At 65.0% G+C, this 115343-nt stretch carries 92 protein-coding genes, 2 tRNA genes, 1 other RNA gene and 1 pseudogene (1 of these 96 running past the window's edge); 57 read left to right on the forward strand and 39 right to left on the reverse strand.

What is annotated here, in order from left to right; genetic code table 11:
- Positions 1-1397, forward strand: a 1397-nt coding sequence (locus P0Y43_RS08485; RefSeq protein ID WP_275636856.1) for a CoA-acylating methylmalonate-semialdehyde dehydrogenase, incomplete at its 5' end; no start/stop codon positions are given.
- A gap of 70 nt (positions 1398-1467) precedes the next feature.
- On the opposite strand, the gene P0Y43_RS08490 is transcribed toward P0Y43_RS08485, so the two are convergent.
- The 4 genes from P0Y43_RS08490 to P0Y43_RS08505 form a co-directional block, all read right to left on the reverse strand.
- Entirely contained in the window at positions 1468-3309 is a 1842-nt protein-coding gene (locus P0Y43_RS08490) for a peptide transporter (RefSeq protein WP_275636857.1), read from the reverse strand.
- A 94-nt stretch (positions 3310-3403) separates the two neighbouring features.
- Positions 3404-7234, reverse strand: coding sequence for a filamentous hemagglutinin N-terminal domain-containing protein (locus tag P0Y43_RS08495; RefSeq protein ID WP_275636858.1), 3831 nt, complete (start codon positions 7232-7234; stop codon positions 3404-3406).
- 12 nt (positions 7235-7246) lie between these two features.
- Positions 7247-10279, reverse strand: coding sequence for a ShlB/FhaC/HecB family hemolysin secretion/activation protein (locus P0Y43_RS08500; protein WP_275636859.1), 3033 nt, complete (start codon positions 10277-10279; stop codon positions 7247-7249).
- A 42-nt stretch (positions 10280-10321) separates the two neighbouring features.
- Positions 10322-11335 carry a hypothetical protein gene (locus P0Y43_RS08505; RefSeq protein ID WP_275636860.1) on the reverse strand — a complete coding sequence of 338 codons (1014 nt, stop codon included), beginning with the start codon at positions 11333-11335 and terminating at the stop codon, positions 10322-10324.
- 334 nt (positions 11336-11669) lie between these two features.
- Between P0Y43_RS08505 and P0Y43_RS08510 the strand changes: the two genes are divergently transcribed.
- Positions 11670-13262, forward strand: coding sequence for an argininosuccinate lyase (locus P0Y43_RS08510; RefSeq protein ID WP_275636861.1), 1593 nt, complete (start codon positions 11670-11672; stop codon positions 13260-13262).
- 87 nt (positions 13263-13349) lie between these two features.
- Here the strand turns inward: P0Y43_RS08510 and P0Y43_RS08515 are convergent, their stop codons facing one another.
- Positions 13350-14564, reverse strand: coding sequence for a cation:dicarboxylate symporter family transporter (locus P0Y43_RS08515; RefSeq protein ID WP_275636862.1), 1215 nt, complete (start codon positions 14562-14564; stop codon positions 13350-13352).
- 144 nt (positions 14565-14708) lie between these two features.
- Here P0Y43_RS08515 and P0Y43_RS08520 point away from each other — a divergent pair, with 144 nt between their 5' ends.
- On the forward strand, positions 14709-15641 hold the full coding sequence (locus P0Y43_RS08520; protein WP_275636863.1) for a LysR substrate-binding domain-containing protein: 933 nt from the start codon (positions 14709-14711) through the stop codon (positions 15639-15641).
- On the opposite strand, the gene P0Y43_RS08525 is transcribed toward P0Y43_RS08520, so the two are convergent.
- The gene (locus P0Y43_RS08525) at positions 15627-16499 is read right to left on the reverse strand and encodes a LysR family transcriptional regulator (protein WP_275636864.1); all 873 of its coding nucleotides are present in this window, start codon (positions 16497-16499) and stop codon (positions 15627-15629) included. The two genes, P0Y43_RS08520 and P0Y43_RS08525, sit on opposite strands and share 15 nt — an antisense overlap.
- A 170-nt stretch (positions 16500-16669) precedes the next feature.
- Here P0Y43_RS08525 and P0Y43_RS08530 point away from each other — a divergent pair, with 170 nt between their 5' ends.
- The 14 genes and pseudogenes from P0Y43_RS08530 to P0Y43_RS08590 all read left to right on the forward strand — a co-directional run bounded on the left by P0Y43_RS08530 (position 16670) and on the right by P0Y43_RS08590 (position 32494).
- A complete protein-coding gene (locus P0Y43_RS08530; RefSeq protein WP_275636865.1) occupies positions 16670-18199 on the forward strand; it encodes an MFS transporter in 1530 nt (509 codons plus the stop codon).
- A 109-nt stretch (positions 18200-18308) separates the two neighbouring features.
- Positions 18309-18824: pseudogene (locus P0Y43_RS27040) on the forward strand (MCP four helix bundle domain-containing protein); the annotation flags it as partial.
- A 534-nt stretch (positions 18825-19358) separates the two neighbouring features.
- Positions 19359-19952 carry a methyl-accepting chemotaxis protein gene (locus P0Y43_RS27045; RefSeq protein WP_430540233.1) on the forward strand — a complete coding sequence of 198 codons (594 nt, stop codon included), beginning with the start codon at positions 19359-19361 and terminating at the stop codon, positions 19950-19952.
- Positions 19953-20029: 77 nt separating this feature from the next.
- Positions 20030-20794, forward strand: a complete 765-nt coding sequence (locus P0Y43_RS08540; RefSeq protein WP_275636867.1) for a DeoR/GlpR family DNA-binding transcription regulator — start codon at positions 20030-20032, stop codon at positions 20792-20794.
- Positions 20795-20982: 188 nt separating this feature from the next.
- Positions 20983-21990 carry a 2-keto-3-deoxygluconate permease gene (locus tag P0Y43_RS08545; protein WP_275636868.1) on the forward strand — a complete coding sequence of 336 codons (1008 nt, stop codon included), beginning with the start codon at positions 20983-20985 and terminating at the stop codon, positions 21988-21990.
- Entirely contained in the window at positions 21987-23222 is a 1236-nt protein-coding gene (locus P0Y43_RS08550; RefSeq protein ID WP_275636869.1) for a four-carbon acid sugar kinase family protein, read from the forward strand. The genes P0Y43_RS08545 and P0Y43_RS08550 overlap by 4 nt, the downstream gene beginning before the upstream one ends.
- 18 nt (positions 23223-23240) lie before the next feature.
- The gene (gene pdxA / locus P0Y43_RS08555) at positions 23241-24239 is read left to right on the forward strand and encodes a 4-hydroxythreonine-4-phosphate dehydrogenase PdxA (protein WP_275636870.1); all 999 of its coding nucleotides are present in this window, start codon (positions 23241-23243) and stop codon (positions 24237-24239) included.
- A 115-nt stretch (positions 24240-24354) separates the two neighbouring features.
- Positions 24355-25266: a LysR family transcriptional regulator gene (locus P0Y43_RS08560; protein ID WP_275636871.1), complete on the forward strand. Its 912-nt coding sequence runs from the start codon at positions 24355-24357 to the stop codon at positions 25264-25266.
- 124 nt (positions 25267-25390) lie between these two features.
- Positions 25391-26848 carry a gamma-aminobutyraldehyde dehydrogenase gene (locus tag P0Y43_RS08565; RefSeq protein WP_275636872.1) on the forward strand — a complete coding sequence of 486 codons (1458 nt, stop codon included), beginning with the start codon at positions 25391-25393 and terminating at the stop codon, positions 26846-26848.
- Positions 26849-26941: 93 nt separating this feature from the next.
- Complete coding sequence (ydcS, locus tag P0Y43_RS08570) at positions 26942-28087, forward strand: putative ABC transporter substrate-binding protein YdcS (protein WP_275636873.1); 1146 nt, start codon at positions 26942-26944, stop codon at positions 28085-28087.
- A 162-nt stretch (positions 28088-28249) separates the two neighbouring features.
- The gene (locus P0Y43_RS08575; RefSeq protein WP_275636874.1) at positions 28250-29275 is read left to right on the forward strand and encodes an ABC transporter ATP-binding protein; all 1026 of its coding nucleotides are present in this window, start codon (positions 28250-28252) and stop codon (positions 29273-29275) included.
- A gap of 1 nt (position 29276) precedes the next feature.
- Complete coding sequence (locus tag P0Y43_RS08580) at positions 29277-30227, forward strand: ABC transporter permease (protein ID WP_275636875.1); 951 nt, start codon at positions 29277-29279, stop codon at positions 30225-30227.
- Positions 30217-31023, forward strand: a complete 807-nt coding sequence (locus P0Y43_RS08585) for an ABC transporter permease (RefSeq protein WP_275636876.1) — start codon at positions 30217-30219, stop codon at positions 31021-31023. The genes P0Y43_RS08580 and P0Y43_RS08585 overlap by 11 nt, the downstream gene beginning before the upstream one ends.
- Before the next feature lie 46 nt (positions 31024-31069).
- Positions 31070-32494 carry a gamma-aminobutyraldehyde dehydrogenase gene (locus P0Y43_RS08590; protein WP_275636877.1) on the forward strand — a complete coding sequence of 475 codons (1425 nt, stop codon included), beginning with the start codon at positions 31070-31072 and terminating at the stop codon, positions 32492-32494.
- Positions 32495-32585: 91 nt separating this feature from the next.
- Here the strand turns inward: P0Y43_RS08590 and P0Y43_RS08595 are convergent, their stop codons facing one another.
- The 3 genes from P0Y43_RS08595 to P0Y43_RS08605 all read right to left on the reverse strand — a co-directional run bounded on the left by P0Y43_RS08595 (position 32586) and on the right by P0Y43_RS08605 (position 36716).
- Positions 32586-33974 (reverse strand): class II fumarate hydratase, encoded by a 1389-nt coding sequence (locus P0Y43_RS08595; protein WP_275636878.1) that lies wholly within the window; start codon positions 33972-33974, stop codon positions 32586-32588.
- Positions 33975-33992: 18 nt separating this feature from the next.
- Positions 33993-35294 (reverse strand): C4-dicarboxylate transporter DctA, encoded by a 1302-nt coding sequence (gene dctA, locus P0Y43_RS08600; RefSeq protein WP_275636879.1) that lies wholly within the window; start codon positions 35292-35294, stop codon positions 33993-33995.
- A gap of 66 nt (positions 35295-35360) precedes the next feature.
- Positions 35361-36716 carry a class-II fumarase/aspartase family protein gene (locus P0Y43_RS08605; protein WP_275636880.1) on the reverse strand — a complete coding sequence of 452 codons (1356 nt, stop codon included), beginning with the start codon at positions 36714-36716 and terminating at the stop codon, positions 35361-35363.
- A gap of 125 nt (positions 36717-36841) precedes the next feature.
- Here P0Y43_RS08605 and P0Y43_RS08610 point away from each other — a divergent pair, with 125 nt between their 5' ends.
- Entirely contained in the window at positions 36842-37576 is a 735-nt protein-coding gene (locus P0Y43_RS08610) for a GntR family transcriptional regulator (RefSeq protein WP_275636881.1), read from the forward strand.
- Between the two features lie 82 nt (positions 37577-37658).
- On the opposite strand, the gene P0Y43_RS08615 is transcribed toward P0Y43_RS08610, so the two are convergent.
- On the reverse strand, positions 37659-38120 hold the full coding sequence (locus tag P0Y43_RS08615) for a hypothetical protein (protein ID WP_275636882.1): 462 nt from the start codon (positions 38118-38120) through the stop codon (positions 37659-37661).
- A 206-nt stretch (positions 38121-38326) separates the two neighbouring features.
- On the opposite strand from P0Y43_RS08615, the gene P0Y43_RS08620 reads away from it, so the two are divergent.
- The 4 genes from P0Y43_RS08620 (at position 38327) to P0Y43_RS08635 (ending at position 42665) form a co-directional block, all read left to right on the forward strand.
- On the forward strand, positions 38327-39880 hold the full coding sequence (locus P0Y43_RS08620; protein ID WP_275636883.1) for a GMC family oxidoreductase: 1554 nt from the start codon (positions 38327-38329) through the stop codon (positions 39878-39880).
- A 62-nt stretch (positions 39881-39942) separates the two neighbouring features.
- Positions 39943-40302 (forward strand): nucleotide pyrophosphohydrolase, encoded by a 360-nt coding sequence (locus P0Y43_RS08625; RefSeq protein WP_275636884.1) that lies wholly within the window; start codon positions 39943-39945, stop codon positions 40300-40302.
- Complete coding sequence (locus P0Y43_RS08630; RefSeq protein ID WP_275636885.1) at positions 40299-41276, forward strand: hypothetical protein; 978 nt, start codon at positions 40299-40301, stop codon at positions 41274-41276. Before P0Y43_RS08625 ends, P0Y43_RS08630 begins: the two co-directional genes overlap by 4 nt.
- A gap of 618 nt (positions 41277-41894) precedes the next feature.
- Positions 41895-42665 carry a hypothetical protein gene (locus P0Y43_RS08635; RefSeq protein ID WP_275636886.1) on the forward strand — a complete coding sequence of 257 codons (771 nt, stop codon included), beginning with the start codon at positions 41895-41897 and terminating at the stop codon, positions 42663-42665.
- Between the two features lie 1049 nt (positions 42666-43714).
- On the opposite strand, the gene P0Y43_RS08640 is transcribed toward P0Y43_RS08635, so the two are convergent.
- From P0Y43_RS08640 to P0Y43_RS08650, 3 genes are all read right to left on the reverse strand, one after another.
- Entirely contained in the window at positions 43715-44302 is a 588-nt protein-coding gene (locus tag P0Y43_RS08640; RefSeq protein WP_275636887.1) for a hypothetical protein, read from the reverse strand.
- Positions 44303-44391: 89 nt separating this feature from the next.
- Entirely contained in the window at positions 44392-45519 is a 1128-nt protein-coding gene (locus tag P0Y43_RS08645) for a hypothetical protein (RefSeq protein WP_225790292.1), read from the reverse strand.
- Entirely contained in the window at positions 45516-46493 is a 978-nt protein-coding gene (locus P0Y43_RS08650; protein WP_225790291.1) for a hypothetical protein, read from the reverse strand. Before P0Y43_RS08650 ends, P0Y43_RS08645 begins: the two co-directional genes overlap by 4 nt.
- Positions 46494-46638: 145 nt before the next feature.
- Between P0Y43_RS08650 and P0Y43_RS08655 the strand changes: the two genes are divergently transcribed.
- Positions 46639-48045 (forward strand): hypothetical protein, encoded by a 1407-nt coding sequence (locus P0Y43_RS08655; RefSeq protein ID WP_275636888.1) that lies wholly within the window; start codon positions 46639-46641, stop codon positions 48043-48045.
- A 225-nt stretch (positions 48046-48270) separates the two neighbouring features.
- Entirely contained in the window at positions 48271-49458 is a 1188-nt protein-coding gene (locus P0Y43_RS08660; protein ID WP_275636890.1) for an IS256 family transposase, read from the forward strand.
- Between the two features lie 235 nt (positions 49459-49693).
- Here P0Y43_RS08660 and ssrA read toward each other — a convergent pair.
- The 6 genes from ssrA to P0Y43_RS08690 all read right to left on the reverse strand — a co-directional run bounded on the left by ssrA (position 49694) and on the right by P0Y43_RS08690 (position 57088).
- Positions 49694-50085, reverse strand: a transfer-messenger RNA (tmRNA) gene (gene ssrA, locus P0Y43_RS08665).
- Between the two features lie 104 nt (positions 50086-50189).
- A complete protein-coding gene (locus P0Y43_RS08670) occupies positions 50190-50477 on the reverse strand; it encodes a hypothetical protein (protein WP_275636891.1) in 288 nt (95 codons plus the stop codon).
- Between the two features lie 182 nt (positions 50478-50659).
- Entirely contained in the window at positions 50660-50899 is a 240-nt protein-coding gene (locus P0Y43_RS08675) for a hypothetical protein (protein ID WP_275636892.1), read from the reverse strand.
- A 425-nt stretch (positions 50900-51324) separates the two neighbouring features.
- Positions 51325-54135 carry an FAD-binding and (Fe-S)-binding domain-containing protein gene (locus tag P0Y43_RS08680; protein WP_275636893.1) on the reverse strand — a complete coding sequence of 937 codons (2811 nt, stop codon included), beginning with the start codon at positions 54133-54135 and terminating at the stop codon, positions 51325-51327.
- Between the two features lie 73 nt (positions 54136-54208).
- Positions 54209-55354 carry an FMN-dependent L-lactate dehydrogenase LldD gene (gene lldD / locus P0Y43_RS08685; protein WP_275636894.1) on the reverse strand — a complete coding sequence of 382 codons (1146 nt, stop codon included), beginning with the start codon at positions 55352-55354 and terminating at the stop codon, positions 54209-54211.
- Positions 55355-55417: 63 nt separating this feature from the next.
- Positions 55418-57088, reverse strand: a complete 1671-nt coding sequence (locus P0Y43_RS08690; RefSeq protein WP_275636895.1) for a lactate permease LctP family transporter — start codon at positions 57086-57088, stop codon at positions 55418-55420.
- 252 nt (positions 57089-57340) lie between these two features.
- Between P0Y43_RS08690 and P0Y43_RS08695 the strand changes: the two genes are divergently transcribed.
- Positions 57341-58108, forward strand: coding sequence for an FCD domain-containing protein (locus tag P0Y43_RS08695; RefSeq protein WP_275636896.1), 768 nt, complete (start codon positions 57341-57343; stop codon positions 58106-58108).
- 123 nt (positions 58109-58231) lie between these two features.
- On the opposite strand, the gene smpB is transcribed toward P0Y43_RS08695, so the two are convergent.
- Positions 58232-58714, reverse strand: coding sequence for an SsrA-binding protein SmpB (gene smpB / locus P0Y43_RS08700; RefSeq protein ID WP_275636897.1), 483 nt, complete (start codon positions 58712-58714; stop codon positions 58232-58234).
- Between the two features lie 160 nt (positions 58715-58874).
- On the opposite strand from smpB, the gene P0Y43_RS08705 reads away from it, so the two are divergent.
- Positions 58875-59309 carry a type II toxin-antitoxin system RatA family toxin gene (locus tag P0Y43_RS08705; RefSeq protein WP_275636898.1) on the forward strand — a complete coding sequence of 145 codons (435 nt, stop codon included), beginning with the start codon at positions 58875-58877 and terminating at the stop codon, positions 59307-59309.
- Positions 59310-59561: 252 nt separating this feature from the next.
- Here P0Y43_RS08705 and P0Y43_RS08710 read toward each other — a convergent pair whose 3' ends face one another.
- Positions 59562-60092 carry an outer membrane protein assembly factor BamE gene (locus P0Y43_RS08710; RefSeq protein WP_275636899.1) on the reverse strand — a complete coding sequence of 177 codons (531 nt, stop codon included), beginning with the start codon at positions 60090-60092 and terminating at the stop codon, positions 59562-59564.
- 97 nt (positions 60093-60189) lie between these two features.
- On the opposite strand from P0Y43_RS08710, the gene fur reads away from it, so the two are divergent.
- On the forward strand, positions 60190-60594 hold the full coding sequence (gene fur / locus P0Y43_RS08715; protein WP_275636900.1) for a ferric iron uptake transcriptional regulator: 405 nt from the start codon (positions 60190-60192) through the stop codon (positions 60592-60594).
- Positions 60595-60768: 174 nt separating this feature from the next.
- Here the strand turns inward: fur and recN are convergent, their stop codons facing one another.
- A complete protein-coding gene (recN, locus tag P0Y43_RS08720) occupies positions 60769-62442 on the reverse strand; it encodes a DNA repair protein RecN (protein WP_275636901.1) in 1674 nt (557 codons plus the stop codon).
- Between the two features lie 181 nt (positions 62443-62623).
- Between recN and grpE the strand changes: the two genes are divergently transcribed.
- From grpE to P0Y43_RS08760, 8 genes are all read left to right on the forward strand, one after another.
- Positions 62624-63178, forward strand: a complete 555-nt coding sequence (gene grpE / locus P0Y43_RS08725; RefSeq protein ID WP_275636902.1) for a nucleotide exchange factor GrpE — start codon at positions 62624-62626, stop codon at positions 63176-63178.
- 101 nt (positions 63179-63279) lie between these two features.
- A complete protein-coding gene (gene dnaK / locus P0Y43_RS08730; RefSeq protein ID WP_275636903.1) occupies positions 63280-65202 on the forward strand; it encodes a molecular chaperone DnaK in 1923 nt (640 codons plus the stop codon).
- A gap of 202 nt (positions 65203-65404) precedes the next feature.
- Complete coding sequence (dnaJ, locus tag P0Y43_RS08735; RefSeq protein ID WP_275636904.1) at positions 65405-66529, forward strand: molecular chaperone DnaJ; 1125 nt, start codon at positions 65405-65407, stop codon at positions 66527-66529.
- A 13-nt stretch (positions 66530-66542) separates the two neighbouring features.
- Positions 66543-67349: a 4-hydroxy-tetrahydrodipicolinate reductase gene (gene dapB / locus P0Y43_RS08740; protein ID WP_275636905.1), complete on the forward strand. Its 807-nt coding sequence runs from the start codon at positions 66543-66545 to the stop codon at positions 67347-67349.
- A gap of 320 nt (positions 67350-67669) precedes the next feature.
- Positions 67670-68806 carry a glutamine-hydrolyzing carbamoyl-phosphate synthase small subunit gene (gene carA / locus P0Y43_RS08745; protein ID WP_275636906.1) on the forward strand — a complete coding sequence of 379 codons (1137 nt, stop codon included), beginning with the start codon at positions 67670-67672 and terminating at the stop codon, positions 68804-68806.
- Positions 68807-68909: 103 nt separating this feature from the next.
- Positions 68910-72131: a carbamoyl-phosphate synthase large subunit gene (gene carB, locus P0Y43_RS08750; RefSeq protein WP_275636907.1), complete on the forward strand. Its 3222-nt coding sequence runs from the start codon at positions 68910-68912 to the stop codon at positions 72129-72131.
- On the forward strand, positions 72128-72610 hold the full coding sequence (greA, locus tag P0Y43_RS08755; protein WP_275636908.1) for a transcription elongation factor GreA: 483 nt from the start codon (positions 72128-72130) through the stop codon (positions 72608-72610). The genes carB and greA overlap by 4 nt, the downstream gene beginning before the upstream one ends.
- Positions 72588-73037, forward strand: a complete 450-nt coding sequence (locus tag P0Y43_RS08760) for an MFS transporter (protein ID WP_275636909.1) — start codon at positions 72588-72590, stop codon at positions 73035-73037. Before greA ends, P0Y43_RS08760 begins: the two co-directional genes overlap by 23 nt.
- Positions 73038-73049: 12 nt before the next feature.
- Here P0Y43_RS08760 and P0Y43_RS08765 read toward each other — a convergent pair whose 3' ends face one another.
- On the reverse strand, positions 73050-73358 hold the full coding sequence (locus P0Y43_RS08765; RefSeq protein ID WP_275636910.1) for a YhbY family RNA-binding protein: 309 nt from the start codon (positions 73356-73358) through the stop codon (positions 73050-73052).
- A 101-nt stretch (positions 73359-73459) separates the two neighbouring features.
- On the opposite strand from P0Y43_RS08765, the gene rlmE reads away from it, so the two are divergent.
- From rlmE to P0Y43_RS08845, 16 genes are all read left to right on the forward strand, one after another.
- A complete protein-coding gene (gene rlmE / locus P0Y43_RS08770; RefSeq protein WP_275636911.1) occupies positions 73460-74086 on the forward strand; it encodes a 23S rRNA (uridine(2552)-2'-O)-methyltransferase RlmE in 627 nt (208 codons plus the stop codon).
- A 199-nt stretch (positions 74087-74285) separates the two neighbouring features.
- Positions 74286-76193, forward strand: coding sequence for an ATP-dependent zinc metalloprotease FtsH (ftsH, locus tag P0Y43_RS08775; RefSeq protein WP_275636912.1), 1908 nt, complete (start codon positions 74286-74288; stop codon positions 76191-76193).
- Between the two features lie 8 nt (positions 76194-76201).
- Complete coding sequence (gene folP / locus P0Y43_RS08780; RefSeq protein WP_275636913.1) at positions 76202-77053, forward strand: dihydropteroate synthase; 852 nt, start codon at positions 76202-76204, stop codon at positions 77051-77053.
- Between the two features lie 18 nt (positions 77054-77071).
- Complete coding sequence (gene glmM, locus P0Y43_RS08785; RefSeq protein WP_275636914.1) at positions 77072-78412, forward strand: phosphoglucosamine mutase; 1341 nt, start codon at positions 77072-77074, stop codon at positions 78410-78412.
- Between the two features lie 66 nt (positions 78413-78478).
- Positions 78479-79234 carry a triose-phosphate isomerase gene (gene tpiA, locus P0Y43_RS08790; protein WP_275636915.1) on the forward strand — a complete coding sequence of 252 codons (756 nt, stop codon included), beginning with the start codon at positions 78479-78481 and terminating at the stop codon, positions 79232-79234.
- Positions 79235-79238: 4 nt separating this feature from the next.
- A complete protein-coding gene (gene secG / locus P0Y43_RS08795) occupies positions 79239-79634 on the forward strand; it encodes a preprotein translocase subunit SecG (RefSeq protein WP_275636916.1) in 396 nt (131 codons plus the stop codon).
- Positions 79635-79655: 21 nt separating this feature from the next.
- Positions 79656-79741 (forward strand) — tRNA-Leu (locus tag P0Y43_RS08800).
- Positions 79742-79840: 99 nt separating this feature from the next.
- Positions 79841-79917: transfer RNA gene (locus P0Y43_RS08805), tRNA-Met, on the forward strand.
- A gap of 130 nt (positions 79918-80047) precedes the next feature.
- Positions 80048-80506, forward strand: coding sequence for a ribosome maturation factor RimP (gene rimP / locus P0Y43_RS08810; protein ID WP_275636952.1), 459 nt, complete (start codon positions 80048-80050; stop codon positions 80504-80506).
- Positions 80507-80565: 59 nt separating this feature from the next.
- Complete coding sequence (nusA, locus tag P0Y43_RS08815) at positions 80566-82047, forward strand: transcription termination factor NusA (RefSeq protein ID WP_275636917.1); 1482 nt, start codon at positions 80566-80568, stop codon at positions 82045-82047.
- 27 nt (positions 82048-82074) lie between these two features.
- On the forward strand, positions 82075-84621 hold the full coding sequence (gene infB / locus P0Y43_RS08820) for a translation initiation factor IF-2 (protein WP_275636918.1): 2547 nt from the start codon (positions 82075-82077) through the stop codon (positions 84619-84621).
- 115 nt (positions 84622-84736) lie between these two features.
- Complete coding sequence (rbfA, locus tag P0Y43_RS08825; RefSeq protein ID WP_275636919.1) at positions 84737-85135, forward strand: 30S ribosome-binding factor RbfA; 399 nt, start codon at positions 84737-84739, stop codon at positions 85133-85135.
- Positions 85136-85138: 3 nt separating this feature from the next.
- The gene (gene truB, locus P0Y43_RS08830; protein ID WP_275636920.1) at positions 85139-86056 is read left to right on the forward strand and encodes a tRNA pseudouridine(55) synthase TruB; all 918 of its coding nucleotides are present in this window, start codon (positions 85139-85141) and stop codon (positions 86054-86056) included.
- Between the two features lie 148 nt (positions 86057-86204).
- Positions 86205-86474 (forward strand): 30S ribosomal protein S15, encoded by a 270-nt coding sequence (gene rpsO, locus P0Y43_RS08835; protein WP_029613930.1) that lies wholly within the window; start codon positions 86205-86207, stop codon positions 86472-86474.
- A gap of 250 nt (positions 86475-86724) precedes the next feature.
- On the forward strand, positions 86725-88830 hold the full coding sequence (gene pnp, locus P0Y43_RS08840) for a polyribonucleotide nucleotidyltransferase (protein WP_275636921.1): 2106 nt from the start codon (positions 86725-86727) through the stop codon (positions 88828-88830).
- Between the two features lie 291 nt (positions 88831-89121).
- A complete protein-coding gene (locus tag P0Y43_RS08845; RefSeq protein WP_275636953.1) occupies positions 89122-89472 on the forward strand; it encodes a BON domain-containing protein in 351 nt (116 codons plus the stop codon).
- 155 nt (positions 89473-89627) lie between these two features.
- Here P0Y43_RS08845 and P0Y43_RS08850 read toward each other — a convergent pair whose 3' ends face one another.
- From P0Y43_RS08850 to dksA, 13 genes are all read right to left on the reverse strand, one after another.
- On the reverse strand, positions 89628-92564 hold the full coding sequence (locus P0Y43_RS08850) for a DUF748 domain-containing protein (protein WP_275636922.1): 2937 nt from the start codon (positions 92562-92564) through the stop codon (positions 89628-89630).
- Positions 92565-92645: 81 nt separating this feature from the next.
- On the reverse strand, positions 92646-93515 hold the full coding sequence (locus tag P0Y43_RS08855; RefSeq protein ID WP_275636923.1) for an oxygenase MpaB family protein: 870 nt from the start codon (positions 93513-93515) through the stop codon (positions 92646-92648).
- Positions 93516-93764: 249 nt separating this feature from the next.
- Positions 93765-95699 (reverse strand): acetate--CoA ligase, encoded by a 1935-nt coding sequence (acs, locus tag P0Y43_RS08865; RefSeq protein WP_275636924.1) that lies wholly within the window; start codon positions 95697-95699, stop codon positions 93765-93767.
- Between the two features lie 199 nt (positions 95700-95898).
- Positions 95899-97563, reverse strand: a complete 1665-nt coding sequence (pgi, locus tag P0Y43_RS08870; RefSeq protein ID WP_275636925.1) for a glucose-6-phosphate isomerase — start codon at positions 97561-97563, stop codon at positions 95899-95901.
- 227 nt (positions 97564-97790) lie between these two features.
- Entirely contained in the window at positions 97791-98654 is an 864-nt protein-coding gene (gene panC / locus P0Y43_RS08875) for a pantoate--beta-alanine ligase (protein ID WP_275636926.1), read from the reverse strand.
- On the reverse strand, positions 98651-99451 hold the full coding sequence (gene panB, locus P0Y43_RS08880) for a 3-methyl-2-oxobutanoate hydroxymethyltransferase (protein ID WP_275636927.1): 801 nt from the start codon (positions 99449-99451) through the stop codon (positions 98651-98653). Before panB ends, panC begins: the two co-directional genes overlap by 4 nt.
- A 251-nt stretch (positions 99452-99702) precedes the next feature.
- On the reverse strand, positions 99703-100182 hold the full coding sequence (gene folK, locus P0Y43_RS08885) for a 2-amino-4-hydroxy-6-hydroxymethyldihydropteridine diphosphokinase (protein WP_275636928.1): 480 nt from the start codon (positions 100180-100182) through the stop codon (positions 99703-99705).
- Between the two features lie 2 nt (positions 100183-100184).
- Positions 100185-101573 carry a polynucleotide adenylyltransferase PcnB gene (locus P0Y43_RS08890; RefSeq protein WP_275636929.1) on the reverse strand — a complete coding sequence of 463 codons (1389 nt, stop codon included), beginning with the start codon at positions 101571-101573 and terminating at the stop codon, positions 100185-100187.
- Positions 101574-102377: 804 nt separating this feature from the next.
- Positions 102378-103823, reverse strand: coding sequence for a sigma-54-dependent transcriptional regulator (locus P0Y43_RS08895; protein ID WP_275636930.1), 1446 nt, complete (start codon positions 103821-103823; stop codon positions 102378-102380).
- 4 nt (positions 103824-103827) lie between these two features.
- Positions 103828-106803, reverse strand: a complete 2976-nt coding sequence (locus P0Y43_RS08900) for a sensor histidine kinase (protein WP_275636931.1) — start codon at positions 106801-106803, stop codon at positions 103828-103830.
- A complete protein-coding gene (locus tag P0Y43_RS08905) occupies positions 106787-106963 on the reverse strand; it encodes a hypothetical protein (protein ID WP_003250005.1) in 177 nt (58 codons plus the stop codon). The genes P0Y43_RS08900 and P0Y43_RS08905 overlap by 17 nt, the downstream gene beginning before the upstream one ends.
- 153 nt (positions 106964-107116) lie before the next feature.
- On the reverse strand, positions 107117-108004 hold the full coding sequence (gene gluQRS, locus P0Y43_RS08910; RefSeq protein WP_275636932.1) for a tRNA glutamyl-Q(34) synthetase GluQRS: 888 nt from the start codon (positions 108002-108004) through the stop codon (positions 107117-107119).
- Positions 108005-108065: 61 nt separating this feature from the next.
- Positions 108066-108509, reverse strand: a complete 444-nt coding sequence (gene dksA / locus P0Y43_RS08915; protein ID WP_275636933.1) for an RNA polymerase-binding protein DksA — start codon at positions 108507-108509, stop codon at positions 108066-108068.
- 210 nt (positions 108510-108719) lie between these two features.
- Here dksA and P0Y43_RS08920 point away from each other — a divergent pair, with 210 nt between their 5' ends.
- The gene (locus P0Y43_RS08920; RefSeq protein WP_275636934.1) at positions 108720-109892 is read left to right on the forward strand and encodes a pyridoxal phosphate-dependent aminotransferase; all 1173 of its coding nucleotides are present in this window, start codon (positions 108720-108722) and stop codon (positions 109890-109892) included.
- Positions 109892-110605: a DNA/RNA nuclease SfsA gene (gene sfsA / locus P0Y43_RS08925; protein ID WP_275636935.1), complete on the forward strand. Its 714-nt coding sequence runs from the start codon at positions 109892-109894 to the stop codon at positions 110603-110605. Before P0Y43_RS08920 ends, sfsA begins: the two co-directional genes overlap by 1 nt.
- Here sfsA and P0Y43_RS08930 read toward each other — a convergent pair.
- Entirely contained in the window at positions 110595-110912 is a 318-nt protein-coding gene (locus tag P0Y43_RS08930) for a Rieske (2Fe-2S) protein (protein WP_275636936.1), read from the reverse strand. The genes sfsA and P0Y43_RS08930 overlap by 11 nt on opposite strands.
- A gap of 152 nt (positions 110913-111064) precedes the next feature.
- Here P0Y43_RS08930 and P0Y43_RS08935 point away from each other — a divergent pair, with 152 nt between their 5' ends.
- The 4 genes from P0Y43_RS08935 to P0Y43_RS08950 are packed head-to-tail and all read left to right on the forward strand — an operon-like array spanning position 111065 to position 114659.
- Positions 111065-111946 carry a heme/hemin ABC transporter substrate-binding protein gene (locus tag P0Y43_RS08935; RefSeq protein WP_275636937.1) on the forward strand — a complete coding sequence of 294 codons (882 nt, stop codon included), beginning with the start codon at positions 111065-111067 and terminating at the stop codon, positions 111944-111946.
- Between the two features lie 50 nt (positions 111947-111996).
- On the forward strand, positions 111997-112980 hold the full coding sequence (locus tag P0Y43_RS08940) for a FecCD family ABC transporter permease (RefSeq protein ID WP_275636954.1): 984 nt from the start codon (positions 111997-111999) through the stop codon (positions 112978-112980).
- Positions 112980-113747: a heme ABC transporter ATP-binding protein gene (locus tag P0Y43_RS08945; protein WP_275636938.1), complete on the forward strand. Its 768-nt coding sequence runs from the start codon at positions 112980-112982 to the stop codon at positions 113745-113747. Before P0Y43_RS08940 ends, P0Y43_RS08945 begins: the two co-directional genes overlap by 1 nt.
- 9 nt (positions 113748-113756) lie before the next feature.
- Positions 113757-114659, forward strand: coding sequence for a ChaN family lipoprotein (locus P0Y43_RS08950; protein WP_275636939.1), 903 nt, complete (start codon positions 113757-113759; stop codon positions 114657-114659).
- Between the two features lie 198 nt (positions 114660-114857).
- Here P0Y43_RS08950 and P0Y43_RS08955 read toward each other — a convergent pair whose 3' ends face one another.
- Positions 114858-115139, reverse strand: coding sequence for a TfoX/Sxy family protein (locus tag P0Y43_RS08955; RefSeq protein WP_275636940.1), 282 nt, complete (start codon positions 115137-115139; stop codon positions 114858-114860).
- Positions 115140-115308: 169 nt separating this feature from the next.
- Positions 115309-115343, reverse strand: partial view of a pentapeptide repeat-containing protein gene (locus P0Y43_RS08960; RefSeq protein WP_275636941.1) — the end only. The gene runs 310 nt beyond the window's last position; the window shows 35 of its 345 coding nt (coding positions 311-345); its start codon lies beyond the right edge, outside the window; its stop codon occupies positions 115309-115311.

The following is a 115343-nucleotide window of genomic DNA, read 5'->3' on the forward strand; positions in this document are numbered from 1 at the left end:
AGGTCGAACTGGCCAGCCGCGCCACCGTGCAGCAGGCCATCGACTCGGCCAAGGCGGCGTTCCCGGCCTGGCGCAACACCCCACCGGCCAAGCGCGCGCAAGTGATGTTCCGCTTCAAGCAGTTGCTGGAGCAGAACGAAGCGAAGATCGCGCAGATGATCAGCGAGGAGCACGGCAAGACGCTCGAAGACGCCGCCGGCGAGCTGAAGCGCGGCATCGAGAACGTCGAGTTCGCCTGCGCCGCGCCGGAAGTGTTGAAGGGCGAGTACAGCCGCAACGTTGGCCCGAACATCGATGCCTGGTCGGACTTCCAGCCGCTGGGCGTGGTGGCGGGTATCACCCCGTTCAACTTCCCGGCGATGGTGCCGCTGTGGATGTACCCGCTGGCGATTGCCTGCGGTAACGCATTCATCCTCAAGCCGTCGGAGCGTGACCCGAGCTCGACGCTGTTCATCGCCCAGCTGCTGCACGACGCGGGCTTGCCGAAGGGCATCCTGAACGTGGTGCACGGCGACAAGGAAGCGGTGGATGCGCTGATCGAAGCGCCGGAAGTGAAGGCCCTGAGCTTCGTGGGCTCGACCCCGATCGCCGAGTACATCTACGCCGAAGGCACCAAGCGCGGCAAGCGCGTGCAGGCCTTGGGTGGCGCGAAGAACCACGCGGTGCTGATGCCGGATGCCGACCTGGACAACGCGGTCAGCGCGCTGATGGGCGCGGCCTACGGTTCGTGCGGCGAGCGCTGCATGGCGATTTCGGTGGCGGTGTGCGTGGGCGACCAGGTGGCCGATGCGCTGATCGCCAAGCTGGAGCCGCAGATCAAGGCGCTGAAGATCGGTGCCGGCACCTCGTGCGGGCTGGACATGGGCCCGCTGGTGACGGCGGCGGCGCGTGACAAGGTGCTCGGTTATATCGACGACGGCGTGGCGGCGGGCGCGCAGCTGGTGGTCGATGGCCGTGGTTTCCGTGTGCCGGGCAATGAGGATGGTTACTTCGTCGGCGGCACGCTGTTCGACCGGGTGACGCCGGAGATGCGCATCTACAAGGAAGAGATCTTCGGCCCGGTGCTGTGCGTGGTGCGGGTGAACAGCCTGGAAGCGGCGATGCAGCTGATCAACGACCACGAGTACGGCAACGGCACGTGCATCTTCACCCGTGACGGTGAAGCGGCGCGGTTGTTCTGCGACGAGATCGAGGTGGGCATGGTGGGTGTGAACGTGCCGCTGCCGGTGCCGGTGAGCTACCACAGCTTCGGTGGCTGGAAGCGTTCGCTGTTCGGTGACCTGCATGCGTATGGGCCGGATGGTGTGCGGTTCTACACCCGGCGCAAGGCGATCACCCAGCGCTGGCCGCGGCGGGCCAGCCATGAAGCGTCGCAGTTCGCGTTTCCCAGCCTCTGATGCTGCTTAGTCTGTGCCGGCCTCATCGCGGGGCAAGCCCGCTCCAGGAGATGTGGGCCGGCACGGACGCCTACGGCCTTTGGCCCAACAACGCCAACAGGTGCTCGGCGAAAATCTCCGGCCGCCCCTCGAACAACCGTTGCAACGGCCGCCCATCCCCCAGGTGCGCGTACAACGGCGCCCGCGCCCGGTAATCCCCGGCCATCCGCACTGCCGCCTCCACGTACGCCTCGACCGTTCCGGCGATGCTCCAATCCGGCAACCCTGCCCGGCGAAACAACCCCTCGTCGATATGCTCGAACACCTCCGGCCCGCTCTTGCACACCCCTGGCAAGCCCAGGGTGAAGGCGTCGATGATGCCGTTGGTGTTGCCGAACGGGAACGGGCTCAGGAACAGGTCGCAACGCCCGAAGGTGTCGAGGTACTGCGGGTACGGCTGGTGCGGGTGCACCACGGCATCGCCCAGGTAGCGCTGGATCAAGCGCTGCAGCTGCGGGTACAGCAACCCCTGGGCCTGGCCCACCAGGAAGTGGAAGCGCACCCGCCGCCCATGGCGCGCCAGCGTGCGTTCGGCGACCTGCTGGCAGGCGCGCAGGAAGCCCGGGTTGAGCTTCATGGTGGTGGCGGCCACGGCGATGGCCACCTCTTCGCTGTCCACCCGCTCGCGTGGCGCGACCTGCACCTCGATGGCCGACGGGCGATACGGCTGGCCGTCGCTGGGCAACAGCAGCAGCCGCTCGTCGAAGCAGGCCGGGTCGCCGACGAAATCCTCCTCGACGCTGACGTAGTCCACGTGCCGCGAACCGGTGGTCGCCGGGTGCCCCAGCGCGGCCACCTGCAACGGCGCCAGGCGCAGGTTGGCGACGAACAGGGTCAGCGGGAACATGCCCACGCTGGGCATGTACAGCACCTGCGGGCGCAGCTCCTCGGCCAACTGACGCACCTGGCGCACGCAGGCCAGCAGGTCGTTCGGCGCCTTGAGCTCGATGAAGCGGTCGAACACCTGGCGGCCCAGCGCGTCGACATTGTTGGCGTAGCCGATGGCCCACAGTTCGAAGTGCTGGCGCGCCGCTTCCAGGGTGCGCGAGTGGGTGCGGTAGATCGAATGAGCGCCAGAGAACCACTCCAGCACCACCAGCATGCGCGGCTTGCCGCTGCGCGTGCGCGGTATGGCCGGCAGCGAGGCGATGCCCTCGGCGGCCAGCTTGCGCTCCACCAGCCGGCACAGCGAGCGCTTGATGCGGTGGCGCTGGGGCAGGTCGGCGTAGCTGCAATGCATATATACGTCATGGATGATCGCCACCGGCAGTTGGTCGAGGCTGTCCAGCGCATCCAGGCGTTCCGGCAGCCAGGCCAGTAGCGCCTCGCGTTTGGAGTGCGCGGCGGGGGTGCCGAGAAAGCGCGGCGACAGCAGCGCCATGAACAGCGCCAGGGCCAGCGGCGGGTTCTGTTGCCAGAGCAGCTCCACGTCCAGCGGCAGCTGCGATTCGGCGGAGTAGAGGATGCAGAACTTCACCAACTGCCACGGCGCCACCTCGAAGCGCTGGCTGTCCTGCCCGTGCAGGTTGAGCGCGCGCAGGATATGGTCGGCGTTGATGAACGAACTGGCGGCGAACAGCGCCGACAGCCAGCGCTGGAAGTTGATCAACTGCTCGAAGCCGCTGGGGCTGATCTGGAACTCCGGGTCGCTGAACAGCGCGCTGATCGCGCAGGTCAGGCGCGTCAACACGTGCGCTTCGAGCTCCGCGGCCGGCACGGCGGGCGACACCGACAGCACGAACTCGCCGGACAGGCGGCCATAGTGGCGGTCGATGATCAGCAACAGGCGAATCAACTCGCGCGCCGCTTCCTCGTGCTGGCGGGCGTAGCAGAGCTGTTCGAAGTGCTCCAGGGAAAACGGCGCTTGGGTCATGGCGGCCTCGTGGGTGTCGTTGTGTCAGCGCCAGCGGCGCGGTCCCTGTAGGCGCGGGCTTGCCCCGCGATGAGGCCGGCGCTGTGCTTGGGCCTCAGTCATCCCCGGCAGTGTCGCCGAGCAGGGCCAGGTCCAGCTGCAGCGCGTCGATGAACGGTTGCAGCGGGGTCTGTCGGTAGTCCGGGTACAGCACCTGGCTCCAGCTCGACTGGCTGACCTGACGCTGCTGGTAGCCACGCGGCGCCTCATTGGCCCGTGGCAGCAGGCTCGGGTCGACCTGCCCGCCCAAACGCAGCACCACGGCGCCGCCCTGGGTGCTCAACTGCGTGCTGTCGCTGCCGTGCGCCACGTGGCTGCCGCTGGCCGAATCGGCGTCGATCAGCAGGATGCCGTCCTCGGTCGCCAGGCGGTTGTTGCCGCTGACGAAGTTCAGCGCCGGGCCGCTGTCGCTGCGGGCGGTGAGGGTGAGGTTGCCGGCGCCGCTGGCGGCCAGGCTGTTCACCCCGCTGCCGGAACCGTTGAAGGTGATGCCGGCGGCACCGTTGTTGCCCGTGCCGCTCAGCTGGATGTCGCCACCGGCCGATTGCAGCGTCACCCCGTTGCTGCCGCTGCGCAGGAAGAGGCCGTTGGCGTCCGGCCCGCCATCGCTCACGCCGGTCAGGCGGAGGCTGCCGCCCTGGGTGGCGAGGGTCACCGAGCTGCTCGCGCTGGAGGGGTAGAAGTGGATGCCGTTGCCGCGCTCGGAGTAGCCGTTGAGGTTGATCGAACCGCTGCCGGTGGCGCGCAGTTCGGTTTGCCCGGTGAGCATGCTGATGCCATGGGCGCCGACCGCGCGGCCATCGAGGCTGAGGGTGCCGTGCTCGACGCTGAGGCGGTTGATGCCGCTGCCGTAGAAATCGATCGCATCGCCCGCGGCGGTGGCGCGCCCGACCAGGCTGACGTTGCCGTTGCCGGTGGTCTGGATGAGGTTGGTCACGCCGAGCAGGGCGATGCCGTGGTCCAGCTCGGCGGCATTGGGCGAGTGGAAGTGGCCGTCGAGCAGAATGTCGCCGCCTTGCGAGCTGATGCGGTTGGTCGAGGCGGTGCCGCTGCCGCCCAGGGCGATGGCGTCGGAGGTGCCGACCGAGTCGCCGCGCAGGGTGATGTCGCCGCTGCCGGTGCTGATGCCCACTCCCTGCGAGTTGCCGGTGGAGTTGAGGAAGATGCCGTAGCCGCCCCAACTGCCGGTGCTGGTGCCGGTGACCAGCACGTTGCCACTGTCGCTGGCCAGGTCGATGGCCGCGCCGCGCCCGGACGGCGCGAGGTCCACGCCGCGCCCGGAAATGCTGTGGCCTTCGAGGCTGAGGTTGCCGCTGCCGGTGGCCACGCGGATGTTCGAATAATCGCCGCTGGCGTCCATGAACAGCGCGCGGAACGAGCCGGAACCGGTGTTGACCACGCTGTTGTCGGCGCCCAGGCGCACGTCGCCCCGGCTGCTGGCGATGTCGATCCGCGAGCCGGGGCTGTTGGCGCTGCCGTTGCCCGAGGCCACCAGCGCCAGGGCCGGGGTGCTGCCGCCGGTGGTGTTGCCCTCGACGCGGATGTCGCCGTCGCTGCTCAGGTTGATCGAGGCGCTGGCGCCCGTGACGTTGAGCACGGTGCCATAGCTGGCGCCGCTGTCGCCGCCGAGCACGATGCGCCCGCCGTCGCTGCCACGCAGGTTCACCGCGCCAGTGCCGGAGGCCGCCAGGTAGGTGCCGCGGCTGCTGGCGCTGCGGCCCTTGACGGTGAGCGTGCCGCTGCCGACCGAGAGGGTCTGGGTCGAGCCGCTGGCGGTGGAGCACACCAGCACGCCGAAGCCGCTGGCGGCGTTGCCGCTCAGGGTGACGTTGCCGGCGCCGCGCGCGGCGATGGTGTTGCTGGTGCTGAACAGCCGCGCGCCGTTGCCGCCGCCGAGGTTGTCGGCGCTGATGGCAATGGCGCCTGCGCCTTCGGTGAGCAGGTTGCTGCCACCGGTGAGGATGAACGCATCGCCCGTGCCGGTGGCGCTGGCTTGCAGGGCGACGATGTCGATGTTGCCGCCACCGGCGTCGAGGGTGCTGCCGGAGATGTTCACCGCCGTGGCCGTGGCGCCTGGGGCCAGGTCTGCCGAGGTGGCGCCACGGATGCTGATGTCGCCGCCATTGGTGGTGATGCGCGTGCCGTTGCTGATCGACACCCCGCTGCCGTTGCTGACGTTGGTGCTGGCGTAGCCGCTGCTGGGGTTGGCGGCGCTGCCGATAGTGAAGTCGCCGCCGTTGGTGCGGATGGTCGCGTTGTTCAGCGCCACCGAGCCGTTGCCGCTGTTGTTGAAGTTCGACAGCATCGACACGTTCAGGGTCTTGCCGTCGGCGTTGCTGATGCGCGTGCCGTTCATGTTGACGTTGCGGTGGGCGATCAGCGTCAGGCTGGCGTTGCCCTGGGCCTGGACGTTGTCGAGCACGTTGATGTCGCCCGAGGTGCCCGCGCCCGAAGAGGTCTGCACGATGATGTTGGCGCCTTCGCTGAGCGAGGCGTTGAGGGTGGCGGAACTGAGGTTGGAGCTGCGCCCGGCGTTGGGGGTGAACGGGCTGGCGCTGGAGGTGCCGTTGTTGGCGCCGCTGGTGATGTTGATGTTGTACGGGTCGAGCAGCCAGGTGCCGCCCTTGCCGGAGGCGGCGCTGAGGTCGACGCGGCCGGTGACGTCGAGCCTGTGCCCGGAGGTTTCCACCAACCCGCCCTGGCCGTGCTCGCCGCCGCCGATCACGCTGATCGCGCCTTCGAAGCGGGTGCTGTCGCGCGACCAGAGGATGACCTTGCCGCCATCGCCCTGGGCCAGCGCGTCCGCCTGGATGCGCGTGTTCTCGCCCACGTAGGTGGCGTTGGCCTGGTGCAGCGGGCCGCTGCCTTGGTAGTCGCCGCCCAGCAGCACGGTGCCGCCGCCGTTGCTGCCGGAGGCGTCGATGCGCGCCTGGTCGAACAGGCCGACGTATTCGCCGGTCAGGGTCACCGCGCCGCCACGCTCGCCCGCGCCGCGGCCCGACACGTCGAGCGTGCCGCTGCTGGCCACCACGCCGCTGTCGCCGCCATCGAGCACGATGCGGCCATTGCGCTGTTGCAGGCTGCGCGCCTCGATCACCCCGGCGTTGTTGACCACGCTGCCGAGCATGGCGTCGTTGGCCCGCGCGCTCATCAGCACGGCGCCGCCGTCGGCCTGGATCAGCCCATGGTTGGCGACGCTGGCGCCCAAGGCCGCCTGGTCGACCTGCATGTTGATCAGGCCATCGCCATGGTAGTCGAGGGTGACGGCCTCGCCGCCGCCGAGCACCACCGAGCCCATCCTTGCGACGACCGTGCCTTCGTTGCGCACTTGGCCGCCGAGCAGGGCGATGCTGCCGCCGTCGGCGGCGCGCAGGGTGCCGTGGTTGATCACCGCCGCGTCGCCCTTGCCGGCGAAGCGCAGGCGCCCGGCCTTGAAGTCGTCGTCGGCGATGTCCAGGGTGCTCGCCACCAGGCCGCCGACGTTGACCGCCGCGCCCTGGCCGAACAGCACGCCGCTGGGGTTGATCAGGTACACCTGGCCGTTGGCGTTGAGCTGGCCGAGGATCTGCGAGGCGTCGCTGGCGGTCACCCGGTTCAGCGCCACCGCTGCGGCATTGGGTTGGTGGAAGTTGACCTGGGCGTCGCGGCCGATGTTGAAGCGCTCCCAGGTGGCGATCAGTTGCTGGCTGTTCTGGGTGATGTCCATGACGTTGCCGACTTGGCTGATGCTGCCGGCGCCAGCGCTGATCTGGCCGTTGCTCGGCAGGGCGCCAGCGTCCAGGGCCAGGGCCGGCAGCGGCAGCAGGCCTTGCACCGCGCACAGGATGGCGTAGCTGAGGGGCTTGAGCGCGGGGTGGCGGTCACGCCGGGAAGGGCTGTGGTTCACGGTCGTCTCTCCTCAGAACGAATAGTTGATGCCAGTGCCGATGGCGTTGATCGTGGTGCCCACGCCCGGCGAGTAGCCGCTGGCGGCGAAGGCGCCGACCACGGCGAAGTTGTAGTTGGCCAGCGCTTCGTTTTTCAGCAGCACGTAGTGGGCGAACACTTCGGTGTTGCGGTTGAAGCGGTAGCCCACGCCCAGGGCGTACTGGCGCGCGCCCATGCCTTGGGTGTCGCAGGCGAAGCCGGCGGCCGAGACCATCTTGCACTCGCCGGCCAGGGCGCGGCCGTAGCTGGCGCGCAGGCGCCAGGCGCCGAGGCGGTGGGTGACGCCGAGCAGGTAGGCGCGGCGGCTGTACTCGGAGAGGTCGCTGGAGCTGAGGCTGTTGTTGATCACGCCGTCTTCGGCGTAGTGCAGTTCATCGGCGATCAGCGACAGCTCGGTGTCGCCGAGCTGGTAGCCCAGGCCCAGGCGGTAGCTGTAGTCGCTCGACGAGGTGCCGTCGGTGACATGGGTGTTGCTGCCCACGCCACGGGCGTTGCGGCCCAGGCTGGCGATGCCGAAATAGTCGACGTGGCGCTCGGCGGCGGCCACGGCGGTGAAGCCGCCGTTCTTGTAGGTCAGGCTAGCGCCATAGATATAGCCGTTGCCGACGTCTTCGGCGGCCTTCATGCCGTTGTTGGAGTAGGCCAGCTTCAGGCTCAGGCCGTGCCACTCGGGCGACCACCAGGCGACCACGCCATTCTGCCGGCGGTTGAAGGCGGCATCGGAATTCTCGCTGGTGTCGGCGGTGCCGGCTGGGCCGTTGACGTTGCTGGCAAGGCCGACGCTGAAGCCGGGCGAGCCGATGATGTTGTAGTAGGCGCCGGCGGTCTTGCCGGCGAACGGGTCGAGGTTGGTGGTGCTTTCCTTGAGCGGCATGTCCCAGTTTCCGTAGAGCAGGGTGCCGTAGCGGTCGTCGTCCAGGGCCACGGCGGAGTTGCGCAGGCGCGTGTTGGGCGAGATCGACTTGGGCGCGCTCTGGTCGCCGTCGAGGGTGTAGTTGACCGAGATGCCGTACTCCAGCTGCCAGAGGATGCGCGAGGTGTCGGTCATCGGGATGCCCGCGCGGGCGCCGACGTAGGAGACGTTGTCGCGCGCCCGCCAGTAGCTGGACATGTTGCGCCCGTTCGGCGTGGCCAGGCGGGTCTGGTCGGCGGGGCCGGCGCGGGTGGCGTCGCGCCGGTCGATGTACTCGGGCACCAGGCCCAGTGAGCCGTAGAGGGTCAGCTCGGTGCTCTTGTCGCGGAAGTCCTCGCGGGTGCCGAGGTCCTTGGCCAGGCCTGCGAAGGCCTGCGGCGAGCCGCTGACCGACAGCCAGAAGCGCCGCGCGTCATGCTCGTCGCTGGTGGGCTGGTCGCCGTTGGAGAAGGCCACGCTGGCGTTCATCACCAGGTCGCGGTGGTAGACGTTCAGGCCCACGCCGTAGCCGTGGCGGCTGAGGCTGTTGTCGCTGTCGTCCCAGGGTTTTTTGTTGACCCGCACGCGGCCCGCGTCGGCGAACAGCGCGCCCTCGGCGATGGCGCCGTTGAAGCGGCCCAGGTACTTGCGCAGCTCCAGGCGGCCGAGCACGCCTTCGTCGCCCGCCGCCTCGCCGACGCCATAGGCGCGCACGCCGTTGGGCCCGCCGAGGGTGAATTTCTCCGAGCTGTCGAGGTTCTTGCCGGCCCACTGGCCGCTGATCGCGGCGTACAGCGAGAAGCCGCCGCCGAGGGCTTGCAGGCGGCTGAACGACAGCGTGCCCTTGTGGTAGGTGCCGGCGGCCTCGGCGGTGAGGGCGTCGAGGGCTTCGTCGAGCGGTGTGCGCTTGTCGAGCCGGCCGATGCCGTAGCCGAGGCTCCAGCGGTTGCTGCCGGCCCAGCCGTCGCGCCAGTCGCCGTACAGGGTCAGGCCACGGAACACGGCGGCCTTGCGCACTTCGAAGGCGCCGGCGGCGTCCTCGAAACGGCGGTGCTCCTGGGCCAGGTTCAGGCCGATGTTGGCGTCGCGGCTGCGCAGCAGCGAGGCGTCGAGGAACAGCGCCGAGACCTGCGCGTTGCCCTCGGCGTCGGCGGTCTTCAGGCCCTTGCCGAGGGTGTAGTTCATCTCGGCGTAGCTGGCGCCGACGCTGACGCCGCTGGCGCCCAACGGCTGGCGCAGGCCGACGCCGCGAATCTCCAGGCCTTCGAAACTGTTCTGGGTGTTGAAGTACAGGCTCTCGCCGAAACCGAGGGCGTCGTTGAGGCTGACGTTGGTGCTGACCCGGCCGCTGCCGGTGTAGTAGTTGCCGTGGTTGTCGGCGCTGACACGGCCGGTGAAGGCGGTCATCTCGCTGAGCTTGAGCACGATGTCGGCGGCACCGGGGCTGCGCGACGGTTGCAGCACGGCGCGCACCGACACCCCGGCGATGTCCGACAGGCGCAGCAGCACGCGCTCCAGGTCCTGCTCGCGGATCACGCTGCCGCGCGGCAGGGCGTCGATGAAGCGCTGCTGCATGGCGGCGTTCAGGCGCACGCCGGGCGCGGTTTCGGTGCGCACGTCGCCGACCTGGCCTTCGCGCACGTCGATGGCCACCACGCCGCCGTCGATCTCCTGCGGCGGCAGGTAGGCGCGGGCCACCAGGTAGCCACGGCTGCGGTACAGCGCGGTGATGCGCGCGGCGGCGGCGCGCAGGCCGGGCAGGTCGAGTTCCTGGCCGACGTCGGCTTGCAGGGCCTCTTGCAGGCGCGACGTGCTCAGTTCGCGGTTGCCGGTGAGTTGGAAGGCGCTGACCTTGAAGCGCACCGACGGGCCGGGCTGGGCCGCATCCGCCTGGCGCTCATCGCCCGGGGCTTCGATGCGCACGCTGCCGCGCGGTGCTTGTTGCGGTTGCTGGGCCGGGCGCAGGCTGTCGCGGTTGCTGTCGAACAGGGTGCCGGCATTGGGCAGTGGCTCGGCCTGGGCGGGGCTGGCCAGCAGGGTGGCAGCCAACAAACTCAGGCCGTGCGGGTGCAACGCCCGGCGCACGCGGGCGGTAAGGAAAGTGCGGGTCATGGCGGGCTCTTTGTTGTTGTTTTTGTGGGTGCAGCCGGTGGATCAGTGACGCGGGAACAGCTCCCTGGCCACGCTTTTCGCGGCGAACAGGCGGGCAGCGTTATGGCCTACGCCGCTGACCTGGAATTGCCGGTGGTCGATGGGCGTGGCCCATTTCTGCGCCAGGAAGGCTTCGTAGCGCAGGTAGGTGAGCTGGCGCTCGACCCGGGTGCTGCCTTGCATGCCGGCGCCGCAGCTGGCGTCCATGACCCGGTCGTTGGGGTTGGCGTCGCGCTCGCCGACCATGTAGGTGAGCTGGCGCGCGGCGTAGCGCTGGAACACCTGCGCGGCGCTCAGGCCCTGGCGGGTGAAGTAGTCGGGGGCGCGCTCCAGGCCGTAGCGGTACTGGTTGTAGCTGGGGCACAGCACCGTCTGCACTGGCTTGAAGGCGTCGCCTTGCAGGCGGTTGTCGTCCAGGTACAGGTAGGAGGAGGGGCTGGAGACCACGTAGCGCAGGCTGATACCGGTGCCGCGCAGGCGCTGGTCGCCGTCGCCGAGCAGGGTGTAGCGCTGCATCAGCTGGCCGCCGGCGGAATGGCCGATGAACACGATTTCCTTGAGCTGCGGGAAGTGCTGGCGGTCGGTGAGGTAGGCGAGCAGGTCGTCGAGCACGGTGAAGCCGGCGATGCCGGTGCGGCCGCTTTGCGACGGGGTGCCGTGCATCCACTTGTCCTTGGGCCACAGCGGCATGTCGGCGGCGGCGCGGCGATCGGCGGGGGTGAGGAAGTTGGGGGCCAGCAGCAGGGTGTCGGCGTCGCTGAAACCGGCGTTCTGCAGCAGGGTCTGGCCGCTGTCGAAGTAGTCGTCGGCGTTGCGCTTGACCCCGTGCAGCAGCACCACGGCGCGTTGCACCGGCAGGTTGGCGCGTTGCAGGTCGTTGTTGGCGAAAGCGACGAAGTTGTAGGGCTGGGCCTGGCCCAGGCGCAGGGTCTGCGGGGCGGCGCTGGCCATGGCGGGCAGCAGCAGGCTGGCGGACAGGGCCAGAAGCCATGCGCTTAAGGTACGGCGTTGGGGCATATCACACCTCGGCAGATCGTATGGCGCCGGTCGTATCCCCAGGGAGGATCGGCCGGTTGATTGGTGTTATGGCGGCGATGCTAGCAGTGGTTTTTGGCTAGATAAAATATCTTGAATAGAGTGTTTCCATATTTAATGGATATGGTGTTTGCGCGAGCCTTATCGCGGTTTCCTGTCGGCGTGTGCTTGCCCCGCGAGAGGGCCGGCACAGAAAAATTAAATACCGAATAAATATCAACTGAATATTTTTAATATATTTTTAATCTCGAAACCGCGCCGCTAGCATCCAGCCCACGCTCGCCAGTCCCAGCGCGACGCTTCGCGGAAACCCACCATGAGAACAAGAAAGACCCCGCTGCACCTGGCCGTGGCCTATGCCCTGCTGGTGTCCGCCACCGCCCATGCCGCCAACACCGCCGACCTGCCCTGCAAGACCACGGCCGAATGCGCCGAACAGGCGCGCAAGATCGGCGCCAGCGTCGACAAGTCGGCGCTCAAGGGCGGCCGCCAGGAGAGCCAGTTCGACTGGCTCAACCGCATCAACAAGGCCTCCATCGTCATGCTCACCGAGCAGGGCATCGTCGGCCCCGAGCAGGGCAAGCAGATCGCCGGCGGCGTGCGCTACGCCATCGACCAGGCCACCCAGCCCGACGGCAAGCGCCCCAGCGACGTGCTGCAGCTGGAGCAACTGATGATCGACAAGATCGGCCCGCAGGCCTCGCTGATCCACTCCGGGCGCAGCCGCCAGGACATGTACGCCACCTACCGCCTGGCCACCCTGCGCGCCGAGGTGCTGGACTACAGCGACGCCCTCAACAGCACCCGCCAGCGCCTGCTCAAGCTGGCCTCGGTCAACGTCGACACCCTGGTGCCGGCCTACACCAACGGCGTGCAGGCCATGCCGATCAGCTACGCCCACTACCTGCTGGCCTTCGAGGCCGCGTTCGAGCGCGATGCCCAGCGCATCCACGACCTCTACGCGCGCCTGAACCTCAGCCCCATGGGCACCGCGGTGCTGGCCAACTCCGGCTACCCGCTCGACCGCGAGCGCCTGGCCACGCTGCTGGGCTTCGACGGCCTGCGCGAGAACTCGCTGGACGCCAGCCAGGTCTCGACCTACGACATCCCGCTGGAAGCGGCGGGTATCGCCTCGTCGTCGGCGATCCGCGTCGGCGCGTTGATCGGCGACATCCATACCCAATACCACCAGACCCGCCCGTGGCTGCTGCTCGACGAAGGCTCCACCTACACCAGCAGCGCCATGCCGCAGAAGCGCAACCCGGGCCTGCTGATGCGCACCCGCGAGTCGGCCTCCGACGTGGTCGGCCTGGCCAATGCCACCACCGTGCGCGCGCACAACGTCACCAGCGGCATGACCGACTACAAGGCGGCGTTCGACGACCTGGGCCTGTTCAAGTCGGCCGACGAGATGTTCGAGCGTCTCGACATGGTGCTCGACGCCTTGCAGATCAACGCCGCCCGCGCCGAGGAAGAGCTCGACGCCGACTGGACCACCTCGATGGAGCTGGCCGACACCCTGGAGCGCGAGCACAAGGTGCCGTTCCGCATCGGCCACAGCTTCGCCTCGCTGATCGTCGAGCAGGCCCGCGCCCAGGGCACCTTGCCCAAGGACTTCGCCTACGCCGACGCCCAGGCGCTGTATGCCAAGGCGGCGAAGAAATACAAATGGCAGGACGAGCACCTGCCGCTGAGCGAGGCGGCGTTCCGCGCCAGCCTGTCGCCACGGGCGATGGTCGAGAGCCGCAAGGGCACGGGCGGGCCGCAGCCGGCCGAGGTGCGGCGCATGCTGATGGAAGCCGGCAAGCGCCTGGCGGCGGACCAGGACTGGATGAAGCAGCACCGGCACAAGCTGCTGGAGGCCGACGCGGCGCTGGACAAGGCGTTCGATAAGTTGGCGGGGCAGTAAGCCCCGGGGGCCTCATCGCGGGGCAGCGCCGATTTCAGATTCGGCAGGGTGCCTGAGCGCGCTCGCCCCGCGATGAGGCCCGCACCGTCACCCCAATACTTCCCGCAACCGCGCCCGATCCACCTGCCCATGCCAGCGGGCGATCGCCAGGCACGCCACGCAATTGCCCAGCACATTGGTCAGCGACCGGCATTTCATCAACCGCTCCACGCCGATCAACAGGCCAATGCTCTCCAGCGGCACGATATCCAGCACGCTCAAGGTCGCCGCCAGGGTCACGAACGCCGACCCCGCCACGCTGGTCGAGCCCAGCGAGGTGAACACGCTCACCAGCACGATGCTCGCCAGCAACGTCGGGCTCAATTCCACATGCCCCAACTGCGCCAGGAACACCACCGCCACCACCAGGTACACACTCGACCCATTCAGGTTGAAGCTGTAGCCGGCGGTGAGGGTCAGGCGCACGGTCTGGCTCTCGCAGCCGGCGGCCTCGAGCTTCTCCACCAGGCGCGGCAGCGCGGCCACCGACGAGCCGGTGGACATCACCAGCAGCAGTTCCTCCTTGATGTAGCCCACCAGCCGGCCCAGGCGGCAGCCGATCAGGCGCAGCACCAGCAACGGCACCAGCAGCAGGTAGGCCAGGCATGCGGCATAGGCGGCGACCACGAACTTGGCCAGGGGAATGGCGGCGTCCAGGCCGTACTTGCCGATGATGAAGGCGATGGCGCCGAAGGCGGCCAGCGGGGCGAAGGCGACGACCAGGCGCATGGCCTTGAACACCAGCACCATGCCACGGTCGAGCTGGCGCGCCAGGCGTCGGCCGCTGTCGCCGCTGCGCCCGAGCAGCAGGCCGGCCAGCAGGGCGGCGAGCAGCACCTTGAGCACGGTGCTCTGGCCGAGCACGTCGAGCAGCAGGCCGGGCACCCGCGCGAGCATCGGCCCTTCGCCGGGCGGCAAGGGGGGCGACCAGGCATGGCTGGCGTCCTCCAGCCCCGCGCCGGGGCGCAGCAGCACGGCCACCGCCAGGCCGATCAGCAGGGCGAGCAGCGACATCAACTGCCAATAGCCCACCGCCTTCAGGCCCAGGCGGGCGGTGGCGCGGTAGTCGCTGAGGGCGGCGGTGCTGGCGCACACCAGCACGAACATCACCACCGGGGCGCACACGCCGATGACCGAGATGAACAGGTCGCTGAGCGGTTTCATCCGCACCGCGAGGTTCGGCTGCCACACGCCCAGCAGCGCCCCGAGCATGAGGGCCAGGAGCAGCAGGGCGAGGTCCGAGCGGGGGCGGTTGAAAGTCATGGGCGGTTTGTTGTTATGCGTTGTCGACGATTCTAGCGCGATGAGGGGGTGTCTGTGCCGGCCCCGCGAGACAGCACAACACAAGGCTCCCACCACCCCCTCGGATGCGCCACAATGCCCCCGCCCACCCATTCCGGAGCCCGCATGGAACTTCGTCACCTCCGCTACTTCGTCATGGTCGCCCAGGAAAAGCACTTCACCCGTGCCGCCGCGCGCCTGAACATGCAGCAGCCGCCGCTGAGCCAGCAGATCCGCGCGCTGGAGCAGGAGCTGGGCTTCGACCTGTTCATCCGCCACGCCAAGGGCGTGGACCTGACCGCCGGCGGCGAGGTGTTCCTGGAGGAAGCCCTGGACATCCTCCAGCGCGTCGAACAGGGCGCGCAAAAGGCCGCGCGCACGGCCAAGGGCATCGAGGGCAACCTCACCGTCGGCTTCACCAGCTCGGCCGCCTCGCACCCGTTGATCCCCCGGATCATCCGCCGCTACCGCGACCTCTACCCCGACGTGGATATCGCCCTGCACGAAGGCAACGCCCGCGAGCTGACCGACGAGGTCGCCGACGACCGCGTCGACATCGGCATCCTCCGCGCCCCGGTCGATCGCCCGCGCGGCATCGCCTACCACCGCCTGCTCAACGAGGAACTGGTGCTGACCCTGCCGGTGGGCCATCGCCTGCTCGAAGGCGAGGGCGCCATCGCCCTGAAGGACCTCGCCGACGAGCCGTTCATCCTGGTGCGCCGCCCCGGCGCGCCGGGGATGTACGCCAACCTGCTGCAAGCCTGCCGCAATGCCGGGTTCGAGCCAAAGGTGGCGTTCGAGGTGGAGCGCATGCTGACCAACGTCAGCCTGGTGGCGGCCGGCGCCGGGGTGTCGGTGGTGCCGACCTCGATGCGCGGCTTCCACGAGCACAGCGTGGCCTACCGGCCCATTCGCGATGCCAAGCCGCGCCTGGCGGCGCCGATCACCTTGCTGTGCCGCCAGGAGCACCAGTCGCCGCAGACCCTCAACTTCATCGCCCTGGCGCGCCAGCTGGGCGGCGAGTACCGCCGCGAGCGGCGCCTGTCAGCCTCGGCCTGAACGCAGCGTGTCGAGGTAGCGGCGCACCGCCGGGGCCTTCTCGAAGCGCCGGTGCAGCAGGGTCAGCCAGGAGCTGGCGTGGCTGTCGGCGAGGCGCCGGTAGTTGACCTGCGGCAGGCTCACGCGCTGCAGCACCGATTCGGGCACCAGCGCCACGCCCTGGCCCAGCGACACCAGGGTGATCACCGCGACCAGGCTGCCCGGCTGCGGCCCCAGGCGCGGCACGAAGCCGCCCTGGGCGGCGCAGGCGAGGGTGCCGGCGATTTGCTCGGGGAGGATGAAGGTCTCGCCGGCCAGGCGCGCGGCGGGTATCTGCGGCAGTTCGTTGAGGCGTGAGGCGGCGGGCAGGGCGAGGACGAAGCCTTCCTCGTGCAGGTCGATGGCCTCCAGCTCTTCGGGCAACTCCATGGGCGTGCGCACATAGGCCAGGTCGAGCAGGCCGTCGCGCACCAGCCGCGGCAGCTCGGCCATCGGCGCCTCGCGGATGTCCAGCAGCACGCCGGGGTGGGCCTGGCTGAACTGCGCCACCTGGTGTTGCAGCACCCCGGAGTAGGCCGCCGAGGCCACGTAGCCCAGCTCGATGCGCCCGACCTCGCCGCGCCCGGCGCGTTGCGCGCCCAGTTGCGCGGCGTCGAACTGGCGCACCGCCTGCTCGGCCTCCACGCGCAACGCTTCGCCCGCGGCGGTCAGGCGCACCTCGCGCTGGCTGCGCTGGAACAGGCGCACGCCCAGTTCGTTCTCCATGTCCTGGATCTGCCGGCTGAGGGTCGGCGGGGCGATGCCCAGTTGCTCGGCGGCGCGTGTGAAATGGCCGTGGCGGGCGACGCTGAGGAAGTAGCGGAAATGACGGATTTCCATGGGGCCTCGTTAGCTGCGGGCTAATGACGCAGGCCGCCCGGGGTAACAAGCGCGGCGGCGGGTGGCGGTATCGTGTGGCAACACTACAAGGACGTGGCTCGGGGGCAAAGCGTTGCTGTCATTGCCCCGCGACAGCGTCCTGAAGAACCCCCAGAAACGGGAACCTTGCCATGCCTGCGTCCGCCCGCCTCACCCTGCTCACCGCCTCGTCCGTGTGCGCCTTGATCATCCTCGACACCAATATCGTCGCCGTCAGCCTGCCGAGCATCGCCCGCGACCTCTCCGGCTCGTTCGCCGACATCGAATGGGTGGTCAGCGCCTACCTGCTGGCCTTCGCCGCGAGCCTGCTGCCGGCCGGCAGCCTGGCCGACCGCTTCGGCCGACGGCGCATGCTGTTGCTGGGCCTGGCGCTGTTCGGCCTGGCCTCGCTGGCCTGCGGCGCGGCGCCGGGCCTGGTGTTCCTCGACCTGGCCCGCGCGGCCAAGGGCATCGGCGCGGCGTTGCTGCTCACCGCCGCGCTGGCCGCGATCGGCCACCGCTTCCACGAACCCGAGGCGCGCCTGCGCGCCTGGGCGTTCTGGGGCGCGTGCATGGGCGCCACCATCACCTTCGCGCCGCTGCTCGGCGGGTTGATCGCCAGCACCCTGGGCTGGCGCTGGATCTTCTACATCAACTTGCCGCTGGTGGCCGTGCTGGCGTGGATGGTGCTGCGCAGCGTGGAGGAATCCCGCGACAGCGCGGCGGCCCGGCTCGACCCGCTGGGCAGCCTGACCTTCGCCGGCAGCCTGGGTTACCTGATCTGGGCCTTGATCGACGCCAACCGGGTCGGCTGGGACAGTGCCCCGACCCTTGGCCGGCTGGTGATCGCGGCGTTCCTGTTCGGGCTGTTCGTGATGGTCGAGCGCAACCAGGCGCGGCCGATGGTCGACCTGCAACTGATGCGCAGCGGGCGCTTCATCGGGGCCTTGCTGGGCATGTTCGCCTACGCCGCCTGCGCGCAGGTGATGATGACCCTGCTACCGCTGTACCTGCAGAACGGCCTGCAACTGCCGGCCCTGGCGGCAGGCGCGGGGATGCTGCCGTTCGCCGTGGCCATGCTGCTCACCCCGCGCCTGGGCATGCGCCTGGCGGCGCGCTTCAGCCCGGCCCAGGTGTTCGCCCTCGGGCTGCTGCTGGTGGGGCTGGGCAACCTGCTGTGCGCCGCCGCCGCGGCCCAGGGCGGCTACGCCAGCTTCGCCCTGGCCAGCCTGGTGCTCGGCGCCGGGGCCGGGCTGCTCAATGGCGACACGCAGAAGAACATCATGGCCTGCGTGCCGCGCGAGCGCACCGGCATGGCCTCGGGGCTGAGCACCACCACACGCTTCGGCGCGATCGTGCTGGCCATCGGCATCCTCGGCGGCATTCTCGCCAGCCGCAGCGGGCAGTTGCTGCGCGAGGCGATGGCCAGCGTGGCGCCAGGGCAACTGGGGCAGGTCGGCGAGATGGCCACGCGGGTGGCGGCGGGCGACCTGTCGGCGGCCCTGGCCGTGCTCGACCCGGCGCTGCGTGAGGCCATCGCGCCGCTGGCGCGACAGGCGTTCATCGGTGGTTTCGAGGCGCTGTTGCAAACCGCCGGGGTGGCCGCGCTGGTGTTTGCCATGGTGGTCGGCGTGCTGCTGGGGCGGCCATTGCCTGCCAGCGCGCTACAGGCGGCGCGATGAATTTATTCCATGGTCTTTATCGATCAGGTCGATAGGAAGTTTTCACACAACCCCGGTATATATCTCGCCGAGAATGATGGCAAAAAGCTGTTATGCACTTGGGGGCAGTATGTTCAGGAACATCAGTATCACCATGAGGTTGGCGCTGGGCTTCGCATTGGTCGTCGGGCTGCTGCTGGTGGTCACCGCCATTGGCGTGCAGCGGGTCGGCGGGATCGACGCGCTGCTCACCCAGGTCAGCGGCCACACCACGGTCAAGCAGCGCTACGCCATCAACCTGCGCGGCAGCGTGCATGACCGCGCCATCGCCATCCGCGACGCGGTGCTGACCCACGACGCCCAGCAACTGACGGGCTTCCTGCAGGACATCAAGCAGCTGGACGCCTTCTACCAGACCTCCGCCGCGCCCTTGGCCAAGATGCTCGCCGACGCCCAGGCCGGTGCCGACGAACAGCGCCTGTTGCAGCAGATCCAGGCCAGCGAGCGCACTGCCCAGGCCGCCACCGCGCAACTGCTGGAGCTGCGCCACCAAGGCGACTTCGAGCAGGCCCAGGCGCAGTTGCTGGTGCAGGTGGCGCCGGCCTACAAGGAATGGCTGCGCAGCATCAACGCCTTCATCGACCTGCAGGAAAAAGACGTGGTGCGCGACATCGGCAGCGTGCGTGACAGCGCCTCCGGTTTCGCCGGCCTGATGCTGTGGGCCGCGGCCCTGGCGGCGCCGCTCAGCGTCGGCGCCTCGGTGCTGATCATCCGCAGCATCCGCTCGACCCTCGGCGCCGAGCCCGAGGAAGTGGCGCACGTGCTGCGCGGCCTGGCCCGTGGCGAGATCGACCAGCGCGTGCACAGCGGCAACCCGCAGAGCGTCATGGGCGCGCTGGGCACCACCAACCGCCACCTCACCGACATCATCGCCCAGGTCAACCAAGTGGCCGCCGACCTGGTCGCCTCGTCCACCCGCATGAGCCAGGGCGCGGCGCGCAACCAAGGGCGCATGCAGCAGCAGAGCGACGACACCCAGCACATGGCCGCCGCCGTGCAGCAGTTGGTGGTGGCGATCAACGAAATCTCCAGCTACGCCGCCAACGCCGCGCAGGCCTCGGCCGCCGCCGACCAGGAAGTGGACGCCGGCAAGACCGTGGTCGAAGGCACCGCCACCTCGATGCACGAGCTGGCCCAGGTGCTCGAGTCGGCCACCGAGGCGGTGTTGCAGGTGGCTGCCGACAGCCAGGCCATCGAAAGCATCATCGAGGTGATCAACTCGATCGCCGAGCGCACCAACCTGCTGGCGCTGAACGCGGCCATCGAGGCGGCGCGCGCCGGTGAGTTCGGCCGGGGCTTCGCGGTGGTGGCCGACGAGGTGCGTTCGCTGGCCAACCGCACCCAGGAATCGACCCGCGAGATCCGCGGGATGATCGGCAAGCTCCAGGAAGGCGCGGGCAAGACCGCGCAGATCGTCGGCGACAGCCGCGAGCTGGCGCAGGACACGGTGGAGCGCACCAAGGTCGCCGAGCGGTCGCTGAACGAGATCCGCCGCGAGGTGGCGGCGATCAGCCAGATGAACAGCCAGATCGCCGCGGCGTCGTCGCAGCAGGACGTGGCGGCCAGCACCTTGAGCCAGGACATCAACCGCATCCACGCCTCGTCGCGCGATGCCCATGCCGGCTCCACGGAGCTGGCCGGGGACAGCCAAGAGCTGCTGGCGCTGGCCGACGCGCTGGGCAGCCGCATGGGCTTCTTCAAGACCGCCAGCTGACCCACTGGGGCGGGGCGCCTGCAGGCGGGTCGGCTTCTCAGGTAGTATCGGTGCCCACCGATTCAGAGACGCCATGCATGAAGCCCGCAGACCGGCACCGCACCATTCTTGATCTTGTCCGCAACCGCGACACCAGCGTCGAGGCCCTGGGCGCGGCGCTGAACGTGTCCGAGGCCACGGTGCGCCGCGACCTGGCGCTGCTGGCCGGCCAGCGCCTGCTGGTGCGCACCCACGGCGGCGCCACGGCGCTGGTCGGCATCCACGAGCCGGAGGCGACGCTGGAGCAGCGCAAGGCCAGCCGCAGCGACGAGAAGCGGGCCATCGCCAAGGCGGCGGCGGCCTACATCCAGCCCGGCGACACCTTGTTCCTCGACAGCGGCACCACCTGCGCGGCGCTGGCGGCGCACCTGTGCGGGCACGAGGACGTGCACGTGATCACCAACAACCTGCTGGCGGTGATGGCCCTGGCCAACGCGCCGGGGGTGCGCCTGACGCTGATCGGGGGCGATTTGCGCAGTTCGAGCATGAGCACCCTGGGGCCGCTGGCCGAGTTGAGCCTGAGCCGGTTGAGCGTGGACCATGCGTTCTTCGGCGCCGATGGGGTGGTCGCCGAGTTCGGGTTGTGCGAGGCCAGCGCGCAGCAGTCGTATTTGAAGGAGTGCGTGATCAAGCGCGCGGCGCAGATCTTCGTGCTGGCGGACGCTGAAAAGCTGGGGCGGGCCCGCCAGCAGCACTGGACGCCGCTGGAGCGGGAGTGGCGGTTGATCACCAGTGCCGTGGATGAGGTGGCGCTGGCGCCGTTTCGCGGGCTGCCGATGGCCACGGTGGAGATGGTGGGGTAGGGCGGTGTCTGGGCCGGCGCTATCGCGATAGCGCCCTGACAGACCGCTGATCATTTCAATCACAATTTTGATCGACTTGCGCACATTTACCCTTTAGCTTACCGTTGTATTGACTGAAATGATCACTGCCTTGATCGTTTCAATCATTCCCGTGGTAATGCACATCATAAAAACAAAGGTGTAAGCGCATGGCCCAGATCCCGATCAAACGCTCGATCGAGCGTATCCCCGGCGGCATGATGATCGTTCCCCTGCTGCTCGGTTCCCTCGTCGCAACCTTCCTGCCCGACATGCCGAAGTTCTTCGGCTCGTTCACCAATGCCCTGTTCACCGGCGCGTTGCCGATCCTGGCGATGTTCTACGTGTGCATGGGCGCCAGCATCAACATCAAGACCACCCCGTACCTGCTGAAGAAAGGCGGCGTGCTGTTCGCCACCAAGGTTGGCACGGCCATGCTCATCGGTATCGTGATGGGCCACTTCCTCGGCGAGCAGCCGATCTCCGCCGGCTTCTTCGCCGGGCTCTCGACCCTGGCGGTGGTGGCGGCGATGAACGACACCAACGGCGGCCTGTACATGGCGCTGATGGGCCAGTACGGGCGGCCGGCGGATGTCGGCGCGTACTCGGTGATGTCGCTGGAGTCCGGGCCGTTCCTGACCATGGTCACCCTGGGCGTGGCCGGGCTGTCGGCGTTCCCCTGGCCGACCCTGCTGGGCGCGGTGCTGCCGCTGCTGCTGGGCATGCTGATCGGCAACCTCGACCGCGACATGCGCGACTTCCTGGCCAAGGCCGTGCCGGTGATGATCCCCTTCTTCGCCCTGGCCCTGGGCGCCACCCTCGACCTGCACAAGGTCTGGCAGGCCGGCGTGCTGGGCATCGCCCTGGGCGTGGCGGTGGTGGTGGTCACCGGCATTCCGCTGTACTTCGCCGACCGACTTTCCGGTGGCACCGGCGTGGCCGGCGCGGCGGCGGCGACCACGGCGGGCAATGCCGCGGCGGTGCCGGCGCTGGTGGCGGCGGCGAACCCTGTGTACGAAAGCGCCGCGGCCAGCGCGACCATGCTGGTGGCCTCGTGCGTGGTGGTGACCGCGGTGCTGGCGCCGATCGTGGTGTCGTTCATCGCCAAGCGGGTGCGCAAGGACGCACCGGCCAGCGAAGGCTACGCGCCAGCGCAGGAGTCGGGGCTGCCACGATGAGTGTGCTGATCCTCGCCGACGACCTGTCCGGCGCCGCCGACTGCGCCATCGGCTTCGCCCGCGCGGGGCTGCGCACGGTGGTCGCGCTCGACCCCGCGCAGGCCACCGGCGACGCCCAGGTGGTGGCGGTGGACACCGATTCGCGGCGCATGGACGCGCAGCACGCGGCGCAGCGCACGCTGGCGGCGTTCCACGCCCTGCGCGGGCCGCACCGGCGCTTGTACAAGAAGATCGACTCGACCCTGCGCGGCAACTGGGCCGCTGAAGTCGCTGCGCTGCAAGCGGTGGCCGGGCTGGCGATCATCGCCCCGGCGTTCCCCGAGACCGGCCGCACGGTGCTCGAGGGGCGGGTGTGGGTCAACGGCGTGGCGCTGGAAGACACCGACACCTGGCGGTTGGAATACGCCGGCCGCCCTGCCGACCTGGCGACGCTGCTGGCACAGGCCGGGTTGTCGGTGCACAACCTGGAGCTGGCCTGCCTGCGCGGCGCGCCCGAGGCCCTGGCGCGGCGTATCGCCCAAGCCAGCGCCGACGGCGTGCAGGCATTGATCGTCGATGCGCAGAGCCGCGACGACCTGCGCAGGCTGGCCGAGGTCACGGCGGGGCTGGAGGTGCCGCTGTTCTGGGTCGGCTCCGGCGGCCTGGCCCGCGAGCTCAGCGCCCTGTCGGCGCTGGCGGCGCAACCCGCCGCGCCCACGCCAGCCGGCCCACGGGCCGCGACCCTGGTGATGGTCGGCAGCCTGTCCAGCGTCGCCGAGCGCCAGTGCCTGGAGTTGAAACAGCGCAGCGGCATCGTCGAGCTGACCGTGCCGCCCGCCGTGCTGCGCGCCGGGCCGGGCAGCAACGACTGGGACGACTGGGCCTGGCGCATCGGCCAGTACCTGACCGAGGGCGCCGACCTGCTGCTGCGCATCGGCCGCGACACGCACATCGACCCGAGTGAAGGCGCGCACCTGTCGGCGCGCCTGGCCACCCTGGTGAAACCGCATTTCCGCCTGCTCGGGGGCCTGGTGGTCACCGGCGGCGAGACCGCCCGGGCGATGCTCGGCGCGGTCGGCATCAACGGGCTGCACATCCTCGACGAGGTCGAGGCCGGCACCGTGTTCGCCCGCCCCCTGGGCGAGGCCGGCGAGCATTGCCCCGGCGTGGTCACCAAGGCCGGTGCCTTCGGCAGCCCGCAAGCCCTGTACCTCGCCTGGCGCCACCTGGGTGGCGCGGGCACACATTCATAGAGTCAAGGTGAACGTCACATGAGCAACTACCTTCCCGTCATTGGCATCACCCTGGGCGATGCGGCCGGCGTCGGCCCGGAAATCATCGTCAAGAGCCTGACCCACGCGGCGGTGTACCAGCAGTGCCGCCCGCTGGTGATCGGCGATGCCCGGCGCCTGGAGCAGGCGCGCGACATCGTCGGGGCCGAGGTGAGCATTCGCCGTATCGAAGGCCCGTCCGAGGCGCGTTACCAGCCTGGGGTGATCGACTGCATCGACCTCGGGTTGATCCCCGAGACCCTGCCGTTCGGCGAGCTGTCGGCGCTGGCCGGCGATGCCGCGTACCAGTTCATCGCCCGTGCGGTGGAACTGGCGAAGGACAAGCAGATCGACGCCATCTGCACCGCGCCGCTGAACAAGGAGGCGCTGCATGCCGGTGGCCACAAGTACCCGGGGCACACCGAACTGCTGGCGCACCTGACCGGCATCGACGAGGTGTCGATGATGTTGGTGGCGCCGCAGTTGCGGGTGATCCACGTCACCACCCACATCGGCATCATCGATGCGATCCGCAAGATCGAGCCGGGGCTGGTGCGGCGCACCATCGAGCGTGGGCACGCGACGCTGGTCAAGGCCGGTATCGAGCGGCCGCGCATCGGCGTGTGCGGGATCAACCCGCATGCCGGGGAGAATGGCTTGTTCGGCTATGGCGAGGAGGAGGAGAAGATCATTCCCGCCGTCGAGCTGCTGCAGGCGCAGGGGCTGGACGTGACCGGGCCGTTGCCGGCGGACACCCTGTTCTTCCGCGCCGGGCGCGGCGATTTCGACCTGGTGGTGGCGATGTATCACGACCAGGGGCATGGGCCGGTGAAGGTGCTCGGCTTGGAGGCCGGGGTGAACGTGACCGTGGGGCTGGAGGTGATTCGCACCTCGGTGGACCATGGCACGGCGTTCGATATCGCCGGCAAGGGCGTGGCCGATGAAGGCAGCCTGCTGGAGGCGTTGCGCCAAGGGGCGGAGCTGGCGACCCGGCGGTAGGTGAGGGTGGCTGTGCCGGCCCTGTCGCGGGGCCGGTATGAGCCGCATAAATTCGGTAAAACAGAAAACCCGGCGCTATATTCGATCGAACCAAACGACCGAGCCCCGCGCCACCATGATGACCCTGCGCCAGATCCGCCACTTCATCGCCGTCGCCGAAACCGGTTCGATCTCTGCCGCCGCGCAGGCGGTATTCATCTCCCAATCGACCCTCACCCAAGCCATCCAGCAGCTCGAGGACGAGATCGGCGTCACCCTGTTCACCCGCCATGCCAAGGGCATGAGCCTCACCCACCAGGGCCACCAGTTCCTGCGCCAGGCGCACCTCATTCTGGCCACGGTGGAAAACGCCAAGCGCAGCCTGCAGCAGAGCACCGACCAGGTCGAAGGCCAGCTCACCCTCGGCGTCACCAGCCTGGTCGCCGGTTACTACCTGGCCGACCTGATCACCCGCTTCCAACACGCCTACCCCAACGTGCAAACCCGCGTGGTGGAGGACGAACGCCCGTACATCGAGCACCTGCTGGTGGCCGGCGAGATCGACGTGGGCGTGCTGATCCTCTCCAACCTCGAAGACCGCCACGCCCTGCAGACCGAAGTGCTCACCCACTCGCCGCACCGCCTGTGGCTGCCGCCGCGCCACCCGCTGCTGGAGCGCGACAGCATCAGCCTGGCCGACGTCGCCGGCGAGCCGCTGATCCAGCTCAACGCCGACGAAATGGGCCTGCACGCCCAGCGCATCTGGAGCCGCGCCGGGCTCACGCCGAAGGTGACCCTGCGCACCGCGTCGGTGGAGGCGGTGCGCAGCCTGGTGGCGGCGGGGCTGGGCCTGTCGATCCAGCCGGACATGACCTACCGGCCCTGGTCGCTGGAGGGCGACATCATCGAGGCGCGCCCGCTGGCCGACCTCAGCGAGCCGCTGGACGTGGGCCTGGCCTGGCGCCGGGGCACGGCGCGCACGCCGCTGGTCGATCCCTTCCTGACCCTGGCGCGAGGGCAGGGCAGCGGGCGCAAGGTTTCGATTTAATCGAACGCTGCATTCAATATTTAGAATTTGTGAACCTGGCAGTCGGGATCTAGTCTCGTTCTAGCGCCCGACCTTCATTGGAGGCGCCGTGGATACCGAGACGAAAAAAAGAAGAAGCCCGAACATGTCCGCAAGCCTTCCCCTGCACAGCGCTCAGTTGATCGACGGCCACCTGGTGGCCGGCGAAGGCCCGGCCGAAGCCATCCTCGACCCCGCCACCGGCGAGCGCCTGCTGAGCGTCGCCGAAGCCTCCCACGAGCAAGTCGAGGCCGCCGTGCAGGCCGCCCAGCGCGCCTTCGGCGGCTGGGCGCGGACCACCCCGGCGCAGCGTTCGGCGCTGCTGCTGGCGATCGCCGACGCCATCGACGCCAACGCCGACCGGCTGGCGCGCCTGGAGTCGCTGAACTGCGGCAAGCCCCTGCACCTGGCGCGCCAGGACGACATCCCCGCCACCGCCGACGTGTTCCGCTTCTTCGCCGGCGCCGTGCGTTGCCAGCAAGGCCAGCTGACCGGTGAATACGTGGCGGGCCACACCAGCATGGTGCGCCGCGACCCGGTGGGCGTGGTGGCCTCCATCGCGCCATGGAACTACCCGCTGATGATGGCCGCGTGGAAGATCGCCCCGGCCCTGGCGGCGGGCAATACCCTGGTGTTCAAACCCTCCGAGCACACGCCGCTGTCGATCCTGGCGCTGGCGCCGCTGCTCGTGGACATCCTCCCGCCCGGCGTGCTGAACATCGTCTGCGGCGGCGGCGAGGCGGTGGGCAGCCAACTGGTCGGCCACCCGAAGGTGCGCATGGTGTCGCTGACCGGCGATATCGTCACCGGGCAGAAGATCCTCCAGGCCGCCTCGCGCACCCTCAAGCGCACCCACCTGGAGCTGGGCGGCAAGGCGCCGGTGATCGTCTGCGACGACGCCGACCTCGAGGCGGTGGTGCAGGGCATCCGCACCCATGGCTACTACAACGCCGGCCAGGACTGCACCGCCGCCTGCCGCATCTACGCCCAGGCCGGCATTCACGACCGCCTGGTGGCTGCCTTGGGCGACGCGGTCGGCAGCATTCGCTTCGCCCGCAAGAAAGATGCCGATAACGAGATCGGCCCGCTGATCAGCGCGCGCCAGCGCGACCGCGTGGCCAGCTTCGTCGAGCGCGCCCTGGGCCAGCCGCACATCGAGCGGGTCACCGGCGCCGCCGTGCATTCCGGCCCAGGCTTCTACTACCAGCCGACGCTGCTCGCCGGTTGCCGGCAGCAGGACGAGATCGTCCAGCGCGAGGTGTTCGGCCCGGTGGTCACCGTCACCCGCTTCGAGCACCTGGCGCAAGCCGTGGACTGGGCCAACGACTCCGAATACGGCCTGGCCTCGTCGGTGTGGACGCAGAACCTCGACAAAGCCTTCCAGGTCGCCAACCGCCTGCAATACGGCTGCACCTGGATCAACACCCATTTCATGCTGGCCAGCGAAATGCCCCACGGCGGGCTCAAGCGCTCCGGCTATGGCAAGGACCTGTCCAGCGACTCGTTGCAGGACTACAGCGTGGTGCGCCACATCATGGCGCGCCACGGTCAGGCGCTGGACTGACACCAGAACCCGAAGGCGGGTGTGCGAAACGCCAGGGACGTTGCTCGATTGATACTGCCCCGACAATAGAAATAACAACTTGGGAGATGAACGATGTACAAGACAGCATTGCTCAGTGGCCTGGCCACCGCGCTCCTGGCCAGTGGCAGCCTGCAGGCCGCCGAAGCCCTGAAGGCGGTCGGCCAGGGCGAGGGCCAGCTCGATATCGTCGCCTGGCCGGGCTATATCGAACGCGGCGAGTCGGACAAGGCCTATGACTGGGTCAGCAAGTTCGAGCAGGACACCGGCTGCAAGGTCAACGTCAAGACCGCCGCTACCTCCGACGAGATGGTCAGCCTGATGGCCAAGGGCGGCTACGACCTGGTCACCGCCTCGGGCGACGCCTCGCTGCGCCTGATCTACGGCAAGCGCGTGCAGCCGATCGACCCGCAGTTGATCCCCAACTGGAAGCAGCTCGACGCGCGCCTGAAGGATGCGCCGTGGTACACGGTCGACGGCAAGCACTACGGCACGCCGTACCAGTGGGGCCCGAACCTGCTGATGTACAGCACCAAGGTGTTCCCCACCGCGCCAGACAGCTGGAAGGCGGTGTTCGAGGCCGAGAACCTGCCCGACGGCAAACCGAACAAGGGCCGCGTGCAGGCCTACGACGGGCCGATCTACATCGCCGACGCGGCGCTGTACCTCAAGGCCACCCAGCCGGCGCTGGGCATCACCGACCCCTACCAGCTGACCGAGGCGCAGTACGCCGCGGTGCTCGACCTGCTGCGCAAGCAGCATGGCTTGATCCACCGCTACTGGCATGACACCACGGTGCAGATGAGCGACTTCAAGAACGAAGGCGTGGCCGCCTCCAGCGCCTGGCCGTACCAGGCCAACGCGCTGAAGACCGAAGGCCAGCCGATCGCCACGGTGTTCCCCAAGGAGGGCGTGACCGGGTGGGCCGACACCACCATGCTGCATGTCGAGGCCAAGCACCCGAACTGCGCGTACAAGTGGATGGACTGGTCGCTGGAGCCGAAGGTGCAGGGCGACGTGGCGGCGTGGTTCGGCTCGCTGCCGGCGGTGCCGGAAGGCTGCAAGGCCAGTGAGCTGCTGGGCGCCGAAGGGTGCAAGACCAACGGCTTCGACCAGTTCGACAGGATCGCCTTCTGGAAGACCCCGCAGGCCGAGGGCGGCAAGTTCGTGCCCTACAGCCGCTGGACCCAGGACTACATCGCGATCATGGGTGGGCGGTAGCGCCTAGGCGTTTGCCTGGGCCGTCCCATCGCGGGGCGAGCCCGCTCCCATAAGTACCCCGCCGTTCTGGCGGACGGTGCCGTACCTGTGGGAGCGGGCTCGCCCCGCGATGAGGCCCGCATCACCCCGAAAAAACCACCCCGCACCCCGGAGCACCCCACCATGCCCCCAGCCGTCCAGTTCACCCAGGTCTCCCGCCAGTTCGGCGAGGTGAAGGCCGTCGATCAGGTGTCGATCGACATCCAGGACGGCGAGTTCTTCTCCATGCTCGGCCCCTCGGGCTCGGGCAAGACCACCTGCCTGCGCCTGATCGCCGGCTTCGAACAACCCAGCGCCGGCTCGATCCGCATCCACGGCGTCGAAGCCGCCGGCCTGCCGCCCTACCAGCGCGACGTCAACACGGTGTTCCAGGACTACGCCCTGTTCCCGCATATGAACGTGCTGGAAAACGTCGCCTACGGCCTGAAGGTCAAGGGCGTGGCCAAGGCCGAGCGCCTGGCCCGCGCCGAAGAGGCGCTGGCGATGGTCGCCCTCGACGGCTACGGCAAGCGCAAACCGGCGCAGCTCTCCGGCGGCCAGCGCCAGCGCGTGGCCCTGGCCCGCGCCCTGGTCAACCGCCCGCGCGTGCTGCTGCTCGACGAGCCCCTCGGCGCGCTCGACCTCAAGCTGCGCGAGCAGATGCAGGGCGAGCTCAAGCGCCTGCAACGCCAGCTGGGCATCACCTTCATCTTCGTCACCCACGACCAGGGCGAGGCGCTGTCGATGTCCGACCGCGTGGCGGTGTTCAACAAGGGCCGCATCGAACAGGTCGACACCCCGCGCAACCTGTACATGAAGCCGGCCACCGCGTTCGTCGCCGAATTCGTCGGCACCTCCAACGTGTTGCGCGGCGACCTGGCCGCACAGCTCACCGGCGATGCCCGGGCCTTTTCCATCCGCCCCGAGCACATCCGTTTCGCCAGCGGCGCGCGTGACGCGGCCGAGGTGGAGGTCAGCGGCCTGCTGCACGACATCCAGTACCAGGGCGCGGCGACCCGCTACGAGATCCGTCTGGACAACGGCCAGCACCTGAGCCTGAGCCAGGCCAACACTCAATGGGGCGACAGCCAGGCCGGCCACCAGCCCGGCCAGCGCGTGACCGCGCGCTGGGCGCGCGATGCCATGGTCGCCCTGGCCGAGGGCGCCTGAGATGAGCCTGACCTTGCATGCCCAGGCGCCGGCCGCCAGCGGCGGCGCCCTGCGCGGGTTGTCCAACCTGCTGTACCGCAAGCCGACGCTGTACCTGTCGCTGCTGCTGGTGCCGCCGCTGCTGTGGTTCGGCGCGATCTACCTCGGCTCGCTGCTGAGCCTGTTGTGGCAGGGCTTCTACACCTTCGACGACTTCACCATGACGGTGACGCCGACGCTGACCCTGGCCAACTTCGCCGCGCTGTTCACCCCGGCCAACTTCGACATCATCCAGCGCACCGTGCTGATGGCCGTGGCGGTGTCGATCGCCAGCGCTGCGCTGGCGTTCCCCATCGCCTACTACATGGCGCGCTACACCCGCGGCAAGACCAAGGCGTTCTTCTACATCGCGGTGATGATGCCGATGTGGGCCAGCTACATCGTCAAGGCCTACGCCTGGACCCTGCTGCTGGCCAAGGGCGGGGTGGCCATGTGGTTCGTCCAGCACCTGGGCCTGGAGCCGCTGCTGAACCTGCTGCTGGGCTTGCCGGGCGTGGGCGGCAGCACCTTGTCGACTTCGAGCTTCGGGCGCTTCCTGGTGTTCGTGTACATCTGGCTGCCGTTCATGATCCTGCCGATCCAGGCCTCGCTGGAGCGCTTGCCGCCGTCGCTGTTGCAGGCCTCGGCCGACCTCGGCGCGCAGCCGCGGCAGACGTTCATGCAGGTGATCCTGCCGCTGTCGGTGCCAGGCATCGCGGCCGGTTCGATCTTCACCTTCAGCCTGACCCTGGGCGACTTCATCGTGCCCTCGCTGGTCGGCCCGCCCGGCTACTTCATCGGCGGCATGGTCTACGCCCAGCAGGGCGCCATCGGCAACATGCCCATGGCCGCGGCCTTCACCCTGGTGCCGATCGTGCTGATCGCCGTCTACCTCTCCATCGTCAAACGCCTGGGGGCCTTCGATGCACTCTGAGAAAGCCACCTGGGGCCTGAAAGCGGCCGCCTGGGGCGGGTTGGTGTTCCTGCACTTCCCGATCCTGATCATCTTCCTGTACGCCTTCAACACCGAAGACGCGGCGTTCAGCTTCCCGCCGCAGGGCTTCACCCTGCATTGGTTCAGCGTGGCCCTGGCGCGCCAGGATGTGCTCGACGCCATCGCCCTGTCGGCGAAGATCGCCGCGCTGGCGACGTTGATCGCCATGCTGCTCGGCACGCTGGCGGCGGCGGCGCTGTACCGGCGCGACTTCTTCGGCAAGGAGAGCATTTCGCTGATGCTGATCCTGCCGATCGCCTTGCCCGGCATCATCACCGGCATCGCCCTGCTGTCGGCGTTCAAGGCCCTCGGCATCGAACCGGGCTTCATGACCATCGTGGTCGGCCATGCGACCTTCTGCGTGGTGATCGTCTACAACAACGTCATCGCGCGTTTTCGGCGCACCTCGCACAGCCTGATCGAAGCCTCGATGGACCTCGGCGCCGACGGCTGGCAGACCTTCCGCTACGTGATCCTGCCCAACCTCGGCTCGGCGCTGCTGGCCGGCGGCATGCTGGCGTTCGCCCTGTCGTTCGACGAGATCATCGTCACCACCTTCACCGCCGGCCACGAGCGCACCTTGCCGATCTGGCTGCTCAACCAGCTGGGCCGCCCGCGCGACGTGCCGGTGACCAATGTGGTGGCGATGCTGGTGATGCTGGTGACCATGCTGCCGATCCTCGGCGCCTACTACCTGACCAAGGGTGGCGAAGGCGTGGCCGGCAGCGGCAAGTGAGCGTTTCGAACAAGAACTGAAAAGCACCTGAGAAAAGGAGCCACCGATGCAAACCAAACTGCTGATCAACGGCCAACTGGTCGCCGGCGAAGGCGAGCCGCTCGCCGTGCTCAACCCGGCGCTGGGCACCGCGCTGGTGACCATCGCCGAGGCCACCCCAGCACAGGTCGATGCCGCCGTGCAGGCCGCCGACGCGGCCTTCGAGGGCTGGTCGCAGACCGCGCCGAAGGACCGTTCGCAGCTGCTGCTCAAGCTGGCCGATGCCATCGACGCGCATGCCGAGGAGCTGGCGCGCCTGGAATCGAACAACTGCGGCAAACCCTACGCCGCCGCGCTGAACGACGAGCTGCCGGCGGTGGCCGACGTGTTCCGTTTCTTCGCCGGCGCCAGCCGCGTGCTGCAGGGTTCGGCGGCGGGTGAGTACCTGCCGGGGCACACCTCGATGATCCGCCGCGACCCGGTGGGGGTGGTGGCCTCCATCGCGCCGTGGAACTACCCGCTGATGATGGCCGCGTGGAAGCTCGGCCCGGCCCTGGCCGCAGGCAACACCGTGGTGCTCAAGCCGTCCGAGCAAACCCCGCTGACCGCCCTGCGCCTGGGCGAGCTGATCGCCGGTATTTTCCCGGCGGGCGTGGTCAACCTGGTGTTCGGCCGTGGCCAGAGCGCCGGCGAGCCGCTGACCACCCACCCCAAGGTGCGCATGGTCTCGCTGACCGGCTCGGTGGCCACCGGCAGCCGCATCATCGCCGGCACCGCCGACACGGTGAAGCGCATGCACATGGAACTGGGCGGCAAGGCCCCGGTGATCATCTTCGATGACGCCGACATCGACGCGGCGGTGGAGGGCATTCGCGCGTTCGGCTTCTACAACGCCGGGCAGGACTGCACCGCCGCGTGCCGGTTGTACGTGCAGAAGGGGGTGTACAAGGCATTCGTCGAGAAGCTGACGGCGGCGGTGGCGAGCATTCGTCTTGGCGAACAGGACGACCCGGATACCGAGCTTGGGCCGCTGATCACCCAGCAGCACTTGGAGCGCGTGAGCGGTTTCGTCGAACGTGCCCGGCAGGTGCCGCACATCGAGGTGACCACTGGCGGCAAACGTGCTGACCGCGCGGGCTTCTTCTTCGAGCCGACGGTGTTGGCGGGGGCGCGGCAGGAGGATGAGGTGGTGCGCCGGGAGATCTTCGGGCCGGTGGTGTCGGTGACCGAGTTCGACGACGAGGCCCAGGCGCTGGCGTGGGCCAACGATTCGGATTATGGGCTGGCGTCGTCGGTGTGGACCCGTGACGTCGGGCGTGCGCATCGGTTGGCGGCGCGGTTGCAGTATGGCTGCACCTGGGTGAACACGCACTTCATGCTGGTCAGCGAGATGCCACACGGCGGGGTGAAGCTGTCGGGGTATGGCAAGGACATGTCGATGTATGGGCTGGAGGATTACACGGCCATTCGGCATGTGATGATCAAGCACTGATCGGCGTTGCGCTCATCGCGGGGCAAGCCCGCTCCCACAGGGACCGCGCGGTCATTGTAGGAGCGGGCTTGCCCCGCGATTGGGCCGCACCTCAGCCTCCGACCATCTCCTGCGGCCTGACATGCGCGTCGTACTCCTGCGCCGTCAACAGCCCCAGCGCCACCGCCGCTTCCTTGGGCGTCAACCCTTCGTCCGCCGCCTTGCGCGTGATCCGCGCCACCTGGTCGTAACCCAGCACCGGGTTCAAGGCCGTGGCCAGCAGCAGCGACCCTTCGACATTGCGCGCCAGCGCCGCGCGATTCACCTCCAGCCCCGCCAGCAACTTGTCGGTGAAGATCATCACGCTCCTGGCCAGCACGTCGATCGACTGCAACACGTTGTGGATGATCACCGGCTTGGCCACGTTCAACTCGAACAAACTCGACGCCCCGGCCAGCGACACCGTGGTGTGGTTGCCCATCACCTGCATGCAGGCCTGGGCCAGCACTTCGGCGATGGTCGGGTTGCGCTTGCCCGGCATGATCGAGGAGGTCAGCCCGTCGTCCGGCACCACCAGCTCGGCCAACCCGCAGCGCGGCCCGGAGCTGAGCAGGCGGAGGTCGTTGGCCAGCTTGGTCAGGGACACCGCCAGCACGTTCAACACCCCCGACACCTCGACGAACACGTCGTGGGTGCCCATGCCCTCGAACTTGCAGGGGTTGGGCGTGAAGCGCGTCTGGGTGATGTCCGACAGCGCCTCGCAGAACGCCTCGTCGAAGCCGGCCGGGGTATTCAGCCCGGTGCCGACCGCCGTGCCGCCCTGGGGCAGGCTGCTCAGACGCGGCAGGCAACCCTGCACACGGTCGATGCCGTGGCCGACCTGGGCGGCGAAGGCGGCGAACGCCTGGCCCTGGGTCATGGGCACGGCGTCCATCAGGTGCGTGCGGCCGATCTTCAGCACGTCGTCCCACTGCCGGGCCTTGTCGTCGAGCCGGGCCTGCAAGTGCGCCAGCGCCGGCAGCAACTCGCGGCCGAGGGCGAGGCGGGTGGCCAGGTGCATCACCGTCGGGAAGGTGTCGTTGGACGACTGCGAACGGTTGACGTGGTCGTTCGGGTGCACCGGCGACTTGCCGCCCAGCGCATGGCCGAGCAACTGGTTGGCGCGGTTGGCGATGACCTCGTTGGCGTTCATGTTGGTCTGCGTGCCGGAGCCGGTCTGCCACAGGGTCAGCGGGAAATGGCTGTCCAGTTGGCCTGCGGCAAGCTCCTGCGCGGCCTGCTCGATGGCCTCGGACAGCGTGCCGTCCAGCGCGCCCAGGCGCCGGTTGGCGCGGGCACTGGCCAGCTTCTGCTGGCCGAAGGCATGCAGCAGCGAGGCCGGGAACTGCTCGCGGCCAGCGCCGAAGACCGCCAGGGCCCGTTGGGTCTGGGCGCCCCAGTACTTGTCGGCGGGGATCTCCACCGCGCCGAAGGCGTCGTGTTCGATGCGCACCTTGTGCATGTGAATGTGGCTCCTGACCTAGAGCGGCGCTGCGGCGGCGCGGCCCAGCACGCGCTGGTACTCGCCTTGCGCCTGCTGCTCGGAGAACTCGCCCGACCACTTGGCGACCACCACGGTGGCGACGCTGTTGCCGATGGTGTTGCAGGTGGCGATGGCCATGGACATGAAGCGGTACACGCCGAACAGCAAGGCCAGGCCCTCGACCGGCAGGTGGCCGATGGCGGTCACGGTCGCGGCGAACACCACGAAGCTGCCACCGGACACGGCCGCCGCGCCCTTGGAGGTCACCAGCATGATGGCGATGATGCCCAGCTGCTGTTCCCAGCTCAGCGGCACGCCATAGGCGTTGGCGATGAACAGCACGCACAGCGACATGTAGATCGAGGTGCCGTCGAGGTTGAAGGCGTACCCGGTGGGCAGTACCAGGCCGACGCTCTGCTTGGAGCAGCCGAACTTCTCCAGCTTCTGCAACAGGCGCGGCAGGGCGCTTTCCGACGAGGCGGTGCCCAGCACGATGAACACTTCATCCTTGATGTACTTGAGGAAGCGCCACAGGCTGAACCCGCAGAACCGGCACACCGCGCCCAGCACGATGAAGATGAAGAACAGCACCGCGACGTAGAACATCAGCACCAGGTTGGCCAGCGACATCAGCACCGCCGTGCCATTGCTGCCCACGGCGTAGGCGACCGAGCCGAACGCGCCCAGCGGGGCGAGCTTCATGATCAGGTTGATGAACTCGAAGAAGCACTCCGACACACGGTTCAGGCCGTCCTCGATCACCGCGCGGCGCTCGGCCTTCAAGGCCAGCAGGGCGAAGCCGAACAGCACCGAGATCACCAACACCTGCAACAGCTGGCCACCGGCGAAGGCGCCGACGAAGTTGTCGGGGAAGATGCCGTAGATGAAGTCCAGGGTCGATTGCGGTGCGTTGCCTTTGGCGACCGCGGCGGCGGCGGCGGCGGAGGTGGCGCTGTTGGGGTGGGCGTCGTGCATGCCGGAGCCGATGCCGATCAGGTTGCCCCAGCCCAGGCCAATCGCCAGGGCAAGGGTCGAGACCACCTCGAAGTAGATCAGCGCGCGCACGCCGACCTTGCCCACCCGGCGCACATCACCGGCCGAGGCGATGCCGTGGACCACGGTGAAGAACACCAGCGGGGCGACCGCGGTCTTGATCAGCTTGAGGAAAATATCCCCGAGGATCTTGAACTTGGCCGCCAGTTCAGGGGCGATGAAGCCGAAGGCGATGCCGATCAGCATGGCCGCGACGACCTGGAAGGTCAGGTCGCGGTAGAAGGGTTTGGCGGTTGCGGATGACATGGGCGAATTCTCATTGTTGTCGTTGTAGAGAGAATGGCGCGGGCCGCGGTGGGCCCGCGGCTTGTATCAACGTTGCACGCGGCCTGGGCGCTCCAGGGCGCGGTCGACCATCTGCGGCGCCAGGCCCAGGTAGTTGGCCGGGTCGGTCAGGCGCTCGAGTTCCGCGCGCGGCAGGCGTGCGTTGACCTCGGCATCGCGCAGCAGCGCATCGAGCAGGCTGACGCCTTCGTCGTTGGCCACGCGGCAGGCGGCATACACCACGTCGTGGGCGACCTGGCGGCCCAGCTCCGGGGCCAGGCCCATCATCACCGCTTCGGCGACGATCAGGCCACGGGTCATGTCGAGGTTCTGGCGCATGCGTTCGGTGCGCACGTCGAGGCCGGCGAGCATGAACTTGGCCTGGCCGAGGGAGGCGGCAGTGAGGGCGAAGGCTTCGGGGATGGCGATCCACTCGGCCTGCCAGGGGCCGGTGGAGCGCTCGAAGTCCTGGATCATCGCATCGAGCATCAGCCCGGCCTGCTGGCGCACGCCCTTGGCGGCAGCGTACATCAGCTCGCAGGAGATCGGGTTACGCTTCTGCGGCATGGTGCTGCTGGCGCCACGGCCCTTGACGAAGGGCTCGTAGGCCTCGCCCAGCTCGCTGGTCATCATCATCATCACGTCCAGCGCCACCTTGCCCAGCGAGGCGCTGACCAGGCCGAGGAAGTTCAGGGTTTCGGCGAGGTTGTCGCGGGCCACGTGCCAGGTGGCCTGCGGCACGCCCAGGCCCAGCTCGGCCATCAGCGCCTCCTGCACTTCCAGGCCCTTGTCGCCCAGCGAGGCGAGGGTGCCGGCGGCCCCGGCGAACTGGCCGACTTCCACCCGTGGGCGCAGCTCGAGCAGGCGCTCGGCGTGGCGGTCGAACATGCTCAGCCACACCGCGCACTTGTAGCCGAAGGTGATCGGCAGGGCGTGCTGCAGGTGGGTGCGGCCGGCCATGGGGGTGTCGCGGTAGCGCTGCGCCAGCCCGGCGAGCAGGCCGCGCACGGCCTGCAGGTCGCGCTCGACGATGGCCAAGGCGGCGCGCACCTGCAGCACCACGGCGGTGTCCATGATGTCCTGGGTGGTGGCGCCCCAGTGCAGGTAGCGGCCGGCCTCGCCACAGGTCTTCGACAGTTGCTCGACCAGGGGCAGGATCGGGTAGCCGACGATCTCGGTCTCGTGCTGCATCAGCGCCAGGTCGAGCGAGGCGTAGGTGGCCTTGGCGGCGATCTGCTCGGCGGCGGCGGCGGGGATCACGCCACAGCGCGCCTCGGCCCGGGCGAGGGCGACCTCGACTTCGATGTAGCGCTCGATCAGCGCTTGGTCGGAGAACACCCCACGCATTTCGGCGGTGCCGAACATGTCGCGGAACAGGGCGGAGTCGAAGACGGTGGTGGACATGGCGGATCCTTTCTTGTTGGCTATTTGTTCGGTTTTAATCGAACTAAATTAATACATCCGAACAAAATGGTCTGCCACATTTGGTACACTGTCAACCCTTCGTCTTCCGGGAACCTGAGCCCGCAATGAGCACCCGTGGCCGCTTTACCGACATCGCCAGAGACCTCACCGAGAAAATCGCCAACGGCCAGCACCCGGTCGGCTCGCTGCTGCCCACCGAGCTAGAGCTGTGCGAGCTATACGGGGTGGGGCGGCACACCGTGCGCGCGGCGATCGACCAGTTGCAGGGGCAGGGCATGGTGTCGAGGCGACGGAAGGTCGGCACCCGGGTCGAGGCGGCGGCGCCGCGCAACGGTTATTCACAGGCGATCGACTCGATCACCGACCTGGTCCAGGTGGCCGAGTCGCATGTGCGGGAGATCCAGGGCGTGCGCCATTTCGTGGCGGACATCGCCCTGGCCAAGCGACTGGGGCTGACGCCGGGCGAGCATTATTTCTGCGTGTCGAGCATCAAGGTGGAGAACAGCGAGAGCCGTTACCCGTTGTGCTGGACCGACGTGTACGCCGAGCAGCGTTTCGCCGAGGTGGTCGCCGAGGCCGAAGCGCACCCGGGCGAACTGATCGCCGCGTTGATCGGCAAGGCATTCGCCAAGAGCATCGAGTCGGTCGACCAGGAGGTCAGCCCGGTGCAGCTCACTACGGAACTGAGCGCGAGCCTGAAGGCGCCGAGTGGCGACCTGGGGTTGAACATCATCCGCCAGTACCGTGACCAGGATGGCGAGATCATTTCGGTGTCCGAGACGGTCTACCCGCGCGACCGCTTCAAGCTGGTGATGCACATGACCCGCTCGGCGCACTGAGCGGCGGTGGGTGCATCGCGGGGCGAGCCCCGCGATCACCGGCAACGCCGGCGGCATCCCCCACGGAAAAGGCCCGCCCGCCTCAGTTGCTGGGCCGCTGCTTGGTAGCGTCCAGCTCTGCCTTCTTGCCGGTCGTCACCAGGGTGATCTTCGCCGACTTCTCGATGGCCATGTCGAAGGTGTCCTGCATCTTGGCGATGGCATCGGTCGCGGTGCCCTTGAGCCCGCCATTGGCGGCCCAGTCGAAGTTCGACACCCCCGAGATGTTATCGGCGCCGGGCACGTCGTGGGTCTCGATGGCGGTGAACACATCGGGGTGGCGCTGCATGTACTTGGCCGCATCGGCCAGGTCCTTGGGCACGTTGCCCGAGGCGTTGTCGGCGAGTTTGTCGAGCTCTTCCTTGGTGATCACCGACTTGCCGGTCTGGCGCATGTAGTCGGCGATCACCTTGCTCGACTTGGCGCTGTCCAGCGAGCTGTCGAAGGCGGAGGTTGAGGATCGTGGCGTGCTGGACCCGCTGCCAGCAGGTGGGACGGTAGACATCGGCGCTGCTCCCTGATCGAGGTGAAGTGGTGAGCCGACGGTAGCATGGGCCAGTGGCCATCACGGCGAAGCCTTCACAACGATTCACAGCGCGCCCCGCTTTTTCACGCCCGCACCCTCACCCAGGTCGGATAATCGACCGATACCTGCGCGGCACGCTGCGCAGCAGAATCCTCGGCTCCTACTGGCACTCAGGGACTGAACGCATGCAGCAACTGATCGACCGCAACTACGACTTCATCGTCTGTGGCGCCGGCACCTCGGGTTGCGTGGTCGCCGCCCGCCTTGCCGACCAGCCCGGCGCCCGGGTATTGCTGATCGAAGCCGGCGGCGCCTACACCGGCCCCGAGGTCACCGACCCCGCGCAATGGCCGTCGAACCTCGGTTCCGAGCGCGACTGGGCTTTCGAAGCGCAGCCCAACCCCGCCTTGAACGGCCGCCGCATGGCCTTGAACATGGGCAAGGGCCTTGGTGGCGGCTCCAGCATCAACGTGATGGTGTGGGCGCGCGGGCACCGCACGGACTGGGACCACTTCGCCGACGAAACCGGCGACCCCGGCTGGGGCTACGAATCGGTGCTCGGCTACTACCGCCGCATCGAAAACTGGCAAGGCCGCCCCGACCCCCTGCGTCGCGGCTCGACCGGCCCTGTGCACATCGCCCAACCCCGCGCGCCCCAGCCCCTCGCCTGGGCCACCCTCGAGGCCGCCAGCCAACTGGGCATCCCCCGCTTCGACAGCCCCAACGGCGAGATGATGGAAGGCCCTGGCGGCGTCGCCATCGCCGACCTGCGCATCAAGCAGGGCAAGCGTGAATCCGTGTACGACGCCTATATCGTGCCGCGCCTGCACAACCCGAACCTGCACATCCTCACGCACGCGCAGGTGGCCCGCGTGTTGTTCCAGGGCCGCACGGCGATTGGCGTCGAGGTCGTGGTTGACGGCCAGTTGCAGCGTTTCCACGCGACGGGCGAAGTGATCCTGTCACTGGGCGCGGTGAACACCCCCAAGGTATTGATGCAGTCCGGCATCGGCCCGGAGGCCGAATTGCGCGCGCACGGCATCCCGTTGATCAACCCATTGCCTGGCGTGGGGCAGAACCACCAGGACCACGTCGCCTTCGGCTGCACCTGGGCGTATTCGCAGCCGCAGCCGGTCGGCGGCGGAGGTTGCGAGGCCACCTTGTACTGGAAGAGCGACGCCCGCCTGGAAGCGCCGGATTTGCTCCACTGCCAGCTGGAATTCGCCGTGCCTTCACCGCCCGAGGTCGGCATTGCGCCGCCGGCGCAGGGGTGGACGATGTTCGCCGGCTTGGCCAGGCCGGTCAGCCGCGGGCGGTTGCGGCTGTCGGGGGCTGGGGTGCTGGACAAGATGTTGATCGAGCCGAATACCTTGAGTGCGCCGGAGGATAGGGCGGCGGCGTTGGCTTCGGTCGAGTTGTGCCGGGAGTTGGGGAACCATCGGGCGTTTGCCGGGTTGGTGAGCGGGGAGGTGGTGCCTGGGCCACGGGATCGGCGGGGGATGGAGCGGTTCTTGCGGGACTCGGCGGTGAGTTTTTGGCATCAGTGTGGGACGGCGAAGATGGGGCGAGGGGAGGGGGCGGTGGTGGATGGGGCGTTGAGGGTTTGTGGGGTGGAGGGGCTGCGGGTGGTGGATGCTTCGGTGATGCCGCGGATAACGGTGGGGAATACGATGGGGGCTTGTGTGGTGATTGGGGAGCGGGGGGCGGACCTTGTACGGGGGGCCGAAGCGTTGTTGTAGACAGGAAAATTCCTACAGGATACCGTTTCGCATTCCTACATTTATGCGCGCGATTTCCTTCCATGGATGCCCTGAAATCCCTGCGGACCGACCTAGCCGCGTTCGCTACCGAGCGCGACTGGGATCAATTCCATACCCCCAAAAACCTTGCGATGGCCCTGTCCGGCGAAGCCGGCGAGTTGCTGGAGCGTTTCCAGTGGCTGACCCCAGAGCAAAGCGAGCGCAATGCGCTTTCGCCAGAGGCGCTCGAGGCGATCGAAGAAGAGATGGCGGATGTGCTGCTGTACTTGGTACGTCTGGCGGATCGTCTGAACGTCGACCTTGAGACCGTTGCCCAGGCCAAGCTCAAGCGGAACGCAGAGAAATACCCGGTCAGTGAAGCCAAGGGCAATGCCGTCAAGTATTCGAGGCGAAGCGAATGACGCCCCGAGTGTTTTACCAGCCTTGCTCGCAGCCTGTTGCTCGCAAAAACTTGCAGACCACCATTCTTAACCCAGTGCTGCTCGACGATATCGCGGACTTGTTGGAGCCCGAGTTACTGGCAGACCTGCGTAAAACCTACTTCGCAGGCAAGCTGTACATCTGGGGGTTATCCTCGCCCAGAACCAGAAATGCCTGGCTCGCTATGGAGCCGGGCGATACCGTTATCTTCAACACCGAAACCGTCGTCACCGTTAGTGCATGTTTCACCCATCGCACGCACAATCGCGATTTGGCCTTGAAGCTCTGGGGTTGGGCAGATGCTGTGTCTGGAACAACCTGGGAGAACATCTACTTCGTCAACGATGTTCGTCATCACGCTATTCGTTTCAAGGCCATTCAGGCACTAGCTGACAGTGGGCAGGATCGCTCTTTCTCTGGTTATGACGATGTTCAAAGTGCAGCCATCCTGGATCGTTATCCTGAGCTGGACCACGATTACTTCCCTGAGGACGTGACGCTGGACGAGGCGCGTCGAGACATCCAGTTGACTGATGGAATGGGTACGCGACCTACCCGGTTGGAGCACAAGTACATCGTGCGCCACCTCTTCCAAGGCAAGCCCACGGGCCACTGTTGCATTTGCCTAAACGAGTTCCCCAGGCACCTGCTGGTGGCGGCACATATCAAGAAACGATCGGCTTGCAGCACGAAGGAAAAGCTCGATATCGAGAACATTGCTGTCCCCATGTGCCGACTGGGTTGCGATCCGCTGTTCGAGCACGGCTACCTTGCTGTCAGGAACGGCAAGGTCGTCCGGCATCCTTCACGTGTAATGACCGAGGCGACGGAGAGCTACGTGGAGAGGGTGCTTGGCACGCAGGTGATGGGTTGGAGCAGGAAGAATCGGAAGTATTTCGACTGGCACCTGGATGCCCATGGGTTCGAGCCTGGGGCATTGGCTGATTTGAGCTGACGATGAAGGGGCTTTTGTGGTTGATGCGCAAATGAGTAGAACTCGAACACGCGAGGCTGCACGGTAGTTGTACGAGCTGGCTGACTGTGAACATCAGGCGCCTTTCAGGCAATAAGGAAGACGTCCGTGGACGTCTTTGATCGATAATTTGGTGGGTCGGGGTAATTTGAATTAATCTACTAAGCCACTATTTTTTTGAAAAAAACTCTGTTTAAAAAGTGGTTCTGGAATCCCCGTCGCCAATAGCTGACGGTCAGGATCAGAGCAGATAGTGCCTCGTGTTGGGTGCTGGTAAAGACGCAGCCACACACTGCGAAACCTGCATAAGATGTCTCGACCTCGGCAGACCTATTCCTGCCTACGACGTAACCCACTCGCAATAGACACGCTCCGTGAGGATCGAGTAGTGTCGCAGGTGAATTTGCACCCACGCTTGGTCGAGCAAACGAGGCTGCCTATCCATGGTGTATAACTCCCTTATACGCTCATTGGCACCCTGAAAACCTCGGCCTAGACGCAGATAGCGAGAGGAGCAAGAAATGTTATACGCCACACCCGCTCAGGGAGTTATGCACCAGTTGGTGTCTATTTATAGTTGTGTAAAACAGAGAGGTATCGATGACTATGGATATAGACATAAATGAGATAATAGACACTCAAAACTCCACGTGGGAGTCTCAGTGTATAGATAAGTCGCATGCCACTGCGTTCTTGGAAGATTTGTCTCTTATTAGAGATGCTGCGTCAAGAGCTGCTCAAAATACTGAGTCTATGCAAATTTTGTTGTGCTCTCTCTATTCATACGCCATGGGGCAGTTTGAACTATATATTAGAAGGCAATTCGCTGAGGTTTTAAATACATCGATTTTCTTTAGTTCGTATGACAGCGCAAGCATAGCTGAGAGACTTCGAAAAGTAGGGTGCGCTCCAACCATTGAATCAATATTAGTAGATGGTTCAAATGAATGGGAGCCTGGATGGTTAATTTCCGAAGCCATGCCTGGATGGCATGACCCTGAGAAAGTAAATCAGTATTTTAAAGTCTTATTTCCTGATTTTTGCTTGTACTCTAACGGGCAGTCTGAACGTATTCGACTAATGTGGCAGATAAGACACTCAATTGTCCATACAGGCGGTCTCATTACCAGGTTTGACGCAAGAAAGCATAGATTGTTGCACCGATTTGGGGATAGAAAGCTTTATTTATCGGCTACGTCAATTGATAGTTTGGCTCATTGGTTGAATGAAATTGTTATTGACTCCACGGTAAGGCTGAAAGCAAAAGTAATGGAGCACTATATAACAAGCGGCGAGGAAGAAACAGATAGCGCAATAATAGAAAAGGCGGCAGGGTGTTGCAGTCCATTCAAGCGTGGAGACGCCCAGTAAGACAATACACTGGACGTCTTCGGCTATGGTGATTTTTGACGTTAGGTGTCGCAAGTGAAATCACTACTACTTCGGGTAATGCTGATGGGGTTCTCGCTAGTGTGGTATTTCGCAAATAAAGCTCATATTTTGGTTTAGGGAAACTCCGAACAACCGGCAAAAATGCAAGGTCCAGATAGCACAAAGCCCCATAAAATGGGGCTTGTGTAAGAAAGGTGGTGGAGCCGGGGGGGTTAAAAATATTTGCGTAACCTGTTGTTGTAAATGGAATTATTTCTTTTTTTTCTATTGGATGCCCCCATAAGGGCCCCCACGCTGGTATTTCCGATGAACGGCTATTTGAGGAGTTGAACTGGCGTCTGTAATTGTCGTTCTGCAACCGGGCGAGGCCAGTCAGCCACCGGCGAGTATTCAATGGAGTCGGTCGGTGTACTGCATAACCTCGGTTATCTGGATGCGAGGGTTTGAGACCTGCTCAGCACTGGGTGCTGGGTAGATGTCAGGTCACGCAGTTTGGTTTTTTCCTCGGTAGCGCACCATGGGCTCATCTAGAACGATTTGAGCTGAGGTGCGGTATGAGCCACTCGATGGCTACCTGTCACAACTGTGGCAAAGCGATGGTTCCGAGAGCGATATATAGTCGTGGTTTCTGGGGATATTCGTCTTCGTCCAATCACTGCCCCTTTTGCCTGAGTGAGAATTGGCACGGCGGAAATCCAGGGTTAGGGGCTCGGCTATTTGCGTTGGTTGGCCTGGCACTAGGCGTTCTAGCCTGTGTGTTGATGGGAGCGTTTCTGTTCAAAGTGCAGTGGTGGCTGGGCGTTGAAGGAAAATGGCCTTTATTGAGCCTAGCCACATGCGCGGTGTCAGTTTTCGCGGGGTATCGGTTTTACAACTGGTTTGTAGATTGCTAACTAGTCATTCCCGCTCAGAAACACCGGGTAGGAACCGGCCAAAAGCAGTCCTCGATCACTTGCGTAGGTTTGACTGGACTGCACTCTATTCTCTATCGGGCCGGTATCCCTCTTCTAGCGGCATTTGCCGGCTGTTCAGCTGATGTTGCAAGGAAAGGACGTTCGCAGATGACGTAGAAGATCGTTCGGTAGCACCGCAGGGAGCTTCGCGGTGCCTTTGTTGGACAGCTGGATGGAAACGGTCTTGTTAAGGTCTGTAAATTTTACTTGGACTTTTTCCAGCACATGTTTCCGGCCGGCCAGAAGGAGATCAGTGGCATCGCGCACATCTTTTGCCCCCTTGAGCAAAATTTTCCCAGTCACTCCTTCGTCTATTTCGACACCAGAGACTTGGAGCGAGTCGACGATGATTGCATGATCCACCGCCTCCTGGAGCGCCGCGACCCAGTCGATCAGGTTCACCGAAGGAGGCGTCACTACCAAATTGAAACTGCAGGCTTCAAGCAAGCGGCTGATCAGTTCCTTTAGGCTGCGCTGGTAATTTCTGAGCTCAATATGGGGAGGCGAATCGAAAAGCGTGAACTCCGTCGTCCGGTACCCAATTCGATCAAGCACCTCTTCACTTCCAAAAGGGGTCGATATCACCTCCTGGTAACTGTACTTTTCGATGTAACGCCCTTCGATGAAGTCATCTCTGATTCGCTCGATAGCGAAGCCATCCATTCTCTCCTCCGTAAATGGCATGTCGATTAGCCTCTTGCCTACCGATCGAATCGACGAAGGCCATTGAGCATTCAGCCACCTCACCCTGTTCATGCTGGCTCTCCTTGCGTTTCAGCGCCTGCTTGAGCTTGCACTCTGAGTTCCTTGATAACCTTCGCAGCGGTTTCTTCGATGATGCCCAGATAGGTTTCTTTGTCTCCGGCGGTGACCGGTCGGATCGTCTTGGTGTACTCGAGTTCTACCAGCCGGTAGGCGCCTCGGACGAAATACTTGAAACCTTTTCCTTGCATCGGCTCCTCAAACGCTGCCTCAAATTCAACCATTGGCTGTGGTGCCTTGTGCAGTACGGAGCGCCAGATAATCGAGGTGATAAAGAAACCCTTCTTGGTCAGGCTCTGGTACTCCTCGGACGCTAGCAGTGTCTCGCCTTTCAGCGCGACGTTCTTGACCAGCGCCAATGCCTCTTCTTTGGCCACCTCAGCTTCTTGGTCATCGTCTAGGTCGAGCTCGTCCTCCTCAGGTTCTTGGGGCAAGCGCTCCACCTTCACGCTGGTTACGTTCTTCAATGAGAAACCCGCGAGATTGCTGATCAGGGATGTAAAGAACTCTGTGCGCAGGGCAGGGGACTGGAACTCGCCGAGCTCGATGCGGATGGCGGGGATTTCAGCTTTGGCCTTCGTATCCAGCTTGTCCTTGAGCTTGGAGTAAATGGTTTTCACACGATCGTTGGCAGGCATCCGAATGACCGTCTTGTCCGCTGAGACGTGGAACTCGATCGAGGCCTCTTTAGGTGTGCGCTGGACGAGCCGTGTTTTGCCGTAGTCGACATCGGAGTACTTAATGTTGGCGACGACTTGGTTGCCGTCCTTTATCTGCTGCGTGACCCTCTCGTCCTCGGGAGACTCCTCAATGTATTCCCGGAGCACTTCCCGAATTCCTTCCACGGTTAGCGCGGTTGGCAGCGTCACTGAGGTGAGCTTTTCCTGCCGGCCGGAGTGCTCCCGTTGTTCCAATAGGGTATTCAGATCATGATAGTCGTGGGGGAGGAGAGAGATTGCACTCACTAGGTCGTCCCGGCTGTCCTTGGCGGAGTAGAAAATCCCCCTGTCCTTTGCGAGCTCAAGCAGAACCTTTTCATTGATTTTTTGCTTGGCCGACATCAACGCGTCGTGAATTTCCTTGTCCGTCGCACAGTACTGAAGCGCATTTTTGATCATTGGCGGGAAAGCTCCAGTTCACAGAAGGTGGTGCGTACGTGTTCAAGTTTGCCGAAGTCAATGGCATCCAGTATCTGTCTGAGATCGTCCCCGCCCTGGTAGTCAGTGATGTACTGGTCTTTTGCCTTGGCGAAATTAGCAGAAGCGTTTTGGTGCGGGTCAACCAAGCGGATCGTGACTTCTGTTTCGGCCTTGATCACCTGGTAGTGCATCAGGTACTCAATAAGGTAGAGAAACTCATCGGTTGTGATTCCCCGTTTGCGCATGAAGATCACGAAGCCTTGCTTGCTTCCCTTCTTTGGGTTCACGTAGGACAAAATGATCCAGGGCGCGGTCAACATATCTAGCGTCGCAGCCTTGGCATGTTCGAGCTGGACGTTCTTCTTGCGAACCAGATGGGGATAGTAGAACTTGCAGTAATCCCGCTCTGGTAGTAGACCGGCACCGCCGCGCAGGTGGATAATCTCGTGGTGAACGTTGTTCAGCCAGTAAATATCCTCAGGGCCCATCACAACGATCTTAGAGCCTTTCGGGATGTCCAACTCTTCGCATTTTACCTTTTCAAGGATTTTGGCGAAGTCCTTGTCATACTCGTTATCGTGGTTGTAGACGAAAAGCAGTCCCTGGATGTTCGCCGACACATCCGGATGGATGTAGGTGTCGCTGAACTCCTGGCTGATCTCGGCACACCGCAGGCTCATGGCTAGGCTCTCGATTGCCTCCCGGATGGCCTGTGTTTTGATTGTGCCCTTCGCGTAGCTCTTGAGGTCGCAGTTCACATAGGTGCGAGACTGCGAGTACGGTTCGTTATACCAAAAGACGACATCGGAGGGATGGGTCTTGACCTCGTGGGCTCCTTGATCCTCGCACGGCCAATTGATGTTGGTGTGCTCCATGCGCCCCCAGAGAAACTCGTTGAAAATTCCCTTCGACAGCTTTTCTGCCATTTTCGCGATGTTTATCGTCTCGGCCATGATTCCCTGGGCTCATTAAAGATGGATAAAGCGGTGCTGGCACCGTAGTGGCATTTACAATAGCGCAGTGAACACGATGTATGAGCCGGCTACAAGCTGATTACCTGTTCGCTTTGGCATCACGCCTCCGCGCAGGACCGATCCGATGCAAAAAATCGAGGACTTGATGAGTATCTTTGTTGGGCGGCAAACACCGCAGACTCGCCTGCGTATCTGGGCCAAGAACGCCCCAGTCATTGAACAGCATATGCGCGCTGCCGCCGAGGAAGCACGACACGACTATTTCGAGTATCTGTACGTACATCGTGACGATGATCGACGGACGATCCAACTGGTCGCCGGTAACCACCCGATACCGGCGAACGACGACGGCAGTCTCCAGATGGAAGGCGGTGCGGCACTCGTGTTGTCGCAGGACGCCCGGTTTGGCCACGTCGCGGTCTTAATCTACCCTTACGAAACGTCCCGGCGCGCAGGGAAACCACTTTTCTGGGGCTTCTTCGATAGTCCGGCAGATGCAATCGCAGGTAAATGGCTCGATCGAGCTGTGCACGACTTCGCCCGTTGCTGCCGTGCATCCAGCGTCGTAGATCAGACGGCTTATCACTCCGACCGGTTGCGAATGCGTTGGCTCAAACTTCGAAGCTGGGCGCTCTGTTTGCGTGGCCGGTTACCCGGCGGCCCGAAAATGATCTGTACCAAGCCGTCGTGGGGCCGGCGGATCATAGCCGGCGTTATTGTCGCCCTCACCACGCTAACCGCGTTGCTAAATCTGCCGAGTATGGTGGCGACGTTATCAGGGTACACCGTGCCTAGATTATGGGCTTTGTTATATCAGGATCCTACAGTTGACAGCGCACCCCCATCTGGATCACAAGTGTCGGGCTCTAGGACAGCAAACAATCCCCCGAAAGCAATACCGAGCCAGGCGGATCCATCTATTACCCCAGCAGTGGCAGGTGTGGAGATGCCCGTCATTTCCGGCTGGTATACGTTCTGCCCTACCGCGGCTGATCAAGGTAGCAGCCCGAAACTTCTGGATTTCCTCTATGACGTGCGAGCGCATGCTGGCAAAGTGGCCTTCTTCGACGTGCAGGTCGACATCGACTGCGTGTTGGGCAAGCAGCCGGACTATGAGGCGACGTTCAGCAGGCTCGATGAAGCGGGCGAGGTTCTTTACATCATGCGCGTGCCCCTAATAATGGACGGCGATCTTTTCACGCCCCAGCAATGGCTTAGCGGCAAGCGCGATCCGTCCGCCCTGCGTAGCATGTACAGCGACAATGGTTCCGCGATTGCGATACACAATGGAAACGACAGCCGTAACCCCATTTCACGTTTCCAGCCACATGTTGAGGGAAGCAACGACATCCTCTTCGGGCCCTATGCGATAAAAGAAAGCTCCGACGACGCTGCCATCACGTTCGATCTGAACGCTTCGTTTCTTGACAGTGCTGCTCTGCAGCAGGCGACCATTATCGCGGAAGAACTCCGTGCTGCCCGTGCGCTGCCTACGACTTTGCATGCGCCAGTCGGGAAAAGTGGGTCATAACCGTTTTTGTTCTGCGCAACGGCCATTCTGCTTGTGGCTGGGAATGTTTGCGAACCAACACCGAAATGTTCGAAGTGCAAGTGGTAAAGATCTGGTTTGGGATCGTGTCCCGGGAAGTGGTGTAACCGAACCAGCCGAAGGCGCCCTGTGGGCGAAAGAGGTTGGTCATCGTGGTTCTTGGCTAACGTTGAGTTTGCGGACTTAACCTTCACCAGAGAAACCACGATGACCAAGCCCACTATCGCATTGACCGAGTTGGTTGAGAAAGGGGCAGACGCAGATCTGCTCAAGCAAATGATCCAGTTCGTTGCCCAGCGCATGATGGAGTTCGACGTCGAAGGCCTGTGCGGTGCCGGCTTCGATGTCAAAAGCACAGACCGGACAAACAGCCGCAACGGCTACCGTGATCGCCTCTGGCAAACCCGCGCTGGCGATGTTGACCTGAAGATTCCCAAGCTGCGCCAAGGCAGCTACTTTCCAGGCTTTCTTGAGCCCCGACGCACCGCCGAGAAAGCCTTGGCAGCCGTGATCCAGGAAGCCTATATCCAGGGCGTTTCAACCCGTTCGGTGGACGAACTGGTCAAGGCCATGGGCATGACCGGGATCTCCAAAAGCCAGGTGTCACGGCTAGCCGGTGAGATCGATGAGCGCGTTCATGCCTTCCTTGATCGCCCGCTTGAAGGTGACTGGCCCTACCTCTGGATCGATGCCACCTACGTCAAGGTGCGGGAGGCCGGGCGCATCGTCTCGGTCGCGGTAATAATCGCCGTGTCCGTGAACACTGATGGTGGCCGTGAGGTCCTGGGCATGCGAGTAGGTCCTTCCGAAGCTGAGCCATTCTGGGCAGACTTTCTACGCAGCTTGATGCGTCGGGGTTTGCGGGGTGTGAAGCTGGTCATCTCTGATGCTCACGAAGGCTTGAAGGCGGCTGTTTCCAAGGTCTTCCACGCAACCTGGCAGCGCTGCCGTGTGCATTTTATGCGCAACGCCCTGGCCCACGTCGGCAAAGGCCAGCGCACCATGGTGGCGGCGCTGCTGCGCACGGTCTTCGCCCAGGACAGCCGCGCCGAATGTCATCAGCAATGGCGCTTGCTCGCTGATCAGTTGCGCAAGAAATACCCCAAGATCGCGGCACTCATGGATGGCTGCGAGGATGAAGTACTGGCGCACATGGCCTTTCCCAAGGCGCACCGACAGCAGTTGCACAGCACCAACCCACTCGAACGGCTCAACGCCGAGATCAAGCGCCGCACCGATGTCGTGGGGATTTTCCCCAACGATCCGGCCATCACGCGGCTGATGCTGCTGGAGCAGAACGACGAGTGGTGCCTGCAACGACGTTACATGCAGTTGGAGGCCTTCGAGGCTGTCAGCGATAATCCACAGGCCAAGCTGTCGGCCGTGATCAACTAAAACGGCAAACTCAGTGGCCAGAGCCATGATGAGTTACACCACTTTCTGGGACACGATCGTTTTTTCACACAGAGCCTAGGTACTGGTATTCCAACGATTAGCATCGGATTGGTCTGGAATACCGAAACGATAGAAACTCAAAAATCTCAGAACGCCGCAAAAGCGCTGGAGGCCGCGTATTTACTGGATTGCAGGCACAAAAAAAGACGTCCGTGGACGTCTTTGATTGATCATTTGGTGGAGCCGGGGGGATTTGAACCCCCGTCCGCCAGTACTCCGCTGTCGGTACTACATGCTTAGCCGTGTCTACTGAGTTAATCCGCAGCCGCCCGACGGGCAGGGTGCTTTGGACGAGTTGGGTAAGTTTTAGTCGCTTTGCCCCCAACGTGCTACACGACGATCCTGTTCTGTATGACAATCACTTCGGGTTTACAGGCATCCCCTGGTGATTGCTGGAGCCGAAGCTACCAGGAGAGCGGGCTCAGCTGCTTACGCAGCGAGAGCGTAGCCCTCGTAGTTTTCGTCATTGGCAACTATAGAAAGTTGCAACAGTGGATTTACGAGTTCTGTTACCAACTCGGCATGCACCTAGAGTTTCGCTACCGGCGTCGAATCCTAATCGGCCCCACACTCAGCTCTAGCTGACGCACCTCGCGGCACGTGAGGCGGAGTATACGCCTTCAAGCGGGCGGCGTCGACAGCTGTGCCGCCGCCCGTTGGCACGGCACGGCTCAAGTGCCACTGCTGCTGCCGCTGCCTTTCTCGGTTTTCTCCAAACGCTCCAGCACCTTGCTGGTAATGGCGATGCACTCCTTGGTGTCGCCTTTGGCCTGGGCGGCCTTGGCTTGGTCGACGTGCTCGGTGAGGGCCTTGTCCAGGCCTTCGGAGGTGGCGCCGGCGGTGGCCATGTTGTCGTCGATCTGCTGCAGGTTCATGGCGCACAGGTCGTCGGCGGCGAATACGGGCGAGGCCAGCAGGGTTGCGGCCGCGAACAGGGCGGAAAGCGCAGTACCTTTCATGGGAGTCTCCTCGTGAGGCCTCTGGAAGGTGGGCCTATGGGGTGGACTGTGGGGCTTGCGCGAGGGTTCCATCGGGGTGATTGGGGGTGTGGGGGCCGCGATTGGGCTGGCCGGGGCAATGGTGTTGTCTGGGCTGGCGCAATCGCGGGGCAAGCTCTCTCCTACAGGAGGGGCGGTTTCTTTCAGGGGTGTTTGGCGATGTGCTCCAGGAGGGCGCGCAGCATCTGGGTGGTGTGGGCGGCGTTCACCAGCATGCCCAGGCCGGGCTCGCCGGCGTTGGCGCAACAGTATTCGTCGAGGGTGTCTTCGATGCCTTTGGCGAGTTCGCTGGCGTGGGCCAGGGCGTCGATGGCGGGGAGAGTGGGGTGGATGGAGAAGATGGCTGAGGGTTTGTAAGGCGGGTCGGGGACGAGCTTGTCCATGGTGTATCTCCCAGTTTGTCGGCGGGGCTGGAACCCTGGTCCTTCTCACGGGATTAGGGTGGCAGCCGTGTGCGGGGTGAGAAACCGGTAAACATGGGAAAACCCGGCCAGACCGAAGCCTGCCCGCGCACGGCCGCCATAGAGGGCTGCCAACATGTTTACAGGGTTCTCACACCCTGATCGCCAATCGTGGCGACCCTGGGACGTTATTCCCGGGGTGCTTTTTCCACAACGGAGAAAGGTCGGCAGTGGGCGTAGGATAGATCCCAAATCGGGCGGACCTGAAGCATTTGGTCTCAGGTTGGGAAATGTCTGACGGAAGATGGGAGGTAGTTATGCGGGCGCAATCGCGGGGCAAGCCCGCTTCTACAGGGACCGCGCGCCGTTCATGAGAGCGGCGGGGTAGCTGTGGGGCGGGCTCGTGTTCAGGCGCTGCGGGCGCGTGTTACGCGGTCTACCAGGTACACCAAGCCGTGGTAGTCGATGCCGCTGTGGCTCGACAAGCCGATCTCACAGGTGCGGCTGGTGGAAATGCCTTCGCTGCAATACTGCACCGCACCCTTCAGGCTGCGCAGCGAATGGGCATTCAGCTCCGGCGTGGTGAAGCCCTTGTCGCCCGCGAAGCCACAGCAATGGATGCCCTCGGGCACCACCACCTGCTTGCTGCAACGCCGCGCCAGGTCGATCAGCGCCTGGCTCTCGCCCAGGTGCTGGGTGCTGCACGTGACGTGCACGGCCACGGGCTCGTCCTGCGGGGTGAACTCCAGTTTGTCGACCAGGTGGGTGCGGATGAAACGCACCGGGTCGTACAGGTCCAGGCGGGTTTCGGCCAGGTCCTGCACCAGGCGCAGGGTGCACGGGCTGGTGTCGCAGTAGATCGGGTCGAGGCCGCCGCGGCTGGCGTGCAGCAGGGCGGCGATCAGTTCCTGGCGCTTGTGCTCGGCCTGCTCGGCATAGCCTTTGGAGGCGAACGGCTGGCCGCAGCAGAGGCTGTCGGCGTTGCCGGGGAACACCACCTGGTAGCCGGCTTTCTCCAGCAGCGCGCGGGTCTTTTCCATGAGTGAACTCTGCTCGCGGTCGGCGTAGGCCGGGCCCATCACCCGTGAGACGCAGGCGGCCATGTACACCACGCGGGGGCGGGCGTCGTTGCTGGCGGGGCCGAAGTCGATGGCCTTGAGCGGCTGCGGCATGGCCGGTGTCCACTGCGGCAGGCGGCCGTTGCTGGCTTTGTTCAGGCTGCCGCTCAGGCGGCCCAGGCGCGGGGCGCCGAGCAGCTTGCGGGCGCCGTTGGCGACGGCGAGGGTCAGGCGCGCGCCGCGCAGGGCCGCGTGGAAGTGCTCGGCCAGCCAGTCGGCGGTGCGGGTGTGGTCGGCGGCCTCGCCGCGCAGCTTCTTCACCAGCTCGCCGGTGTTGATGCCGACCGGGCAACGCTGGGCGCACAGGCCGGTGGCGGCGCAGGTGTCGAGGCCCTGGTACTGGTAGCTGCGCAGCAGCTCGCGGGTGTCTTCGCCGGCGCGGCGCTTGGCCTGGATGTCGCGCCACATGACGATGCGCTGGCGGGGGCTGAGGGTCAGGCCCTTGGACGGGCACACCGGTTCGCAGAAGCCGCACTCGATGCACTTGTCGACGATTTCGTCGGCGGCGGGCAGCGGCTTGAGGTGCTTCAGGTGGATGTCGGGGTCTTCGCTCAGCACCACGTCGGGGTTGAGGATGCCGTTCGGGTCGAGCAGGCGCTTGAGCGCCCACATCAGCTGGTAGGCGTCGTGGCCCCACTCCAGTTCCACGAACGGCGCCATGTTGCGCCCGGTGCCGTGCTCGGCCTTGAGCGAGCCGCCGAACTCCACCGCCACCAACTGCGCGACGTCGTCCATGAAGGCCTGGTAACGCGCCACTTCCGCAGCGCTGTTGAAGCCTTGGGTGAAGACGAAGTGCAGGTTGCCTTCCAGCGCGTGGCCGAAAATGATCGCCTCGTCGTAGCGGTGCTTGTCGAACAGTTGCAGCAGGCGGTTGACGCCCTCGGCCAGCAGTTCGACCGGGAAGGTGACGTCCTCGATGATCACCGTGGTGCCGGTCTGGCGCACGGCGCCGACGGCGGGAAAGGTGTCCTTGCGGATTTTCCACAGCAGGTTGTACACCGCCGGGTCTTCGCTGAAGTCGACCTGTTGCTCCAGCGGGAAGTCGGCGATCGACGCCATGATCAGCCCCAACTGCTCGTGCAGCAGGCCCTGGCTGGCGGCGCGGGATTCGATCAGCAGCGCGCAGGCATTGGCCGACAGGCCCTTGACCCATGCCGGCATACCGGGCTTTTCCTGCACCGAGCGCAGGCTGCGGCGGTCCAGCAGCTCGACCGCCGACACCGGTTGGCGCTTGAGCACGGTCACCGCCTTGCAGCAGCTTTCCACGCTGGGGAACACCAGCAGCGCGCTGGCCTTGTGCGGGTGGTCGGGCACGGTGTCGTAGGTCACTGCGCTGATGAAGCCGAGGGTGCCTTCGGAACCGACCAGCAGGTGCTGGAGGATGTCGAGTGGTTGGTCGTAGTCCACCAGCGCATTGAGCGACAGGCCGGTGGTGTTCTTCAGTCGGTACTTGTGCCGGATGCGGTCGGCCAGTTCGGTGTTGGCGCGGGTCTCGCGGCCCAGGCGGGCGAGTGCGTCGAGCAGGCTGGCGTGGCTGTGCTGGAAGGCGGCGACGCTGGCCGGGTCTTCGCTGTCGAGGCGGGTGCCGTCGGCCAGCACCAGGCGCAGGCCGGCGAGGGTGTGGTAGGTGTTCTGCGCGGTGCCGCAGCACATGCCGCTGGCGTTGTTGGCGACGATGCCGCCGATCTTGCAGGCGTTGATCGAGGCGGGGTCTGGGCCGATCTTGCGCCCGTAGGGGGCCAGCCAGGCGTTGGCCTGGGCGCCGATCACGCCGGGTTGCAGGCGGATCTGCTCGCCCTGGCCGCGGATCTCGCGGCCGTTCCAGCTGTCGCCGAGGACGATCAGCACCGAATCGCTGATGGCCTGGCCGGAGAGGCTGGTGCCGGCGGCGCGGAAGGTCACTGGCACGCGCTCGCGCTGGGCCAGGCGCAGCAGGCCGACCACTTCGTCTTCGGACTCCACGCGCACCACCAGCTGGGGAATCAGCCGGTAGAAACTGGCGTCGGTGCCGAAGGCCAGGGTCGAGGTCGGGTCGTCGAAACGGCGCTCGGCGGGGATCAGGCGCTCGACATCACGCAGGAACGCAGCGGGCAGGGTCATGCAGTCTCCTCGGGGGCCGTCGCGTCTCGCGCGCGATCGGCCCCGGGCTATCAGGCGGTATTTCGTGCGGGCGTCAGGCGCCCAGTTCGCGGACCAACGAGTCGCGGGTGATCTCGCTGATCGACTTGGCGCCGGTCAGCACCATGGCCACGCGCATTTCCTTCTCGAACAACTCCAGCAGGTTCTTCACCCCGGCCTCGCCGTGGGTGGCCAGGGCGTAGAGGAAGGCGCGGCCGATCAGCACGCTGTCGGCGCCGAGGGCGATCATGCGCACCACGTCGAGGCCGCTGCGGATGCCGGAGTCGGCGAGGATTTTCAGCTCGCCTTTCACCGCGTCGGCGATCGCCGGCAGGGCGCGGGCGCTGGACAGCACGCCGTCGAGCTGGCGGCCGCCGTGGTTGGAGACGACGATGCCGTCGGCGCCGAACTTCACCGCGTCGCGGGCGTCATCGGCGTCGAGGATGCCCTTGATGATCATCGGGCCGTCCCAGAAGTCGCGGATCCACTCCAGGTCTTTCCACGAGATCGACGGGTCGAAGTTGGCGCCCAGCCAGCCGATGTAGTCGGCCAGGCCCGTGGGGTTGCCGCGGTATTTGGAGATGTTGCCCAGGTCGTGCGGGCGGCCCATCACGCCGACGTCCCAGGCCCATTGTGGGCGGGTCATGGCTTGCAGCACGCGGCGCAGCGGGCCGTTGGCGCCGCTCATGCCGGCGTGCGCGTCGCGGTAGCGGGCGCCGGGCACGGGCATGTCGACGGTGAACACCAGGGTCTTGACCCCGGCGGCCTTGGCCCGCTCCAGGGCGTTGCGCATGAAGCCGCGGTCCTTGAGCACGTACAGCTGGAACCACATGGGCCGGTCGATGGCCGGGGCCACTTCCTCGATCGGGCACACCGAGACCGTGGACAGGGTGAAGGGAATGCCGTGCGCCGCCGCCGCGCGGGCCGCCTGCACTTCGCCACGGCGGGCGTACATGCCGGTCAGGCCGACCGGGGCCAGGGCCACGGGCATGCTCAGGGTCTCGCCGAACAGCTCGGTCTTGAGGCTGAGCTCGGCCATGTTCTTCAGCACGCGCTGGCGCAGGGCGATGCCGGCCAGGTCCGAGACGTTGTGGCGCAGGGTGTGCTCGGCGTAGGCGCCGCCGTCGGCGTAGTGGAAGAGGAAGGGGGGCAGCTTGCGCTGGGCCGCGGCGCGATAGTCGGTGGAGGCGGAAATGATCATGGGTGCTCGCTGCGTGGGTTGAGGGTTGTGCCGGGCGCTTCGGTGCGCCCGGCCCCTTTCACTTTAGTGATGAACCAGCATACCGGTCAGCCAGTAGGCCTGGACCAGGGTGATCAGGCCGACGATGGTGGCGAAGAACAGGCTGTGCTTCACGGTGAAGCGGAACAGGTCCGATTCCTTGCCGACCAGGCCGGTGGCGGCGCAGGCCACGGCGATGGACTGCGGCGAGATCATCTTGCCGGTCACGCCGCCGCTGGTGTTGGCCGCCACCAGCAGGGTGTCGTTGACGCCGATCTGGTGCGCGGTAGTGGCCTGCAGCGAACCGAACAGGGCGTTGGACGAGGTGTCGGAGCCGGTCAGGAACACGCCCAGCCAGCCGAGGAACGGCGAGAAGAACGGGAACGCCGCGCCGGTGCCGGCCAGCACCAGGGCCATGGTCGAGGACATGCCGGAGAAGTTGGTGACGAAGGCGAAGGCCAGCACCATGCCGATCGACAGGATTGGCCAGCGCAGCTCCCAGAAGGTCTCCTTGAAAGTGGTAAGACCAGTTTTGAAGTTGATCTTCAAGACCCACATGGAGATCAGCGCGGAGATGAAGATCGCGGTGCCGGTGGCGGAGATCGGGTCGAGCTTGAACACCGCCGGGATCGCGGTCGGGGTGGCGACGATGGGCGCGGTCTTCATCACCAGTTGGTCCAGGTGCGGGATGGCGAAGTTGAAGACGAAGCTGTACATCGCGCCGCCCGGGGCGAACATCGCCTTGAAGGGCTTGAGGGTCCAGATCGTCACCAGCACGGTGAGGACCAGGAACGGCGACCAGGCCTTGAAGATCTCGCCCAGGCTGTAGGGCGAGGGCTGGCTGCCGCCACGGCCGACCACGGCGGCGCCGACGCTGCCCTTGGCTTCGGTGAACGCGCGCTTGGGCTGCCAGACTTTCAGGAACAGGGTCAGGGCGACCAGGCTGGCCAGGGCCGAGGTGATGTCCGGCAGCTCTGGGCCGATGAAGTTGGAGGTGAAGTACTGGGTCACGGCGAAGCTCAGGCCGGCCACCAGCGCGGCGGGCCAGGTTTCCTTCACGCCGCGCACGCCGTCCATCATGAACACCAGCCAGAACGGCACGAACAGCGACAGCAGTGGCAGCTGGCGGCCAGTCATGGCGCCGATGTGGAAGGCGTCGATGCCGGTCACCTGGCCAGCGACGATGATCGGGATGCCCAGGGCGCCGAAGGCCACCGGCGCGGTGTTGGCGATCAGGCACAGGCCGGCGGCGTACAGCGGGTTGAAGCCCAGGCCCACGAGCAGCGCGGCGGTGATCGCCACGGGTGCGCCGAAGCCGGCGGCGCCTTCGAGGAACGCGCCGAAGCAGAACCCGATCAGCAGCACTTGCAGGCGCTGGTCGTCGGTGATCGACAGCACCGAGCTGCGGATCACTTCGAACTGGCCGCTCTTGACCGTGAGTTTGTAGAGGAACACCGCGGCGACGATGATCCAGGCAATCGGCCACAAGCCGTAGAGGAAGCCGTAGCCGGCGGCGGCGAAGGCCATGTCGACAGGCATCTGGAAGGCGAAGATCGCCACCAGGATCGACAAGGCCAGGGTGATGCTGCCGGCGACGTGGCCCTTGAGGCGGAACACGGCGAGGGCGAGGAAGAAGAACACGATGGGGATGACCGCCGCCAGCGCGGACAGGCCGAGACTACCGAGCGGTGTGTAGAGTTGTTGCCAGGTTTGCATATGGGGTGACCCCTAATTGTTGTTGGTCAGCACTGGCATTGGATAATTGGTAATACCAATTTACAATGGCTGGTCGCTAGGTTAAAAGCCCCGTCGTGGGTGTGTCAATTTGTCCCGAGGCAAACTTTGGTCGGATGCCGATGAGCGGGTGGCTGTGGTGCGTTGAAAAACGCGGGCTGATGGGTGTCTGCGTGACGCGGATGCGCCAAACTAGACGCCCCGGATTCGCCCGGGGTTCGTGGAGAGCATGTGATGGTTTTTGATCAGGTCCGCCAACGGCGCCTGTCCGACGATATCGTCGACCGGTTGGAAGGGATGATTCTCGAAGGCACGCTGACGTCCGGGCAGCGCCTGCCGGCCGAGCGTGCGCTGGCCGAGCAGTTCGGCGTGTCCCGACCGTCGTTGCGCGAGGCGATCCAGAAGCTGGTGGCCAAGGGGTTGCTGGTCAGCCGCCAAGGCGGGGGCAATTACGTGGCCGAGGCGCTGGGGTCGACCTTCAGCGACCCGCTGCTGCAGCTGCTCGAGCGCAATGCCGATGCCCAGCGCGACCTGCTGGAGTTTCGCCACACCCTGGAGGCGTCATGCGCCTACTACGCCGCCCAGCGCGCCACCGGCCCGGACCGTGAGCGGCTGAAGTCGGCGTTCGATGCGCTGCAGGACTGCTACACCCGGGTCGATGAAGTGAGCCGGGCGGAGGAGGGCGCGGCCGATGCGCGCTTCCACCTGGCGATTGCCGAGGCCAGTCACAATGCCGTGCTGTTGCACACCATCCGTGGCTTGTTCGACCTGCTCAAGCGCAACGTGGTGACCAATATCGGCGGCATGTACCAGCAACGCACGGAGACCCGCGACATGCTGATCAGCCAGCACCGCGAGTTGTACGAGGCGATTGTCGAGGGGCGCGCGGACGATGCGCGGGAGGTGTCGAGCCGGCACATCCTGTATGTGCAGGAAGTGCTGGAAGAAGCGCAGCAGCAGGCTCAGCGGGAAGCACGGGCAGAGCGGCGCAACGGCCGCTGACGCCGCCGCCCTCTGTAGGGGCTGGCTTGCCCCGCGATAGGGCCATCCGGGGCAATGACGTTGCCCGGTCTGACGCCATCGCGGGGCAAGCCCGCGCCTACAAGGGGTGCGTAACGGCTGGGATTACTCGTCCTTGCCTTTATTGCGCACCGCGCGCTGGATCTCGCGGTTGGAATCGCGCTCGCGCTGGGTGTCGCGCTTGTCGAATTCCTTCTTGCCCTTGCCCAGTGCGATCTCGCACTTGATCAGGTGCTTGCTCCAGTACAGCGCCAGGGCCACACAGGTGTAGCCCTTCTGCGCCACGGCCGCTTCCACGCGCTCGAGCTCGCGCTTGTTCAGCAGCAGCTTGCGGGTGCGGGTGGGGTCGGCGATGACGTGGGTGCTGGCGGTGGTCAGCGGGGTGATGTGGCTGCCGAACAGCCAGGCTTCACCGTCCTTGAGCAGCACGTAGCTGTCGGTGAGGTGCGCCTTGCCGGCTCGCAGGCTCTTTACTTCCCAGCCGGACAGGACCAGCCCGGCCTCGAACTTGTGTTCGATGAAGTAATCGTGTCGCGCCTTCTTGTTCTGCGCGATGGTCCCGGTCGGATGTTTCTTTTGTTTAGCCATAGGGGCGGCATTATAGGCAGTCGCCACGTCCTCGGCTACGGGGTTTCGGTGCGCTTGAGCCTGTAGGATGAATCCCGGACAATGCAGGCCGTGTTCCGTTGAACGGAACCGTTCCGAAGCGTCGAGAGGCGCTGCCGCCCCGTTTGGAAGTGACGCCTGGATGACTACCCATATTCAACGTTCCGCCCTGCTGCCGTACCCCGCCCAGGCGCTCTACGATCTGGTCAACGATGTGGCCAGCTACCCGAAGTTCCTGCCCTGGTGCTCGGCGTCGACGGTGATCGAGGCCAGCGACACGCACATGCGCGCGAAGCTGGAGGTGGCCAAGGGCGGCATGAGCCAGCAGTTCGTCACGCGCAACGTGCTGGTGCCGGGGCAGTCGATCGAGATGAACCTCGAAGAGGGGCCGTTCACCCAGCTGCATGGCGTGTGGGTGTTCAAGGCGCTGGGCGAGAAGGCCTGCAAGATCAGCCTGGACCTGTCGTTCGACTACGCCGGGCCGATCGTGCGTGCGACCCTCGGGCCGCTGTTCAACCAGGCGGCCAACACCCTGGTCGATGCCTTCTGCCAGCGTGCCAAGCAGCTCAATGGCTGAGGCGCTCCTGCCCGAGCGCCAGTAGCTGCTGGCGTGCGAAGTGCCGGTTGGGGTTTCGGTGCGCCGCCCCTTGCTGGCTGACCCCAAGGAAGCGCGCAAGCAGAGAGCTGCAAAGGCCAGGGCCGCACGCCAGGCGTGAGAGCGACGCGGCTCCCCTGTAGGAGTGGGCTCGCCCCGAGATGGTCGTGCCACGCCTCCAGCGCCCAACAAAAAGCCCGGACCATGGTCCGGGCTTTTTCATAGCCATCGCCCTTACTGCGGCGAGGTGTCCAGCGGTGCCGGGGTCGGTACCGGCGTGGTCTCGATGGTGTCGATCTCCCGCTGGATCGAGTCTTCCAGCGAGCCGGGCTTGGCCGGTTTCTCCGGTTGTTGCTGCGGCTGGTTCGGCTGGGTGGCCGGGCTGACCGTGGTGTCGCCGCTGCCGCCGAGGATTTCCTGGTCCTTGCTGACGCCTGGCATGAAGTCGCCCGACAGGCTGACCAGTTGGTCGCTGTCGTTGAAGATCACGCTCATGCGCTCCTGCTGGCGTTTGCCGCCACCGGGTTGCAGGCTGTAGAGGTAGTCCCAGCGATTGGTGTTGAAGGTATCCTGCAACAGAGGGTTACCCATGATAAACCTTACTTGCCGTCGGGTCATTCCGGGGCGCAATTGGTCTATCATGTCTTGCGTAACGACATTGCCCTGCTGGATGTCGATTTTGTAAACCCCGGGAAACGAGCAACCGGCGAGTGCGAGCAGTCCCACGAGGGTGAGGCTGGTTAGCAAGAGCTTGGTGTTTTGCATCGGTGGGCGACTTCCACTATCTTGGCTGGACAACGTAAACCCCGATCATACCCGTATTAAGAGAAGCTGCGAAGCAGCATCGGCGAGAAAGCTGACCATGGTTGAAAATAGCGAATTGCGCAAAGCCGGTCTCAAGGTGACCCTGCCTCGAGTCAAGATCCTACAGATGCTCGACTCCACCGAGCAGCGTCACATGAGCGCCGAGGATGTCTACAAGGCGCTGATGGAGGCTGGCGAGGATGTCGGTCTGGCGACCGTCTACCGCGTGCTGACCCAGTTCGAGGCGGCGGGTCTGGTGGTTCGCCACAACTTCGATGGCGGTCACGCGGTATTCGAGCTGGCGGACGGTGGCCACCACGACCATATGGTCAACGTGGACACCAGTGAAGTGATCGAATTCATGGACGCGGAAATCGAGCGTCGTCAGCGTGAGATCGTGGCCGAGCATGGCTACGAGCTCGTGGACCATAACCTGGTCCTGTATGTGCGTAAGAAAAAGTAACGATTTCGATCGTTAAGACAGCAAAGGCGACCTTCGGGTCGCCTTTGTGCTTTCTGGCTGATCGCTGCCTTTGTAAGGGGCTCGCCCTGTGATGACGTCCGGCAGGGCAACGGAGGCGCCTGGTCGGGCGTCATTGCGGGCAACCCCGCTCAGGGGGAGATGTGGTCTTTGGGGTCAGGCTTTGCCTGTTACGACCATTTTGCGCGCATGGGCCAGGGACTCCTTGGTCAGGTCGATCCCGCCCAGCATCCGTGCCACTTCCTCGACGCGCTCGCGTTTGCCCAGGCTGGCCACGGCAGTGTGGGTGGTGTCGCTGTTGCGCACCTTGTGCACGAACAGGTGATGGTGCCCTTGCGCCGCCACCTGCGGCAGGTGCGTCACGGTCAGCACCTGGCCGCGCTCGCCCAGGCGGCGCAGTAGCTGGCCGACGATCTCCGCGGTAGGGCCGCCGATGCCGACGTCGACTTCGTCGAACACCAGGGTTGGAATGCGTGAGGTTTGCGCGGTGATCACCTGGATGGCCAGGCTGATGCGCGACAGCTCGCCCCCCGACGCCACCTTGGCCAGCCCCTTGAGCGGCTGGCCGGGGTTGGCGCTGACCAGCAGCTCGACCTGTTCCAGGCCGTGGGGTGACAGCTCGCCGCCCTCGTTGGGCGACAGCTCGATGCAGAAGCGCCCGCCGGGCATGCCCAGGCGTTGGATCTCTTGCTCCACCGCCACTGCCAACTGTGCGGCGGCTTGCTGGCGCAGGGCGCTGAGCTCACTGGCCCTCTCTTTATAGTGCTGTGCGTAGGCGGCCAGTTCCTCGCCCAGGCGCTCGATGGATTCGTCGCTGGCGTTGAGCCCTTCGAGCTCTTCCATCAGGCGCTGTTGCAGAAACGGCAGCTCGGTGGGGTGCACGCGGTGCTTGCGCGCCAGGGTATAGATGGTGTCGAGGCGTTCCTCCAGGGTTTGCAAGCGCAGGGGGTCGGCATCGAAATGGTCGAGGAAGCGGTTGAGTTCGCCCACGGCCTCTTCGACCTGGATCTGCGCGCTGGCGATCAGGTTCACCGCCTCGCCCAGCGCCTTGGGTGCGTTGTGCACGGCGGTGAGGCGGTTGAGGCTGGCGGTGAGGGCGCTGAGCACGTTGCCCGAGTCGCTCTCGCTGCAATGGTCGATGACCTGGCGGCAGATGCCGAATAGCGCCTCGGCATTGGTCAGGTTCTTGTGCTCCTGCTCCAGTTGCTCCAGCTCGTTCTCGCCCAGGCCCAGGTTGTCCAGCTCTTCGAGTTGGTAGCTGAGCAGTTGGTGGCGCGCGCGTTGCTCGTCGCCGGAGTTGGACAGGCGCTCCAGCTCCTGGCGGGTCTGGCGCCAGCGCTGGGCGGCCAGTTGCACCTGGCGGGCCAGGTCGATGGCGCCGGCGTATTCATCCACCAGGCGGCGGTGGGTGTCGGTCTTGAGCAGCGACTGGTGTTCGTGCTGGCTGTGGATATCGATCAGCAGTTCACCCAGCGCCTTGAGGTCGCCCAGCGGGCAGGGCGTGCCGTTGATATAGCCACGGCTGCGCCCCTCGGCGGTGATCACCCGGCGCAGGATGCACGGGCCGTCGGTTTCCAGGTCGCGTTCGGCGAGCCAGGTGCGGGCCTCGGGGATGTCCACCAGGTCGAAGGTGGCGAGCAGGTCGGCCTTGTCCGCACCGGGGCGCACCACGCCGCTGTCGGCGCGGTCGCCCAGGGCCAGGCCCAGGGCGTCGAGCATGATCGACTTGCCGGCGCCGGTTTCGCCGGTGATCACCGACATGCCGCGGGCGAGCTCGAGGTCGAGGTGTTCGACGATGGCGTAGTTGTGGATGGACAGGTGCACCAGCATGAGGGCCGCTCCCGAGGGGTGATGTCTGGTTATTTATACAGTACTTTTTTCCGGGCTGCCAAGCCCGCCTGGCGGTCACTGAAAACGGCCTTGGCCCTTGAAGCTGGTTTTTCCGACCCCATATACCGGGCAAACAAGGCGGGCGTGGCCCGTACACCAGAAATTGCGGAGGAGAAACCCGATGGCTGACGAACAGCTGGATGAAAAAAACCTTAACGCCGAAGAAGCCGGTTCCGAGGACCTCGGTGCCCGCGTCCAGGTGCTCGAGGAGCAGCTGGCCGCCGCCAAGGACCAATCCCTGCGTGCCGCGGCGGACCTGCAGAACGTGCGCCGCCGCGCCGAGCAGGACGTCGAGAAGGCCCACAAGTTCGCCCTGGAGAAGTTCGCCGGCGACCTGCTGCCGGTGATCGACAGCCTGGAGCGCGGCCTGGAGCTGTCCAGCGCCGACGACGAGAACATCAAGCCGATGCGTGAAGGCATCGAGCTGACCCTGAAGATGTTCCAGGACACCCTCAAGCGCTACAACCTCGAAGCCGTCGACCCGCATGGCGAACCCTTCAACGCCGAGCACCACCAGGCCATGGCCATGCAGGAAAGCGCCGAGGTCGAGCCGAACAGCGTGCTCAAGGTGTTCCAGAAGGGCTACCTGCTCAATGGCCGCCTGCTGCGCCCCGCCATGGTGGTGGTCAGCCGCGCGCCGGCAGCCGCCCAGCCATCGATCGATGAGAAGGCTTGAAATCCACTGGGGCATCCCCATCTAGGTGTCAAGCCTTCAAGTATTACCGCAGTTGGCCAAAGTAGTCGCTGCCACCAAATTCAAGTTTCGGGAGAGTTAACATGGGCAAAATCATCGGTATCGACCTGGGGACCACCAACTCGTGCGTCTCCATTCTGGAAAACGGTAACGTCAAGGTCATCGAGAACGCCGAAGGCGCGCGTACCACCCCTTCGATCGTGGCCTACGCCAACGATGGCGAAATCCTGGTTGGCCAATCGGCCAAGCGCCAGGCCGTCACCAACCCGCACAACACCCTGTTCGCCGTGAAGCGCCTGATCGGCCGCCGCTTCGAAGAAGACGTCGTGCAGAAAGACATCAAGCTGGTGCCTTACAAGATCGTCAAGGCCAGCAACGGTGACGCTTGGGTGCAAGCCAGCGGCAAAGACATGGCGCCGCCGCAGATCAGCGCCGAAGTCCTGAAGAAAATGAAGAAGACCGCCGAAGACTACCTCGGCGAGCCGGTCACCGAAGCGGTCATCACCGTTCCGGCCTACTTCAACGACAGCCAGCGCCAGGCCACCAAGGATGCCGGTCGCATCGCCGGCCTGGACGTAAAACGCATCATCAACGAGCCGACCGCCGCTGCGCTGGCCTACGGCATGGACAAGGCCAAGGGCGACCACACCGTCATCGTCTACGACCTGGGTGGCGGTACCTTCGACGTCTCGGTCATCGAAATCGCCGAAGTCGACGGTGAGCACCAGTTCGAAGTACTGGCCACCAACGGCGACACCTTCCTGGGTGGCGAAGACTTCGACATGCGCCTGATCGACTACCTCGTCGACGAGTTCAAGAAAGAGTCCGGCATGGACCTGAAGAACGATCCCCTGGCCCTGCAGCGTCTGAAAGAAGCCGCCGAAAAAGCCAAGATCGAGCTGTCCTCGGCCCAGTCGACCGACGTCAACCTGCCGTACATCACCGCAGACGCGACCGGTCCGAAGCACCTGAACGTGAAGATCTCCCGCGCCAAGCTGGAGTCGCTGGTCGAAGACCTGGTCACCCGTACCATCGAGCCTTGCCGCATCGCGCTGAAAGACGCCGGCATCGACGCCAGCAAGATCGACGACGTGATCCTGGTCGGTGGCCAGACCCGTATGCCGCTGGTGCAGAAAGCCGTTGCCGATTTCTTCGGCAAGGAAGCGCGCAAGGACGTCAACCCGGATGAAGCGGTCGCCATGGGTGCCGCCATCCAGGGCGCGGTCCTGGCCGGTGACGTGAAGGACGTGCTGCTGCTGGACGTCAGCCCGCTGACCCTGGGTATCGAAACCATGGGTGGCGTGATGACCGCGCTGATCGAGAAGAACACCACCATCCCGACCAAGAAGTCGCAGGTGTTCTCGACCGCCGACGACAACCAGGGCGCCGTGACCATCCACGTGCTGCAAGGCGAGCGCAAGCAGGCCTCGCAGAACAAGTCGCTGGGCAAGTTCGACCTGGCCGACATTCCGCCAGCTCCACGTGGCGTGCCGCAGATCGAAGTGACCTTCGACATCGACGCCAACGGCATCCTGCACGTTGGCGCGAAGGACAAGGCCACCGGCAAGGCCCAGTCGATCGTGATCAAGGCCAACTCCGGCCTGTCCGACGAGGAAGTCGAGCGCATGGTGCGTGACGCCGAGGCCAACGCCGAGGAAGACCGCAAGTTCGAAGAGCTGGCTGCCGCCCGTAACCAGGGTGACGCGCTGGTCCACTCGACCCGCAAGATGGTCGTCGACGCTGGCGACAAGGCCACCGCTGAGGAAAAGGCGGCCATCGAGGCGGCCGTGGTTGCCCTGGAAGCTGCCCTGAAGGGCGACGACAAGGCGGCCATCGACGCCAAGGTCGAGGAGCTGTCCAAGGTTTCCGCGCCGGTTGCCCAGAAGATGTACGCCGAGCAGCCACAGCAGCCACAGGGCGGCGCCCAGCAGCAGGCCGAGCCGGAAGCCAAGCACGATGACGTGGTTGACGCCGAGTTCGAGGAAGTGAAAGACAACAAGCAGTAATCTCTGCACGTTGTCGGTCGGTTCACCGTCTTTTGCCGGTGAACTGCTAGGATGTCGCCGCGCGGGGGCTTGCTCCCGCGTTGGCGTGTCTGGAACACGGGAATTATTTCCAGCATCTGTCAGGGCGCATTGCGTGTGTTGGCGGCAGGTGCTGATGGCACGGCGCACAGATGCCGAACGCCCTCAAGAGTGCAAATGACCTATGGCAAAGCGTGATTTTTATGAGGTCCTGGGTGTCGAGCGTGGCGCCAGCGAAGGTGACCTCAAGAAGGCCTATCGCCGCCTGGCGATGAAATTCCACCCCGACCGCAACCCGGGCGACAAGGAATCGGAAGAGAAATTCAAGGAGGCCAACGAGGCCTATGAAGTACTCTCCGACGCCAGCAAGCGCGCGGCCTACGACCAGTATGGCCACGCCGGTGTCGACCCGAGCATGGGCGGCGGCGGTGCCGGCTTCGGCGGCGCCAACTTCTCCGATATCTTCGGCGATGTCTTCAGCGACTTCTTTGGTGGCGGCCGTGGCGGCTCGCGCGGCGGTGCCCAGCGCGGCAGCGACCTGCGCTACACCCTGGAGCTGAACCTGGAAGAAGCGGTGCGCGGCACCACGGTCAACATCCGTGTGCCGACGCTGGTCAACTGCAAGCCGTGCGACGGCAGCGGCGCGAAGAAGGGCTCGACCCCGTCGACGTGCCCGACCTGCGGCGGCATCGGCCAGGTGCGCATGCAGCAGGGCTTCTTCTCGGTGCAGCAGACCTGCCCGCGCTGCCATGGCCAAGGCAAGATCATCACCGACCCGTGCACCGCCTGCCATGGCGAGGGCCGTGTCGAGGAATACAAGACCCTGTCGGTCAAGGTGCCGGCGGGTGTCGATACTGGCGACCGCATCCGCCTTTCCGGCGAAGGCGAGGCCGGTGCCCATGGTGGCCCGACCGGTGACCTGTACGTGGTCATCAGTGTGCGCGAGCACTCGATCTTCCAGCGTGACGGCAAGCACCTGTACTGCGAAGTGCCGATCAGCTACACCGACGCCGCCCTGGGTGGCGAGCTGGAAGTGCCGACCCTTGACGGTCGGGTCAAGCTGAAGATCCCCGAAGGCACCCAGACCGGCAAGCAATTCCGCCTGCGTGGCAAGGGCGTGGCCCCGGTGCGCGGTGGCGCGGCTGGCGACCTGCTGTGCCGTGTGGCGGTGGAAACCCCGGTCAACCTCAGCCGCCGCCAGCGCGAGCTGCTCGAAGAGCTGCGTGACTCGCTCGAAGGCGACAGCTCCCATTCGCCCAAGGCCAGTGGCTGGTTCGAGGGTGTGAAGCGCTTCTTCGGCGATCTCTGACAAGGAACAGGCTATGCGACGTATTGCGGTAGTGGGCGCGGCAGGGCGGATGGGCAAGACCCTCGTCGAGGCTGTGCAACAGCAGGCGCCCCAGGCGGGCCTGACGGCGGCGATCGACCGCCCGGACAGCACCCTGGTCGGTGCCGATGCCGGTGAGCTGGCGGCCTTGGGCCGGATCGGCGTGCCGCTGTCGGGCGACCTGGCCAAGGTGGTCGACGAGTTCGACGTGCTGATCGACTTCACCCACCCCTCGGTGACCCTGAAGAACCTGGCGTTCTGCCGCAAGGCGGGCAAGGCCATGGTCATCGGCACCACTGGCTTCACGGCCGAAGAGAAAGCGCTGCTGGCCGAGGCGGGCAAGGAGATTCCGATCGTCTTCGCCGCCAACTTCAGCGTTGGCGTGAACCTGTGCCTGAAGCTGCTGGATACTGCGGCACGGGTGCTGGGCGATGAAGTCGACATCGAGATCATCGAGGCGCACCACCGGCACAAGGTCGATGCGCCGTCGGGTACGGCGCTGCGCATGGGCGAAGTGGTTGCCCAGGCGCTGGGGCGTGACCTGCAGGAAGTGGCTGTCTATGGTCGCGAGGGCCAGACCGGCGCCCGTGATCGCCAGACCATCGGTTTCGCCACCGTGCGCGCCGGTGACGTGGTGGGCGACCACACGGTGCTGTTCGCCGCCGAGGGCGAGCGCGTCGAGATCACCCACAAGGCCTCCAGCCGCATGACCTTCGCCAAGGGCGCGGTGCGCGCGGCGCTGTGGCTGGATGGGCGCGAGCCTGGGCTGTACGACATGCAGGATGTGCTGGAGCTGCGTTGAGGTTCGGCGTTGCGGCGGCATCATCGCGGGCAAGCCCGCTCCTGCAGGGTTGTGCGGTGTGCTCTGTAGAGGCGGGTTTGCCCCGCGGTGGCATTGGTGAGGACGCTGCAACGGCTGACCTGTCGCAATCCCATGTTTTAGAGGCACATATGCGGTAGACCGAAACCGCACTTTTCTGTAAACTACAGCTTTAGTGTATCCACTAAAAGCGCGCAGAGAATTGAATTCAGCACATAAAAGCGGGGTGACGTGTCCAAACGTCATTCCGCTTTTTTGCAACCTGCGATCGCCCCTTCATGCGTCATTTACGGGAGGTCTTCTTGACAAAGCCAGCCATACTCGCCCTTGCTGATGGCAGCATTTTTCGCGGTGAGGCCATTGGGGCCGACGGGCAAACCGTTGGTGAGGTGGTGTTCAACACCGCTATGACCGGCTACCAGGAAATCCTTACAGACCCTTCCTACGCCCAGCAAATCGTCACCCTGACTTACCCGCACATCGGCAATACCGGCACCACCGCCGAAGACGCCGAGTCCGATCGCGTATGGTCTGCAGGCCTGGTGATCCGTGACCTGCCGCTGCTGGCCAGCAACTGGCGTAACACCCAGTCCCTGCCGGACTACCTCAAGGCCAACAACGTCGTGGCCATCGCCGGTATCGACACCCGCCGCCTGACTCGCATCCTGCGTGAGAAAGGCGCGCAGAACGGCTGCATCCTGGCCGGCGACGACATCAGCGAAGAAGCCGCCATCGCCGCTGCTCGCGCCTTCCCGGGCCTGAAGGGCATGGACCTGGCCAAGGAAGTCACCACCCAAGAGCGCTACGAGTGGCGCTCCAGCGTGTGGGAACTGAAGACCGACAGCCACCCGACCCTCGAGGCGTCCGAGCTGCCGTACCACGTGGTCGCCTACGACTACGGCGTCAAGCTGAACATCCTGCGCATGCTGGTCGCCCGTGGCTGCCGCCTGACCGTCGTGCCGGCCCAGACCCCGGCCAGCGAAGTCCTGGCGCTCAACCCCGATGGCGTGTTCCTGTCCAACGGCCCTGGCGACCCCGAGCCGTGCGACTACGCGATCCAGGCGATCAAGGACATCCTCGAGACCGAGACCCCGGTCTTCGGCATCTGCCTCGGCCACCAGTTGCTGGCCCTGGCCTCCGGCGCCAAGACCGTGAAGATGGGCCACGGCCACCACGGTGCCAACCACCCGGTCCAGGACCTGGACACCGGCGTGGTCATGATCACCAGCCAGAACCACGGTTTCGCCGTCGACGAAGCCACCCTGCCGGGCAACGTGCGCGCCATCCACAAGTCGCTGTTCGACGGTACCCTGCAGGGCATCGAGCGCACCGACAAGAGCGCGTTCAGCTTCCAGGGCCACCCTGAAGCGAGCCCGGGCCCGACCGACGTCGCGCCCCTGTTCGATCGTTTCATCGATGCCATGGCCAAGCGCCGCTGAGCATCCTGCATCACGGCCCCGGACCGGCCCGCGCCGCGTCCGGAAGCGCCTGACCCAGATTGTTCAAGCGGCTTGCCGACTGACCCGGATTTGAGTGACAACCATGCCAAAACGTACAGACATCAAAAGCATCCTGATTCTTGGCGCCGGCCCGATCGTGATCGGCCAGGCCTGCGAATTCGACTACTCCGGCGCCCAGGCTTGCAAGGCCCTGCGCGAGGAAGGCTTCCGCGTCATCCTGGTGAACTCCAACCCCGCCACCATCATGACCGACCCGGCCATGGCCGACGCCACCTACATCGAGCCGATCAAGTGGCAGTCGGTGGCCAAGATCATCGAGAAAGAGCGTCCTGACGCACTGCTGCCGACCATGGGTGGCCAAACCGCCCTGAACTGCGCCCTGGACCTGGAGCGCCACGGCGTCCTGGAAAAGTTCGGCGTGGAGATGATCGGCGCCAACGCCGACACCATCGACAAGGCTGAAGACCGCTCGCGCTTCGACAAGGCGATGAAGGACATCGGCCTGGAGTGCCCGCGCTCCGGTATCGCGCACAGCATGGAAGAAGCCAACGCCGTACTCGAGCGCCTGGGCTTCCCGTGCATCATCCGTCCGTCCTTCACCATGGGCGGCACCGGTGGCGGTATCGCCTACAACCGTGAAGAGTTCGAAGAAATCTGCGCCCGCGGCCTGGACCTGTCGCCGACCAAGGAGCTGCTGATCGACGAATCGCTGATCGGCTGGAAGGAATACGAGATGGAGGTGGTCCGCGACAAGAAGGACAACTGCATCATCGTCTGTTCCATCGAGAACTTCGACCCGATGGGCGTGCACACCGGCGACTCGATCACCGTCGCTCCGGCGCAGACCCTGACCGACAAGGAATACCAGATCATGCGCAACGCCTCGCTGGCGGTGCTGCGTGAAATCGGCGTCGAAACCGGCGGTTCCAACGTGCAGTTCGGTATCTGTCCGGACACTGGCCGCATGGTCGTCATCGAGATGAACCCGCGCGTTTCGCGTTCGTCCGCCCTGGCCTCGAAGGCCACCGGCTTCCCGATCGCCAAGATCGCCGCCAAGCTGGCCGTCGGCTACACCCTCGATGAACTGCAGAACGACATCACCGGCGGTCGCACCCCGGCGTCCTTCGAACCGTCGATCGACTACGTCGTCACCAAGCTGCCACGCTTCGCCTTCGAGAAGTTCCCGAAAGCCGACGCCCGCCTGACCACCCAGATGAAGTCCGTGGGTGAAGTCATGGCCATCGGCCGCACCTTCCAAGAGTCCCTGCAGAAAGCCCTGCGTGGCTTGGAAGTCGGCGCCTGCGGCCTCGACCCGAAAGTCGACCTGGCCAGCCCGGAAACCGCGAGCATCCTCAAGCGCGAGCTGACCGTGCCGGGCGCCGAGCGTATCTGGTACGTGGCCGATGCCTTCCGTGCCGGCATGACCCGTGATGAAATCTTCGCCCTGACCAGCATCGACCACTGGTTCCTGGTGCAGATCGAAGACCTGATCAAGGAAGAAGAGAAGGTCAAGACCCTGGCCCTGTCCTCGATCGACAAGGAGCAGATGCTGCGCCTCAAGCGCAAGGGGTTCTCGGACCAGCGCCTGGCCAAGCTGCTCGGCATCACCGACAAGAACCTGCGCCGTCACCGCCACAAGCTGGAGGTGTTCCCGGTGTACAAGCGCGTCGACACCTGCGCCGCCGAGTTCGCCACCGACACCGCCTACCTGTACTCCACCTACGAGGAAGAGTGCGAGGCCAACCCGTCGACCCGCGACAAGATCATGATCCTCGGCGGTGGCCCGAACCGTATCGGCCAAGGCATCGAGTTCGACTACTGCTGCGTGCATGCGGCGCTGGCCCTGCGTGACGACGGTTACGAGACCATCATGGTCAACTGCAACCCGGAAACCGTCTCCACCGACTACGACACCTCCGACCGCCTTTACTTCGAGCCGCTGACCCTGGAAGACGTGCTGGAAGTCTGCCGCGTTGAGAAGCCGAAGGGCGTGATCGTCCACTACGGCGGCCAGACCCCGCTGAAACTGGCCCGTGCCCTGGAAGAAGCCGGCGTGCCGATCATCGGCACCAGCCCTGACGCCATCGACCGCGCCGAAGACCGCGAGCGCTTCCAGCAGATGGTTCAGCGCCTGAACCTGCGCCAGCCGCCGAACGCCACCGTGCGCAGCGAAGACGAAGCCATCCGTGCCGCTGGCGACATCGGCTACCCGCTGGTGGTGCGCCCGTCCTACGTGCTGGGCGGCCGCGCGATGGAAATCGTCTACGAGCTGGACGAGCTCAAGCGCTACCTGCGTGAAGCGGTGCAAGTGTCCAACGACAGCCCGGTGCTGCTCGACCACTTCCTCAACTGCGCCATCGAGATGGACGTCGACGCGGTCTGCGACGGCACCGACGTGGTGATCGGGGCGATCATGCAGCACATCGAGCAGGCCGGCGTTCACTCCGGTGACTCGGCGTGCTCGCTGCCGCCGTACTCGCTGAGCAAGGAAGTCCAGGACGACGTCCGCGACCAGGTGCGCAAGATGGCCCTGGAGCTGGGCGTGGTCGGCCTGATGAACGTGCAGCTGGCCCTGCAGGGCGACAAGATCTACGTGATCGAAGTCAACCCGCGCGCCTCGCGTACCGTGCCGTTCGTCTCCAAGTGCATCGGCACCTCGCTGGCGATGATCGCGGCCCGTGTCATGGCTGGCAAAACCCTGAAAGAGCTAGGCTTCACCCAGGAAATCATCCCGAACTTCTACAGCGTCAAGGAAGCCGTCTTCCCGTTCGCCAAGTTCCCGGGGGTTGACCCGATCCTCGGCCCTGAGATGAAATCCACCGGTGAAGTCATGGGTGTCGGCGACACCTTCGGCGAAGCCTTCGCCAAGGCCCAGATGGGCGCCAGCGAAGTGCTGCCGAGCGGCGGCACCGCGTTCATCAGCGTGCGTGACGACGACAAGCCGCAAGTGGCTGGCGTTGCCCGCGACCTGATTGCCCTGGGCTTCGAAGTGGTTGCTACTGCCGGTACCGCCAAGGTTATCGAGGCGGCCGGCCTGAAAGTGCGCCGTGTGAACAAGGTGACCGAAGGTCGTCCGCACGTGGTCGACATGATCAAGAACGACGAAGTGTCGCTGATCATCAACACCACCGAAGGCCGTCAGTCGATCGCCGATTCCTACTCGATTCGTCGCAATGCGCTGCAGCACAAGATCTACTGCACGACCACCATTGCGGCGGGTGAAGCCATCTGCGAGGCGCTGAAATTCGGTCCCGAGAAGACCGTTCGTCGCCTGCAGGATCTGCATGCAGGACTCAAAGCATGAGCATTACCAAGTACCCGATGACCGTCCAGGGCGCTCGCGCCCTGGAAGAGGAGCACCTGTTCCTGAGCAAGACCGAGCGCCCGCGCCTGAGCCAGGCGATCGGTGAGGCCCGTGAGCTGGGTGACCTCAAGGAGAACGCCGAGTACCATGCCGCCCGTGAGGAGCAGGGTATGGTCGAGGCGCGTATCCGCGATATCGAAGGCCGCCTGCAAAACTCGGTGGTGATCGACGTCACCACCATCGCCCACACCGGCAAGGTGATCTTCGGCACCACCGTCGACCTGGAAAACACCGAGACCGGCGAGCAGGTGAGCTACCAGATCGTTGGCGAGGACGAGGCGGACATCAAGAAGGGCAAGCTCTCGGCGGGCGCGCCGATTGCCCGTGCCATCATCGGCAAGGAAGAAGGTGATACGGTGGTCGTCAAGACGCCAAGCGGCACGGTCGAGTACGAGATTGTCGAAGTCAAGCACATCTGACCGGCGCCTGCGGGCGCCATCCCTGGAGGGGATCCTCTGGCAGCTGGCCCAGGTCTTCTGGGTCGGCGGCCTGTGGGTGTTCCACGTGGGTTTGGTGCCGGCGCTCAAGGTCAGCGGGCTGGCGCCCTTGCTGGTGCAGGACATCGCGGCGCAGATCGACCGCTGGTTGATCGGCGTGGCGTTGCTTGGCTTGTTGACCCAGCTGGCAGTGCTGGCGAGGGTGGACGGCCTGGCGGCCTGGTGGCGGCAATTCCGGGGCCAGATGCTGTTGCTCGGCTTCGGCGCCTGTGTCAGCTATTACACGCTGCGCTATGGGATCTCCGTTGGCGAGCGTTGGCAGATGTTCTGCTTCCTGGTGCTGGGCTTCTCCGGCATCGTGCTGGTGGCCCAGCCGGTCCCGGTCAGGGCGCGCAAGCCGCGCCACTGACCGGAGCCACCGTCACTTGTAGCGGTGAACGTTCGACAGCTGCTTGTTCGGCTGCGGGTTCTTGCGGTAGATCAGCGCTTTCTTGCCGATGGTCTGTACCAGTTCGGCGCGGCCGAGCTTGCACAGTTCGGCGATGGCGGCAGCACGCTCCTCGCGGTCTTCGGAGCGGATCTCGACCTTGATCAGTTCGTGATCGGCCAGTGCGCGCTCCAGCTCGGCGGCGACGCCTTCACTCAAACCGTTGCCGGCAACGATCAGGACCGGCTTCAGGTCATGACCAATCGATTTGTACTGTTTCTTCTGCTCGTTATTGAGCGGCATAATCTGACCCTTTTCGTCTGATTCTGTAAAATTGGTGGCCATTTTACCCGAGGGCCCGTGGTCCGCCCAGTCAATCACGACGCTTATCATCGAGGTGCCCCGTGGCGCAGCGTTCCAAAAGCAGCCATAACTGGCTGAGAGAGCATTTCAACGATCCTTTCGTCAAGCAGGCGCAGAAGGACGGCTACCGCTCGCGTGCGAGCTACAAACTGCTGGAGATCCAGGAGAAGGACAAGCTGATCCGCCCGGGCATGAGCGTGATCGACCTGGGCGCGGCGCCCGGTGGCTGGTCGCAGGTGACCAGTCGTCTGATTGGTGGCCAGGGGCGGCTGATCGCCTCGGACATCCTGGAAATGGACGCGATCCCCGACGTTACCTTCATTCATGGCGACTTCACCCAGGACGAAGTGCTGGCGCGTATCCTCGAGGCGGTCGGCGATTCGCACGTGGACCTTGTGATTTCCGACATGGCCCCCAATATGAGTGGTACCCCCGCGGTGGACATGCCGCGCGCCATGTTCCTCTGCGAACTGGCCCTGGACCTGGCGACCCGCGTGCTGCGCCCAGGCGGTGACTTCCTGATCAAGATCTTCCAGGGTGAAGGTTTCGACGTGTACCTCAAGGACGTGCGTGGCAAGTTCGACAAGGTGCAGATGCGCAAGCCGTCGTCCTCTCGGGATCGTTCCCGGGAACAGTACCTGTTGGCCAGGGGGTTCAAGGGGGAGTGAGTATTTGCGGGGTGTCCGATAGTTATTTCCAATCGGCCACCGCGTCGGGATCGTCCGAACTTCGTGTAGTCTAGCTTTCACAAAGGGTTACAGACGGTGCCTGCGGATGCGTAGGTAATGTAGTAAGTTAGGGCGATGAATATCATGCGAGGCACGGCTGCGTCGTGCGCCGGCCTCAGAGGGTAGCTAATTGAACGACATGGCAAAGAATCTGATCCTGTGGTTGATCATCGCGGCTGTCCTCGTGACGGTGATGAACAACTTCTCCAGCCCTAACGAGCCGCAGACCCTCAACTATTCCGACTTCATCCAGCAGGTCAAGGACGGGAAGATCGAGCGCGTCACCGTCGACGGCTACATCATCGCCGGCAAGCGTACCGACGGCGACAACTTCAAGACCGTGCGCCCGGCCATCACCGACAATGGCCTGATCGGCGACCTGGTCGACAATCACGTGGTCATCGAAGGCAAGCAGCCCGAGCAGCAGAGCATCTGGACTCAACTGCTGGTCGCCAGCTTCCCGATCCTGGTGATCATCGCCGTGTTCATGTTCTTCATGCGCCAGATGCAAGGTGGCGCGGGCGGCAAAGGCGGGCCGATGAGCTTCGGCAAGAGCAAGGCGCGCTTGCTGTCCGAAGACCAGGTCAAGACTACCCTGGCCGACGTCGCCGGTTGCGACGAGGCCAAGGAAGAGGTCGGCGAACTGGTCGAGTTCCTGCGTGACCCGGGCAAGTTCCAGCGCCTGGGCGGTCGTATCCCGCGTGGCGTGCTGATGGTTGGCCCACCCGGTACCGGTAAGACCTTGCTGGCCAAGGCCATCGCTGGTGAAGCGAAGGTGCCGTTCTTCACTATCTCTGGTTCCGACTTCGTAGAGATGTTCGTCGGTGTCGGCGCCAGCCGCGTGCGCGACATGTTCGAACAGGCCAAGAAGCACGCCCCTTGCATCATTTTCATCGACGAGATCGACGCCGTTGGTCGCCATCGTGGCGCCGGCATGGGCGGCGGCCACGACGAACGTGAGCAGACCCTCAACCAGTTGCTGGTGGAAATGGACGGCTTCGAGATGAACGATGGCATCATCGTCATCGCCGCGACCAACCGTCCTGACGTACTCGACCCGGCGCTGCTGCGTCCTGGCCGCTTCGACCGCCAGGTGGTGGTGGGCCTGCCGGACATTCGTGGCCGCGAGCAGATCCTCAAGGTGCATATGCGCAAGGTGCCGGTTGGCGAGAACGTCAACCCGGCGGTCATTGCCCGTGGCACCCCTGGCTTCTCCGGTGCCGACCTCGCCAACCTGGTCAACGAGGCGTCGCTGTTCGCCGCGCGTGCCAGCAAGCGCCTGGTCGAAATGAAGGAGTTCGAGCTGGCCAAGGACAAGATCATGATGGGCGCCGAGCGCAAGACCATGGTCATGTCCGAGAAGGAAAAGCAGAATACCGCCTACCACGAAGCGGGCCATGCCATCGTCGGCCGTGTCGTGCCCGAGCACGATCCGGTCTACAAGGTATCGATCATCCCGCGTGGCCGCGCCCTGGGCGTGACCATGTTCCTCCCCGAGGAAGACCGTTACAGCCTGTCCAAGCGCGCGCTGGTCAGCCAGATCTGTTCGCTGTACGGCGGCCGTATCGCCGAGGAAATGACCCTGGGCTTCGATGGTGTGACCACGGGTGCCTCCAACGACATCATGCGTGCCAGCCAGATCGCTCGTAACATGGTCACCAAGTGGGGCCTGTCCGAGAAGCTGGGCCCGTTGATGTACGCCGAAGAAGAGGGCGAGGTATTCCTCGGTCGCAGTGCGGCGAGCCAGCACGCCAGTGTTTCCGGCGAGACCGCCAAGTTGATCGACTCCGAGGTGCGCAGCATCATCGACCACTGCTATGCCACGGCCAAGCAGATCCTCACCGACAACCGTGACAAGCTCGATGCCATGGCCGAGGCGCTGATGAAGTACGAGACCATCGACGCCGACCAGATCGACGACATCATGGCCGGGCGCACGCCTCGCGAGCCGCGTGACTGGGACAACGATGCCGGCACCTCCGGCAACCAGGCGTCGCAGGGCGACCGCCCCGAGTCGCCGATCGGTGGGCCAGCGGCTCAACACTAAGGGTTTCTATGACCTCACAGCAGTACCCGACCCGGTTGCCTTGCGGCAACCGGGTTCTTGATTTATCCCGTACCCATGTCATGGGTATCCTCAATGTCACTCCCGACTCCTTTTCCGATGGCGGGCGCTTCAGCCAGCGTGACGCAGCCTTGCGCCATGCCGAAGCCATGGTCGCCGCGGGCGCCACGCTGATCGACATCGGCGGTGAGTCCACTCGTCCCGGCGCGCGCGCGGTTTCACCGATCGAGGAGCTCGAGCGGGTGGCGCCCATGGTGGAGGCCCTCAACAACCGCCTCGACGTCATCATCTCGGTCGACACATCGACGCCTGCCGTCATGCGTGAAGCGGCTCGCCTGGGTGCCGGCTTGATCAATGACGTGCGTGCTCTGGAACGCGATGGGGCGCTGGATGCAGCGGCCGATACGGGCCTGCCGGTATGCCTGATGCACATGCGTGGCGAGCCGGGTAACATGCAGGACAACCCCAGTTACCAGGATGTGACCGCCGAAGTGGCGGGTTATCTTGAGCGGCGCATGGCCGCCTGCGCGGCGGCCGGTATCGCTGCTGAGCGGATCATCCTTGATCCGGGTTTCGGTTTCGCCAAGAACCTGGCGCACAACCTCAGCCTGTTCAAGCATATGGAAGCACTCTACCGCCTGGGGCGCCCGCTTTTGGTGGGCGTCTCGCGCAAGAGCATGATCGGCCAGACGCTGGATCGTCCGGTCGACGAGCGGCTGTGCGGCAGCCTCGCACTGGCGGCATTGGCCATGACCAAGGGCGCGAGCATCCTGCGCGTGCACGATGTGGCCGAGACCGTCGATGTGGTGCGCATGATCGCTGCGGTACAGAACGCCGAATAAGAACGTTTGGAGCCCTCTATGAGCAGAAAATACTTTGGTACCGATGGTATCCGTGGCCGCGTCGGCGAATACCCCATCACCCCGGACTTCATGCTGAAGCTCGGTTGGGCGGCAGGCATGGCCTTCCGCAAGGCCGGCAACTGCCGCGTGCTGGTCGGCAAGGACACCCGTATTTCCGGGTACATGTTCGAGTCGGCGCTGGAGGCTGGCCTGTCCGCCGCCGGTGCCGACGTGATGCTGCTCGGTCCGATGCCGACCCCGGCCATCGCCTACCTGACCCGCACCTTCCACGCCGAAGCGGGCATCGTCATCAGCGCCTCGCACAACCCGCACGATGACAACGGCATCAAGTTCTTCTCCGGCTCCGGCACCAAGCTGCCCGACGAAGTCGAGTTGATGATCGAGGAACTGCTTGACCAGCCAATGAACGTGGTCGAGTCGGGCAAGCTCGGCAAGGTGTCGCGCATCAACGATGCTGCTGGCCGCTACATCGAGTTCTGCAAGAGCAGCGTTCCCAGCAGCACCGACTTTGCCGGCCTGAAGCTGGTGGTCGACTGTGCCCACGGCGCGACCTACAAGGTAGCGCCCAGTGTGTTCCGCGAGTTGGGCGCCGACGTCACGGTGCTGCATGCCCAGCCGGATGGCCTGAACATCAACGAAGGTTGCGGCTCAACTCATATCGAGTCGCTGCAAGCGGCCGTGCTGGTTGGCCATGCCGACCTCGGCATCGCGTTCGATGGCGATGGCGACCGTGTGCTGATGGTCGACCACACCGGGGCCATCGTCGATGGTGACGAGTTGCTGTTCATCATCGCCCGCGACCTGCAGGAGCGTGGCAAGCTGCAAGGCGGTGTGGTCGGCACCTTGATGAGCAACCTGGGTCTGGAGCTTGCGCTGCAAGACTTGGGCATTCCATTCGCGCGCGCCAAGGTCGGCGACCGCTATGTGATGGCCGAGCTTCTCGAGCGCGATTGGCAGCTGGGTGGCGAGAACTCCGGCCACGTGGTGTGCTGCAACCACACCACCACGGGTGATGCGATCATCGCCGCGTTGCAGGTGCTGATGGCCCTCAAGCGTCGCGGCGAAACCCTCGCCCAGGCGCGCCAGGCGATCCGCAAATGCCCGCAGGTGCTGATCAACGTGCGCTTTGGCGCGGGCAAGGCCGATCCGCTGGAAAACCCGGCGGTCAAGGAGGCCAGCGCCAAGGTTACCGAGGCCATGGCGGGACGTGGCCGCGTGTTGCTGCGCAAGTCCGGTACCGAGCCATTGGTGCGTGTGATGGTCGAAGGCGACGATGAAAACCAGGTGCGCGGCCATGCCGAAACCCTGGCGAAACTCGTTGCTGAAGTTTGTGCCTGAAAGACGCTTGCCAGCGCAGTTCTGGTTGGGTAAGATCTGCGCCCACTTTGATCGACGAGGTAAAGCATGCGTCGCCCCATGGTAGCTGGTAACTGGAAGATGCACGGTACCCGCGCCAGCGTCGCTGAGCTGACCTTGGGCCTGAGCAATCTGGCCCTTCCGAGCGAAGTAGAAGTCGCGGTATTTCCACCGTCCTTGTTTATCAGCCAGGTGATTGAAGGCCTGGAAGGGAAGGGGATTACCGTCGGCGCACAGAATTCTGCGGTACAGCCCGAACAGGGCGCCCTGACCGGTGAGGTTTCGCCGGCTCAGTTGGCCGAAGTCGGTTGCAAACTGGTTCTGATTGGTCACTCCGAGCGTCGCCAGATCATTGGTGAAAGCGATGAAGTGCTCAATCGCAAGTTTGCAGCGGCCCAGGCAAGTGGTTTGAAGCCTGTGCTCTGTGTGGGGGAAACCCTCGAGGAGCGCGAGGCTGGCAAGACGCTCGAAGTCGTTGGGCGTCAACTGGGCAGCATCATCGACGCGTTCGGCGTTGCTGCTTTTGCCAATGCGGTCATTGCCTATGAGCCTGTATGGGCCATCGGTACGGGTTTGACGGCCTCGCCTCAGCAAGCTCAGGATGTGCATGCCGCCATCCGTGCCCAGCTGGCAGCGAAGGACGCCGAAGTTGCCAGAAATGTGCAGCTTCTCTACGGCGGCAGCGTGAAGGCGGCCAATGCGGCCGAACTGTTCGGCATGCCGGATATCGATGGGGGGCTCATTGGTGGAGCGTCCCTGAACGCAGACGAATTCGGTGCAATTTGTCGCGCCGCAGGAAACTGAACAAATGCTGGAAACAGTCGTAGTTGTTTTTCATCTGTTGGCTGCGTTGGCGCTGGTTGTCATGGTGCTGCTGCAACAGGGTAAGGGTGCGGAAGCAGGTGCATCTTTCGGCGCAGGTGCTTCAAATACTGTGTTCGGAAGCCAAGGTTCCGCTACCTTTTTGAGTAAAGTTACTGCTATACTCGCTGCCACTTTCTTCTTAACTGCTCTTGGGTTAGGATACTTCGCTAAAGAGAAAGCTCATCAGCTGACTCAAGCAGGTTTGCCAGATCCAGCGGTATTGGAAGTCAAAGAGCAGAAGCCGGCAGTAAATGATGATGTACCGGTGCTCCAAGGTCAGAAGAGTGAAACCACCAACACTGCTGGTGACGTACCTCCTCCCGCTGAAGAGCAGAAGTAACGGGTTTCAAGAAGTAGTATTGCCGAGGTGGTGGAATTGGTAGACACGCAACCTTGAGGTGGTTGTGCCCATAGGGTGTAGGGGTTCGAGTCCCCTTCTCGGTACCAATTGAAGCATGAGAGCCCGCTTTAAGCGGGCTTTCTTGCAGGTGGAGGTCGGATTGACCCTGTACGGGGTTCGGTCTTATACTTTCGCCCCAGCTTTGTCGCGGGGTGGAGCAGCTTGGTAGCTCGTCGGGCTCATAACCCGAAGGTCGTTGGTTCAAATCCAGCCCCCGCAACCAGCTTCAGCGGAGCCCCTTTTCAGGGGCTTTTTGCTAGCTGAACAGTTCTTCGCGTCGTTGTTCAACGGCGCTTTCAGGGATGGGCGCTTCGCCCATTTTTTATTTGCACAGCATGCACGAGGGGGTTCAGGTGTCGAGCAAGCTAGAACAGTTGCAGGCCTTGTTGGCCCCGGTTGTCGAGGGTCTGGGCTATCAGTGCTGGGGGATCGAATACGTTTCCCAGGGTAAGCATTCGGTACTGCGCATCTATATCGACAAGGAAGGCGGGATCCTGGTGGACGACTGCGAAGCGGTCAGCCGTCAGGCCAGCGCCATTCTTGATGTGGAAGATCCGATCAGCAGTGAATACACCCTTGAGGTGTCCTCTCCAGGCATGGATCGCCCGCTGTTCACACTGGAACAGTTTGCTTCGCATGCGGGCGAGCAAGTGAAGATCAAGCTGCGTACGCCCTTCGAGGGTCGTCGTAACTTCCAGGGCCTTCTCCGCGGTGTGGAGGATCAGGATGTGGTGGTTCAGGTGGACACCAACGAATTCCTGCTGCCGATCGACTCGATCGACAAGGCCAATATTATTCCCAGTTTTGACTGAGACGTGCCGGGCCCGGCGGACATTCCGGGCCTAATGGCTTGCGCAAGGCGAGGCGTACGATGAGCAAAGAAGTACTGCTGGTTGTTGAATCGGTATCCAACGAAAAGGGTGTACCGCCCGGCGTCATTTTCGAAGCGCTGGAAGTGGCCCTGGCCACTGCAACCAAGAAACGTTTTGAAGATGAAGTCGACCTGCGTGTGGAAATCAACCGCCACACCGGTAGCTACGAGACCTTCCGCCGCTGGACCGTGGTCGACGAGAACGACCTGGACGATCCGGCGATCGAAACCTGGCTGGACAAGATCAAGGACACTCATCCGGACGCCAAGATCGGCGACGTGATCGAGGAGAAGATCGAGTCGATCGAGTTCGGCCGCATTGCCGCTCAGACCGCCAAGCAGGTCATCGTGCAGAAGGTCCGCGAGGCTGAGCGTGCCCAAGTGGTCGACGCCTACCGCGAGCGTGTCGGCGAGATCATCTCCGGCACCGTCAAGAAGGTTACCCGCGACAACGTCATCGTCGACTTGGGCAACAATGCCGAAGCGCTGCTGGCCCGTGAAGACATCATCCCGCGCGAGACTTTCCGCGTCGGCGTGCGCCTGCGTGCGCTGCTCAAGGAAATCCGCACCGAGAACCGTGGCCCACAGTTGATCCTGTCGCGTACCGCGCCACAGATGCTGATCGAACTGTTCCGCATCGAAGTGCCGGAAATCGCCGAGGGCCTGATCGAGGTGATGGCCGCTTCCCGTGATCCGGGTTCGCGCGCCAAGATCGCCGTCCGCTCCAAGGACAAGCGCATCGACCCGCAAGGCGCCTGCATCGGCATGCGCGGTTCGCGTGTCCAGGCGGTCTCCGGCGAGCTGGGTGGCGAGCGTGTGGATATCGTCCTTTGGGACGAGAACCCGGCGCAGTTCGTCATCAACGCCATGTCGCCTGCTGAAGTCGCGGCGATCATCGTCGATGAAGACGCCCATGCCATGGACATCGCCGTCGCCGAAGACAACCTGGCCCAGGCCATCGGCCGTGGTGGTCAGAACGTTCGCCTGGCCAGTCAACTGACCGGTTGGACCCTGAACGTGATGACCGAGAAGGACATCCAGGCCAAGCAACAGGCTGAAACTGGCGACATCCTGCGTAACTTCATTGAGGAACTGGAGGTCGACGAAGAGCTGGCACAGGTGCTGGTCGACGAAGGCTTCACCAGCCTCGAAGAAATTGCTTACGTACCGTTGGAAGAAATGCTCAACATCGATGGCTTTGACGAGGACATCGTCAATGAGCTGCGTGCTCGCGCCAAGGACCGTTTGTTGACCAAAGCCATCGCTACCGAAGAAAAACTGGCAGACGCCCATCCGGCCGAAGACCTGCTCTCCCTCGAGGGCATGGACAAGGACTTGGCGGCGGAACTGGCGGTGCGCGGCGTGGTTAACCGCGAAGACCTGGCCGAGCAGTCGATCGACGATCTGCTCGACATCGACGGCATCGACGAAGAGCGTGCCGGCAAGTTGATCATGGCCGCCCGAGCCCACTGGTTCGAGTAATTAGGCGCGGCCTGAGGAGAGAAGTGCATGACGCAAGTCACGGTGAAAGAGTTGGCCCAAGAGGTCGAGGCACCGGTAGAGCGCCTGCTGCAGCAGATGCGTGAGGCAGGTCTGCCGCACACCGACGCCGGTCAGGTAGTGACCGACAATGAGAAGCAGGTTTTGCTGACCCATCTGAAGAGCAGCCACAAGAGCAAGGTGGAAGAGCCGCGCAAGATTACCTTGCAGCGCAAGACCACCAGCACCCTGCGTGTTGCCGGTAGCAAGAGCATCAGCGTAGAAGTACGCAAGAAGAAGGTCTTCGTGCAGCGCAGCCCGGAAGAGATCCAGGCCGAGCAGAAGCGCGAGCTGGAAGAGCGCCGCGCGGTCGAAAACGCCGCGCGCGACAAGGCCGACGCCGAGGCGCGCCAGCGTGCCGCGGATGCCGCGCGTCGTGATACCGCCCAGGCCGCTCCGGCAGCGCCGGTCGCCAAGGCCGAGGCGGCGCCTGCGCCAGCCTCGGCTGCTGCGCCTGCGCCGGTCGTGGCCGAGGCCCCGGTGTCGGAAGACGCCGCCGCCCGTGCCGCCGAGCGCAAGAAGGACGAGACCCGCCGCAACGAAAGCCGCACCCGTGACGACGACCGTCGTGGCGGCGCTGGCCGTGGCGAGGCGCCGCGCGTCTCGATCAAGGTCAAGGTCAAGGAAAAAGAGAAGGCGCCAACCCCGCGTGCCGCTCCGCGTACCACCGACGAAGAAAGCGATGGCTTCCGTCGTGGCCGTGGTGGCAAGGGCAAGCTGAAGAAGCGCAACCAGCACGGCTTCCAGAACCCGACCGGCCCGGTCATCCGCGACGTCACCATCGGCGAGACCATCACCGTCTCGGAGCTGGCGCAGCAGATGTCGGTCAAGGCCGCTGAAGTCGTCAAGTTCATGTTCAAGCTGGGTACCCCGGTCACCATCAACCAGGTGCTCGACCAGGAAACCGCACAGTTGGTCGCTGAAGAGCTGGGCCACAAGGTCACCCTGATCAGCGATACCGCCCTGGAAGATTCCCTGGCCGAATCGCTGAAGTTCGAAGGTGAGATCGAGTCGCGTGCGCCGGTAGTGACCGTCATGGGTCACGTCGACCACGGCAAGACCTCGCTGCTCGACTACATCCGTCGTGCCAAGGTGGCCGCAGGCGAAGCCGGTGGCATCACCCAGCACATCGGCGCCTACCACGTGGAAACCGACCGCGGCATGGTCACCTTCCTCGATACCCCGGGCCACGCCGCGTTCACCCAGATGCGCGCCCGTGGTGCCAAGGCCACCGACATCGTCATCCTGGTGGTGGCAGCGGACGACGGCGTGATGCCGCAGACCCGCGAAGCCGTCCAGCATGCCAAGGCCGCCGGTGTTCCGCTGGTGGTGGCGGTGAACAAGATCGACAAGCCGGGCGCGGACCTCGACCGCATCCGTAACGAGCTGTCCGTCGAAGGCGTGACCTCCGAGGACTGGGGTGGAGACACCCCGTTCGTCAAGGTTTCGGCGAAGATGGGTACCGGTGTCGACGAACTGCTCGAAGCCGTCTTGCTGCAGGCCGAGATCCTCGAGCTGACCGCCACCCCGACCGCGCCTGGCCGTGGTGTCGTGGTCGAATCGCGCCTGGACAAGGGCCGTGGCCCGGTGGCTACCATCCTGGTTCAGGACGGTACCCTGCGTCAGGGCGACATGGTCCTGGTCGGCTCCAACTATGGCCGCGTGCGCGCCATGCTCGACGAGAACGGCAAGCCTGTGAAGGAAGCCGGCCCGTCGATCCCGGTCGAGATCCTCGGTCTGGATGGCACCCCGGAAGCCGGTGACGAGTTGTCGGTGGTTGCTGACGAGAAGAAGGCGCGTGAAGTCGCCCTGTTCCGTCAAGGCAAGTACCGCGAGGTCAAGCTGGCCCGCGCCCACGCTGGCAAGCTGGAAAACATCTTCGAGACCATGGGTCAGGAAGAGAAGAAGACCCTCAACATCGTCCTCAAGACCGACGTGCGCGGCTCCCTGGAAGCACTCCAGGGCTCGCTCAGCAGCCTGGGCAACGACGAAGTTCAGGTGCGCGTGATCGGTGGCGGCGTCGGTGGTATCACCGAGAGCGACGCCAACCTGGCGCTGGCGTCCAACGCGGTGCTGTTCGGCTTCAACGTGCGTGCCGATGCCGGTGCGCGCAAGATCGTCGAGCAGGAAGGTCTGGATATGCGTTATTACAACGTGATCTACGACATCATCGAAGACGTCAAGAAAGCCCTGACCGGCATGCTCGGCAGCGATGTTCGCGAGAACATCCTGGGCGTCGCCGAAGTGCGTGACGTGTTCCGTTCGCCGAAGTTCGGCGCCATCGCTGGCTGTATGGTCATCGAGGGCACCGTGTACCGCAACCGTCCGATCCGCGTGCTGCGCGAGGACGTTGTGATCTTCGAAGGCGAGCTGGAATCGCTGCGTCGCTTCAAGGACGACGCCGCCGAAGTGCGTAACGGCATGGAGTGCGGTATCGGCGTCAAGAGCTACAACGACGTCAAGGTCGGCGACAAGATCGAAGTGTTCGAGAAGGTCCAGGTCGCCCGTACCCTGTAAGGGGCGGGTATGGCGCAGGCCCCGTCCCAGGGCGGTTGGCGGCGCCTCTAAAGGTAGCGCCCGGTCAGGCATCAGTCTGACCGGGCGTTTGCCGCTTTAGTTACAGGTAGCAAAAATGGCAAAAGAATACAGCCGTACCCAACGTATCGGTGACCAGATGCAGCGCGAGCTGGCCGATCTGATCCGCCGTGAAGTTAAAGACCCGCGCGTCGGCCTGGTGACCATCACCGCCGTCGACGTCAGCCGCGACCTGGGCCACGCCAAGGTCTACATCACCGTCATGGGCGAGGATGGCTCCGACGCGGTGCAGCAGTCGCTCAAGGCCCTCAACAGCGCCGCCAGCTTCCTGCGCCTGCACCTGGGCCGGGCCATGCAGCTGCGCAGCGTGCCGCAACTGCATTTCCACTTCGATGAAAGCGTCAGCCGGGGTGTCCACCTCTCGGCGCTGATCGAGCGTGCGGTGGCCGAAGACCGCCTGCACCAGGATGCCGACCCGCAGGACACCAAGGAGTAAGCGGTGGCCCAGGTCAAACGTATCCGCCGCGACGTCAGCGGCATCATCCTGCTCGACAAGCCCTTGGGGTTCACCTCCAACGCCGCGTTGCAGAAGGTCCGCTGGTTGCTCAACGCCGAGAAGGCCGGTCACACCGGCAGCCTCGACCCCTTGGCCACCGGCGTGCTGCCGCTGTGCTTCGGTGAGGCGACCAAGTTCTCCCAGTACCTGCTCGATTCCGACAAGGGCTACGAGACGGTCATGCAGATGGGCCAGACCACCAGCACCGCGGACGCCGAAGGCGAGGTCCTGCAGACCCGCGAGGTGACCGTTGGTCGCGCCGATATCGAGGCGGTGCTGCCACGTTTCCGTGGCCCCATCAGCCAGGTACCGCCGATGTACTCGGCGCTCAAGCGTGATGGCCAGCCGCTGTACAAGCTGGCGCGTGCAGGAGAGGTAGTGGAGCGCGAGGCGCGTTCTGTTACTATTGGCCGCTTGGAATTGCTCGAGTGCGAAGGCACCCGTGCGCGCCTGTCGGTCGGTTGCAGCAAAGGCACCTATATCCGCACCCTGGTGGAGGATATCGGCGAGGCCCTTGGTTGTGGCGCCTACGTCGCCGAACTGCGACGGACCCAGGCTGGGCCGTTCATGCTGGCCCAGACGGTGACCCTCGAGGCGCTCGAGCAAGCCCACGCCGAAGGTGGCAACGAAGCGCTCGACCGCTTCCTCATGCCGTCCGACAGCGGGCTGCAGGACTGGCCGCTGGTGCAGCTGTCCGAGCACAGCGCGTTCTACTGGCTGCATGGGCAGGCAGTGCGTGCGCCGGACGCGCCGAAATTCGGCATGGTCCGGGTACAGGATCACAACGGTCGTTTCATCGGTATCGGTGAAGTGAGCGAAGACGGGCGCGTGGCGCCACGTCGACTGATTCGGTCGGAATGACCGAAACCGTGGGTGCGGGCTTCGGCCGGCACGCGCGGGCACGAGGGTGGCTGTCAGTAGGCACGGTCACACCTCTTACATTAATCACAGGGAGCAGTCCCTGGCCTATTGGACCCCGTTCGCGGGATCCGTTATCAGGAGAAGCCAAATGGCCCTCAGCGTCGAAGAAAAAGCTCAGATCGTTGCCGACTATCAGCAAGCCGCCGGTGACACCGGTAGCCCGGAAGTGCAGGTTGCTCTGCTGACCGCCAACATCAACAAGCTGCAAGGCCACTTCAAGGCCAACGAGAAAGACCACCACTCCCGTCGTGGCCTGATCCGTATGGTCAACCAGCGTCGTAAGCTGCTGGACTACCTGAAGGGCAAAGACACCACCCGTTACAGCGCCCTGATCGGTCGCCTGGGCCTGCGTCGCTAATAGCGGCCTGGCCAGTGGTGTGCATGGCGTGTCGCATGCTGTGGGAGCGCTGCCTGTCAGTGCTGCCATGCGACACGCCACGCGTATCTTCGAGGTTGGCAGCCTGGTTCCGTCGAGCGGATTTTCCGCCCGGCGCCCAGGCTTCCAGCCTCGTGTTGTATCTGGACGGTCAATGGGGCCGATTCCCCGTTCTGCCCAAGAATTCGCAAGAACCCGTTCCCCCCAGAGCCACTGAAAAAGGTAGGAAACCGTGAACCCGGTAATCAAGACGTTCCAGTTCGGTCAATCGACCGTTACTCTCGAGACGGGCCGCATCGCCCGCCAAGCCACCGGCGCCGTGCTGGTCACCGTCGACAACGACGTCACCGTGCTGGTGACCGTGGTCGGTGCCAAGCAGGCCGATCCAGGCAAAGGCTTCTTCCCGCTGTCCGTGCACTACCAGGAAAAGACCTACGCAGCCGGCAAGATCCCCGGTGGCTTCTTCAAGCGTGAAGGCCGTCCTTCCGAGAAGGAAACCCTGACCTCGCGCCTGATCGACCGCCCGATCCGCCCGCTGTTCCCGGAAGGCTTCATGAACGAAGTGCAGGTCGTCTGCACCGTGGTTTCCACCAGCAAGAAGACCGACCCGGACATCGCCGCGATGATCGGCACCTCGGCTGCCCTGGCCATCTCCGGCATCCCCTTCGAAGGCCCGATCGGCGCTGCCCGCGTTGCCTTCCATGAAAGCACCGGCTACCTGCTGAATCCGACCTACGAGCAACTGCAGGCTTCTAGCCTGGACATGGTCGTCGCCGGTACCTCCGATGCCGTACTGATGGTCGAGTCGGAAGCCCAGGAGCTGACCGAAGACCAGATGCTGGGTGCCGTACTGTTCGCACACGACGAGTTCCAGGCCGTGATCCAGGCCGTCAAGGAGCTGGCTGCCGAAGCTGGCAAGCCGACCTGGGACTGGAAACCCGCCACCGCCAACACCGAACTGTTCAACGCCATCCGCGCTGAGTTCGGCGAAGCCGTTTCCCAGGGCTACACCATCACCGTCAAGGCCGACCGCTACGCGCGCCTGGGCGAGCTGCGCGACCAGGCGGTCGCCAAGTTCTCCGGTGAGGAAGGCCAGCCGTCCGCCGGCGAAGTCAAAGACATCTTCGGCGAGATCGAATACCGCACCGTTCGCGAAAACATCGTCAACGGCAAGCCGCGTATCGATGGCCGTGACACCAAGACCGTGCGCCCGCTGAACATCGAAGTCGACGTGCTGCCGAAGACCCACGGTTCGGCGCTGTTCACCCGTGGCGAGACCCAGGCCCTGGTCGTCGCGACCCTGGGTACCGCGCGTGACGCCCAGCTGCTGGACACCCTCGAAGGCGAGAAGAAAGACCCCTTCATGCTGCACTACAACTTCCCTCCATTCTCGGTGGGTGAGTGCGGTCGCATGGGCGGTGCCGGACGTCGTGAAATCGGTCACGGCCGCCTGGCCCGCCGTTCGGTTCAGGCCATGCTGCCGTCCGCCGAAGAGTTCCCGTACACCATTCGCGTGGTCTCGGAAATCACCGAATCCAACGGTTCGAGCTCGATGGCTTCGGTCTGCGGCGCTTCTCTGGCGCTGATGGATGCGGGTGTGCCGATGAAGGCGCCAGTGGCTGGTATTGCCATGGGTCTGGTCAAGGAAGGCGAGAAGTTCGCGATCCTGACTGACATCCTGGGTGACGAAGACCACCTGGGCGACATGGACTTCAAGGTTGCCGGTACCGCCAAGGGCGTCACCGCGCTGCAGATGGACATCAAGATCAACGGCATCACCGAAGAGATCATGGAAATCGCCCTGGGCCAGGCCCTGGAAGCGCGCCTGAACATCCTCGGCCAGATGAACCAGGTCATCGCCCAGTCGCGCAGCGAGCTGTCGGCCAACGCCCCGACCATGCTGGCGATGAAGATCGACACCGACAAGATCCGTGACGTCATCGGCAAGGGCGGCGCTACCATTCGCGCCATCTGTGAAGAGACCAAGGCCTCGATCGACATCGAGGACGACGGTTCGATCAAGATCTTCGGCGAGACCAAGGAAGCCGCGGACGCCGCCAAGCAGCGTATCCTGGGCATCACCGCCGAGGCCGAGATCGGCAAGATCTACGTCGGCAAGGTCGAGCGCATCGTCGACTTCGGCGCCTTCGTCAACATCCTGCCGGGCAAGGACGGCCTGGTGCACATCTCCATGCTCAGCGATGCGCGAGTGGAGAAGGTCACCGACGTGCTGAAAGAAGGCCAGGAAGTCGAAGTGCTGGTACTGGACGTGGACAACCGCGGCCGTATCAAGCTGTCGATCAAGGACGTCGCTGCGGCGAAGGCTTCTGGCGTCTAAGCCAGCGAGCTGCAAAAGAAGGACTCTTCGGAGTCCTTTTTTTATGCCCGATACTCCGCCTTCCCGGCGCAGGCGTGGGTGGCGATATTCTGTTGGTGGACTTGCATCTTGCATGCAGGTTTTTCGCAGGGCTTGCAAATTGCACGATCGGTGCGGGCTTTTGAATTTTATAAGCTGTTGTTTTTAAAGGATTTGTTCGTTGTTTTAAAACTGGCACAGGCCCTGCAATATCCTTCATACCTGCAGCCAGGAACATCGGCGCAGACCTTTCGAACAACAGGAGTGACTCGTATGAAGAAGTTCGCCATTGCTGCCGCTACTGCCACCGCCCTGACCCTGACCATGGCTAACGCGGCATTTGCCCAACAGCCCACCCAGGCCCCGATGATGCTTGCGGCCGGTGAGGTGACTAAAACCAAGGAAGCGGCTTCCGACACCTGGATCACCACCAAGGTCAAAGCCGACCTGCTGACTGAAAAAGGCATTCCTGGCAGCGACATCAAGGTCGAAACCAACAAAGGCGTGGTTTCCCTGTCCTCTGACGTCGCCATCACCGATTCGCAGAAGGAAATGGCGGTTGCCATTGCCAAGAAGATCAAGGGCGTACAGGCCGTCTCGGCCGATGGCCTGAAGTCCGAATAAGGATTGTCCCGACGGCCAGAGGGATTTGGCCACCCACTATGAGAGCCCCGGCCTGTGCCGGGGCTTTTCCATGTGGGTTGTTGCCACGCGCTGGCGTTCATTCAGGCAACAGCGATGCCCTGTCGCGTGGCAAGAGGGGACGGTGTCGCTCCTGGTTATTCGGCATCCAGGTGCATCGGCGTAATGACCCGGCCATCGCTTTCGGCTTGCCCCAGGGTGGTGTCGATGAAGTACACCCGGTCATCCTGCAACTGGCCCTTGTCCACCAGGTAATCCTTGATGCTGCCGGCCCGCTGCTGCCCCAGGGTGCGCAGCAGCGCAGCGCTTTCCGCCCAGGACTTGATCACCGCCTCACGCAGTTTGGCGCTGCGTTCGTCGCGGCCGAGCTCTTGCCATTGCGCCGGCGGCTGTTGCTTGAGGCGGGTGCGGTAGATGCCCTCGAGCATCGCCGGCTTGTCGCTGTCGTCCACCACCAGCAGCGAGGCATTGGCTGGCACCTTGTCGCCCCGTCGTTGCAGGATTTTGTACCAGGTCGCCTGGTACTCACGCTCCAGGCGCTGCTCGGCGATCAGCGGGCCATCGCTGCTCTGCGCGCTGGTGCCTTCGATCTCCAGGCGCAACTCCGGGCGCTGCTTGAGCGCCGCAGCCAGTTTGTCCAGGGCGCCCTGGGCGTCCGGGCTGAGGTCGCTGGAGCCCGGCGCGAAGGCCACGGTGCCGAGGTCTTCAGCGCCGCCGCCGGCGATCAGCCCGCCGATGAACTTAAACGGCGCCTGGGCCGCGCGCAGTATCAGGTTGCGCAGGGTCTGCCAGACGATCGGCATCACGCTGAACTGCGGGTTGTTGAGGTCGCCGGACACCGGCAGTTCGATGGAGATCTTGCCCTCGGTGTCCTTGAGCAGCGCCACCGCCAGGCGGATCGGCAGGTCCACGGCATCCGGGCTATCGACCTTCTCGCCCAGTTGCAACTGCTCGACCACCACCTTGTTCTCGGCCTTGAGCTGGCCCTTGGTGATCACGTAGTGCAGGTCGAGGTTCAGCCGGCCCTTGCGAATGCGGAAGCCCGCGAACTTACCGGAGTAGGGCGTCAGGTTGGTGAGCTCGACGCGCTTGAAGCTGGTGGCGATGTCCAGGCTGGCCATCGGGTCGAACGGGTTGAGCGCGCCCTTGATGGTCACCGGCGCGTAGCGGTCGACCTTGCCCTTGACGTCGACCTTGGCCGGCACCGGCTTGCGGTTGTCGATGGTGCCGATCTGGCCATTGAGCTGCTGCACGGCGGTGGCGAAGTTGGGGGTCAGGGTCAGGTCGGCGAAGTTGGCCGAGCCGTCGTTGATGTCGATCTGGCCGATGCGGATGCCCAGCGGCTTCTGGCTGCCAGCGCTGGCCTGCTTGGCCTGGGCGGTGGCCGACGCGTCCGCCGGCTGCGGGATCAGCAGGTCGTCGACGTTGGTGGTGCGGTCTTCGTTGATGATGAAGCGCGCGTAGGGTTGCAGCAGGGTCACCTTGTCGATCGACAAGGCGTCGCCGTGCACGTACGACAGCCCATCGACATTGACCTGCTGCCATTTGACGAAGTCGCGGTCCTTGATGGTGTCGAGGGTGTGCAACTGGTTGACCTGGGCCTTGCCGCCGACGGCGAAGGCCAGTGGCTCGGTGCTCTTGAGGTCGACCTTGAGGTCGCTGGAGAGCATGCCGCTGCGCAGTTCCAGGCGGATGAACGGGCTGATGTAGGCCTGGGCCACGCGCAGGTCGATATCGCGGGTGCTCACATCCAGTTTCGCGGTCACGGGGGCCAGGTTCACCTCGCCTGCGGCCTGCAACTTGCCTTGCTTGCCCACGCCCGTGTCGAGCTTGAGGGTGAAGGGCGACTGGTTGAGGCTGTCGAAGTTCTGCAGGTCGAGGTTCAGGGGGCCGACGTCCAATGCCACCGGCGCCTTCTGGCTGCGGTCGGCCAAGTGGATCAGGTAGTTGCGCGCCTGCACGTCCTTGAGCAGCACCTGCCAGGGCTTGCTCGGCGCCTTCGCGGCCTTTTCCTCGGCGCTGGGCTCGGCGGCGGCGGGCTCGGCCTTTTCCTTGGGCGTTGCCTTGGCGGGCTGGCTGGCGAACAGTTTCTGCCAGTCGAGCTGGCCGTCGTTTTCCAGGGCGGCCCAGGTTTCCAGCTTTTCACTGCGAACCTTGCCGACCGTGACCAACTGCTTGGCCAGGTCGATGGAGGTTTCGCTGACCTCGAGGTTGGCCAAGCGCGCCAGGGGGCGGCCGTCCGGCGCCTTGATGGCGAATGGCGCAATACGCAGCGTGACGTTGTCCAGCAGCAGTTCGGTCTGCTGGGACAGGTTCAGCTTGTAGTGGGTATCGAGGCTCACCACGCCGTCTTCCAGCACCAGCGGCACGGCATCGCGCACGTAGGGCCAGAACAGCTTCATCTTGCCGTCGGTGACCTTCAGGGTGCCCTCGGAGGCGATCGGCGACAGGCTCAGGGTGCCGCTCCAGTCGATTCGCCCGCCGGCCGGGCCGTTGGCCACCAGGGTCATGTCGGCGTTGTCATCGGGGAGGGTGCTGAGGTTTTTCAGCTCCAGGTTCATCGAGTCGTAGAGAAACTCGATCGGCTCGCTCGGGCGCAGGTCCTGGAAGTGCAGGTAGCCTTCGCTGAGCTTGATGCTGGCGATGCGCAGCGGGAACGGCTCGCTCGCCGCTTCCTCGGGCTTGGGCTCGCTGGGCGGCAGCTTGAACAGCTGGGTCAGGTTGAGACTGCCGTCCTTGGCGAACAGCAGCTCGCTGCGCGGCTTGTCCAGCTCGACGGCATCCAGGTGCAGGGCGCCGCTCCACAGGCTATTCCAGGCGAGGTTGGCGTACAGGCGCTCGAAGCCGACCTGCTCCTTGCCCGGCTCGCCGATTTGCAGGCCCCAGACGGTCAGCTCCAGGCTGAAGGGGTTGAGCTCGATGCGCTGAACGTGCGCCGGCACGGTGGCGTACTGGGCCAGTTGCTGGTTGGCGATGCGCAGGGCCACGCCAGGGAGGATGAAGAAGCCGAGCAGGCTGTACAGGGCCACGATGGCCAGCAAGGCGCCGATGGCGCGAGTCAATCCTTTGGGCATGTGCGGCGTCGTCTATCTCGGGCGGGAGTGGTTGGAGTATGGCACGTTAAATCGGTTCCGAAGAACCGAGCGGAATCAGCTTCATTCGATGCCCATCCGCCGCTTGGCGCGCTGCGACGAGCCGTTGCGCATGGCCCAGCGCAGCACGGGGGCGGTGCGCTCCACGCCGAGGCGTACCATGCGCCGCTGCAGGGAACCCAGGTGCAGGTCGAGCATGTCGGCGGCCCAAGCGGGCAGCAAGTCGATGCCCGCATGCAGCATCAGCTTGCCGACCGGCTCTGCCAGTCGGCTGGGTGCGGGGGCATCGAGCAGGATGTTCACCACCTCCAGGCTACGTTCGCCACATTGCAGTTGTGGGCGCATGCGGCGCAGATAGTCGTCCACCTCGCGGCACGAACGCGGCACGTCGCGGGCGCCAAGGCGCTCGGCGATCAGGGCGATCTCGTCGTAGTAGGCATCCTGGTCGGCGCGGCTCATGCGCGGGTTGCGGTAGCGCAAGTGGGCGGCGAGGAAGCTGCTGACTTCGGCCACGTGCACCCAGGTCAGCAGGTCTGGGTCGCTGGCGGCATAGGGTCGGCCGTCGGGGGCGGTGCCGACCACCTTCAGGTGGATGGTGCGGACTTTTTCGATCAGCCATTCGGCGTCGCGGGTCGAGCCGAACGTGGTGCCGGAGATGAACTGGCTGGTGCGGCGCAGGCGCCCAAGCAGATCCTGGCGGAAGTTCGAGTGGTCCCAGACCCCGGCCAGGGCCAGCGGATGCAGCACTTGCAGCATCAAGGCGCTGATACCGCCGATGAGCATGCTCGGGAAATCGCCGTGCACCCGCCAACTCATACTGGCTGGGCCGAACAAGCCTGGGTCGCCTTTGGGGGATTCCAGGTCGAGCTGGCCGAGGGCCAGCCCAGTGAGGCTCAAGACCTGGGTTTCGATGCGGCGGCGTAAGGCTTCCATGGCGACCTGTGCTGGCCGCCCGGGCGGCCGTCTATGGGGTGGGGTGTTTGCCCGCCAGCCCAGTGTCACCCAAGCCGAAAGGACCGTTCGAGGCCACCTGCCCGCGCGTGGCGAAGGCTAGCCCTTGGACATGATAAACCGTCGGCTCTTGCGAGAAGCATGCCTTCAGGTGCGTCATGAACACGCGGTGCTCTTCGTTGGCCTCGAAGCCTGGCCAAGGCGGCCTGTGCTGGCCGCCCTGGCGATCATCTATGGGTTGAGGCGTTTGTCGATCAGGCCCTGGACCACGCTTGGGTCGGCCAGGGTCGAGGTGTCGCCCAGGTTGTCGAGCTCGTTGCAGGCGATCTTGCGCAGGATACGCCGCATGATCTTGCCCGAGCGGGTCTTGGGCAGCGCGGGCGCCCATTGGATCAGCTCCGGCTTGGCGAAGCTGCCGATCTCCTTGCTCACCAGCGCCAGCAGCTCGGCCTTGAGCGCATCGTCCGGGGTGACGCCATTCATGGTCGTGACGAAGGCGTAGACGCCCTGGCCCTTGAGGTCGTGGGGGTAGCCGACCACCGCCGCCTCGGCGACGCTGTCGTGCAGCACCAGCGCGCTCTCGACCTCGGCGGTGCCGATGCGGTGGCCGGAGACGTTGATCACGTCGTCGATACGCCCGGTGATCCAGTAGTCCCCATCGGCGTCGCGGCGCGCGCCGTCGCCAGTGAAGTAGTAGCCGGGCATGGGTTTGAAGTAGGTATCGACCATGCGCTGGTGGTCGCCATACACGCTGCGGATCTGCCCCGGCCAACTGGCCTTGATCGCCAGCAGGCCGGCCCCGGGGCCTTCGATCAGCTTGCCTTTTTCGTCCAGCAGCACCGGTTGCACGCCGAACATCGGTTGCGTGGCGCAGCCCGGTTTCAGGCGTGGCGTGCCAGGCAGGGGGGTGAGCATGATGCCGCCGGTTTCGGTCTGCCACCAGGTGTCGACGATCGGGCAGCGCTTTTGCCCAACGGCTTCGAAATACCATTCCCAGGCTTCCGGGTTGATCGGCTCGCCGACGCTGCCGAGCAGGCGAAGGCTCTTGCGCGAAGTGCCCTGCAACGGCCCGTTGCCTTCGCGCATCAAGGCGCGCAGGGCGGTGGGCGCGGTGTAGAAGATGTTCACTTGGTGCTTGTCCACCACCTGCCAGAAACGTGAGGTGTCGGGGTAATTGGGCACGCCTTCGAACATCAGCGAGATCGCGCCGTTGGCCAGTGGGCCATAGACGATATAGCTGTGCCCGGTGACCCAGCCTACGTCGGCGGTGCACCAGAACACCTCGCCGTCGCGGTAGTCGAACACCACCTTGAAGGTCAGGGCGGCTTGCAGCAGGTAGCCGGCGGTGGTGTGCAGCACACCCTTGGGCTTGCCGGTGCTGCCGGAGGTATAGAGGATGAACAGCGGGTCTTCGGCGTCCATCGGCTCGGGTGGGCAGTCGTCGCCGGCCTTTTCCGTGGTCTCGTGGTACCACAGGTCACGGCCTTCGCTCCAGGCCACTTCGGCCCCTGTGCGGCGCACCACGAACACGCTGGAGACGTTCGGGCAGCTGGCCAGGGCCTTGTCGACGTTCTGCTTGAGCGGGATGCGCTTGCCGCCGCGCACGCCTTCGTCGGCGGTGATCACGATGCGGCAGTCGGCGTCGAGGATGCGGTCGCGCAGGGCGTCGGGGGAGAAGCCGCCGAACACCACCGAGTGGATCGCGCCGATGCGCGCGCAGGCGAGCATGGCGTAGGCGGCTTCGGGCACCATCGGCATGTAGATGCACACCCGATCGCTTTTCTTCACCCCGCGCGCCTTCAGAGCGTTGGCCAGGCGGCAGACCTGACGGTGCAGTTCGCGGTAGGTGATGGCTTTGGAGTCCTGCGGGTCGTCGCCCTCCCAGAGTAGGGCGGTCTGGTCGCCGCGGCTGGCCAGGTGGCGGTCGATGCAGTTGTGGCTCACGTTGAGCCGTCCGCCGTCGAACCAGCGCGCCTTGCCGTGCGTGAGGTCGCATTGCTGCACGCTCGACCAGGGTTTGCTCCAGTCCAGGCGCTTGGCCTGTTCGGCCCAGAACGTATCGGGGGCTTCGATCGACTGGCGGTAGAGGCGCTGGTAGTCGTCGTCGGAAAGTGTCGCGGACTGGCTGACGGCCAGGGCCTGGGGGTAATCGCGGATATCGAACATGGCGGGTTGTCCTGCTCTTGTCGGGGCGATGGACTGCACGCGGGCCCGGCACGCTGGCGGGGGAACGTGCAACGGCTATTCGATAGGACAGTGTAGCGGGTGGGGGTGTTCCGGGGGATTGAGGGGCGGCGAGTGCGCCCTCGATCGCGGAGCGAGCCCGCTCCTACAGGACCGTGGGGCCTGTAGGAGCGGCTGCGACTCAGCCGCGGTGACGGCCGCGGAAGTAGTTGATCAGGCCCTGGGTCGAGCCGTCCTCGGCGCTGTCTTCCAGGCTACCGACAAGACGTTGGTACACGCCCTTGCCCAGCTCCTTGCCCAGTTCCACGCCCCACTGGTCGAAGGCGTTGATGCCCCACACCACGCTCTGCACGAACACCTTGTGCTCGTACATCGCCACCAGCGCGCCCAGGCGGCGCGGGCTGATGCGCTCGACCACCAGGGTGTTGCTCGGGCGGTTGCCGGGGATCACCTTGTGCGGCGCCAGCTTCTCGATGTCCGCTTCGCTGGTGCCCTTGGCACGCAGCTCGGTTTCGGCCTCGGCACGGGTCTTGCCGAGCATCAGCGCCTGGCTCTGCGACAGGCAGTTGGCGTACAGCCACTGGTGATGGTCGGCCACCGGGTTGAAGCTGACCACCGGCACGATGAAGTCCGCCGGGATCAGCTGGGTGCCTTGGTGCAACAGCTGGTGGTAGGCATGCTGGCCGTTGCAGCCCACGCCACCCCAGATCACCGGGCCGGTGTCGGTCTTCACCGGGGTGCCGTCCTGCAGCACGCTCTTGCCGTTGGATTCCATGTCCAACTGCTGCAGGTGCTTGGTGATGTTACGCAGGTAGTGATCGTAGGGCAGGATCGCATGCGCCTGCGCGCCCCAGAAGTTGCCGTACCACACGCCCAGCAGGGCCAACAGCACCGGCATGTTCTTCTCGAACGGCGCGGTCTGGAAGTGCTGGTCCATGGTGTAGGCACCGGACAGCAGTTCCTTGAAGTTGGCGGTGCCGATGGCCAGGGCGATCGGCAGGCCGATGGCCGACCACAGCGAGTAGCGCCCGCCGACCCAGTCCCACATCGGGAAGATGTTCTCTTCGCGGATGCCGAAGGCCACTGCGGCGGCCTTGTTGCTCGACACGGCGATGAAGTGGCGGTACAGCTCGGCCTCGGAACCGCCCTGCGCCAGGTACCAGGTGCGCGCGGCCTGGGCGTTCTTCAGGGTTTCCAGGGTGTTGAACGACTTCGACGAGACGATGAACAGGGTGGTCTCGGCGCGCAGCTTGGCCGACAGCTCGTGGAACTCGCTGCCGTCGATGTTCGCCAGGTAGTGGCAGCGCACGCCGCGCTGGGCGTAGGGCAGCAGGGCCTCGGAGACCAGCTCGGGGCCGAGGAAGGAGCCGCCGATGCCGATGTTCACCACGTCGGTGATCGGCTTTTCGCTGTAGCCGCGCCACAGGCCATCATGGATGCGCCCGACCAGCTCGGTGATCTGGTTGAGCACCTTGTGCACCTCGGGCATCACGTTGACGCCGTTGACGCTGAGCTTGTCGCCCACCGGACGGCGCAGCGCGGTGTGCAGCACCGGGCGGCCTTCGGAGGCGTTGATGATCTCGCCGCCGAACATCGACTTGATGGCGTCGGCCAGGCCCACTTCGGTGGCCAGGTTCACCAGCAGGTCACGGGTCTGTTCGTTGATCAGGTTCTTAGAGTAGTCGAGGAACAGGCCGCAGCTGCTGAGGGAGAACTGCTCGAAACGCTTGGGGTCGCTGGCGAAGGCTTCACGCATGCTGAAGCCCTGCATGGCGTCGCGGTGTTGCTGGAGCGCCTGCCAGGCGGGCAGCGCCGTCACATCGTGGGGAGTACGGTAATACGCCATTGCGGATGGTTTCCTTGGGGCATGGTCAGGCTGTGACACTGGCAACCGTTGCCAGTTGCAGGGTTCTGCATTATAGGCATTGGCCGGTCGGCGGGAATGGGGTGGGCTGGCGGGGGCGTGAAATATTTGGGCGGGGTGTCAGTGCCGGCCTCATCGCGGAGCAAGCCTGCTCCAGGTGCAGCGGGGTACCTGGAGGAGCGGGCTCACGCGCGATGGGGGCGCCGCGGTCAGGCGGTCTTTTCGTCCAGGTGCAGGTACAGGTTGTCGATCAACCGGGTATTACCCAGGTAGGCCGCTCCCAGGATCACCAGGTCACGGTCGTCGACCTGCGCCGGGCGCAGGTTCACGGCATGGCGCACCTCCAGGTAATCCGGGCGGAACCCCGCGGCCACCAGCTGCGCCTGGCCTTCAGCCAGCAGCGCGGCATAGTCGCGCTGGCCACGACGGACAGCCTCGGCCAACTGGCTCAGCACTCTGTACAGCGCCGGTGCCGCAGCGCGCTGCTCGGCGCTCAGGTAACCGTTGCGCGACGACAGCGCCAGGCCATCGTCGGCGCGCACCGTGGGCTCGCCGATGATCTGGATCGGCATGTTCAGGTCGCGCACCATGGCGCGGATCACCGCCAACTGCTGGTAGTCCTTTTCACCAAACACCGCCAGGTCCGGCTGGACCATGTTGAACAGCTTGCTGACCACCGTCGCCACGCCCTCGAAATGCCCCGGGCGGCTGGCGCCACACAGGCCTTCGGAGAGTTGCGGCACGCTCACGCGGGTCTGCACGCTCATGCCATCGGGGTACATCTCTTCCACGGTGGGGGCGAACAGCAGATGGCAGCCGGCCTGGAGCAGGCACTCCTGGTCGGCGGCGAGGGTGCGCGGGTACTTGTTGAGGTCTTCGCCGGCACCGAACTGCAGCGGGTTGACGAAGATGCTGGCGACCACGAAGTCGGCGCGCTGGGCGGCCTTGGTCACCAGCGCGGCATGACCGCTGTGCAGGTTGCCCATGGTCGGCACGAAGCCAATGCGCTTGCCTTCGCCACGGGCGCGCGCCACGGCGGCGCGCAGTTCACGGACAGTCTTGACGGTATTCATGCGCTGAACCCATGTTCGCTACCGGGGAAGGTCACGTCCTTGACCTCTTTGACATAGGCAGCCAGGGCGCTGTGGATATCCGGCTGGCCCGCCATGAAGTTCTTCACGAACTTCGGCACGCGGCCGCTCAGCGACAGGCCAAGCATGTCGTGCAGCACCAGCACCTGGCCGTCGGTGGCGCTGCCGGCGCCAATGCCGATAACCGGGATGCCCACCGCTTGGGTGATTTCCGCCGCCAGTTCGCTGGGCACGCATTCGAGCAGCAGCATGGCCGCGCCGGCCTGTTCCAGGGCGATGGCGTCGGCGCGCATCTGCCGCGCCTGGGCTTCCTGGCGGCCCTGCACTTTATAGCCGCCGAGCACGTTGACCGTCTGCGGGGTCAGGCCCATGTGCGCGCACACCGGCACGCCGCGGTCGGCCAGCAGGCGGATGGTCTCGGCCAGCCAGGCGGCACCCTCGACCTTGACCATGTGGGCGCCGGCACGCATCAGCGTGGCGCAGTTCTCGAACGACTGCTCCAGCGTGGCGTGGGCCATGAACGGTAGGTCGGCGAGGATCAGCGCACCGTCGTTGCCGCGCTTCACGCAGGCGGTGTGGTAGGCCATGTCGGCGGTGGTGACGGGCAGGGTGCTGTCGTGGCCTTGCAGGACCATCCCCAGGGAGTCCCCCACCAGCAGCACTTCCACGCCGGCCTGGCTCGCGGCCTTGGCGAAAGTCGCGTCGTAGCAGGTCAGCATGGTGATTTTCTCGCCCTTGGCCTTGAGGCCGTGCAGGGTGGTCAGGGTTACTTCAGGCATGTAGCGAAATCCTCGTTCAGGCGCTGTGAAAAACGACTGCGTACAACGCGTGTATTCATCTTCCGGAGCGGCACATCATCGTGCGTGATGTTCGGGTCACAGGGCTGTCCGGGCCTAAATGGGTGTGATGCGGCTTACAGGCGCCGCGGGACGCCTATAGTCGTGAGCGATGGGGGGGAAGTCAATGACCCTGTTACCGCATTGTTACGCGCAGGGTGTTACTGGCGTTACCGTTGGCTGGAACGCCCGGTTTACAAGCGTTCCAGGCCGACGAACGGGCACTCGGCGAGCAGTTGCGCGAGGCTGCGACCGTCCGCCAGGTGGAAGTCGGTGGGTACCAGTTCGGCCAGTGGATAAAGCACGAAGGGGCGGGCGTGCAGGTGGTAGTGCGGCACTTTCAGGCGCGGCAGGTCGATCACCTGGTCGGCGAACAACAGCACATCGAGGTCCAGTGTGCGCGGGCCCCAACGCTCTTTGCGCACGCGGCCCTGGTCGTTCTCGATGGCTTGCAGAGCATCGAGCAGCTCCAACGGCGCCAGTTCGGTGTCGATGGCGGCCACGGCGTTGGTGTAGCGCGGCTGGCCGGGCAGCAGCGAATCGCTGGTGTACAGCGCCGAGGCCGCGGCCAGGCGGGTGCCGCTGATCTGGTCCAACGCCTGGAAGGCGCTGCGCAACTGTTCGGCCGGCTGGTCCAGGTTGCTGCCCAGGCCGATGTAGGCGCGTGCCGGCATGCTCAGTCGAACGCCTCGCCGCCACCGGCCTTGCGCTTGCTGCCACTGCGCTTGCGTTTGCGCGGTGCGGTGCCGGCGCCTTCGTCACGGCTGCCCAGCTCGCGGATCATGTCGCGGCGCTCGCTGTCGTGGGCGTCCTGGTAGTCGGTCCACCACTGGCCGAGGTCGTCGGTTTCCTCGCCAGCGCTCTCGCGCAGCAGCAGGAAGTCGTAGCCGGCGCGGAAGCGCGGGTTGTCCAGCAACTGGTCGGCACGCTTGCCGCTGCGTCGTGGCAGGCGCTCCTGCATGTCCCAGATCTCGCGGATCGGCAAGGTGAAGCGCTTCGGAATGGCGATGCGCTGGCACTGCTCGGCGATCAGGTCGTGGGCGGCTTCGTTCATCGCCGGGATCGGCGGCACGCCTTGGCTTTGCAGGTACAGCGCTCGCGACGGCAACGCCGGCCACAGCAGGGCGGCGAACAGGAACGCCGGGGTCACTGGCTTGCCTTGCTTGACCCGCAGGTCGGTGTTGGTCAGCGCCTGGCTGATCAGCGTGTGGGTGTAGGTCGGGCGCTCGTCCAGGGCCTCGCTGCTGGCTGGGAACAGCGGCTCGAACAACTGCAGGTCGACCAGCATCTCGAAGGCGATCGCCCCTTGGCCGGAGAGGAACAGCTTGAGCACTTCCTCGAACAGGCGGGCAGGGGGGATTTCGCGCAGCAGCGACGCCAGTTCGCGGATCGGTTGCACGGTGTGCTTCTCGATGCCGAAGTCGAGCTTGGCGGCGAAGCGTACCGCGCGCAGCATGCGCACCGGATCTTCCTGGTAGCGGTGGGTCGGGTCGCCGATCAGACGCAGCAGGCGGTTGCGGATATCGTGGACGCCGTTGGCGTAGTCCAGGATGCGCTCGCTGACCGGGTCGTAGTACAGCGCGTTGATGGTGAAGTCGCGGCGCTGTGCGTCATCTTCGAGGGTGCCGTACACGTTGTCGCGCAAAATGCGCCCGCTGGCGTTGTGCGACGAACGGTGGGTATCGCCCTGGTCTTCTTCGGAGTGGTGCGCCCGGAAGGTGGCGACCTCGATGATCTCGCGACCGAAGTGGATATGCACCAGCTTGAACCTACGACCGATGATGCGGGCGTTACGGAACTCCGCGCGCACTTGTTCGGGGGTGGCGCTGGTGGCCACGTCGAAGTCCTTGGGGGTGATGCCCAGGAGCAGGTCGCGCACGCAGCCGCCGACCAGGTAGGCCTGGTACCCGGCGTTTTGCAGGCGCTCGACGATGCTCACGGCATGGCGGCTGAACTGGCTGCGTTGCAGCGAGTGCTGGCTCTTGTTGATCACTTCAGGCGTGGTGCGCCTGTGGTGCTGAGCACGAACGGGGGGGCGGAACGACTGGAACAGCTTCTTCAGCATGGGATGCACTGTTTGAAGGAATGTTCGGCCAAGAATAGGAGAATGGCCGCATGATGGCGGGGGATTCTAGCATTTACTCGTGGAATGGTGTAGGCGGTGCTGCGAAGGGCGTTTCAGGCGGGAGAAACGACATGGGGAGCCGAAGCTCCCCAGGAAAGTCGTTGCGTGCTCTTGTTGTTCTTCTACTGGGCTTCTTGTTTTTGTTGAATGCCCTGCCCACAAATCTCAAAGCTTGTGAGCGACCCCTAAACCAGGGGTGAAGAGCAAACGGATTGCTTTGGTCGCTGACGTTATGCTGATCTCGCGATCCAACCAGTTCAGGCGCTGCTTTTAAGTGCAGTTTTTGTTGTTCTCTGCCTGGTCGTGGGGCAAGCCCCAAACACAACTCCTCTCCAAAAGAATCAGTTAGCTGCGCCTCCGCCGTCTTGTTCTTGTTGTGCGTGAGCCGTTTCGTCTTGTTCTTATTCTGAGTTGCAGTGCTTGTTATTGTTCTTGTACGAAAGATATAGCAGTTGCCGTGCCAACTTTTGCAAGTCCAATAAAATCAATGGCTTGAGAGAATTTTTGGTCGACCGAAAAGCCGCAAATGTAGAAATTTCGTTACCGTATGCCTCGGTGGCTGTTACGTTTGGCCGGGCTGGGTAACAGATTTTTCACGTTAGCCGGGGTGTTACCGGGTGGCGATGTGCTGGTGCTGCAAACGCAATCGCGGGGCAAGCCCGCCCCCACAGGATAGGCAGTGTTCCTGAGAACGACGCAGATCCTGTGGGCGCGTGCTTGCCCCGCGATGAGGTTACGGGCGAATCAGTTGTCGCTGGTGGCGTTGCTCTTGCGCCGCGGGATACCCAGGCGCTGGCGCCGCTCCCACAGGCACTTGCGGCTCACGCCCAGCTTGCGCGCCAGTTCGGTCTCGGTCATGTGGTCCTGATGCTCGAGTACGAAGTGCTGGAAGTAGTCCTCCAGCGACAAGTCCTCGGTCGGCTCGTGGCTGGCGTTGTTGGCGCTGACCCCGGCCACCACCGGCAGGCTGTCGAGGCGATCGTCGTCCAGGTCGCCCAGCTCGATGTCGATGCCCAGCAAGTCGGCGGAGATTTCCGGGCTCTCGCTGAGGATCACCGCGCGCTCCACGGCATTCTCCAGCTCACGCACGTTACCCGGCCAACTGTAATGGCGGATGGCCTGCTCGGCCTCGCTGGAGAAGTGCAGGTCGTCACGGCCGATGCGCGCGCTCTGGCGGGCGAGGAAGGCGTTGGCGATTTCGTTCACGTCGCTGCCACGCTCACGCAGGGCCGGGAGCTTGAGGGCGATGACGTGCAGGCGGTAGTAGAGGTCTTCGCGGAATTGCCCGGCCTTGGCCAGGTTCTTCAGGTCGCGGTGGGTCGCGGCGATCAGGCGCACGTCGACCTTCTGCGACTGCACCGAACCGACCCGGCGGATCTCGCCTTCCTGTAGCACACGCAGCAGGCGGGCCTGGGCTTCCAGTGGCAGTTCGCCGATCTCGTCGAGGAACAGCGTGCCGCCGTCCGCGGCTTCCACCAGGCCGGCGCGGCCGGCGCTGGCGCCGGTGAAGGCGCCTTTCTCGTGGCCGAACAGCTCGGACTCGATCAAGGTTTCCGGGATTGCCGCGCAGTTCACCGAGATCATCGGCGCCTTGGCCCGGCGCGACAGGTTGTGCAGGGCACGGGCCACCAGCTCCTTGCCGGTGCCGGACTCACCCTGGATCAGCACGTTGGAATCGGTAGGCGCGACCTTGCGGATCTTGCCGTAAAGGTCCTGCATCGGTGGGCACGAGCCGATGATGCCGATTTCGCCATTGGCTGCGTTGCTGGCACCCTTGTCGGCGCCGGCCTTGCCGTTGGCCCGCGACTCGGCAGTGACAGGGGCGCTGGCGGGGGCGTTCTGCCGATCGCGCAGGATACGCGCCACGGCCTGGAGCATCTCGTCATGGTCGAAGGGCTTGGCGATGTAGTCCACCGCGCCCATCTTCATCGAGTCTACCGCCGAGCGCAGGCTGGCGTAGCTGGTCATGATCAGCACCGGCGTGCCCTGGCCGAGCTTGATCAGCTCGGTGCCTGGTGCGCCCGGTAGACGCAGGTCGCTGACGATCAGGTCGAAGGTGGCAATGCTGAAGCGTTCCTGGGCTTCCTGCACCGAGCCGGCTTCGCTGACCTGGTACTGGTTCCGCTCGAGCAGGCGACGCAGGGCCGAACGGATGATGGTTTCGTCTTCGACGATCAGAATGTGCGGCATTGATTCAATTCTCTCGACGGTCTCGAATTTCAGGGGACGTCGCTACGACATGCCGGGGCAGGGTCACGCGGATCCGGGTACCACGCTGCCGTTCGATATCGGCCGGGCTGTCGATGGTGATTTGCCCATAATGCTCTTCCACGATGGAATAGACCAGAGCAAGCCCCAGACCCGTGCCTTCGCCCGGGTCCTTGGTGGTGAAGAAGGGTTCGAAGAGGCGGTCCATGATGTTCTTGGGGATACCGCTGCCTTCATCCTCGACGATCAGGTCGACGGTGTGTTCGTTGGCTTCGCTGCGCACGCGCACGGCGCTGCCGGGCGGCGAGGCGTCGCGAGCGTTGGAAAGCAGGTTGATCAGCACCTGGGCCAGGCGCTGCGGGTCGCCTTCGGCCCAGTGCTCCGGGTCGCAGAGGTTGAAGAACTGTACTTCGAAATTGCGCCGGTTCAACGCCAGCAGACCGATGGCATCCTGCGCCACCTCGGCCAGGCACACCGGCTCTTCGCTGTTCTGGTGGCTGCCGCCGGCATGGGCGAAGCTCATCAAGGACTGCACGATGCGCGAGACGCGCTTGGTCTGGTCGAGGATCTGGCTCGACAGCTCGATGATCTCGCCGTCGCCCTCGCGTTCCTCGCGCAGGTTCTGCGCCAGGCAAGCGATGCCGGTGATCGGGTTGCCGATCTCGTGGGCCACGCCGGCGGCCAGGCGGCCGATGCTGGCCAGGCGCTCGGAGTGCACCAGCTTGTCTTCCAGGGCCTGGGTTTCGGTAAGGTCCTCGACCAGCAGCACCAGGCCGCTGTTGCCCGGCGCCAGCGGCTCGTCGATGGCCGCCTTGTGCAGGTTGAGCCAGCGCGGCTGGCCGTCGAGGACCAGGCGCTGCTTGTGCAGGTGCTCGTCAGGCACGTCGATGAAACCCTGCAGCAGCCCGCGCCACGGCTCGGCGATGGTCACCAGGCGCGAGCCGACCACGTGCATGGCGGCGATCCCGGTCAACTCCTCCATGGCCTTGTTCCACATCAGGATTTCCTGGTCCTTGGCCAGCGAGCACACGCCCATGGGCAGCTCTTGCAGGGTCTGGCGGTGGTAGCGGCGCAGGGCGTCGAGTTCGGCGGCCAGGCCGGTGAGGCGCGAGTGGTAGTCTTCCAGGCGGCTTTCGATGAAGTGAATGTCTTCGGTGACGTAGTTTTCGTTGCCGGATTTGTACGGCAGGAAGGTCTCGACCATGTCCTGCGCCACGCTCGGGCCCATCAGGCCGGAGAGGTTGGCTTCGATGCGGTCGCGCAGGCGACGCAGGGCGTAGGGGCGACGTTCGTCGAACGGCAGGTAGAGGTCGCGCAGGGCTTGTTCCACCTCCTTTTGCGCGGCCTTTGCGCCCAGCGGCTTGGCCAGTTGCGTGGCGAACTCCTGCGGCGAGGCGGCGTGCAACTCGCGGCGCTGCGGGCGGCGCACGTTATCCACGGCGCAGGCTTCGGCGGCGCTGACTTCCTCGCTGCTGGCGTTGGTGAACAGCGAGATCAGCGTGAACAGCAGCACGTTGGCCGCCAGCGAGGCGATCGCCGCCATGTGCCAGCTGGTGTCGTCCAGCACGTAGATCATGTCCAGCAGCGGGATGTAGAAGCCCTGCACGTTGCCCAGCAACGGCAGCAGCATGGTCACCATCCACACCGTCATGCCCGCCAGCATGCCGGCGATGAAGCCGCGCCGGTTGGCGGTCGGCCAGTACAGCACCGAGAGCACCCCGGGCAGGAACTGCAAGGTGGCGACGAAGGCGACGATGCCCAGGTTGGCCAGGCTCTGGTGGTAGTTCTGGGTGAGGTAGAAGACGAAGCCGGCGACGATGATGGCGACGATCAGCGCCCGCCGCGTCCATTTCAGCCAGCGGTAGATGTTGCCTTCGGCCGGCGGCTGGTACAGCGGCAGCACCAGGTGGTTCAGGGCCATGCCCGACAGCGCCAGGGTGGTGACGATGATCAGCCCGCTGGCCGAGGCCAGGCCGCCGATGTAGGCCAGCAGCGCCAGCGCCGGGCTGTCGGCGGCCAGCCCCAGGCCCAGGGTGAAGTATTCCGGGTTGGTGCTCGCGCCCAGGCGCAGGCCGGCCCAGAGGATCAGCGGCACCGCCAGGCTCATCAACAGCAGGAACAGCGGCAGGCCCCAGCTGGCGCTGACCAGCGAGCGCGGGTTGAGGTTTTCGGTGAAGGCCATGTGGTACATGTGCGGCATGACGATGGCCGAGGCGAAGAACACCAGCAGCAGGGTGCGCCATGGCCCTTCCTGCAACGGCGTGTGCAGCGCGGCCAGGGCGGTCTGGTTCTGCAGCAGCCACACCTCCAGTTGGTGCGGGCCACCGAACACGCCGTACAGCGCGTACAGGCCGACACCGCCCAGGGCCAGCAGCTTGATCACCGACTCGAAGGCGATGGCGAACACCAGCCCTTCGTGCTTCTCGCGGGTGGCGATGTGGCGCGAGCCGAAGAAGATGGTGAACAGTATGATCAGCACGCAGAAGGCCAGCGCCACCCGCGCCTTGACTGGCTCGCCGGTGAGGATGCTGATGGAGTCGGCCACCGCCTGGATTTGCAAGGCCAGTAACGGCAGCACGCCGATCAGCATGAAGATGGTGGTCAGCGCGCCGGCCCAGGTGCTGCGAAAGCGGAACGCCAGCAGGTCGGCCAGCGAGGAGAGCTGGTAGGTGCGGGTGATCTTGAGGATCGGGTAGAGCAGCACCGGGGCCAACAGGAACGCGCCGGAGACCCCCAGGTAGCAGGCCAGGAAGCCATAGCCGTACTGGTAGGCCAGGCCCACCGAGCCATAGAACGCCCAGGCACTGGCGTAGACGCCCAGTGACAGGGTGTAGGTGAGTGGGTGGCGGATGACCGAGCGCGGGATCAGCCCACGCTCGCTGATCCAGGCCACGCCGAACAGCACCAGCAGGTAGGCGGCGCTGATCAGGATCATCTGGGTCAGGCTAAAGCTCATCGGCATCTCGTTGGCTCTGCAGAATGAAGGTGACGACGATCAGGATCAGCCAGAGCAGGTAGGGGCGGTACCAGGCACCGGTCGGTTCGATCCACCAGTCCATGATGGCCGGGGAGAACAGGTAGATCCCCACGACCAGAAGCAGGACCAAACGATAGATATACATGCGGGCCTCAAGGGTTGGGCGCTGCGGGCGTGGACTTATTATTGGCGCAAATGGCTGCGGCGATGCTAGCGGGATTCTGGGGTGTTAGCCAAGGGTTTGAATTCTTTGGGGTTTTGAAGTGCGCAAGCCAGGCCGGCGCTATCGCGGGCAGCCTCAGCGCAAATCAGCTTCCGGCACCGTCAACTGCCGCGCAATCGCCTCAGGCCGCCACTGCCCGCGCGCCACCGCCAACACCTCGGCCGGGCTTGCGCCCTCCAGCGCCGGGTCGCTCGCCTGCCCCAGCGCCCGCAACGCCCGCAGCAGCAAGGGCGTGGCCTGGTCCGCCTGCAACGGCGGCGAGCGGTACGATTTGCCCAGCTTGTGCCCATCGGGCTGGACGATCAGCGGGATGTGCAGGTAGCGCGGCTGCGAGAACCCCAATAGCTCTTGCAGATACAGCTGGCGCGGGGTGTTGTCCAGCAGGTCGGCGCCGCGCACGATGTCGGTGACCCCCTGCCAGGCATCGTCCAGCACCACCGCCAATTGATAGGCATACAGCCCGTCGCGGCGCTGGATCACGAAGTCACCGACCTCGCGCCCCAGGTGCTGCTGGAAATCGCCCTGCACGCGGTCGCTGAAGCGGTAGATCAGCTCCGGCGCGCGCAGACGGATCGCCGCGCCCTCGCGGGCGTGGCCGGCATTGCGGCACAGGCCCGGGTAGATCCCGCCATGGCCCTCCAGCTGCTTGCGTGAACAGGTGCAGGCATAGGCCAGGCCCAGGTTGAACAAGCGCTCGACCACGGCGGCGTAGGCCTCGTGCCGCTGGCTTTGGTACACCACCTCGCCATCCCACTCCAGGCCGTAGCGCTCCAGGGTGGTGAGGATGGCATCGCGGGCACCGGGCATTTCCCGCGGTGGGTCGGTGTCTTCCATGCGTAGCAGCCAGCGCCCGCCCACGGCGCGGGCGTCGAGCCAGGAGGCGAGGGCTGCGACCAGTGAACCGAAGTGCAGGAAACCACTGGGGGTGGGGGCGAAGCGGCCGATGTATGTGGAGTCGTTCATGGCGTGTGCGGCTATAAAAGAAACGGGGCGCATGATGCGCCCCGTTCGGGTGGGAGAAGGGTCAGGCCTTGCCGGCCGTCTTTTCCTTCTTCTCCGCGATTTCCTTGCAGTCGAAGCACAGGTCGGCGGTCGGGCGGGCTTCCAGGCGGCGCAGGCCGATCTCGATGCCGCAGGCGTCACACCAGCCGTACTCGTCGGCCTTGATCTTGTCGAGGGTCTTGTCGATCTTCTTGATCAGCTTGCGCTCGCGGTCGCGGTTACGCAGCTCAAGGGCGAATTCTTCCTCCTGGCTGGCACGGTCGGCCGGGTCGGGGAAGTTGGCCGCTTCGTCCTTCATGTGATCCACGGTGCGGTCCACACTGACCATCAGCTCGCCTTTCCAGGCATTGAGGAGCTTGATGAAGTGCTTCTTCATGGGCTCGCCCATGTACTCCTCACCCTTGCTCTCTACGTAGGGCTCGACACCGTACATGGTCTGGATTTTCTGCTTTTCTACGGTGGACATGAATAGACCGCCTCTCACTCATCTGATCCAATGCGCAGGCTGCTCCATCTCCGGCGACCGCCGGCCCTGCGACTGCGAGCCGCCGAACTTACCAGATAGATCCGGGGTGCGCTACCCCGCCCGGTCCCTGGTATTGACAGTGGTCAGCGACGCCCCTTCGTTGCCTTGCAACGGTAGAATCTCCAGTTTAGACCCAAATGAGAGAAGGTCATGGCCCACTCCCACAGTGCGCGCAGCCGCGCCATCGAACCCTTCCACGTCATGGCGTTGCTGGCCCGTGCCAACGAGCTGCAGGCCGCCGGGCATGACGTGATCCACCTGGAGATCGGCGAGCCGGACTTCACCACCGCCGCGCCTATCGTGGAGGCCGGCCAGGCCGCCCTGGCCGCCGGCCACACCCGCTACACCGCAGCCCGTGGGCTGCCGGCGCTGCGCGAGGCGATCGCCGGGTTCTATGGCCAGCGCTACGGCGTGTCGGTCGACCCCGAGCGTATCCTCGTCACGCCAGGCGGTTCCGGCGCGCTGCTGCTGGCCAGCAGCCTGCTGGTCGACCCCGGCAAGCACTGGCTGCTGGCCGACCCGGGCTACCCCTGCAACCGCCACTTCCTGCGCCTGGTCGAAGGCGGTGCGCAGTTGGTGCCGGTGGGGCCTGAGGTCAACTACCAGTTGACCGCCGACCTGGTGGAGCGCCACTGGGACAAGGACACCGTCGGCGCCCTGGTGGCTTCCCCGGCCAACCCCACCGGCACTGTGCTCGACCGCGATGCCCTGGCCAGCCTCTCGCGCGCCACCCGCGAGCGCCATGGCCACCTGGTGGTGGACGAGATCTACCACGGGCTGACCTACGGCATGGACGCGTCGAGCGTGCTGGAAGTGGATGACGACGCCTTCGTCCTGAATAGTTTTTCCAAGTATTTCGGCATGACCGGCTGGCGCCTGGGGTGGCTGGTGGCACCCCAGGCCTCGGTCGGCGACCTGGAGAAGCTGGCGCAGAACCTCTACATCAGCGCCCCGAGCATGGCCCAGCATGCCGCCCTGGCCTGTTTCGAGCCGCGCACGCTGGCGATCCTCGAAGAACGCCGCGCCGAATTCGCCCGGCGCCGCGACTACCTGCTGCCAGCCTTGCGTGAATTGGGCTTCAACATCGCCGTGGAGCCCCAGGGCGCCTTCTATCTATATGCCGACATCAGCGCCTTTGGCGGCGATGCCTTCGCCTTCTGCCGGCATTTCCTGGAAACCGAGCACCTGGCCTTCACCCCGGGCCTGGATTTTGGTCGCCACCAGGCCGGCCACCACGTGCGCTTCGCCTACACCCAGAGCCTGGAGCGCCTGGAGGAGGCGGTGCAGCGCCTTGCCCGTGGCCTGCGGAGCTGGCAAGGCTGATGCGTTTCTCTCCTCAACTCGAACAAGGGCGGCTGCTGCGTCGCTACAAGCGCTTCCTCGCCGATATCGAATTGGCCAGCGGCGAACAGTTGACCATCCACTGCCCGAACACCGGCTCGATGCTCAACTGCATGAAGGAAGGCGGGCAAGTGTGGTTCTCGCGCTCCAACGACCCCAAGCGCAAGCTGCCGGGCACCTGGGAGATCAGCGAGACGCCCCAGGGGCGGCTGGCCTGCGTCAACACCGGGCGGGCCAACGCGCTGGTCGAGGAAGCCCTGCGCGCCGGGGTGATCCGTGAGCTGGCCGGCTTCACCGAGCTCAAGCGCGAGGTGGCCTATGGCGAGGAGGGCAGCCGTGTCGACTTTCGCCTGGTGTTCGCCGAGGGCCCGGCCTACGTGGAGGTCAAGAGTGTCACCCTGGGCTACCCGGACACCTCGGTAGCGGCCTTTCCCGACGCGGTCACCCAGCGTGGCGCCAAGCACCTGCGCGAGCTCGCCGCCCTGGCGCGCCAGGGTATTCGCGCGGTGCAGCTGTACTGCGTGAACCTCACCGGCGTCGAGGCGGTGCGCCCCGCCGAGGAGATCGATGCCGGCTACGCCCAGGCCCTGCGCGCCGCCGTGGCCGATGGCGTGGAGGTGCTGGCCTACGGCACTCGGCTGGATGCCGAGCAGGTGGTCGTCGACCGCCCGCTGCCGGTGTTGCTCAACCCATGAGCCAAATGCCCTGGCTGTCTTCCAGGCAGCCCAGGGCCTGCAACGCCTCGCCCTCGCAGGGGCCCGCCACGCATTCCCCGGAGTCGATCAGGAACAGCGCGCCATGGTGCCCGCAGTGGATGAGGCTGGCGCTGTCGTCGAGAAAGCCTTCTTCGGCCCAGTTCAGGGGAATGCCACGGTGCGGACAGCGGTTGCGGTACAGGTACACCCGGCCGTGGTGGCGCACGCCGAACAGCGTTTCACCGGCTACGCTAAAGGCGCGGCTGCGGCCTTCGGGCAGGGCATCGGAAGGACAAAGCAAGTGCATTGCGGGGACGACTCTTGAAACCAGGGGTGGCTTGACGCTTCAATGCGAATAATTATCAAATTGCCCGCATCCGCTGCGCCAGCCCCGCCATGGTGCGCAGTTCTGCCGGGCGCCACAAGGCTCCCGCCTGTCTTCTGCCAAGGAACCCGACGATGCGCCGTCTCGCTGCCCTGCTCGCCATGAGCGCCGGTCTTGCCCTTTCCACCCCGGCACTGGCCGCCGAGCTGCCGCAACGCTGGGTCAGCGCCGGGGGCGCGCTGAGCGAATGGATCAGCGCCCTGGGCGGCGAGGCGCGACTGGTCGGCGTCGACACCACCAGTCAGCACCCGGAAACCCTCAAGGCGCTGCCGAGCATCGGCTACCAGCGCCAGCTCTCGGCCGAAGGCATCCTCAGCCTGCGCCCGGATGTGTTGGTAGGCACCGAGGAAATGGGGCCGCCGCCGGTGCTGGCGCAGATCCGTGGCGCCGGGGTGCGGGTCGAGCTGTTTTCCAGCAAGGCCGAACTCGCGGCGGTGGACGACAACCTCAAGCACCTGGGCGCGCTGCTGGGGGCCGAACAGAAGGCCGGCGAACTGGCTGCCAGCTACCACCAGCAATTGGCTGCGCTGCAAGCGCAGATCAAACAGGCCCAGGCCGGCCAGAAGGCCCCCGGCGTGCTGCTGCTGGTCGGCCATGCGGGGGCCAAGCCGCTGATTGCCGGGCTCGGCACCTCGGGTGACTGGCTGCTGCGCCAGGCCGGGGCGCGCAACCTGGCCGACCACCAGGGCTACAAGAACTTCTCGGTCGAAGCGCTGGCCGCGCTCGACCCGGATGTGGTGGTGTTCTCCGACCGGGCGCTGGAGGGCGAGCAGGCGCTGCAGGCACTGCTCAAGGAGAACCCAGCGCTGGCCGCCTCGCGCGCGGTGCGCGACAAACGACTGGTCTCGCTCGACCCGACCCTGCTGGTGGGCGGCCTCGGCCCGCGCTTGCCGGCCACCTTGCGTGAGCTGGCTGCGACCTTCTACCCCGCCGCCAAGGCCAGCCTCGCCCCATGAAACCGCGGATCCAGCCGCGCACACTGTTCATTTGCCTGACCCTGCTGTGCCTGCTGGCGGTTTGGCTGTCCCTGGCGCTTGGGCCGGTCAGCTTGCCGCTGGCAGACATCCTGCGCGCGGGCCTGCGCCTGTTGGGCCTACCGCTGGCGGCTGAAGGGCTGGAGCAGGCCGAGCTGATCCTCGGCCAGATCCGCCTGCCACGTACCTTGCTGGGGTTGGCCGTGGGCGCGGTGCTGGCGCTGTCCGGGGTGGCCATGCAGGGGTTGTTCCGCAACCCGCTGGCCGACCCTGGCCTGGTCGGCGTGGCCAGCGGTGCGGCGTTCGGGGCTGCGCTGGCGATCGTCGGCGGCAGTGGGTTCGGCGGTTTGCCGGACGCGCTGGCACCCTACCTACTGTCGTTCTGCGCCTTTATCGGCGGCCTCGGGGTCACGGCGCTGGTCTACCGCCTGGGGCGGCGTGAAGGGCGCACCGATGTCGCCACCATGCTGCTGGCCGGCATCGCCATGACCGCCCTCGGCGGTTCGGCTGTCGGCCTGTTCACCTACCTGGCCGATGACGCCACCCTGCGCACCCTGACCTTCTGGAACCTGGGCAGCCTCAACGGCGCCAGCTACCAGCGCCTGTGGCCGTTGCTGCTGGTGGCGCTGGCGGTGAGCCTGTGGCTGCCGCGTCGCGCCCAGGCGTTGAATGCCTTGCTGCTGGGCGAGTCGGAGGCGCGGCACCTGGGCATAGAGGTCGAGTCGCTCAAGCGTGAGTTGGTGTTCTGCACGGCGCTGGGCGTTGGCGCTGCGGTGGCGGCGGCCGGGCTGATCGGCTTCATCGGCCTGGTTGTGCCGCACCTGGTGCGCCTGGTGGCCGGGCCGGATCACCGCGTGCTGTTGCCAGCCTCGCTGTTGGCTGGCGGCTCGCTGCTGCTGTTCGCCGACCTGGTGGCACGCCTGGCGCTGGCGCCGGCTGAGCTGCCGATCGGCATCGTCACCGCTTTCATCGGCGCGCCGTTCTTCCTGTTCCTGCTGGTGCGGAGGGGTGCCTGATGCTTGAAGTCCAAGGCTTGCACCTCAAGCGCGGCAGCACGGAGGTGCTGCACGATATTCACCTGCGGGTGGCGCCTGGGCAGATCCTTGGCGTGCTAGGCCCCAATGGTGCGGGCAAGAGCAGCCTGCTCGGCGCGTTGTGCGGCGAGTTGGCCCCCAGCCAGGGGCAGGTGTTGCTGCACGGGCGTGCGCTGGGCGACTGGCCGGGGCCGGCGCGCGCGCAACGCCTGGCGGTGTTGCCGCAGGTCTCCAGCCTGGGTTTTGCCTTCCGCGTCGAGGAGGTGGTTGGCATGGGGCGCCTGCCCCACGGCAGTGGTCGCCTGCGCGACCGGGAAATCGTCGAGACGGCCTTGCGCGCTGCGGATGCCTGGCACTTGGTCGAACGCAGCTACCTGGCGCTGTCCGGTGGCGAACGCCAGCGCGTGCACCTGGCCCGGGTGCTGGCCCAACTGTGGCCGGGCGAGGAGGGCGCTACCCTATTGCTGGACGAGCCGACCTCGATGCTCGACCCGCTGCACCAGCACACCACCCTACAGGCGGTGCGCCATTTCGCTGACCGTGGCGCGGCGGTGCTGGTGATCCTGCATGACCTGAACCTGGCCGCGCGCTACTGTGACCAGATATTGCTGCTCGAACAGGGCCGCTGCCATGCCCTCGATACCCCGCACCAGGTGCTGACCCCTTCGGCCCTGCACGCGGTGTTCGGCATCGAAGTGCTGGTGCAGGCCCATCCGGAGCGTGGCCACCCGCTGATCATCACCCGCTAGGAGTCGCCGATGCGCCACCCATTGATGTGCAGCCTTCCGATTGTCCTGGCCCTGGCGTTGCTCGGCTGCCAAGCGCGCCAGGCCGAGTTGCCAGCGCTACCGGCTTGGCAGAGCAGCGAGGGGCGCAATGACGCGATGTTGGGGCAGATTCGCGAATTGGCCACGGGCCGTACCCTGACCCCCGCACAGTTGGTGCAGGCATTGGCCACGGCACCACGCGTGCTGGTGGGTGAGAAACACGACAATCCCGACCACCATGCCCTGGAGCGCTGGCTGTTGCAGGCACTGCAAAGCCAACGCCCCCAGGGCAGCCTGCTGTTGGAAATGCTGCAACCCGAGCAGCAAGCGCGGGTCGACGCCCTGCGCGGTAGGGCTCAATGGCCTGAGGACCTGCCCAAGGCGCTGGCCTGGCAGGATGGGTGGAGCTGGCAGTTGTACGGCCCTATCGTGCGTGACGCGTTGCGTGGCCCGCAGCCCCTGCTGGCCGCCAATCTGTCGCCTGACGAAATGCGCCAGGCCTATCGTCAGCAACCCGTGCTGCAGGGCGAGCGCTCGAACGCGCCAGCCGTGAAGGCCGCGTTGCTCGAAGAGGTGCGTGCCGGCCATTGTGACCTGCTGCCGGAAACCCAGTTGCCGGCGATGCTGGTGATTCAACAGCAGCGTGACCGGCGTATGGCCGAGCGGTTGTTGGCAGCGCCTGAACCCGCCTTGCTGCTGGCGGGTAGCTTCCACGCGCGCAAGGACTTGGGCGTGCCATTGCATCTGGCCGACCTCGGTGCCAAGGGGGCTACCCAGGTGTTGCTGCTGGCCGAGGTGGGCGAGCCGGTGGCCGCTGCAACGGCCGACTATGTCTGGTACACGGCAGCGATGCCGGCGCAGGACTATTGCGCTGGCCTGCATCGCGGGCCCTGAGTCTTCTGTACAAAACAAGGGGACTTTCCAGCAGGCAAAAAAAGACCCGGCAAAATGCCGGGTCAATAACCGTGATTAGCCTGATGAGGAGATAATCTGAGAGTCCGAACCAGGGGCTTTCAGTTTATCCAACCAGTCTCGCGACCAGTTGTTATAATCATAACGATTCTCATTTCGACGTCAATCCCCTTTCTTCAATTATTCCGCTTTTTTTTGCGCGGGGGTCGTCTTGGCATCCAGTTGCTGGTTGAGGGCCTCCTTGCGCTCGGCGGGCAGGTCGTTCCAGTGCATGTCCAGCAGGGCACCCTCTATCGCATACAGCAACACCTTCGAGGCACGGAACCCGCGCGTGCGCACCGCCTGGTAGGCACCGACCGCACCGAGACGGCGTAGGTCCGACGCACTGTGGATACCGGCGGCATGCAGCCATTGCGCAGAGGTCTTGCCCAGGTTTTTCAGATGCTGCAGCTCATCGTTCATCAAGCCTCCTTGCGATGGCTGAACGGGTCTGTGGATAAATCGAGCAGGTCAGTGAGGAGTGTAGCGGGGGTTGGTGAATGCGCGGCCTTTTGCCATCTGAGGCCGACGGGATGCGTGGGTAGTAACGGCTCTATCGCGGGCTAGCCCCGCGATAGGGTCGCCAGGGGGATCATGCCAGTCGATACCGCATGCGCGTCCCGAACT

Source organism: Pseudomonas entomophila (assembly GCF_029193575.1).
GTDB classification, from domain to species: Bacteria; Pseudomonadota; Gammaproteobacteria; order Pseudomonadales; family Pseudomonadaceae; genus Aquipseudomonas; species Aquipseudomonas entomophila_G.

Coding starts and splice junctions, on each gene's coding strand:
- P0Y43_RS08670 (WP_275636891.1), bottom strand. CDS start 50,477: ATGAAAGGTACTGCGCTTTCCGCCCTGTTCGCGGCCGCAACCCTGCTG.
- P0Y43_RS08855 (WP_275636923.1), bottom strand. CDS start 93,515: ATGGAAGCCTTACGCCGCCGCATCGAAACCCAGGTCTTGAGCCTCACT.
- P0Y43_RS08905 (WP_003250005.1), bottom strand. CDS start 106,963: ATGTATATCTATCGTTTGGTCCTGCTTCTGGTCGTGGGGATCTACCTG.
- P0Y43_RS08510 (WP_275636861.1), top strand. CDS start 11,670: ATGAGAACAAGAAAGACCCCGCTGCACCTGGCCGTGGCCTATGCCCTG.
- P0Y43_RS08525 (WP_275636864.1), bottom strand. CDS start 16,499: ATGGAAATCCGTCATTTCCGCTACTTCCTCAGCGTCGCCCGCCACGGC.
- rpsO (WP_029613930.1), top strand. CDS start 86,205: ATGGCCCTCAGCGTCGAAGAAAAAGCTCAGATCGTTGCCGACTATCAG.
- panC (WP_275636926.1), bottom strand. CDS start 98,654: ATGAATACCGTCAAGACTGTCCGTGAACTGCGCGCCGCCGTGGCGCGC.
- P0Y43_RS08690 (WP_275636895.1), bottom strand. CDS start 57,088: ATGCAAACCTGGCAACAACTCTACACACCGCTCGGTAGTCTCGGCCTG.
- pdxA (WP_275636870.1), top strand. CDS start 23,241: ATGAGCAACTACCTTCCCGTCATTGGCATCACCCTGGGCGATGCGGCC.
- P0Y43_RS08640 (WP_275636887.1), bottom strand. CDS start 44,302: ATGGATGGCTTCGCTATCGAGCGAATCAGAGATGACTTCATCGAAGGG.
- P0Y43_RS08895 (WP_275636930.1), bottom strand. CDS start 103,823: ATGCCGCACATTCTGATCGTCGAAGACGAAACCATCATCCGTTCGGCC.
- pgi (WP_275636925.1), bottom strand. CDS start 97,563: ATGGCGTATTACCGTACTCCCCACGATGTGACGGCGCTGCCCGCCTGG.
- P0Y43_RS08935 (WP_275636937.1), top strand. CDS start 111,065: ATGCGCCGTCTCGCTGCCCTGCTCGCCATGAGCGCCGGTCTTGCCCTT.
- glmM (WP_275636914.1), top strand. CDS start 77,072: ATGAGCAGAAAATACTTTGGTACCGATGGTATCCGTGGCCGCGTCGGC.
- P0Y43_RS27045 (WP_430540233.1), top strand. CDS start 19,359: ATGCACGAGCTGGCCCAGGTGCTCGAGTCGGCCACCGAGGCGGTGTTG.
- P0Y43_RS08500 (WP_275636859.1), bottom strand. CDS start 10,279: ATGACCCGCACTTTCCTTACCGCCCGCGTGCGCCGGGCGTTGCACCCG.
- P0Y43_RS08615 (WP_275636882.1), bottom strand. CDS start 38,120: ATGTCTACCGTCCCACCTGCTGGCAGCGGGTCCAGCACGCCACGATCC.
- P0Y43_RS08920 (WP_275636934.1), top strand. CDS start 108,720: ATGGCCCACTCCCACAGTGCGCGCAGCCGCGCCATCGAACCCTTCCAC.
- P0Y43_RS08585 (WP_275636876.1), top strand. CDS start 30,217: ATGCACTCTGAGAAAGCCACCTGGGGCCTGAAAGCGGCCGCCTGGGGC.
- P0Y43_RS08630 (WP_275636885.1), top strand. CDS start 40,299: ATGACGCCCCGAGTGTTTTACCAGCCTTGCTCGCAGCCTGTTGCTCGC.
- P0Y43_RS08645 (WP_225790292.1), bottom strand. CDS start 45,519: ATGATCAAAAATGCGCTTCAGTACTGTGCGACGGACAAGGAAATTCAC.
- folK (WP_275636928.1), bottom strand. CDS start 100,182: ATGCCGGCACGCGCCTACATCGGCCTGGGCAGCAACCTGGACCAGCCG.
- P0Y43_RS08625 (WP_275636884.1), top strand. CDS start 39,943: ATGGATGCCCTGAAATCCCTGCGGACCGACCTAGCCGCGTTCGCTACC.
- P0Y43_RS08530 (WP_275636865.1), top strand. CDS start 16,670: ATGCCTGCGTCCGCCCGCCTCACCCTGCTCACCGCCTCGTCCGTGTGC.
- grpE (WP_275636902.1), top strand. CDS start 62,624: ATGGCTGACGAACAGCTGGATGAAAAAAACCTTAACGCCGAAGAAGCC.
- folP (WP_275636913.1), top strand. CDS start 76,202: ATGACCTCACAGCAGTACCCGACCCGGTTGCCTTGCGGCAACCGGGTT.
- secG (WP_275636916.1), top strand. CDS start 79,239: ATGCTGGAAACAGTCGTAGTTGTTTTTCATCTGTTGGCTGCGTTGGCG.
- P0Y43_RS08850 (WP_275636922.1), bottom strand. CDS start 92,564: ATGCCCAAAGGATTGACTCGCGCCATCGGCGCCTTGCTGGCCATCGTG.
- P0Y43_RS08605 (WP_275636880.1), bottom strand. CDS start 36,716: ATGTCCACCACCGTCTTCGACTCCGCCCTGTTCCGCGACATGTTCGGC.
- P0Y43_RS08560 (WP_275636871.1), top strand. CDS start 24,355: ATGATGACCCTGCGCCAGATCCGCCACTTCATCGCCGTCGCCGAAACC.
- P0Y43_RS08505 (WP_275636860.1), bottom strand. CDS start 11,335: ATGCCCCAACGCCGTACCTTAAGCGCATGGCTTCTGGCCCTGTCCGCC.
- P0Y43_RS08705 (WP_275636898.1), top strand. CDS start 58,875: ATGACTACCCATATTCAACGTTCCGCCCTGCTGCCGTACCCCGCCCAG.
- P0Y43_RS08490 (WP_275636857.1), bottom strand. CDS start 3,309: ATGACCCAAGCGCCGTTTTCCCTGGAGCACTTCGAACAGCTCTGCTAC.
- P0Y43_RS08620 (WP_275636883.1), top strand. CDS start 38,327: ATGCAGCAACTGATCGACCGCAACTACGACTTCATCGTCTGTGGCGCC.
- P0Y43_RS08580 (WP_275636875.1), top strand. CDS start 29,277: ATGAGCCTGACCTTGCATGCCCAGGCGCCGGCCGCCAGCGGCGGCGCC.
- P0Y43_RS08710 (WP_275636899.1), bottom strand. CDS start 60,092: ATGCAAAACACCAAGCTCTTGCTAACCAGCCTCACCCTCGTGGGACTG.
- infB (WP_275636918.1), top strand. CDS start 82,075: ATGACGCAAGTCACGGTGAAAGAGTTGGCCCAAGAGGTCGAGGCACCG.
- P0Y43_RS08650 (WP_225790291.1), bottom strand. CDS start 46,493: ATGGCCGAGACGATAAACATCGCGAAAATGGCAGAAAAGCTGTCGAAG.
- P0Y43_RS08610 (WP_275636881.1), top strand. CDS start 36,842: ATGAGCACCCGTGGCCGCTTTACCGACATCGCCAGAGACCTCACCGAG.
- ydcS (WP_275636873.1), top strand. CDS start 26,942: ATGTACAAGACAGCATTGCTCAGTGGCCTGGCCACCGCGCTCCTGGCC.
- P0Y43_RS08655 (WP_275636888.1), top strand. CDS start 46,639: ATGCAAAAAATCGAGGACTTGATGAGTATCTTTGTTGGGCGGCAAACA.
- P0Y43_RS08930 (WP_275636936.1), bottom strand. CDS start 110,912: ATGCACTTGCTTTGTCCTTCCGATGCCCTGCCCGAAGGCCGCAGCCGC.
- P0Y43_RS08550 (WP_275636869.1), top strand. CDS start 21,987: ATGAGTGTGCTGATCCTCGCCGACGACCTGTCCGGCGCCGCCGACTGC.
- dapB (WP_275636905.1), top strand. CDS start 66,543: ATGCGACGTATTGCGGTAGTGGGCGCGGCAGGGCGGATGGGCAAGACC.
- P0Y43_RS08900 (WP_275636931.1), bottom strand. CDS start 106,803: ATGCCGATGAGCTTTAGCCTGACCCAGATGATCCTGATCAGCGCCGCC.
- P0Y43_RS08955 (WP_275636940.1), bottom strand. CDS start 115,139: ATGAACGATGAGCTGCAGCATCTGAAAAACCTGGGCAAGACCTCTGCG.
- P0Y43_RS08515 (WP_275636862.1), bottom strand. CDS start 14,564: ATGACTTTCAACCGCCCCCGCTCGGACCTCGCCCTGCTGCTCCTGGCC.
- P0Y43_RS08675 (WP_275636892.1), bottom strand. CDS start 50,899: ATGGACAAGCTCGTCCCCGACCCGCCTTACAAACCCTCAGCCATCTTC.
- dnaK (WP_275636903.1), top strand. CDS start 63,280: ATGGGCAAAATCATCGGTATCGACCTGGGGACCACCAACTCGTGCGTC.
- P0Y43_RS08950 (WP_275636939.1), top strand. CDS start 113,757: ATGCGCCACCCATTGATGTGCAGCCTTCCGATTGTCCTGGCCCTGGCG.
- sfsA (WP_275636935.1), top strand. CDS start 109,892: ATGCGTTTCTCTCCTCAACTCGAACAAGGGCGGCTGCTGCGTCGCTAC.
- P0Y43_RS08545 (WP_275636868.1), top strand. CDS start 20,983: ATGGCCCAGATCCCGATCAAACGCTCGATCGAGCGTATCCCCGGCGGC.
- lldD (WP_275636894.1), bottom strand. CDS start 55,354: ATGATCATTTCCGCCTCCACCGACTATCGCGCCGCGGCCCAGCGCAAG.
- P0Y43_RS08660 (WP_275636890.1), top strand. CDS start 48,271: ATGACCAAGCCCACTATCGCATTGACCGAGTTGGTTGAGAAAGGGGCA.
- P0Y43_RS08565 (WP_275636872.1), top strand. CDS start 25,391: ATGTCCGCAAGCCTTCCCCTGCACAGCGCTCAGTTGATCGACGGCCAC.
- P0Y43_RS08595 (WP_275636878.1), bottom strand. CDS start 33,974: ATGCACAAGGTGCGCATCGAACACGACGCCTTCGGCGCGGTGGAGATC.
- fur (WP_275636900.1), top strand. CDS start 60,190: ATGGTTGAAAATAGCGAATTGCGCAAAGCCGGTCTCAAGGTGACCCTG.
- P0Y43_RS08845 (WP_275636953.1), top strand. CDS start 89,122: ATGAAGAAGTTCGCCATTGCTGCCGCTACTGCCACCGCCCTGACCCTG.
- P0Y43_RS08890 (WP_275636929.1), bottom strand. CDS start 101,573: ATGCTGAAGAAGCTGTTCCAGTCGTTCCGCCCCCCCGTTCGTGCTCAG.
- P0Y43_RS08765 (WP_275636910.1), bottom strand. CDS start 73,358: ATGCCGCTCAATAACGAGCAGAAGAAACAGTACAAATCGATTGGTCAT.
- P0Y43_RS08695 (WP_275636896.1), top strand. CDS start 57,341: ATGGTTTTTGATCAGGTCCGCCAACGGCGCCTGTCCGACGATATCGTC.
- acs (WP_275636924.1), bottom strand. CDS start 95,699: ATGTTCGATATCCGCGATTACCCCCAGGCCCTGGCCGTCAGCCAGTCC.
- tpiA (WP_275636915.1), top strand. CDS start 78,479: ATGCGTCGCCCCATGGTAGCTGGTAACTGGAAGATGCACGGTACCCGC.
- smpB (WP_275636897.1), bottom strand. CDS start 58,714: ATGGCTAAACAAAAGAAACATCCGACCGGGACCATCGCGCAGAACAAG.
- carB (WP_275636907.1), top strand. CDS start 68,910: ATGCCAAAACGTACAGACATCAAAAGCATCCTGATTCTTGGCGCCGGC.
- P0Y43_RS08945 (WP_275636938.1), top strand. CDS start 112,980: ATGCTTGAAGTCCAAGGCTTGCACCTCAAGCGCGGCAGCACGGAGGTG.
- P0Y43_RS08540 (WP_275636867.1), top strand. CDS start 20,030: ATGAAGCCCGCAGACCGGCACCGCACCATTCTTGATCTTGTCCGCAAC.
- dctA (WP_275636879.1), bottom strand. CDS start 35,294: ATGTCATCCGCAACCGCCAAACCCTTCTACCGCGACCTGACCTTCCAG.
- P0Y43_RS08590 (WP_275636877.1), top strand. CDS start 31,070: ATGCAAACCAAACTGCTGATCAACGGCCAACTGGTCGCCGGCGAAGGC.
- ftsH (WP_275636912.1), top strand. CDS start 74,286: ATGGCAAAGAATCTGATCCTGTGGTTGATCATCGCGGCTGTCCTCGTG.
- recN (WP_275636901.1), bottom strand. CDS start 62,442: ATGCTGGTGCACCTGTCCATCCACAACTACGCCATCGTCGAACACCTC.
- P0Y43_RS08520 (WP_275636863.1), top strand. CDS start 14,709: ATGGAACTTCGTCACCTCCGCTACTTCGTCATGGTCGCCCAGGAAAAG.
- panB (WP_275636927.1), bottom strand. CDS start 99,451: ATGCCTGAAGTAACCCTGACCACCCTGCACGGCCTCAAGGCCAAGGGC.
- dnaJ (WP_275636904.1), top strand. CDS start 65,405: ATGGCAAAGCGTGATTTTTATGAGGTCCTGGGTGTCGAGCGTGGCGCC.
- gluQRS (WP_275636932.1), bottom strand. CDS start 108,004: ATGAACGACTCCACATACATCGGCCGCTTCGCCCCCACCCCCAGTGGT.
- rbfA (WP_275636919.1), top strand. CDS start 84,737: ATGGCAAAAGAATACAGCCGTACCCAACGTATCGGTGACCAGATGCAG.
- P0Y43_RS08635 (WP_275636886.1), top strand. CDS start 41,895: ATGACTATGGATATAGACATAAATGAGATAATAGACACTCAAAACTCC.
- P0Y43_RS08680 (WP_275636893.1), bottom strand. CDS start 54,135: ATGACCCTGCCCGCTGCGTTCCTGCGTGATGTCGAGCGCCTGATCCCC.
- nusA (WP_275636917.1), top strand. CDS start 80,566: ATGAGCAAAGAAGTACTGCTGGTTGTTGAATCGGTATCCAACGAAAAG.
- P0Y43_RS08575 (WP_275636874.1), top strand. CDS start 28,250: ATGCCCCCAGCCGTCCAGTTCACCCAGGTCTCCCGCCAGTTCGGCGAG.
- greA (WP_275636908.1), top strand. CDS start 72,128: ATGAGCATTACCAAGTACCCGATGACCGTCCAGGGCGCTCGCGCCCTG.
- dksA (WP_275636933.1), bottom strand. CDS start 108,509: ATGTCCACCGTAGAAAAGCAGAAAATCCAGACCATGTACGGTGTCGAG.